General features: G+C 62.3%; 96 protein-coding genes, 1 tRNA gene and 9 pseudogenes (1 of these 106 cut by a window edge). 66 read left to right on the top strand and 40 right to left on the bottom strand.

From position 1 onward, the window contains the following. The 5 genes and pseudogenes from ABIF91_RS05220 to ABIF91_RS05200 form a co-directional block, all read right to left on the bottom strand. Positions 1 to 10 carry the beginning of a nucleoside 2-deoxyribosyltransferase gene (locus ABIF91_RS05220; RefSeq protein ID WP_035676308.1) on the bottom strand. Its footprint begins 545 nt before the window's first position, so only the first 10 of its 555 coding nucleotides appear in the window; its start codon is at positions 8 to 10; the stop codon falls past the left edge of the window. Positions 11 to 204: 194 nt separating this feature from the next. After that, on the bottom strand, positions 205 to 2,133 hold the full coding sequence (dxs, locus tag ABIF91_RS05215; RefSeq protein ID WP_028180930.1) for a 1-deoxy-D-xylulose-5-phosphate synthase: 1,929 nt from the start codon (positions 2,131 to 2,133) through the stop codon (positions 205 to 207). Between the two features lie 612 nt (positions 2,134 to 2,745). Then, positions 2,746 to 2,997, bottom strand: coding sequence for an exodeoxyribonuclease VII small subunit (locus ABIF91_RS05210; protein ID WP_008132970.1), 252 nt, complete (start codon positions 2,995 to 2,997; stop codon positions 2,746 to 2,748). A 74-nt stretch (positions 2,998 to 3,071) separates the two neighbouring features. Next, the gene (locus tag ABIF91_RS05205) at positions 3,072 to 4,001 is read right to left on the bottom strand and encodes a histone deacetylase family protein (protein WP_028180929.1); all 930 of its coding nucleotides are present in this window, start codon (positions 3,999 to 4,001) and stop codon (positions 3,072 to 3,074) included. A 121-nt stretch (positions 4,002 to 4,122) separates the two neighbouring features. After that, positions 4,123 to 5,644, bottom strand: a pseudogene (locus ABIF91_RS05200) (bifunctional metallophosphatase/5'-nucleotidase). 343 nt (positions 5,645 to 5,987) lie between these two features. On the opposite strand from ABIF91_RS05200, the gene ABIF91_RS05195 reads away from it, so the two are divergent. Further along, positions 5,988 to 7,214, top strand: coding sequence for an MFS transporter (locus ABIF91_RS05195; RefSeq protein ID WP_424578791.1), 1,227 nt, complete (start codon positions 5,988 to 5,990; stop codon positions 7,212 to 7,214). Between the two features lie 85 nt (positions 7,215 to 7,299). On the opposite strand, the gene ABIF91_RS05190 is transcribed toward ABIF91_RS05195, so the two are convergent. After that, a complete protein-coding gene (locus tag ABIF91_RS05190) occupies positions 7,300 to 9,078 on the bottom strand; it encodes an acyl-CoA dehydrogenase (protein ID WP_028180927.1) in 1,779 nt (592 codons plus the stop codon). 255 nt (positions 9,079 to 9,333) lie between these two features. On the opposite strand from ABIF91_RS05190, the gene ABIF91_RS05185 reads away from it, so the two are divergent. Further along, positions 9,334 to 9,408 (top strand) — tRNA-Gln (locus ABIF91_RS05185). 20 nt (positions 9,409 to 9,428) lie between these two features. Here the strand turns inward: ABIF91_RS05185 and ABIF91_RS05180 are convergent. Next, entirely contained in the window at positions 9,429 to 9,632 is a 204-nt protein-coding gene (locus ABIF91_RS05180; RefSeq protein ID WP_424578790.1) for a hypothetical protein, read from the bottom strand. A 68-nt stretch (positions 9,633 to 9,700) separates the two neighbouring features. Beyond that, positions 9,701 to 10,018 (bottom strand): hypothetical protein, encoded by a 318-nt coding sequence (locus tag ABIF91_RS05175; protein ID WP_155252006.1) that lies wholly within the window; start codon positions 10,016 to 10,018, stop codon positions 9,701 to 9,703. Positions 10,019 to 10,274: 256 nt separating this feature from the next. Between ABIF91_RS05175 and ABIF91_RS05170 the strand changes: the two genes are divergently transcribed. Then, positions 10,275 to 11,543, top strand: coding sequence for an IS256 family transposase (locus ABIF91_RS05170; RefSeq protein WP_038952271.1), 1,269 nt, complete (start codon positions 10,275 to 10,277; stop codon positions 11,541 to 11,543). Positions 11,544 to 11,578: 35 nt separating this feature from the next. Beyond that, positions 11,579 to 11,944: pseudogene (locus ABIF91_RS05165) on the top strand (integrase core domain-containing protein); the annotation flags it as partial. Here the strand turns inward: ABIF91_RS05165 and ABIF91_RS05160 are convergent. Further along, positions 11,915 to 13,039 carry an acyltransferase family protein gene (locus tag ABIF91_RS05160; RefSeq protein WP_028180165.1) on the bottom strand — a complete coding sequence of 375 codons (1,125 nt, stop codon included), beginning with the start codon at positions 13,037 to 13,039 and terminating at the stop codon, positions 11,915 to 11,917. The pseudogene ABIF91_RS05165 and the gene ABIF91_RS05160 sit on opposite strands and share 30 nt — an antisense overlap. A gap of 531 nt (positions 13,040 to 13,570) precedes the next feature. Between ABIF91_RS05160 and ABIF91_RS05155 the strand changes: the two genes are divergently transcribed. The 4 genes from ABIF91_RS05155 (at position 13,571) to ABIF91_RS05140 (ending at position 18,238) form a co-directional block, all read left to right on the top strand. Then, positions 13,571 to 14,515 carry a glycosyltransferase family 8 protein gene (locus tag ABIF91_RS05155; protein WP_050995274.1) on the top strand — a complete coding sequence of 315 codons (945 nt, stop codon included), beginning with the start codon at positions 13,571 to 13,573 and terminating at the stop codon, positions 14,513 to 14,515. Between the two features lie 114 nt (positions 14,516 to 14,629). Further along, the gene (locus tag ABIF91_RS05150) at positions 14,630 to 15,580 is read left to right on the top strand and encodes a glycosyltransferase family 2 protein (RefSeq protein WP_050995275.1); all 951 of its coding nucleotides are present in this window, start codon (positions 14,630 to 14,632) and stop codon (positions 15,578 to 15,580) included. A gap of 97 nt (positions 15,581 to 15,677) precedes the next feature. After that, positions 15,678 to 17,171 carry an O-antigen ligase family protein gene (locus ABIF91_RS05145; RefSeq protein ID WP_028180166.1) on the top strand — a complete coding sequence of 498 codons (1,494 nt, stop codon included), beginning with the start codon at positions 15,678 to 15,680 and terminating at the stop codon, positions 17,169 to 17,171. A 53-nt stretch (positions 17,172 to 17,224) separates the two neighbouring features. Next, entirely contained in the window at positions 17,225 to 18,238 is a 1,014-nt protein-coding gene (locus ABIF91_RS05140) for a glycosyltransferase family 2 protein (RefSeq protein ID WP_050995276.1), read from the top strand. A 46-nt stretch (positions 18,239 to 18,284) separates the two neighbouring features. On the opposite strand, the gene ABIF91_RS05135 is transcribed toward ABIF91_RS05140, so the two are convergent. Beyond that, positions 18,285 to 18,977 (bottom strand): FkbM family methyltransferase, encoded by a 693-nt coding sequence (locus ABIF91_RS05135; RefSeq protein WP_424578789.1) that lies wholly within the window; start codon positions 18,975 to 18,977, stop codon positions 18,285 to 18,287. A gap of 172 nt (positions 18,978 to 19,149) precedes the next feature. On the opposite strand from ABIF91_RS05135, the gene ABIF91_RS05130 reads away from it, so the two are divergent. From ABIF91_RS05130 to ABIF91_RS05120, 3 genes are read left to right on the top strand one after another with little or no spacing between them, the layout of a single operon-like run. Next, positions 19,150 to 20,274, top strand: a complete 1,125-nt coding sequence (locus tag ABIF91_RS05130; protein WP_028180168.1) for a glycosyltransferase family 2 protein — start codon at positions 19,150 to 19,152, stop codon at positions 20,272 to 20,274. A 17-nt stretch (positions 20,275 to 20,291) separates the two neighbouring features. Next, positions 20,292 to 21,485: a glycosyltransferase family 4 protein gene (locus ABIF91_RS05125; RefSeq protein ID WP_155251953.1), complete on the top strand. Its 1,194-nt coding sequence runs from the start codon at positions 20,292 to 20,294 to the stop codon at positions 21,483 to 21,485. Then, positions 21,482 to 22,378, top strand: a complete 897-nt coding sequence (locus ABIF91_RS05120; RefSeq protein ID WP_050995277.1) for a right-handed parallel beta-helix repeat-containing protein — start codon at positions 21,482 to 21,484, stop codon at positions 22,376 to 22,378. Before ABIF91_RS05125 ends, ABIF91_RS05120 begins: the two co-directional genes overlap by 4 nt. A gap of 71 nt (positions 22,379 to 22,449) precedes the next feature. Here ABIF91_RS05120 and ABIF91_RS05115 read toward each other — a convergent pair whose 3' ends face one another. Beyond that, on the bottom strand, positions 22,450 to 23,547 hold the full coding sequence (locus ABIF91_RS05115; RefSeq protein ID WP_424578788.1) for a 2OG-Fe(II) oxygenase: 1,098 nt from the start codon (positions 23,545 to 23,547) through the stop codon (positions 22,450 to 22,452). A 424-nt stretch (positions 23,548 to 23,971) separates the two neighbouring features. On the opposite strand from ABIF91_RS05115, the gene ABIF91_RS05110 reads away from it, so the two are divergent. The 8 genes and pseudogenes from ABIF91_RS05110 to ABIF91_RS05075 all read left to right on the top strand — a co-directional run bounded on the left by ABIF91_RS05110 (position 23,972) and on the right by ABIF91_RS05075 (position 35,950). Then, positions 23,972 to 24,826: an FkbM family methyltransferase gene (locus ABIF91_RS05110; RefSeq protein WP_028180170.1), complete on the top strand. Its 855-nt coding sequence runs from the start codon at positions 23,972 to 23,974 to the stop codon at positions 24,824 to 24,826. 747 nt (positions 24,827 to 25,573) lie between these two features. Further along, positions 25,574 to 28,090 carry an Ig-like domain-containing protein gene (locus ABIF91_RS05105; RefSeq protein ID WP_424578787.1) on the top strand — a complete coding sequence of 839 codons (2,517 nt, stop codon included), beginning with the start codon at positions 25,574 to 25,576 and terminating at the stop codon, positions 28,088 to 28,090. Between the two features lie 93 nt (positions 28,091 to 28,183). Beyond that, positions 28,184 to 30,118 (top strand): type I secretion system permease/ATPase, encoded by a 1,935-nt coding sequence (locus ABIF91_RS05100; protein ID WP_284282691.1) that lies wholly within the window; start codon positions 28,184 to 28,186, stop codon positions 30,116 to 30,118. Then, a complete protein-coding gene (locus tag ABIF91_RS05095) occupies positions 30,115 to 31,428 on the top strand; it encodes an HlyD family type I secretion periplasmic adaptor subunit (protein ID WP_028180172.1) in 1,314 nt (437 codons plus the stop codon). Before ABIF91_RS05100 ends, ABIF91_RS05095 begins: the two co-directional genes overlap by 4 nt. A 591-nt stretch (positions 31,429 to 32,019) precedes the next feature. Next, positions 32,020 to 33,149, top strand: a protein-coding gene (locus ABIF91_RS05090; protein WP_424579084.1) for an IS3-like element ISRj2 family transposase whose coding sequence is annotated in 2 segments (ribosomal slippage) — positions 32,020 to 32,272 and positions 32,272 to 33,149 — 1,131 coding nt in all. Because the reading frame shifts where the segments join, the coding sequence is not laid out codon by codon here. Positions 33,150 to 33,530: 381 nt separating this feature from the next. Next, the gene (locus ABIF91_RS05085; RefSeq protein WP_424578786.1) at positions 33,531 to 33,968 is read left to right on the top strand and encodes a transglutaminase-like cysteine peptidase; all 438 of its coding nucleotides are present in this window, start codon (positions 33,531 to 33,533) and stop codon (positions 33,966 to 33,968) included. A 19-nt stretch (positions 33,969 to 33,987) separates the two neighbouring features. Further along, positions 33,988 to 35,389 (top strand): annotated as a pseudogene (istA, locus tag ABIF91_RS05080) (IS21-like element IS1631 family transposase); the annotation flags it as partial. Positions 35,390 to 35,752: 363 nt separating this feature from the next. Beyond that, a complete protein-coding gene (locus ABIF91_RS05075) occupies positions 35,753 to 35,950 on the top strand; it encodes a hypothetical protein (RefSeq protein ID WP_155252184.1) in 198 nt (65 codons plus the stop codon). 207 nt (positions 35,951 to 36,157) lie between these two features. On the opposite strand, the gene ABIF91_RS05070 is transcribed toward ABIF91_RS05075, so the two are convergent. Then, entirely contained in the window at positions 36,158 to 36,337 is a 180-nt protein-coding gene (locus tag ABIF91_RS05070) for a hypothetical protein (RefSeq protein ID WP_050995346.1), read from the bottom strand. Positions 36,338 to 36,407: 70 nt separating this feature from the next. On the opposite strand from ABIF91_RS05070, the gene ABIF91_RS05065 reads away from it, so the two are divergent. Further along, complete coding sequence (locus tag ABIF91_RS05065; RefSeq protein WP_424578785.1) at positions 36,408 to 37,472, top strand: IS630-like element ISRj1 family transposase; 1,065 nt, start codon at positions 36,408 to 36,410, stop codon at positions 37,470 to 37,472. Between the two features lie 171 nt (positions 37,473 to 37,643). Then, the gene (locus ABIF91_RS05060; protein ID WP_014497957.1) at positions 37,644 to 38,912 is read left to right on the top strand and encodes an IS256 family transposase; all 1,269 of its coding nucleotides are present in this window, start codon (positions 37,644 to 37,646) and stop codon (positions 38,910 to 38,912) included. Between the two features lie 746 nt (positions 38,913 to 39,658). On the opposite strand, the pseudogene ABIF91_RS05055 reads toward ABIF91_RS05060, so the two are convergent. Beyond that, a pseudogene (locus ABIF91_RS05055) lies at positions 39,659 to 39,973 on the bottom strand (hypothetical protein); the annotation flags it as partial. A gap of 1,475 nt (positions 39,974 to 41,448) precedes the next feature. Here ABIF91_RS05055 and ABIF91_RS05050 point away from each other — a divergent pair. Further along, positions 41,449 to 41,787, top strand: a complete 339-nt coding sequence (locus ABIF91_RS05050) for an H-NS family nucleoid-associated regulatory protein (protein WP_080660082.1) — start codon at positions 41,449 to 41,451, stop codon at positions 41,785 to 41,787. A gap of 48 nt (positions 41,788 to 41,835) precedes the next feature. On the opposite strand, the gene ABIF91_RS05045 is transcribed toward ABIF91_RS05050, so the two are convergent. Beyond that, positions 41,836 to 42,057: a hypothetical protein gene (locus ABIF91_RS05045; protein WP_035680293.1), complete on the bottom strand. Its 222-nt coding sequence runs from the start codon at positions 42,055 to 42,057 to the stop codon at positions 41,836 to 41,838. A 719-nt stretch (positions 42,058 to 42,776) separates the two neighbouring features. On the opposite strand from ABIF91_RS05045, the gene ABIF91_RS05040 reads away from it, so the two are divergent. Both ABIF91_RS05040 and ABIF91_RS05035 read left to right on the top strand, forming a co-directional pair. Then, positions 42,777 to 43,745: a hypothetical protein gene (locus ABIF91_RS05040; protein ID WP_050995347.1), complete on the top strand. Its 969-nt coding sequence runs from the start codon at positions 42,777 to 42,779 to the stop codon at positions 43,743 to 43,745. Next, positions 43,727 to 44,743: a methionyl-tRNA formyltransferase gene (locus ABIF91_RS05035; protein ID WP_050995348.1), complete on the top strand. Its 1,017-nt coding sequence runs from the start codon at positions 43,727 to 43,729 to the stop codon at positions 44,741 to 44,743. Before ABIF91_RS05040 ends, ABIF91_RS05035 begins: the two co-directional genes overlap by 19 nt. A gap of 45 nt (positions 44,744 to 44,788) precedes the next feature. On the opposite strand, the gene ABIF91_RS05030 is transcribed toward ABIF91_RS05035, so the two are convergent. From ABIF91_RS05030 to istA (ABIF91_RS05020), 3 genes are all read right to left on the bottom strand, one after another. Then, positions 44,789 to 45,040: a transglutaminase-like cysteine peptidase gene (locus ABIF91_RS05030; protein WP_424578784.1), complete on the bottom strand. Its 252-nt coding sequence runs from the start codon at positions 45,038 to 45,040 to the stop codon at positions 44,789 to 44,791. A gap of 99 nt (positions 45,041 to 45,139) precedes the next feature. Next, positions 45,140 to 45,907 carry an IS21-like element IS1631 family helper ATPase IstB gene (gene istB / locus ABIF91_RS05025; protein WP_038952109.1) on the bottom strand — a complete coding sequence of 256 codons (768 nt, stop codon included), beginning with the start codon at positions 45,905 to 45,907 and terminating at the stop codon, positions 45,140 to 45,142. A gap of 4 nt (positions 45,908 to 45,911) precedes the next feature. After that, a complete protein-coding gene (gene istA / locus ABIF91_RS05020; RefSeq protein WP_100214066.1) occupies positions 45,912 to 47,669 on the bottom strand; it encodes an IS21-like element IS1631 family transposase in 1,758 nt (585 codons plus the stop codon). A 90-nt stretch (positions 47,670 to 47,759) separates the two neighbouring features. Here istA (ABIF91_RS05020) and ABIF91_RS05015 point away from each other — a divergent pair, with 90 nt between their 5' ends. The 13 genes and pseudogenes from ABIF91_RS05015 (at position 47,760) to ABIF91_RS04955 (ending at position 58,813) form a co-directional block, all read left to right on the top strand. Beyond that, a complete protein-coding gene (locus ABIF91_RS05015) occupies positions 47,760 to 49,064 on the top strand; it encodes an ATP-binding cassette domain-containing protein (RefSeq protein WP_284282439.1) in 1,305 nt (434 codons plus the stop codon). Positions 49,065 to 49,083: 19 nt separating this feature from the next. Then, positions 49,084 to 49,719 (top strand): annotated as a pseudogene (locus tag ABIF91_RS05010) (Gfo/Idh/MocA family protein); the annotation flags it as partial. A 124-nt stretch (positions 49,720 to 49,843) separates the two neighbouring features. Next, on the top strand, positions 49,844 to 50,152 hold the full coding sequence (locus tag ABIF91_RS05005) for a hypothetical protein (RefSeq protein ID WP_424579100.1): 309 nt from the start codon (positions 49,844 to 49,846) through the stop codon (positions 50,150 to 50,152). A gap of 83 nt (positions 50,153 to 50,235) precedes the next feature. Continuing rightward, on the top strand, positions 50,236 to 51,300 hold the full coding sequence (locus ABIF91_RS05000) for an IS630-like element ISRj1 family transposase (RefSeq protein ID WP_026192128.1): 1,065 nt from the start codon (positions 50,236 to 50,238) through the stop codon (positions 51,298 to 51,300). Positions 51,301 to 51,314: 14 nt separating this feature from the next. Continuing rightward, positions 51,315 to 52,124 (top strand): sugar phosphate isomerase/epimerase family protein, encoded by an 810-nt coding sequence (locus tag ABIF91_RS04995; RefSeq protein WP_284279673.1) that lies wholly within the window; start codon positions 51,315 to 51,317, stop codon positions 52,122 to 52,124. Then, positions 52,121 to 53,260: an epoxide hydrolase family protein gene (locus ABIF91_RS04990; protein ID WP_424578783.1), complete on the top strand. Its 1,140-nt coding sequence runs from the start codon at positions 52,121 to 52,123 to the stop codon at positions 53,258 to 53,260. Before ABIF91_RS04995 ends, ABIF91_RS04990 begins: the two co-directional genes overlap by 4 nt. A 57-nt stretch (positions 53,261 to 53,317) precedes the next feature. Then, on the top strand, positions 53,318 to 54,238 hold the full coding sequence (locus ABIF91_RS04985; protein ID WP_035679778.1) for an alpha/beta fold hydrolase: 921 nt from the start codon (positions 53,318 to 53,320) through the stop codon (positions 54,236 to 54,238). A 79-nt stretch (positions 54,239 to 54,317) separates the two neighbouring features. Beyond that, positions 54,318 to 55,133 (top strand): sugar phosphate isomerase/epimerase family protein, encoded by an 816-nt coding sequence (locus ABIF91_RS04980; RefSeq protein WP_035679781.1) that lies wholly within the window; start codon positions 54,318 to 54,320, stop codon positions 55,131 to 55,133. Beyond that, complete coding sequence (locus tag ABIF91_RS04975) at positions 55,120 to 55,632, top strand: shikimate dehydrogenase family protein (protein WP_424578782.1); 513 nt, start codon at positions 55,120 to 55,122, stop codon at positions 55,630 to 55,632. Before ABIF91_RS04980 ends, ABIF91_RS04975 begins: the two co-directional genes overlap by 14 nt. Before the next feature lie 19 nt (positions 55,633 to 55,651). Next, positions 55,652 to 56,716 carry an IS630-like element ISRj1 family transposase gene (locus ABIF91_RS04970; protein WP_026192128.1) on the top strand — a complete coding sequence of 355 codons (1,065 nt, stop codon included), beginning with the start codon at positions 55,652 to 55,654 and terminating at the stop codon, positions 56,714 to 56,716. Positions 56,717 to 56,746: 30 nt separating this feature from the next. After that, entirely contained in the window at positions 56,747 to 57,106 is a 360-nt protein-coding gene (locus tag ABIF91_RS04965; protein ID WP_424578781.1) for a shikimate dehydrogenase family protein, read from the top strand. Positions 57,107 to 57,325: 219 nt separating this feature from the next. Next, positions 57,326 to 58,129 (top strand): IclR family transcriptional regulator, encoded by an 804-nt coding sequence (locus ABIF91_RS04960; protein WP_063829392.1) that lies wholly within the window; start codon positions 57,326 to 57,328, stop codon positions 58,127 to 58,129. A gap of 66 nt (positions 58,130 to 58,195) precedes the next feature. After that, positions 58,196 to 58,813 (top strand): nuclear transport factor 2 family protein, encoded by a 618-nt coding sequence (locus ABIF91_RS04955; RefSeq protein ID WP_028182330.1) that lies wholly within the window; start codon positions 58,196 to 58,198, stop codon positions 58,811 to 58,813. A gap of 321 nt (positions 58,814 to 59,134) precedes the next feature. On the opposite strand, the gene ABIF91_RS04950 is transcribed toward ABIF91_RS04955, so the two are convergent. From ABIF91_RS04950 to ABIF91_RS04940, 3 genes and pseudogenes are all read right to left on the bottom strand, one after another. Beyond that, on the bottom strand, positions 59,135 to 59,695 hold the full coding sequence (locus tag ABIF91_RS04950; RefSeq protein ID WP_424579083.1) for an IS3 family transposase: 561 nt from the start codon (positions 59,693 to 59,695) through the stop codon (positions 59,135 to 59,137). Positions 59,696 to 59,744: 49 nt separating this feature from the next. Next, a pseudogene (locus tag ABIF91_RS04945) lies at positions 59,745 to 59,837 on the bottom strand (hypothetical protein); the annotation flags it as partial. A gap of 110 nt (positions 59,838 to 59,947) precedes the next feature. After that, positions 59,948 to 60,307: a transposase gene (locus ABIF91_RS04940; protein ID WP_424578780.1), complete on the bottom strand. Its 360-nt coding sequence runs from the start codon at positions 60,305 to 60,307 to the stop codon at positions 59,948 to 59,950. Between the two features lie 28 nt (positions 60,308 to 60,335). Here ABIF91_RS04940 and ABIF91_RS04935 point away from each other — a divergent pair. The 3 genes and pseudogenes from ABIF91_RS04935 to tarD all read left to right on the top strand — a co-directional run. Beyond that, a pseudogene (locus ABIF91_RS04935) lies at positions 60,336 to 60,509 on the top strand (glutathione peroxidase); the annotation flags it as partial. An 11-nt stretch (positions 60,510 to 60,520) separates the two neighbouring features. Then, positions 60,521 to 60,763 (top strand): DUF3297 family protein, encoded by a 243-nt coding sequence (locus ABIF91_RS04930; protein ID WP_029674077.1) that lies wholly within the window; start codon positions 60,521 to 60,523, stop codon positions 60,761 to 60,763. 142 nt (positions 60,764 to 60,905) lie between these two features. Then, positions 60,906 to 62,075: a D(-)-tartrate dehydratase gene (gene tarD / locus ABIF91_RS04925; RefSeq protein WP_028181183.1), complete on the top strand. Its 1,170-nt coding sequence runs from the start codon at positions 60,906 to 60,908 to the stop codon at positions 62,073 to 62,075. A 189-nt stretch (positions 62,076 to 62,264) separates the two neighbouring features. On the opposite strand, the gene ABIF91_RS04920 is transcribed toward tarD, so the two are convergent. Both ABIF91_RS04920 and ABIF91_RS04915 read right to left on the bottom strand, forming a co-directional pair. Continuing rightward, the gene (locus tag ABIF91_RS04920) at positions 62,265 to 63,617 is read right to left on the bottom strand and encodes a malonyl-CoA decarboxylase (RefSeq protein WP_028181182.1); all 1,353 of its coding nucleotides are present in this window, start codon (positions 63,615 to 63,617) and stop codon (positions 62,265 to 62,267) included. A gap of 242 nt (positions 63,618 to 63,859) precedes the next feature. Further along, on the bottom strand, positions 63,860 to 64,525 hold the full coding sequence (locus ABIF91_RS04915; protein ID WP_424579082.1) for an AraC family transcriptional regulator: 666 nt from the start codon (positions 64,523 to 64,525) through the stop codon (positions 63,860 to 63,862). 206 nt (positions 64,526 to 64,731) lie between these two features. Between ABIF91_RS04915 and ABIF91_RS04910 the strand changes: the two genes are divergently transcribed. Beyond that, complete coding sequence (locus tag ABIF91_RS04910) at positions 64,732 to 65,904, top strand: MFS transporter (protein WP_028181180.1); 1,173 nt, start codon at positions 64,732 to 64,734, stop codon at positions 65,902 to 65,904. 488 nt (positions 65,905 to 66,392) lie between these two features. Here the strand turns inward: ABIF91_RS04910 and ABIF91_RS04905 are convergent, their stop codons facing one another. The 6 genes and pseudogenes from ABIF91_RS04905 to ABIF91_RS04880 form a co-directional block, all read right to left on the bottom strand. Beyond that, positions 66,393 to 69,551, bottom strand: coding sequence for an efflux RND transporter permease subunit (locus tag ABIF91_RS04905; RefSeq protein ID WP_028181179.1), 3,159 nt, complete (start codon positions 69,549 to 69,551; stop codon positions 66,393 to 66,395). 60 nt (positions 69,552 to 69,611) lie between these two features. Continuing rightward, positions 69,612 to 70,667, bottom strand: a pseudogene (locus ABIF91_RS04900) (efflux RND transporter periplasmic adaptor subunit); the annotation flags it as partial. A 361-nt stretch (positions 70,668 to 71,028) separates the two neighbouring features. Beyond that, positions 71,029 to 72,024 carry an NAD-dependent epimerase/dehydratase family protein gene (locus ABIF91_RS04895; protein ID WP_424578779.1) on the bottom strand — a complete coding sequence of 332 codons (996 nt, stop codon included), beginning with the start codon at positions 72,022 to 72,024 and terminating at the stop codon, positions 71,029 to 71,031. A gap of 66 nt (positions 72,025 to 72,090) precedes the next feature. After that, the gene (locus ABIF91_RS04890; protein WP_284283112.1) at positions 72,091 to 73,161 is read right to left on the bottom strand and encodes a hypothetical protein; all 1,071 of its coding nucleotides are present in this window, start codon (positions 73,159 to 73,161) and stop codon (positions 72,091 to 72,093) included. 99 nt (positions 73,162 to 73,260) lie between these two features. Beyond that, positions 73,261 to 74,754, bottom strand: a complete 1,494-nt coding sequence (locus ABIF91_RS04885; RefSeq protein WP_028180337.1) for a flavin-containing monooxygenase — start codon at positions 74,752 to 74,754, stop codon at positions 73,261 to 73,263. Between the two features lie 105 nt (positions 74,755 to 74,859). After that, positions 74,860 to 75,309, bottom strand: a complete 450-nt coding sequence (locus ABIF91_RS04880; protein ID WP_028180336.1) for a cupin domain-containing protein — start codon at positions 75,307 to 75,309, stop codon at positions 74,860 to 74,862. Between the two features lie 187 nt (positions 75,310 to 75,496). Between ABIF91_RS04880 and ABIF91_RS04875 the strand changes: the two genes are divergently transcribed. Then, entirely contained in the window at positions 75,497 to 76,522 is a 1,026-nt protein-coding gene (locus ABIF91_RS04875; protein WP_424578778.1) for an AraC family transcriptional regulator, read from the top strand. Between the two features lies 1 nt (position 76,523). Here ABIF91_RS04875 and ABIF91_RS04870 read toward each other — a convergent pair whose 3' ends face one another. Beyond that, positions 76,524 to 77,165 (bottom strand): cupin domain-containing protein, encoded by a 642-nt coding sequence (locus ABIF91_RS04870; protein WP_028180334.1) that lies wholly within the window; start codon positions 77,163 to 77,165, stop codon positions 76,524 to 76,526. A gap of 218 nt (positions 77,166 to 77,383) precedes the next feature. On the opposite strand from ABIF91_RS04870, the gene ABIF91_RS04865 reads away from it, so the two are divergent. The 8 genes from ABIF91_RS04865 to ABIF91_RS04830 all read left to right on the top strand — a co-directional run bounded on the left by ABIF91_RS04865 (position 77,384) and on the right by ABIF91_RS04830 (position 89,851). Continuing rightward, a complete protein-coding gene (locus tag ABIF91_RS04865; protein WP_035672058.1) occupies positions 77,384 to 79,075 on the top strand; it encodes a peptide ABC transporter substrate-binding protein in 1,692 nt (563 codons plus the stop codon). Positions 79,076 to 79,102: 27 nt separating this feature from the next. Continuing rightward, on the top strand, positions 79,103 to 80,053 hold the full coding sequence (locus tag ABIF91_RS04860; RefSeq protein WP_028180332.1) for an ABC transporter permease: 951 nt from the start codon (positions 79,103 to 79,105) through the stop codon (positions 80,051 to 80,053). Between the two features lie 2 nt (positions 80,054 to 80,055). After that, positions 80,056 to 80,931 carry an ABC transporter permease gene (locus tag ABIF91_RS04855; RefSeq protein ID WP_284283113.1) on the top strand — a complete coding sequence of 292 codons (876 nt, stop codon included), beginning with the start codon at positions 80,056 to 80,058 and terminating at the stop codon, positions 80,929 to 80,931. A 40-nt stretch (positions 80,932 to 80,971) separates the two neighbouring features. After that, complete coding sequence (locus ABIF91_RS04850) at positions 80,972 to 82,300, top strand: NAD(P)/FAD-dependent oxidoreductase (RefSeq protein ID WP_028180330.1); 1,329 nt, start codon at positions 80,972 to 80,974, stop codon at positions 82,298 to 82,300. A gap of 7 nt (positions 82,301 to 82,307) precedes the next feature. Next, the gene (locus tag ABIF91_RS04845) at positions 82,308 to 83,234 is read left to right on the top strand and encodes a 2-hydroxyacid dehydrogenase (RefSeq protein WP_028180329.1); all 927 of its coding nucleotides are present in this window, start codon (positions 82,308 to 82,310) and stop codon (positions 83,232 to 83,234) included. Positions 83,235 to 83,434: 200 nt separating this feature from the next. Further along, entirely contained in the window at positions 83,435 to 85,303 is a 1,869-nt protein-coding gene (locus tag ABIF91_RS04840) for a dipeptide ABC transporter ATP-binding protein (RefSeq protein ID WP_424578777.1), read from the top strand. Positions 85,304 to 85,420: 117 nt separating this feature from the next. After that, positions 85,421 to 86,161, top strand: a complete 741-nt coding sequence (locus tag ABIF91_RS04835; protein ID WP_424578776.1) for a hypothetical protein — start codon at positions 85,421 to 85,423, stop codon at positions 86,159 to 86,161. 315 nt (positions 86,162 to 86,476) lie between these two features. Beyond that, positions 86,477 to 89,851, top strand: a complete 3,375-nt coding sequence (locus ABIF91_RS04830) for an adenylate/guanylate cyclase domain-containing protein (RefSeq protein ID WP_051393940.1) — start codon at positions 86,477 to 86,479, stop codon at positions 89,849 to 89,851. 3 nt (positions 89,852 to 89,854) lie between these two features. On the opposite strand, the gene ABIF91_RS04825 is transcribed toward ABIF91_RS04830, so the two are convergent. After that, positions 89,855 to 91,039, bottom strand: coding sequence for a polyhydroxyalkanoate depolymerase (locus ABIF91_RS04825; protein ID WP_424579081.1), 1,185 nt, complete (start codon positions 91,037 to 91,039; stop codon positions 89,855 to 89,857). Here ABIF91_RS04825 and ABIF91_RS04820 point away from each other — a divergent pair. Continuing rightward, on the top strand, positions 91,022 to 92,290 hold the full coding sequence (locus ABIF91_RS04820) for an IS256 family transposase (RefSeq protein WP_038952271.1): 1,269 nt from the start codon (positions 91,022 to 91,024) through the stop codon (positions 92,288 to 92,290). The genes ABIF91_RS04825 and ABIF91_RS04820 overlap by 18 nt on opposite strands. 34 nt (positions 92,291 to 92,324) lie before the next feature. On the opposite strand, the pseudogene ABIF91_RS04815 reads toward ABIF91_RS04820, so the two are convergent. After that, a pseudogene (locus tag ABIF91_RS04815) lies at positions 92,325 to 92,486 on the bottom strand (polyhydroxyalkanoate depolymerase); the annotation flags it as partial. A 157-nt stretch (positions 92,487 to 92,643) separates the two neighbouring features. On the opposite strand from ABIF91_RS04815, the gene ABIF91_RS04810 reads away from it, so the two are divergent. Then, positions 92,644 to 93,300, top strand: coding sequence for a glutathione S-transferase family protein (locus ABIF91_RS04810; RefSeq protein ID WP_028179881.1), 657 nt, complete (start codon positions 92,644 to 92,646; stop codon positions 93,298 to 93,300). Positions 93,301 to 93,579: 279 nt separating this feature from the next. Here ABIF91_RS04810 and ABIF91_RS04805 read toward each other — a convergent pair whose 3' ends face one another. Continuing rightward, positions 93,580 to 93,804: a hypothetical protein gene (locus tag ABIF91_RS04805; protein ID WP_028179882.1), complete on the bottom strand. Its 225-nt coding sequence runs from the start codon at positions 93,802 to 93,804 to the stop codon at positions 93,580 to 93,582. A 184-nt stretch (positions 93,805 to 93,988) separates the two neighbouring features. Here ABIF91_RS04805 and ABIF91_RS04800 point away from each other — a divergent pair, with 184 nt between their 5' ends. After that, positions 93,989 to 94,345 (top strand): hypothetical protein, encoded by a 357-nt coding sequence (locus ABIF91_RS04800; RefSeq protein WP_028179883.1) that lies wholly within the window; start codon positions 93,989 to 93,991, stop codon positions 94,343 to 94,345. A 9-nt stretch (positions 94,346 to 94,354) separates the two neighbouring features. Here ABIF91_RS04800 and ABIF91_RS04795 read toward each other — a convergent pair whose 3' ends face one another. Continuing rightward, positions 94,355 to 95,458, bottom strand: coding sequence for a mandelate racemase/muconate lactonizing enzyme family protein (locus tag ABIF91_RS04795; protein ID WP_028179884.1), 1,104 nt, complete (start codon positions 95,456 to 95,458; stop codon positions 94,355 to 94,357). 172 nt (positions 95,459 to 95,630) lie between these two features. Here ABIF91_RS04795 and ABIF91_RS04790 point away from each other — a divergent pair, with 172 nt between their 5' ends. From ABIF91_RS04790 to ABIF91_RS04760, 7 genes are all read left to right on the top strand, one after another. After that, positions 95,631 to 96,476: an AraC family transcriptional regulator gene (locus ABIF91_RS04790; RefSeq protein ID WP_028179885.1), complete on the top strand. Its 846-nt coding sequence runs from the start codon at positions 95,631 to 95,633 to the stop codon at positions 96,474 to 96,476. Between the two features lie 135 nt (positions 96,477 to 96,611). Next, positions 96,612 to 97,538 carry an SMP-30/gluconolactonase/LRE family protein gene (locus ABIF91_RS04785; protein WP_028179886.1) on the top strand — a complete coding sequence of 309 codons (927 nt, stop codon included), beginning with the start codon at positions 96,612 to 96,614 and terminating at the stop codon, positions 97,536 to 97,538. Between the two features lie 177 nt (positions 97,539 to 97,715). Continuing rightward, positions 97,716 to 98,309: a GNAT family N-acetyltransferase gene (locus ABIF91_RS04780; protein WP_028179887.1), complete on the top strand. Its 594-nt coding sequence runs from the start codon at positions 97,716 to 97,718 to the stop codon at positions 98,307 to 98,309. 16 nt (positions 98,310 to 98,325) lie between these two features. Beyond that, entirely contained in the window at positions 98,326 to 99,972 is a 1,647-nt protein-coding gene (locus tag ABIF91_RS04775; RefSeq protein ID WP_028179888.1) for a GMC family oxidoreductase, read from the top strand. A 189-nt stretch (positions 99,973 to 100,161) separates the two neighbouring features. Further along, entirely contained in the window at positions 100,162 to 100,422 is a 261-nt protein-coding gene (locus ABIF91_RS04770) for a BrnT family toxin (protein WP_035672074.1), read from the top strand. Then, positions 100,409 to 100,702 carry a BrnA antitoxin family protein gene (locus ABIF91_RS04765; protein WP_028179890.1) on the top strand — a complete coding sequence of 98 codons (294 nt, stop codon included), beginning with the start codon at positions 100,409 to 100,411 and terminating at the stop codon, positions 100,700 to 100,702. The genes ABIF91_RS04770 and ABIF91_RS04765 overlap by 14 nt, the downstream gene beginning before the upstream one ends. Beyond that, the gene (locus tag ABIF91_RS04760; protein ID WP_028179891.1) at positions 100,702 to 101,025 is read left to right on the top strand and encodes a hypothetical protein; all 324 of its coding nucleotides are present in this window, start codon (positions 100,702 to 100,704) and stop codon (positions 101,023 to 101,025) included. The genes ABIF91_RS04765 and ABIF91_RS04760 overlap by 1 nt, the downstream gene beginning before the upstream one ends. 1,063 nt (positions 101,026 to 102,088) lie before the next feature. On the opposite strand, the gene ABIF91_RS04755 is transcribed toward ABIF91_RS04760, so the two are convergent. Both ABIF91_RS04755 and ABIF91_RS04750 read right to left on the bottom strand, forming a co-directional pair. Further along, positions 102,089 to 102,931 carry an AAA family ATPase gene (locus tag ABIF91_RS04755; RefSeq protein ID WP_024339458.1) on the bottom strand — a complete coding sequence of 281 codons (843 nt, stop codon included), beginning with the start codon at positions 102,929 to 102,931 and terminating at the stop codon, positions 102,089 to 102,091. 94 nt (positions 102,932 to 103,025) lie between these two features. Continuing rightward, entirely contained in the window at positions 103,026 to 103,271 is a 246-nt protein-coding gene (locus tag ABIF91_RS04750) for a GlsB/YeaQ/YmgE family stress response membrane protein (protein ID WP_028179892.1), read from the bottom strand. Positions 103,272 to 103,435: 164 nt separating this feature from the next. On the opposite strand from ABIF91_RS04750, the gene ABIF91_RS04745 reads away from it, so the two are divergent. From ABIF91_RS04745 to sseA, 3 genes are all read left to right on the top strand, one after another. Continuing rightward, complete coding sequence (locus ABIF91_RS04745; RefSeq protein WP_035672096.1) at positions 103,436 to 104,611, top strand: vWA domain-containing protein; 1,176 nt, start codon at positions 103,436 to 103,438, stop codon at positions 104,609 to 104,611. A 124-nt stretch (positions 104,612 to 104,735) separates the two neighbouring features. Then, positions 104,736 to 105,149, top strand: coding sequence for a rhodanese-like domain-containing protein (locus ABIF91_RS04740; protein ID WP_028179894.1), 414 nt, complete (start codon positions 104,736 to 104,738; stop codon positions 105,147 to 105,149). Positions 105,150 to 105,283: 134 nt separating this feature from the next. Then, a complete protein-coding gene (sseA, locus tag ABIF91_RS04735) occupies positions 105,284 to 106,135 on the top strand; it encodes a 3-mercaptopyruvate sulfurtransferase (RefSeq protein ID WP_028179895.1) in 852 nt (283 codons plus the stop codon). Between the two features lie 18 nt (positions 106,136 to 106,153). Here sseA and ABIF91_RS04730 read toward each other — a convergent pair whose 3' ends face one another. Continuing rightward, positions 106,154 to 106,936, bottom strand: a complete 783-nt coding sequence (locus ABIF91_RS04730; protein WP_050995215.1) for a hypothetical protein — start codon at positions 106,934 to 106,936, stop codon at positions 106,154 to 106,156. A gap of 367 nt (positions 106,937 to 107,303) precedes the next feature. Here ABIF91_RS04730 and ABIF91_RS04725 point away from each other — a divergent pair, with 367 nt between their 5' ends. Next, entirely contained in the window at positions 107,304 to 108,488 is a 1,185-nt protein-coding gene (locus tag ABIF91_RS04725; RefSeq protein ID WP_035672106.1) for a L,D-transpeptidase family protein, read from the top strand. A gap of 57 nt (positions 108,489 to 108,545) precedes the next feature. On the opposite strand, the gene ABIF91_RS04720 is transcribed toward ABIF91_RS04725, so the two are convergent. Further along, complete coding sequence (locus tag ABIF91_RS04720) at positions 108,546 to 109,508, bottom strand: D-2-hydroxyacid dehydrogenase family protein (protein ID WP_028179898.1); 963 nt, start codon at positions 109,506 to 109,508, stop codon at positions 108,546 to 108,548. Between the two features lie 129 nt (positions 109,509 to 109,637). After that, positions 109,638 to 109,853, bottom strand: a complete 216-nt coding sequence (locus ABIF91_RS04715; protein ID WP_028179899.1) for a hypothetical protein — start codon at positions 109,851 to 109,853, stop codon at positions 109,638 to 109,640. 233 nt (positions 109,854 to 110,086) lie between these two features. On the opposite strand from ABIF91_RS04715, the gene ettA reads away from it, so the two are divergent. Together ettA and ABIF91_RS04705 are read left to right on the top strand one after the other, a co-directional pair. Beyond that, the gene (gene ettA / locus ABIF91_RS04710) at positions 110,087 to 111,736 is read left to right on the top strand and encodes an energy-dependent translational throttle protein EttA (protein ID WP_028179900.1); all 1,650 of its coding nucleotides are present in this window, start codon (positions 110,087 to 110,089) and stop codon (positions 111,734 to 111,736) included. A 7-nt stretch (positions 111,737 to 111,743) separates the two neighbouring features. Continuing rightward, entirely contained in the window at positions 111,744 to 112,970 is a 1,227-nt protein-coding gene (locus ABIF91_RS04705; protein ID WP_028179901.1) for a lytic murein transglycosylase, read from the top strand. An 81-nt stretch (positions 112,971 to 113,051) separates the two neighbouring features. On the opposite strand, the gene ABIF91_RS04700 is transcribed toward ABIF91_RS04705, so the two are convergent. Together ABIF91_RS04700 and ABIF91_RS04695 are read right to left on the bottom strand one after the other, a co-directional pair. Then, complete coding sequence (locus tag ABIF91_RS04700; protein WP_028179902.1) at positions 113,052 to 113,336, bottom strand: hypothetical protein; 285 nt, start codon at positions 113,334 to 113,336, stop codon at positions 113,052 to 113,054. Positions 113,337 to 113,549: 213 nt separating this feature from the next. Continuing rightward, entirely contained in the window at positions 113,550 to 113,870 is a 321-nt protein-coding gene (locus ABIF91_RS04695; RefSeq protein WP_028179903.1) for a hypothetical protein, read from the bottom strand. Positions 113,871 to 113,876 lie beyond the last annotated feature (6 nt).

Genomic DNA, 113,876 nt, shown 5'->3' with positions numbered 1-113,876 from the left:
AGATTTTCATGGGAGCCAAAGCCGAGCAAGTTTGGATCGAGGTGCGAGCCGCGCGGCGTGCTCTGCTCCTCCCCCGCGCGCGGGGGAGGGTTGGGGAGAAGGTGACTCCTCAATCGAGAACCCCCGAGAGGAAAGAGCCCTCACCCGACGCTTCGCGTCGACCTCTCCCGCAAGCGCAAGCGGGAGAGGTGAAGAAAGCGTCCGTCAGGCCAACTTCACCGTTTCGGCCTTGATGTCCTTGCCGAGCGCCTCGAACACCTTGGCGACGATGCCCTTGGCATCGAGTCCGGCGCGGGCGTACATCGCGGCGGGCGTGTCGTGGTCCTGGAACACGTCGGGCAGAACCATCGTGCGGAACTTGAGCATGCCGGTGTCGAGCGCGCCCTGATCGGTCAGGTACTGCGCGACATGCGAGCCGAAGCCACCGATCGAGCCTTCCTCGATCGTGATCAGGATCTCATGGTCGCGCGCCAGCTTGAGCACCAGCTCGGTATCCAGCGGCTTCATGAAGCGAGCATCGGCGATCGTGGTCGAGAGGCCGTGGGCGGCAAGCTCGTCGGCGGCCTTCTCGCATTCGGCGAGGCGCGTGCCGAAGGAGAGCAGGGCGATCTTGCTGCCCTGACGGATCATGCGGCCCTTGCCGATCTCGAGCGGAACGCCGACGTCGGGCATCTCGACGCCGCGGCCTTCGCCGCGCGGATAGCGCAGCGAGCTCGGACGGTCGTCGATCGCGACCTGGGTCGCCACCATGTGCACGAGCTCGGCCTCATCCGCCGCCGCCATGATCACCATGTTGGGCAGGCAGCCGAGATAGGCGTTGTCGAACGAGCCGGCATGGGTCGCACCGTCGGCACCGACGAGGCCGGCGCGGTCGATGGCAAAGCGGACGGGCAGGCTCTGGATCGCGACGTCGTGCACGATCTGGTCGTAGCCGCGTTGCAGGAAGGTCGAGTAGATCGCGCAGAACGGCTTGTAGCCTTCGGTCGCAAGACCGGCGGCAAAGGTCACCGCGTGCTGCTCGGCAATGCCGACGTCGAAGGTGCGGTCGGGGAAGGCCTTGTTGAAGATGTCGACGCCGGTGCCCGACGGCATCGCCGCGGTGATGGCGACGATCTTGTCGTCCTTCTGTGCTTCCTTGACGAGGCTCTGGCCGAACACGTTCTGGTAGGCCGGCGCATTCGGCTTGGCCTTGGCCTGGGTGCCGGTCGCGACGTCGAACTTCACGACGGCGTGATACTTGTCGGCGGAAGCCTCCGCCGGGCCGTAGCCCTTGCCCTTCTGCGTCACGACGTGGACCAGGATCGGGCCTTCTTCCATGTCGCGGACGTTCTTGAGCACCGGCAGAAGATGGTCGAGGTTGTGGCCGTCGATCGGGCCGACATAATAGAAGCCGAGCTCCTCGAACAGCGTGCCGCCGTCCATCATGAAGCCGCGGGAATATTCCTCGACGCGGTTGGCGCGGTTGGCGAGGATCTTGGGCAGCCGCTTGTTGATCTGCTTGGCAGCATCGCGCAGCGTGCGATAGGTCTTGCCGGAATAGAGCCGCGACAGATAGGCGCTCATGGCGCCGACCGGCGGGGCGATCGACATGTCGTTGTCGTTCAGGATGACGATCAGGCGCGAGTTCATCGCACCCGCATTGTTCATGGCTTCATAGGCCATGCCGGCCGACATCGCGCCGTCACCGATCACGGCGATAACGTTGTTCGTGCCGCCGGAGAGGTCGCGCGCCACGGCCATGCCGAGGCCGGCGGAGATCGAGGTCGAGGAATGCGCCGCGCCGAACGGATCGTAGTCGCTTTCGCTGCGCTTGGTGAAGCCGGACAGGCCGCCGCCGGTGCGCAGGGTGCGGATGCGGTCGCGCCGGCCGGTGAGGATCTTGTGCGGATAGGCCTGGTGGCCGACGTCCCAGATCAGCCGGTCGCGCGGCGTGTCGAACACGTAATGGATCGCGGTGGTGAGCTCGACCACGCCGAGGCCCGCGCCGAAATGACCGCCGGTCACCGAGACGGCATCGATGGTCTCCTGCCGCAGCTCGTCGGCGACCTGGCGAACCTGCTCGACCTTGAGCTTGCGCAGGTCTTCCGGCGTCCGGATGGTGTCGAGAAGCGGCGTCTTACTGTATGCGTTCACGGCGATTTCCAATTTGTCAGCACCGGAAGGTCATTCCGGTGCGCGATGGGTTTGCACAATATCGGCGCAGCGCGAGTCCTCAAACCGTCGGAGCCACCTGCATGGGGCAAGGCCCCGTCTTCAAGCTTAGGTAAGCTTAAGTGCGCTCCGGTTCAGTCTCTGTGATCCCTGTCACTCAGATCGGCTTCGTCCGTCCCAAGCCAATTTCATTAGCAATTCGAAGCGCTTGTCGTCGGCAATCGGTGCCTACTCAAGGCTTGCAAAAAGCCACACTCCGCGCAGCTTTACACCAAAGCTTGGGCCAAAGCCAACCCGCCGCACCGATGAGTGGTATGCAGGTGCAACTTGCGGGCCGAATTGGTTAACCCTGGCCCGGGATGAGGGGTTCCGGCCTGCTCGGTTCCGCGGCCGGCTTTTTTTGCCTGAATGAGAGCCTTTTTGCCCTCGGCGCCGAATCTCGAACGGGTTTGGCATGGCCCCACCCGCCCAAAACCGCGATGTTCGGTGGAACAGCCCGTGCGATCATGAAGGCGACACAGGAACCATGCCCGCGAAGACGTTTTGCGGGCCGCCGGTCGTCAGGCGACCGAGCGGGGAAAGTTCCCGGCCGATTTACTGGACGTCGAGCGGTGCAGTGCCGGTGGCCTGGCCGCTGGCATCGGTGGTGATCTTGTCGACGCGCGCCTCGGCCTGACGCAACAACTCCTCGCAGCGCCGCTTCAGGGCCTCGCCGCGTTCATAGATCGTCACGGATTCCTCGAGCGGGACCTTGCCGTCTTCGAGCCGCTTCACGATCGTTTCGAGTTCCTCGATCGCGCGCTCGAAGGTGAGCCGGGAGACGTCGACTTGAGTATTTTCGGCCATATCCGTTTCCGATTGCCCGATTCGCTTGCCTTACAGTGAAGGCGGGTTTTGCGGGCTTAATGTGGCGGGCGTCCTCAGGCGCCCATCAAGGCGCCGACATGCGCCGTAACAGATTCTTTCAGTCCTTGCAGGTCATAGCCGCCCTCGAGCACCGAAACAACGCGGCCGCCTGCGGTCTTGTCGGCGAGGTCCATCAGCTTGCGCGTCACCCAGGCATAGTCCTCGGCGCGCAGGTTCAGCGACGCCAGCGGGTCGCGGTAATGCGCGTCGAAGCCGGCGGAGATGACCACCAGCTCGGGGCTGAATTTTTCGAGCTGCGGCAGGATCAGGTTCTCGAACGCGGAGCGGAATTCCGGCCCGCCGTCTTCGGAAGCGAGAGGCGCATTGACGATGGTGTCGTGATCGCCGCGCTCGCTTCTAGCGCCGGTGCCTGGAAACAGTGGCATCTGGTGCGTCGAGCAGTACATCACGGTCGGGTCCGACCAGAAGATGTCCTGCGTGCCGTTGCCGTGATGCACGTCGAAATCGACGATGGCCGCACGCTTGATGCCGTATTTGCGCTGCGCGTGGCGCGCCGCGATGGCGACGTTGTCGAAGAAGCAGAAGCCCATCGGCTTGCCGATCTCGGCGTGATGACCGGGTGGGCGGATCGCGACGAAGGCGTTGCGGTGCTCGCCCGCCATCACCGCCTCGGTCGCCGCGACTGCGCCGCCGACGCCGCGCATCACGGCTTCCCACGTGCCCGGCGACATCGAGGTATCGCCGTCGATATAGATCTGCCCGCTCGACGGGGCAATGTGGCGCAGCTCGGTGACGTAATGCTCGTTGTGGCACAGCGTGACGAGATCGAGGTCGCCCTCCGGCGCCTCCTCGCGCACCAGGAACTGGAAACGCTCATGCGACAGCGCTTCTTCCACCGCGCGCAGACGATCCGGCCTCTCAGGGTGTCCCGGCGGCGTGACATGGTCGAGGCAGGCCTTGTGGGAAAGGAGAAGCGTGCTCATCAGGTCGGCCTCATGGGATGCGGACTTTGACGTCGTTGGCGCATCCAGCGCCAAAACGCAATGCAAAACCCAATCTAAGCGCTTGGCCGGGAATGGCAAAGCGCCGGCGGTTTGATCCGGATCAATTCACGCGCAGGATGCGGGTCGGCGGCAGCGGACCGACCGGCCCGTGTGCCCGGAAGAAGGCGAACAGCGCGTCCGCGTCGTAGCCGCCATATTGCGGCGCCGTGCCCTGTTTTGCGACGCTAAAGCCGTCTCCGCCGACGGCGAGGTAATCGTTGAGCGTAACGCGATAGCCGTTTCCAGGTTCGATCAGCCTGCCGTTGAGCGTCATCTTCGCGGGGATGACGCGCTCGCCGAATGGCTTCGATGCATCCCAAGTATAGCTGAACCCGTTCGAGACCTGGAGAATCCGCGGCCGCTTCGGATCGAGCCATTGCTGCTCGAGCATGTCCTTGAGCTGGTTGCCCGTCAGCGTCATCCTTCGCGTCGCGGGTTGCGAGCAATTGCGCGTCGGCAATGACATTGCCAAGCGGGCTTTCGCCGGCCTCGTTCGGCACGCGCGACAGCGTCTGCGTCACCGAGCCGGCAGGCCGGTTGGCGATCGGCGCAGATAGCTTGTCGTAGGCGTCGATCAATGCGGTCTGCTCGGGATCCTTGGCCAGCGAAGCGTTGGCGACGATCACATTTTCGGCTTTGGCGCTGACGATGTCGCGCGTTGCGGGATCGAGCTTGAGGTCGATCGCGGTGACCAGCGTGCCGTATTTGTCGCCGCTGGTGACGAGGCGTCCGTCGATATCGCAGACATAGGCGCGGTGGGTGTGGCCGCTGACCACGACGTCGACGGCACGATCGAATTTGTTGACGATGTCGACAATCGGCCCCGCAATCCCCGGACATTCATTGTAGTCGCCGGCGGGCTCGCCGCCCTGGTGGATCAACACCACGATCGCTTCGACACCACGCGCCTTCAGTTGTGGCACGAGCGCGTTCACCGTCTCGGCCTCGTGGCGGAATTCGAGCCCGGCAATACCCGACGGCGAGACGATGCCGGCGGTCTCCCTCAGGGTCAGCCCGATGAAGGCGACGGGAACGCCGTCGAATTCCCGGATCTCGTAGGGCGGCAGCACGCTCTTGCCGGTCGCGGTCTCGATGGTGGAGGCCGCGAGATAGCGGAATTTGGCGCCCGTGAAGGGATGCGGTCCCTGGCAGCCGTCGACGGGATGGCAGCCGCCGTTCTGCATTCGCAAGAGCTCGGTTTTGCCCTCGTCGAATTCGTGATTGCCGACCGAGCTGATCGCAAGGCCCATCATCGAGAGCGACTCGATCGAGGGCTCATCGTGGAACATCGCCGACAGGAAGGGGCTTGCTCCGATCAGATCGCCGGCGGCGACGAAGATGGTGTTCCTGCGCCCCTCGCGCAGCTGCTTCACCAGCGTCGCCATGTACTCGGCGCCGCCGGCCGCCACCGTCACCTTCTTGGACTTGTCCTCGGGGTCGTTGATGCGGATGCCGCCCGGCGGCGGCCGCAGATTGCCGTGGAAATCGTTGATGGCGAGAATGCGCAGCTCGACCGGAGCGGCGGGCTGGGCCGAGGCAGGGACGGCGGCGAGGATGGTCAGGATCAGAAAGACGTATCGCATGGGACAAGACTAGACGCAGCGCGCGAAGATTTCACGATGCTTTGTCGTGAACACGCGTTTCGACAGGTATGAATCCTTGATGTCGGCGGTGAAGACGCCGGAGATGATCATGCAGCGGATATCGCGCGCCGCGACGCTTGCCGCTCTTGCGAAGCATCAGCCTACATCATCTCGCAGGCGTGCCAATGCGCCGCTCAACCTTTTCGACGCCGACGTCCCATAATTCTGATGCATGGTACCCGCTGCCGTCATGTGTCGCAACAATTAGCTACAATGTTTCATTTGAATAACCTTCGGTTGTAGTGCATGATCTCGCGCCGTTCCATGGCCGACCGCCCGATTGATGATTGCCGCAACCCGGATTGACGAATCCTCGCTGCACTACCGCGGCTGGCGTGTCGTGCTGGCCTGCTTCCTGATGGCCTTCTTCATGTTCGGCTTCGGTCTCTACGGCCAAGGCGTCTATCTTGCCGAGCTTCAGCGCGCCCACGGCTGGCCGGGCACGCTGGTCTCCGCGGCCAGTACTTTCTCGTTTCTCCTGAGCTCCGTCCTCGTCATCTTCACCGACGATCTGCTCGAGCGCATCGGGCTGCGCTCGCTGATCCTGAGCGGCCTGATGGCGCTCGGCGCTTCGACCGTGCTGCTGGCGTTGATGCAGACGCCTTGGCAGCTCTATCTCGCCTATGCGCTGATGTCGGTCGGCTGGACCGGCATGGGGACCGTGGTGATCGCGACCGTGCTCAATTCCTGGTTCGAGCGGCGCCGCGGGCTCGCGCTCAGCCTTGCCTTCAACGGCGCGACCTGCGGCGGCATCATCCTCGTCCCGCTGCTGCTGTCGCTGACCGGCAGCATCGGCTTCCGTTCCGCCATGCTGGCGGCCACGCTCGCGATGATGGTGCTGCTGTTGCCGGTGGTCGTGACCTTCATCGGCTGGCCGGCCCGGATGTCACCGGCATCGGACGGACGTCCGGCCGCTGGCGGCGCGGCCGCGCCGGGCCAGTCCCGCAAGGCGCTCCTCGCCAACGCGGCGTTCTGGACCATGGTGCTGCCGATCGCGATGGCGCTGCTGGCGCAGATGGGCTTCATCATCCACCAGGTGACGTTTCTCGAACCGCTGATCGGCCGCTCCGCGGCAGGGCTCGCGGTCACTATCATGGCGGCGATGGCGGTGGTCGGGCGCCTGTCGCTTGGCCTGTTCGTCGACCGGCTCGATCCGCGTCTCGCCTGCGCTGCGTCGATGATGAGCCAGGCGGCTGCGTTGTTCGTGCTTCTCCAAAGCACGAGTCCGACGGTGCTGCTGGCCTGCTGCGCCGTCTATGGCTTCTCGATCGGCAACATGATCACGTTCCCGCCCTTGATCATCCAGCGCGAGATCGGCTCTACCGCCTTCGCCGCCGCGATGGGGTTGGGCACATCGATCAGCGGCATCGTCAGCGCCTTTGGCCCGGGCATCGTCGGCGTCGCGCGGAGCTTGACGGGCAATTACACCACGGCGTTCGCGCTGTGCGCCGTGCTCGATCTCATCGCGGCGGGCATCGTGCTGTGGCGGCCGGGAAAGAGCGCAGCCTGAAGCTCCGCAAGCTAAGGGCAGGCTAAGGGCAGGCTAAGGGGAAGGCTCGCGCAAGTTATTCGAGGTCGTGGCGAGCCGATCCGACTTACCCCAGCAGCACCGCATCCGCCGCCGCGACCGACTCCGCGCTCTCTGTCACCGTGCGCTCGAGCGCTCCCGCCTGCACCGTGATGTTCTCGGCAAAGAAGCGCGCCAGCGCGACGTAGCGCGCAGCGTCCGCGTTGCCGTCGGCCTTGGCGGCGAGCGCTTCGGAGGCGAGCAGGCAGCCGCCGAGCGTGGCGCCGAACTGCTGCAAATAGGGCGTCGCACCCGCAAGTGCGTCGTTGGGGGCGGACGCAACGCGCTCCAAAAGCCATTTGCTGGTGCGCGTGAGCGCCTCCAGCGCCTCGCGCAGCTTGGTGCCCGTGGTGCCGAAGCCGGGGTCGTTGGACGCCTCCACCTGCTTGACGGTCGCTGCGAGCTCGTCGAGCAGCGCCCACACCGACGCGCCGCCATTGGCTGCGAGCTTGCGCGTGACGAGATCGATCGCCTGGATGCCGTTGGTGCCCTCGTAGATCGCGGTGATGCGGGCATCGCGGTAGTGCTGAGCCGCGCCGGTCTCCTCGATGAAGCCCATGCCGCCATGCACCTGCACGCCGAGATAGGCGACCTCGTTGCCGATGTCGGTGGAATAGGCCTTGGCCATCGGCGTGAGCAGCGCCGCGCGTGCGGCCGCTTCAGTGCGCACCTTCGGGTCCTTGGCGCGCGTCGAGACGTCGATCACGACGGCGGTCGCATAGCAGATGGTGCGCGCGGCCGCAGTCTGTGCCCGCATCCGCATCAGCATGCGCTTGACATCGGGATGCACGAAGATCGCATCGGAGCCGTCGCCCTTCTTGCCGACCGCGCGGCCCTGCTTGCGCTCCTGCGCATACGACAAGGCCTGCTGGTAGGCGCGGTCGGCAACGCCGACGCCCTCCAGGCCGACGCCGAGGCGGGCCTGGTTCATCATCGTGAACATGCAGCGCATGCCCTGGTTCTCTTCGCCGATGAGAAAGCCGATCGCGCCGCCATGATCGCCCATGGTCATGGTGCAGGTCGGGGAGGCGTGCATGCCGAGCTTGTGCTCGACGCCGGAGGCGTAGATGTCGTTGCGCTGACCCAGCGAGCCGTCCGCATTCACCATGAACTTGGGGACGAGAAAGAGCGAGATGCCCTTAGTGCCGGCGGGCGCATCCGGCAGACGCGCCAGCACGAAATGCACGATGTTGTCGGTCATGTCGTGCTCGCCATAGGTGATGAAGATCTTCGTCCCCTTGATGCGATAGGTGCCGTCGGCCTGCCGATCGGCCCGGGTGCGCAACGCGCCGACGTCGGAGCCGGCCTGCGGCTCGGTCAGCTGCATCGTGCCGGTCCATTCGCCGGAGACGAGTTTTCCGAGATAGATTCTCTTCAGCTCGTCGCTGCCATGCGTGTCCAGCGCCTCGATCGCCGAGGCGGTCAGCAGCGGGCAGAGGCCGAAGGCGACGTTGGCGGCGCTCCAGATCTCGGTGCAGGCGGCGTTGATCGCGATCGGCAGGCCCTGGCCGCCGAACTCCTCCGGGCCGGACACCGCGTTCCAGCCGCCCTCGGTCCAGCGCTTGTAGGCATCCGGCCAGCCGGGTGCGGTCGTGACCTTGCCGTCGCTGAGCTTGATGCCGTGTTCATCGCCGATCTTGTTGAGCGGCGCCAGCACCTCCGAAGCGAACTTGCCGGCTTCCTCCAGCACGGCGGCCGCGAGATCGGCGTCGAAATCGCCATAATGGCCGGCCTCCATGGCGGCCTTGAGGCCCGCGCCATGGTTGAGCGACAGCAGCATGTCAGAAATCGGCGCGCGGTAGGTCATGGCTCACTCCCGGGGGACAAATATTGACGCCGTATTCTCACGAAACGGAGGCAGTCTCAATGGTCGGGAGGTGGGCAGGGGCCGGCCGGAAACGGAGCCGGTGTGGGTCCATAGAGCATCAAGCGCGGCCGATCCCGGGCCTGCGGTATTTTGCCCCTCCAGACGGTTGAAATGCTGCCCCGCTCCCTATAGACCGGCTGCGACTGGAGAGAATCCGCGGTAGCCCGATCTTCCGCCATTCCGTCAGTCGCCTGGTGGGGCGTAGCCAAGCGGTAAGGCAGCGGATTTTGATTCCGCCATTCGGAGGTTCGATCCCTCCCGCCCCAGCCACAGTCAATGCGCTGATTTTACTACACAAATAGCCTTATTCGATGCGCGATTTCCGGCGCGTTTGGAAATTCAATTTGCCCCGCGTTTGGAAATTCTGTGCTGGTTTCGTTTTTGGGTCGAAGGCCGATGGATGACATCGCGAGTTGAACGCCGCTCTTATCAAAATGCGAATTGAGCGCCTGAACACTGTCTGCGAGCTGCAAGCTTCGATCGTTGCCTTTCACGTCGCATGCGGGATCGCCAGCGGCAAAACGCCGTCGACCCCCTTGCAGCGTTCAACGAAGCTCGAAGTCTATCTTCGCGATCCGACGCTAGTCTTCGACATTGGGGAGGTTTGCTGCATCTCGTCTTGAGGTGAAGTTGCTCCATCAGCATTCTGCTGATCGAGCTCCTTCCGCGCCAAGAGATGTGCATGTCGCTTGCGGGTCGCAGCCAAGGCTCGCATCATCGTTTCCTTGGCACAGCCGCGATAGGCCTGCGCGGTCTTATGTCCGGAGAGCGCACGACCCTGTCCGTCGGTCAGTTCGGCTTCCTCAAGCTCGGTCATGCCGCCGTGTCGACAGGCATCAAGCGTGAACAGTTTTGACACGCCGTCGATCTTCTTGCGCATCTGCTGCACTGCCTTTTCCACGCCGGGATAGGACTACACTTTGGCATCGCCCTTGCGTTCACCCTTTTCGATCAGACGCATGATCATCGGGACACCAAGCTTGGGCAGATGGCTCAAAACGTCCTCTGCTTCGGCATAAAACTTGATGGTCTCTCCGTCGAGCTATGGCGGAATCTGGGTGATGACGGTGTGAGGAAGGCGGCGTATCGAGGCGGGTGACGAGCCTGCCAGAACCTCTCGAGGAGAGCGATACGCCATGACCGAGACTACCAATGTTCTTGCTTTCCGTCAGCCGTCCGCGGTTGATGATCCACTGACCGATATCGTTCGTGCCGGCGCGCGGGACCTGCTTGCCAGGGCGATCGAGATCGAGGTTGGCGCGTTTCTGGCCAGCACGGCCAATCTGACGCTGCCCGACGGTCGAGCGCGCCTGGTCCGACATGGGCACGGTCCGGTGCGCGAGATTGCGACCGGCATCGGTCCGGTGGAGGTCGCTCGTCCCAAGGTCCGCGACCGCGGAGCGAGCGGGCCAGGCGACCGCCTCCGCTTCAGTTCGGCAATCCTGCCGCTATGGGCGCGGCGGACGAAGAGCCTGGATGCCTTGATCCCGGTCCTCTATTTGCGCGGCATCTCGACCGGCGACTTCCAGGAGGCGCTCTCGGCGCTGCTCGGCAAGGATGCGCCGAACCTGTCGCCTTCGGTGATCGCCGGCCTGAAGGCCGATTGGCAGGTCGAGTACGAACGCTGGCAGAGACGCGATCTGTCGGCGCGTCGCTATGTCTACATCTGGGCCGATGGCGTGTACCTGCAGGCCCGCATGGAAGATCACAGCGAATGCATGCTGGTGCTGATTGGCACCACGCCGGAAGGCAAGAAGGAGCTGATCGGCTTCCAGGTCGGCGTGCGCGAGAGCGCGCAGAGCTGGCGCGAACTCCTGATCGACCTGCGGCAACGCGGGTTACGGATTGCCCCGCAACTCGCCATCGGCGACGGCGCCCTCGGCTTCTGGAAGGCACTGGACGAGGCCTTTCCCGGCACGCGGCACCAACGATGCTGGTGCCATAAAGTGAGCAACGTACTCGACAAGGTCGCCAAATCCGTGCAGGGCCCCATGAAGAACGACCTGCGGAACATCTATCTGGCCCCACACCGGGCCGAAGCTGAAACCGCGATCGACGTCTTCGTCGAGAAATACCACGTCAAATACGGACGTGCGGTGGAGTGCCTGATCAAGGATCGCCATGCGCTGCTCGCCTTCTTCGACTTCCCTGCTGAGCACTGGATCCACCTACGCAGCTCGAACCCGATCGAGAGCGTCTTCGCCACGGTGCGCCACCGAACGGTGCGGACCAAGGGATCGCTGTCGCAACAAACTGCGAAGCTGATGGTGTTCAAGCTCATCGACGCCGCATCGAAGACCTGGCGGCGATTGAAGAGCACGAACCAGTTGCCGAAAGTCATCGCCGGTGTAAAGTTCATCGACGGAATCGAAGTCATTCCGAACACTGAAAGCCACGCCGCCTGATCAGGCCGCGTCACCCAAAATCAGCCATAGCTCTGGCCGTGCTGCGCTTCAGCCAGGAGAGGCAGATCGAGTGGCACTACATCGCGCCCGCCAAACCGACCCAGAATGCCTTCATCGAGAGCTTTAACGCCCGCCTGCGCGATGAACTCCTCAATGAGACGCTGTTCACTTCGCTCGCACAGGCGCGAGCCGTGCTGGCGGCCTGGAAAGACGACTACAACAACGCCCGGCCGCACAGCGCCCTGGGCAACCTCACGCCGACCGAATACGCCAAACGCAACGCTCTTGGGCCGCAACGGGACGGGACGCTGCGCTATGCCGAGGGCTCCGCGCCCCGCCCCGTTGCTTCACCGAGCCCCTTGGGCTCATATTCAACCGGGACTCTTTCCATTGCTGGATGAAGCGAGGGGCTCAGACCACTTGGTCCGCGCCTGCAACGAACGAAGTTGCTTGTGAGTGATCGCTGGCCTTTCAACGAAGTGCCAGGACAACGCCGCAGGGACAAGGGTCATGCAAAATCCAAGCGCGAAAGTGCTAAGCGGCGAAACGGCAGGCATTGCCGCGATCAGCGCCTGTTGTATGGGAAAAGCGTAAATATAAATGCCATAGGAGTAGTCTGGAGCAGATCTGGTCCACGCGATCCATTCTCCATCCGGAACAAACGCGAACCACATTGCCGCGTACGCAACTGCAATGCTTGCGACCGGAGCAAAAAGAGGAGTTTCAACGCTCGCTACCATCACTGCGAGCAACCCAACAACTACCATGAACTTAAGCGGCAGCCTGTGTCGAAGATCGCTGTAAAGCCCGCCCAGTTGGAAGCACAATGTTAGACGGGCGAGCTCATAGGCCATCGCCAGCTTGCCTTCTGATGGATGGAGGCCGCGGATATCGAGGAAAATGAGCGCTAGCGAGCTCGCCAGAATGCCGGCAACCAGGAACCCCATTCGTCTGCGTTGTACCCTAAGGAGGCCAGTCATGCCGACGGCGGCGACGCAAACATAGCAGAAGACCTCATAGCGAAGAGTCCAAAGAGACCCATTTACGGCTTCACTGGGATTGTCGACGAACACACCGGGTAGTTCGTATCTAACGGCGATGACACTGAGGCATCCCAAAAGATACTGGATTGTTCGATAGTCAACGATGTACTGAAGAAAGGGTAATGTAGAAAAACTGGCTCCCAATACCAATACAGTGGTGACCAGCATCACAAACAGGCCCGGAAAGATGCGGAGGAAGCGCGCCCAGAAGAAAGATAGCGGCGAAGGATTTCGTTCCCAGCTCACGAAGATCAGGTAGCCGGAGATAACGAAGAAGAGGTTCACTGCATACCAACTCAGCGCCCGGCCGGTGAAGTAAAACGCCCAATCGTGTTGCGCCAGGCCCGTGGGCAGCTCGTATCCATGAGACAGGACGACCAAGCTCGCTGCGACTACTCGCAGAATATTGAAGTTGTTTCTGCTACGCGCCTCGAACTTAGATTCGCGATCCATATCAGGCTCGGTATTCTTAAAGCGGTGTGGCGATCCTTGGTGGCGATCCTTGGGGCGAGCCGAGTTTTTATTCGGACGAACGGCCACGAGGGGCTAGCACTCCATTCTCTTGACGAGCCTGCATCCCCCGGATTCCCGCGGTTCGGTCGGTGGATGGCATGGTTTACCGCCAGAGCAAAAGCAGGTTGTCATTAATTACCTTCCACAAATTAAACAAAGACGGGTCTGGAAAACAAGCTTTTATTTAATTTGACTCGATGCTATCCTAATGTAGGATTTGGAGTAATAAACGTAAAATGAATTCATGATATTTGAAAATTATGCGAGCTCGGCGCCGAGCCGCGGAGTGACCGAGTCAGTTCGCGTTCGGGCTCAACTTCGAGTGTGGTCCCGCCCTTTTCAAGCGCAGGAGGGGGAAATCAGCGGCGCTTCGGAGCGCGGCGGATCATCAGATCATGAGCAATGAACAACTTTCCCGGTGTTGCGGTCGATAGCAATCAGTCCCAGTCGGAAGCCACATAAGGTCATTGGATGAAACTGGAACAGGTGCGATGTCCAATCGTCCTCGCTTGTGACAGGCGGTATGCCATGCCGCTCGCGACGACCCTGCGATCGATTGTGGACGCACGTAGGAGCAGCGAACCGTTCGAGTTTCATGTGCTCGTCGACGGTCTTTCCGAGCGTGTTCGACGAAGGATATTCGAGTCCCTTCCGCCTGGCTCCGCATCGATCCGCTGGATCGAAGTGGATTTGGAGGCGTTCCAGGATTTCTCGACGCTTAGCTACATTTCAAGAGCCACCTATGCCCGGCTCCTCATTCCGCGCATCTTCCCGGATACGGTCTCGAGAGTATTGTACCTCGACGCCGATCTTCTCGTTCTTGATGACCTGAGAGCGCTGCTGGCAACGGATCTCGAGGGAAACGTTCTTGGGGCGGTTTTGGACGGTCTGGATGCCGAACTGAAGAATCGAACCCTTCGGCTACCGGTCCCGCGGGTGCGAGATTATTTCAACGGCGGAGTGCTTCTGATAGACCTTTGCCAGTGGCGAAAGGCGAAGGTCTCCGAAGCAGCGCTGGAATATCTCAAACGTTGCCCGGAATCGCCCTTCTCGGATCAAGACGCACTGAATGTTGCATGCGATGGCCTCTGGAAAAGGCTCGACTTGCGATGGAACTATTTAGCATACGATGAGAAGCTCGACGTCTCCGAGCTGATGGGCGAGCACAAACCCAGCATTGTTCATTTCACGACCTGGAAGAAGCCGTGGAGAGCGGAGGCTTCGAATGCGAACGCCGCGTTGTACGACTCGTTTCGAAGCCGCACGCGATTCCCGCGCAGCTCCATGAACAAAATGGAAGATGCTTTGCGGGTCGGTTGGTTCCGCATAAAGGCCTTCCAAGAGACTAGACGGGGCAAATCAGTTCTCTCACGCAATACGGTCGAACGTCAGGTTGGTCCAAGTAGCGTCAAATAGCCGAATAGTTCTTTGTTGATTTCTTGATCATGAGGTTGGCTGATGGCAGTACTCCTGGACAATCGTGACGCTGGAAGGAGTGGCGCGCCTCACGAACCTCTCGTCACGGTTCTGATGTCCGTCTACAACGCCGGAGTATATCTTCGGCCATCGCTTCTGAGCATCATCAACCAGACATATCGGAATCTGGACATACTGATCATAGACGACGGCAGCACGGATGGCTGCTTTGAGTCAGTTCAAGATCTGTTGGCTGATCCGCGGGTGCGCGTCATCCACCAAGAGAACGCCACGAAGCCCGTCGCATTCAATCGGGCGCTGGATCACCTCCGTGGTGAATTCTATGCAATCCAAGACGCTGATGACATCAGTCATCCAACGCGTATCGAAAAGCAGGCCCGAGCACTCATCAGCAAGCCGCATCTGGCCGCGGTATTCTGCGGTAACGAGCTCATCATCAATGGGACATTCATGGCTCCGGTGTTTGCGCCGAAGAGCGAAGATGTCTGTCGGGTTGAGATCAACGCGTTCCGGATGCCTGCGCACGATCCCACAGGAATGTTTCGAACATCGATGGTCGGTCATATGCGATACGAGCCGTCATTGAAGGTCTGCGAGACGTTCGACTACATATTGAGAGTCGGGGAAGCGTTTCCGATGGCTGTCTTGGGCGAGTGCCTATATGCCTACCGAATCCTCCCAAATTCTCTGACGAGACGCGCGCCAGCCTGGCGCCAACAATTTGCGACCGAGGCATTCAAACGAGCATGCGATCGGCGAGGTCTACGGTTTGAGAAAATATCCGAAGACAGTAGGAGCGCCAATAAGCTGTCCCGCCACAGTCTGCTGGACAACAATATCGCCGCCCACTTCATGTCGAGCGTATTGGATCTTTGTCGATCAAACCGCCGTTTGCTGGCGCTGAAGACAGGCTGGCAATGTGCTTGCCTGCATCCGGCAGACCCACACTATTGCAAGGCGTTGGTTTACGCTCTGATGCCCCCCAGAGCTGCCAGACGTCTGCGTCGCGCGTTCCCGACGATATCTTTGGAGGCGAGGAAGTGAAAGGCTGATCATCAGCCGAGAAGCCCGAGGATTCATTGTCGAGGATCTCGCGCTTGCACGGTGTTTTCTGAAGTGTGGGGCCTAGGAGGTATTCGCGTTGGGCCGGAAAAGCGTCGAACTTGGTTCGGACTTTCAGTTTGGCCATCTGCAGGATCGTCGGCCACGCCAGATCGGACGCGCCGCGGGCGGCTCGATCTCACGTGACGAACTGTACTTAAAGCTCCTGCTGATAGCAATTTTTCTGCCCGAGGGCCTTTCGTTCTTCGTCGGTGATTTTCGTCTCTCTGCCGCTCGGGTTATGATTCTATTTTCAGGCATCTTGGCACTGGCCCGCTTGTCGCAGCGCATGAGCACGCGAGAGTACGCCTGTATCCCATCGGATATTCTGGCCCCGGCCGCGGGCGCTTGGATGATGTTGGCTGCCACCATCACCGATGGTCTCGTAGGTCTCAAGGGAGCCGGCATCGAGGTAGTTGAGTTCGTGGGGGCCTATTTAACTTTCCGGTTCCTTCTGGGTTCGCCCGATAGCGCCGTCCGAGTGCTGCGGTTCTCCTGCAAGCTGATGATAGTTGTCGTTTGTGTCGCGCTTATCGATCCCCTGTATGACAAACTATTCACCTACGAGTTTGTCAAAGGCATCACCGGTTATAGCAAGCCCAGCTATGAGAGTGCATTGGCATCGAGGGCCGAGTCGTTGTTTAGAGACGGGGTCATTCGCGCCATGGGCCCGCTGGAGCATTCAATCCTATTCGGCGCCGTTTGCGTCTGGTTCGGGGTCCTGGCTTTCACCGTGTTTAGGTCCGGCCTATTCGGCTGGAGCGTCGCAGGCATCGCACTTGTCGGCATCTTGTTTTCGCAGGCGCGGAGTCCGCTGCTCGGCTATGTGATCGGCGTTGCATTGGCGGTGTTCTACGCTACGACCCCGGGCTTCACGGTGCGATGGAAGCTGGTTGGATCGTTCGTGGCCGTCGCGCTCGTTGCAATCTTCTCATTCTCGGGAAGTCCCATCGCAACGCTTGTGCGACTTAGTGGAGTAAGTGCGGAGTCAGGCTGGTACCGTCAGGCGATTTGGGACACGGCAACTCCTGTGGTGCTTTCATCGCCGCTGTTTGGAATCGGTTTGAACGGTGACTGGAACTGGCAGTCTCACGGCGGGCTTGTCAGCGCTAGCCTAGACAGTTTTTGGCTCAGCGCCGCACTGATGTACGGAATCCCTGGAAGCCTCTTGGTGTTTTTGACAATTGTGAGCGCTTTCTGGCTCGGGCCGATTGATAGGTCACCTCATCTTTCTCTCGAGGAGAGGCGGCTATCAGTCGCGCTCGGACTAGTTACGACGACTGCCGTCGTTCTAGGATTCATTGTGCACTTCTGGGGCACTTGCTGGATACTTCTTGCCGTGTTTGCCGGAATGCGGGCAAATCTTGCCGAAACCGCGATCATGCGTGATACGGCCGCGCGAAGGGCGGAAGCAGAGCCGATCGCGCTATCAGATGCCTTTGGATTCGATGTTCTGCGCGCGCGCGGTTCCCACGACGGAAGGAGGAGCCGTTGGCATGACATGCATGCCCAGAGCGATGGCAGTCCGCGCTAAGCTGTCGGGGGCTACATCGATAGAGAGTTCTCGCCTGTCAAAGTGGAGAAGCTATGAAGGTTTCCATCGTAATGCGAACCTACAATCGTGCGCACATTATCGGGGAAGCAATCGAGAGCGCCCTGAGGCAAACGTATGGTGATTTCGAACTAATCGTCGTCGACGATGGATCTTCGGACGGCACGGCTGAAGTCGTAAGACGATTTGGCAGCGAGAAGATCCGCTATATCCGTCATGAGCAGAACCGCGGGGTCAGCGCAGCAGGCAACACGGGTATACAGGCCGCCACGGGGGATGTGATTGCGCATCTGGATTCAGACGACTTCTGGAAGCCGGAAATGCTTGGCAGGCTTGTCGATGTCTTGAATCGCTATCCTCAGCTTGGCGCAGCCTTCTGTGACGTCGAAGTCGTTCGTGGGAAATCTGTTTCATCGATCGTATCAAGCATGCGCGCGTTTCCTGGCTTGCTTGCGTCGCATGCGCAGTCGAGCTCCGACGTCTTTCTGTTCAGCAGTCGCGAGATGTATCTCTGTTTGCTGGAGGAAGTCCCTATAAAGCCGACGGCAATGCTGATCCGGCGGGATGTTCTGGCGACTTTGGGAGGCTACAAGGAATCGTGGCGTTCGGGGGAGGATTGGGAATTGTATCTCAGAATCTCGAAGCATTTTGGGTTCGGGTACGTCAACCGCAAGCTAGCGACCATGCGGGTCCTTGATGATTCGACCCTTTCTAGATTTCAGGAAGAGGACAAGTCCTCGTTGTTGCAGATGGTCTTGGGCGAAAAGAAAGCTCTTCGGCGGGATCACGAAGCGCGACACGCGGCAAATCGTGCGATCTCCCGTCATCATAAGGAGCTGGGATGGATTTATCTCCATTCGGGCAGGCGGATTAAGTCGATCTCCACCTACCTTCGAGGATTTGCGGAAACGGGACACCTCCCTCTTATGATGAGGAGCGTCTTGGCTTTCATGCCTTTAGGTCTCGCTACCGGCTTGAAGAAGATGCTTCCACCCCTTGATTCGCCGGCGTGCTTGAAAAAAATCCTGAGATGGCCAGTCGTGATCTGAGAGAGCCCGCTTCCCGAGAACGCCCGCTGATATGGCACTAATCAGATCAAGGGACGCCGGGTGCAAGACGTAAGTGGTTATCGGTTAGGTACCATGTAAACGTAACCGGGCGCTGCGCTAATCCCGGCACAAATCGTCCTTGGTCGAACGCATACGGTCGATAGCCGAAATCCGAAACAAGATGCGAAATTTGGTCGGAGGCGAAAGCGCACATCAATGCGGGGCTATGCTGCCTCAGCGTATCTTGCGAACCTTGCAATATCTCGAACTCGCAACCCTGAGCGTGCACCTTGATCAGCGAGGGCGACATGGCAAAGGAGTCGAGCGTACGGCATTCGACGTGATGTTCCTTCACGACCAATTTGGCATCGTCGAAGCGGTACATGCGCCCAGGATCGCTCAACCAGTCCGTCGCTGCTTCGCGGCTTGTCGCCGCCATCCCATCGCAGCCCCAGTAACCATATGACGGGACGAAAAACGTGATGCTGCCGGGCTTTGCTCCTAGCGCGCATCCAAATACCGAAACCGATCGGTCTCGTCTGAAGCGGGCTCGGAGCCGCTCGGCTGAGCCGGGCTCGGGTTCGAAGGCTGCAATTTCCGATCGAGGCCTATATCTCCTGAATGCGGAAACGCTTTGCCCCCGATTTGCTCCGATATCGATGATCAGCCCATCGGGATTGACGGGCCAGACCACTCCTTCGTACTCGGGCTTCGAGAAATATGCAGCCGTCAAATCCATGAACGCAAATCTCGCACGCGCGATGCCCGGAACCATCGCGTATGCGAAACGGGCATATGGCTTCAAATTCATCCGTCGCACCGTTGTCATTTAAAGTTATTCGTGCAAATTAAATAGAAAAATATATAATTGCAACGGAAGATGAGTTTCATTCAATCTCGGAAAGCTCGCGATGGAATTGAACGGCGACAAGATGAACGGATCAATAAAAGGTGGATATAGTGTAAAGGTTCCCGAGGTAGCAATTATCATCGTCGGCTTCCGCAACTCGGCGGATATCAGGGCTTGCCTGCAAGCTTTGTCGCGTCTCAGCCCGAGACCTGCCTTCGACGTGTTCATCTGCGAAAATGGCGGTACGGATGCCTTTGATCGACTGATCTGCGATTTGTTGGACGCAGAGGGGCCCTGCTGGCGACGGAGGCCCCCCGGAACTCCGATGGATCTTGCTGGGGGCCGGTTTGCTCGGATCGAGCGGCTCGGCTTGCGGTCAGGTACTCCTGATGTCTGGATCGGATGCGCCAGGGACAACCTGGGTTACGCCGGGGGCATTAACGCGTGGCTGTCTCGGCTTAGCCGCATGGAGGGCTGGCGGGGTATCTGGGTATTGAACCCGGATACGGAGCCAACCGAGTCGGCTCTGGCAGCGCTCTATGAGCGCGCCGAGTCCGGGCGCAAGGCGATGGTGGGCTGCACAATTCTGGACAGCGATGAAAGCGAGCACATCAGATTTCGAGGCGGCTTGCACTGGGAAAAGATGGCGGCGAGGGGTGTAGCGATCGGTCTTGGGGAGCGTCTCGATATTTCCTACGACATCGCAGCTGTCGAACAGGCCATGGATAGCCCTTCCGGAGCATCGATGTACGTGACGCGCTGGTGCATCGAGGCGATCGGTCCGATGGATGAAAGCTATTTCCTATTCTACGAGGATCTGGACTGGGGTATCCGCGCGAAACATCTGGGATTGGGCTACGCGCACGACTCCGTCGTAGTTCACAAGCGCGGTACGACAACCGGGTCGGCAAGAAGTGCGGCGGCCATACCCAAGCTCTCCGTCTATCTTCAGCATCGTAACGGCATTCGCTTCGTGCGCACGCATTTCCCATGGACGTTGCCACTTCGCGTGTTGATGTCGCTTTTCCAGGCCGCTCGCTTTCTCAGGCGTCAAGCACCAAGGAATTGTTGGGCAGTGCTTCAGGGTGTGTTGGCCGGGCTGAGAGGCGAGACGGGAAGACCAAGTTGGCACCGCGACGGCCTCGCGGGCGCCGCGGGCGCGCCATCGGAGCTTCGGCCAGGCTGACGTGTTTGGAGCTTTTCATGAGCGCACAATTGGATGTGTTCCTGCCTCTGCCGCTGACAATAAAAGGTCCGAGCTATACGTGCGGAATGCTGGCCAAGGGCATGGCGGCAGCGGACTTCCACATTGCGATTACGACGCCCCGCGCAAGAGGCCACCGGGTGTCTCCTGCGGAAGTTGTCCAAGTGCTTCCACCGTGGGCCCGGTATATGCCGTACAAATGGGTAAGGTCCCTCGCAGGTGAGATGATGGAGGGGCGATTTCTATCCCATGTAACCACGACGCGATCCGAAGGTGGTGTCGTTTACATTTGGCCGGACGCATCTTTGCATGTCATTCGCGCGCTGAAAAAGAGGAACATCAAGGTATTCCGTGAAATGATCAATTGCCATCGAGGCGCGGCGAAGATCATTCTCGATGATGCCTATGGGCGTCTGGGACTCGCTCCAGTTCATTCGATCACTGGTGCCTCAGTTCGGGCCGAGCAAGCTGCTCTCGAGGCGGTAGACTACGTATTCTGCTCGAACGCCATGGTCGAGGCGTCGCTTCTCGAGAGCGGCTTGCCCGCCTCGAAACTCATAAGTGCAAGCTACGGCTGGGACCCGCAGCGATTCAGCGGGAGCAAAAAACTCTTGCCGCCATGCGAGGGCGTGACGGCAGTGTTCGTTGGCTCGATTTGCGTCCGCAAAGGCTGTCATTTGCTGCTTGACTATTGGGCCCGAAGCAATGTGAACGGTCGTCTGGTGCTGGCAGGTGTCCTGGAGCCGGCCATACGAGAGCGATGCGCAAATCTGTTGGCTAGGCCCGACGTCGTCGTGCTCGACTACGTGAACGACGTCGGTGCGCTCTACCGCGCTGCCGACTTCTTTGTCTTTCCTTCGTTGGAGGAAGGAGGGCCGCAGGTTACGTATGAGGCCTGCGGATGTGGCTTGCCGGTCATCACCACCCCGATGGGAATGGGGCGGATTGTGCGACATAATCAAGAGGGGTTTGTCCTCGAACCGTACGATGGCGAAGGGTGGGTGGACGCGATCCGCAGCCTTGCCGAAGATGGCGTTGCTCGAAAGCGGATGGGTGCGGCAGCCGCGCAACGCGCCCGCTCGTTTCACTGGAATGAGGTAGCCATCAGACGACGCCAACAGATATTGGACCGTGTTGCACCCCTGACGCCGTGCGCGATGTCCAGCGGTGATTTCGTCGGGAGAGGAGCATGAGCTGTTCTTACGCACTGTCGATAACGCGGCGCGTGGCCTTCTTTCCTGCCGTCTTCCAGGTGCTTCTCTCGTCCTATTCGGAAGCGGAGACGGTCACCTTGCATGGCAGGACGATTGATCTGAGCGGATTTCCGAACGCAACCAATACCGGCGTTCCTCCAGGAACGACTTTGAAGGAGTCCGATGGATTTGTGATCAGCTCTTCAGGTGCGGTAATCGAGGGGCTGGATATCCGGGGAGGGGTCGTAATCGATGCCCCGAATGTAACGCTCAGGAATTGCAGGATTACGTATGATGGCGTTTACGTCGTTCTCATCAAGGGCGGGATCAGCGGGACTGTGATCCAGAATTGCGAGATCGACAATCTCGGATCAGGCGGCCAGTGCATAGCCGGGCAAGGCTCATTTCTCAGAAACAACATCAGGAATTGTGCCGACGGAATCGCAGTTGGCGGGAACGACACGGTGATTGAGGGAAACTACATTCACGATATGCGCGGAACTCCCGCTTCTCACTTCGACGGAATTCAGGCTGACGGAAATTTCTCACATCTTACAATTCGACATAACACCATTATCAATGAAAATATCCAGACATCCGCCATTATGGTCGACAATTACGCGGGGCCAATCAATGACGTGCTGATCGAGAACAATCTGCTGATCGGCGGTGGATACACCGTCTATATAAATGAAGTTGCCAAGGGCCAACTCGTCGGCGGTCCGGTGACGAATGTGACCTTCATAAACAATCAGCTTTTCGGATGGCACTGGGGAGGTCTCGACCTCAGGACTGAGCTCGGCAATATGCCAATCATATCAGGCAACATCAACAAAGCGACCGGCTCAGCCATCCCGCCTGGGAAGAAGCCGGCTTCCAAACCGACGAGGTAACGGCGCGCTCGTCATCCGTTGTTGGAGCAGCCTACGTGGACGCCTATGGTACGTTCTTAGCGCGGTCTATCCTAGGATGTCTGTGACGCATCCAGTGTCTTTCTGTACGCATCGCGCAGCTGTTGTGAGACTTCATCGTAGAAAAAGGAAATGAATGCATATCGGCGTCCGCGTGTTACGGGGGTCACTTCGTGCAGGAGCGAGCAGGAGAACACGATCGCGTCTCCAGGCGCATTACGGAAGGTCTGATGGCCAAATTCAGGGAAACGAAGATCGCCACCTTCATAATCGTCGTTCAAGTTTATCGTTACCGCAAAGCGGCGGTGAGCGACCACAGGTGCTGTGTTGTCGCGGTGCGGCCGAAAGTAACCTCCGGTCGCCGCGTCGTAGCAGCCTACGAGGTATCGTTCGATGCGCGTAGTGTTGAACTGAAAGGCGCGATAGACAATCGGCAGAAGGCGACGTTGGAGGAGATATCGGGTTTGTTGGAGCGCATGTTGATCAGATATGTAGTAGTCGAGGCGTTTCCGGAAGTTCGTATCAGTGCGCTCGAGAATCTTTCCTTGGTTTTCGATCAACCCAATTTCGCGTCCGCCTGTCGTGTCATAGAGATCGATCAACCGATGGCAGAATGCGCGATCGAATATTTGGGGCACCACCAGCACCGGCGCGTTCTGGGCCGCCGGAGGGACTGCCAAGAGTTCAGTGAGTCTCGATTGGACACGCTCAACAAATGCGGATGGCTCGGTTAAGGACAAGATCTCCATGATTTGCAGCGTTGGGCTGAGGACAAACGCGGCTGGACGGACCGTTGCGGGATGCCCGGCCGCGGCAGATCCTGTTACCCCGTATTGGCTCGCGACCATGTTATTCTGGTCCCAAAGAAGAAGCTGCCCAGGGGGAAGTTGGCGCGCGGGCTCTTGCGCAAAATCATTCGGATCATTGCTGATGCCGACCAGGAGCGCGCGTTCGTGGTCCAGCAAATCGTGGCGGCGCGCGAGCGTGGCAAGCACCTCAGCCACATCGGGGCGGGCGGCCGAGCCTATGAAGAACAGGACAATGTATCGGCCTGCCAGTTCATCGAAGGCGAAAGCACTGGCGGAGCTGCGGCCGGTGGCCGCCGAGAACCACGGAGCCGGTTCGCCAACACTGAGAGGTGAGGTTGCCATGTTTTTCTGATCTTTCTAAAATCCCCTCTACGTCGAGGGAGCCCCCTTCGAGGTTGACCAGGTGATCATTCCACTTGGGTGGGCACATATCGAGTTAATCTCGATCGCGAATACCTTTTTAGCCGCCGCCATTGTGTATTTGAGGCCAACATGATGTCGCTTCTGTGGTGTCGTCCAACCCATCGAGGCGCTCGCTTCCGCGACGAGAGTGCGGACGCGCTCTCGGTTCGAGATCGCATCCGGCGGATTCTGCCACGCCAGTCAGACCATAGTTCGCTCCTGTTCCTCTGCGTCAATTAAAGGAAATCCCATGCAACCGGAATCGCGAGGGTTTGTTTTCAGTAAGCTGTACGACAACAGAATTTCCGCGCCGTTCAAGTGCTCGATTGTGAGGTCGATTGCGCGTAGAAATGGATCACGCGCGATGCTCAACCATTACTATGGCTTGCTTGATGATCGGGCTAAGTCTCGGTTCCACGCAAGATACGCGAAGATATTCCGAGATCAGAGTGGTGAACGCCTGGCAACTGGCGACTGGACTGTTCACTTCGACGGCAAGGCAATCCGGCTGCCGCTTCGATCGTCATCCTTGTGGCTTGATTGGGATAGCGCGGTCTCAATCGTTGGGCACGACGTGGAGATCAAGCAGACATATGCTGAGCTGGTCAAGTCGGATGAGCGTCCGGCGCTTTTCTTGGACGTCGGAGCCAACTACGGAACACATTCGGTTCTTTTCTTATCGGCCGGCATACCGACGATCTCGTTCGAGCCAAATTCGAGTTGCTTCGCGTATTTCCAAACAGTTTGCGAATTGAACCGCCTCGAAGGATGGCGATGGGAGCAAGTCGCAGTTGGCGATCGGTGTGGCCAAGTCGAGCTGGTTTATCCTGAGCATGAAACATGGTTAGGCTCAGTATCCCTGGACGTAATGTCAAGCGTGAAGAGTTCGGGTAAGGTGACAACGAAGCAGGTGCCGCTCCGGAGGATCGACGAATATCTGGACGATATCGGCCGCGACAAGATCCTCATGAAGATCGACGTGGAGGGCTTCGAGCGCGAAGTCATCCAAGGCGCTTCGCAATTGCTAACGCGTTATGGCCCGAAGATTATATTCGAAAGCAACACGGCAAAGTCGCGGGGGGAATTCATTCAGCTGCTAAGCAGTTTCGGATACTCCGTTTACTCGCTCCCTTATCGCCCCTCCGCGGGTCATGTCGCTTTGCGGCCAGAGGCATTTTTGGCGAGTGTGGCGACCAATTTTATCGCGATCGCCGGTTGATCATCAACCGGCCGCTAAATGCGCATGGCCTTGATCGTGCGTCTTCCCGCACGTCCACGGCTCTCAAAGGGGGCGTGCACTCGAACGTTCGGCATTATCCGATCAGACATCATATGCCGATTATCCTAGGAAAAGTGAGGGCGGCACCATCCCCATTGGTTTCGCGCTCTGGCCGTTTTGGGCGGCTGTGCTGTCACGTTACTTTAGACTCAACGGTCATTTGCGGCTTCGCTTTTGTAAATACCCTAATTCAATCTTGCAAAATTCGTGATAAGAGAAGAGCCGCGAGAAAATGATTCTCGCGGCGGCCGCCGCTTTGCTTTGCGGAATGTACGGTGCCATTCGATGCCGCCGGGCTGGGCTCGGTGGCAGGATTGAATTGTGGATTTGCGCGATACGGCCGAAGGGGCGGAAGGGCGTAGTTGCGGGGCGTAGAGCTGAAGAATCGATTAAATATCTGATGTTTGATGGCGTTGTGTCGCAAGGCGCTGCCCTGCGTGGCTAGGGGATTTGGGCAGGGGCGCAAACAAAGACCTCAGGCAGGCCAGCATGTCGTCTAAAAAAAGCCGTCCGCAACCGACCATTACGCTCGCGTCGTGTCTAGGGCGGCGTGACGCTTCGGATCGGTTTCTTGGGGACATTAACTAATTAAATCGATCAAAATCACGCCGCTATCAAACTAAACCACTAAGGAGAACGATTTTGGCAACAGCGACTACAGCATGGGCGGATGCTACGAATACGGGGGTGCAGGCGGGCGTAGGTCTTACGACCCACAACGGTAATCTTGTCATCAACACGCCGGGAGCGGTGATCAGTGGACTCGACATCCGCGGGTCGGTGGTGATCAACGCTCCGAACGTCACGCTCGTGAATTGTAAGGTAGCGTCGTCATCCTTCTACGTCGTCAACGTGGCTTCCGGGGTGACCGGGGTTACGATCAAGAACTGCGACATCGATGGGATGGGCAGCGGCGGCCAGGGCATCGCCGGCGCAGGGACCTTTCTTAACAACAACATTCACGGAACTGCCGACGGCATCGGTGTCGGCGGCGACAACACGGTCATCCAGAACAACTACATTCACGATATGCGTGGCACGTCCGGCTCGCATTTCGATGCAATTCAGGCTGACGGTGGCTTTTCGAACCTGACCATCAGCCACAACACCATCATCAACGAGCAGATTCAGACGTCAGCGATCATGCTCGACAATTATTGGGGGCCGATCAGCAACGTCAAAATTGACAACAACCTCCTCATCGGCGGTGGGTACACGGTCTATATCAACGAGATCGCCAACGGCCAACCAGGCGGTGGCACAGTAACCGGGGTGTCCTATACGAATAACCACGTCGGCGGTGGTTATTTCGGTGATCTCAATTTGAGAATGGAGCTCGGAAGCTCGATCGTCCAGAGCGGAAATGTCAATGACGGCCTCGCTCTGAAGGCCATTCTCAATACATCCGCAAACACCGGCAGTGGGACGGGCAGCGGCTCCACTGCGCCCGGAGCGCCCGTCATCGCTTCGTTCTCGAACGATACCGGGACGACCGGTGACAAGATCACCAGCGACAATACCATCGAACTCAAGGGCTCCGCTGCTGCCGGCAGCACGGTCAAGTTCTACGATGGTACGACTCAAATCGGTTCGACAACGGCGAATTCCAGCGGCAGTTGGACCTACATTACGAAGGTGCTGACGGACGCCAAGCACATGCTCACCGCAACGGCGACCAATTCGTCGGGGCAGACCAGCGGGGCGTCGTCCGCGTTGGCAATCACCGTTGATACCAAGGCGCCGACTGCGCCGACGATTGCCAGCAGCAAGGTGAACAGTGCCAATCAGGTGGTGATGTCAGGCAATGCCGAGGCGGGCAGCGTCGTGAAGGTGCTCGACGGCACGACCCAGATCGGGACCGCGACCGTGAACACGAGCGGTGTGTGGGCCTATACGTCCGCAGCCCTTGCGGTCGGTGCGCACAGCCTCACGGCGAAGGCAGCGGACGCGGCAGGCAACACCAGTGTGGCGTCCGCCGTTGTCACGGCGAGCGTCACCTCGACGTCGCCCACTGCACCGACGTCGCCCACCACGCCGACCTCGCCTACTACACCGACGTCGCCCACTGCTGGCACGGTGATCGAGTCGGCCGGTGCGACACGTCTCGTGGAGAGTGCTGACAAGTACTACCTCAACAGCAGCACCGGGACAGGTCCCACGCTGAAGAAGGGCGGTGTGGCCTACATCGATGGGTCAGATGGCACCTGGGCTCCCATTGCTGCAGAGAAGACGGCGTCGGGCTATCAGGTCGTCTGGAAGGAGGCGAGCACCGGCAAGTACACGGCCTGGAACACCGACAGCAATGGCAACTACGTGTCCCACGTGAGCAGCGTGACCGGGTCCACATCGGGCGGCTTCGTGTCGAGCTATGGCGTCAAATCGCTCGAGACGAGCTTTCACCAGGATCTGAACGGGGACGGACAGATCGGTACTTCCAGCACGTCCACGCCGACGTCCCCCACCTCTCCGACGTCGCCCACTGCTGGCACGGTGATCGAGTCGGCCGGAGCGACACGTCTCGTTGAGAGTGGTGACAAGTACTATCTCAACAGCAGCACCGGGACGGGTCCCACGCTGAAGCATGGCGGTGTGGCCTTCATTGATGGGTCGGATGGCACTTGGGCTCCGATTGCCGCCGAAAAGACCTCGACGGGCTATCAGGTCGTCTGGAAGGAGGCGAGCACCGGAAAGTACACGGCGTGGAATACCGACAACGATGGTAACTACGTTTCCCACGTGAGCAGCCTGACCGGCTCGAGTTCCGGGGGCTACGTGTCGACCTCCGGCCTCAAATCGCTCGAGACGAGCTTCCATCAGGATCTCAACAGCGATGGGCAGGTTGGTACGTCGAGCATAGCTACTTCGTCCACGAGCACCACTTCGCTCGCTGCGACTTCGAGCTCGACGAGCAGCAACGTACAGACGAGCACTTCGGGTAATGACGTCTTCGTTGGCACCACCAAGGCCGACACATTCTCGTTCGCCGCGAACTTCGGTAACGATGTCATCAAGGACTTCGTTGCCAGCGGACCTGCTCACGACACGATCCAGTTCAGCAAGAGCGTGTTCGACAGTTTTGCGAGTGTTCTCTCCCACGCGACCCAATCGGGTCAGGACGTCGTCATCGCGACGGGGGGCGACACGCTCACGCTGAAGAACATGAAGGTCGGTTCGTTGACCAGCCAGGACTTCCACTTCGCGTAAAGTGTGGGCAGCCACACCGAGTAGTACTCAACAACTGCCTTGGGGATCTCTTGGGGGATCTTCAGACAAAGGCATGGTTCAAGGGCGGCTACAATGATGGACTTTGGACGGCGGGGGGCATTCCCCCCGCCCGCTAATCTCATTAGAATTCCACTTCTTCACATATCAGAGCTCTGGGCGGCTGGACGGCAGCGGGCGGAAAACGCCGAGTTGCGGACATCGCGACTGCTCGATTGGACGAAGCGCCCGATCGAAGCTCTGCGGCAGCGAATATTCACCGGTCGACGGCGGCCGGCGGATGACTATGACGATTCGCAGTCGGAGCTGTCGGCCTTCCTGCGGTCTTGCCGCCGGATTTTCTGGGCCCTCGCGGCCTTCAGCGGGATGAGCAATCTCCTCATGCTCACCGGTTCGTTCTTCATGCTGCAAGTGTATGACCGGGTGCTGCCCGGGCGCAGCATTCCGACACTGATCGCCTTGATGGTCCTGGCGACGGTGCTTTACCTGTTTCAGGGTGGGCTCGACCTCATCAGGGGCAGGATAAGTGCCCGGGTCGGGCGGTATTTCGATGAAATGCTCGGCGCTCGCGTTTTCGACGCGCTTGTTCGCCTGCCTCTCAAGACCAGGGCGGATGGCGACGGCTTGCAGCCGGTGCGGGATCTTGATCAGGTCCGCAGCTTCCTGTCGAGCGGCGGGCCGACGGCGCTGTTCGATCTGCCCTGGATGCCGATCTATCTCGGCGTCTGCTTCCTCTTTCACTTCTGGATCGGCGTCACTGCGCTGGCCGGCGCGCTTGTGCTTGTCGGCATTACGATCCTCACCGAAACTCGAACCCGAGGGCCGGCAAAGGCGACCTCGCGTCTGGCCGTATCGCGAACTGCCCTTGTGCTCGAGGGGCGGCGGAATGCCGAAGTCTTGCAGGCCATGGGCATGCGCCAGCAGGCGGCGATGCGTTGGCGCGATGCCAACGCGAAGTACCTCGCGGCGCAAGAGCGGGCCAGCGATGTCGCGAACGGACTCGGTGGCGCCTCGAAGATCTTCCGGGCAATCCTGCAATCGCTGGTCTTGGCCGTCGGGGCCGTCCTCGTCATCAACCAGGAATCGACCGCCGGCATCATCATTGCCGGATCGATCCTCACCGCGCGGGCACTGGCGCCCGTCGAGATGGCCATTGCGAACTGGAAAGGCTTCGTCGCTGCGCGGCAGTCGGGACAGCGGCTCGATCACTTGCTGAAGCTTCTGCCTCAAGAGGAGGAGCGATTGGCGCTGCCTGCGCCCGTTGAAACTCTCACCGCCGAGCATCTCTATGTCGGCGCTCCGAACTGCGAGAGGCCCACCCTCAGCGAAGTGTCATTCCAGCTGCGGAGCGGGCAGGCGGTTGGAATCATCGGTCCAAGCGGGTCCGGCAAGTCGACGCTGGCACGTGCGCTGGTTGGGGTGTGGCCGTGCGTTCGAGGCCGGATCCGGCTCGACAACGCCGCCCTCGATCATTGGTCTTCGGACGGCCTCGGCAAGCACATCGGTTATCTGCCCCAGGATGTCGAATTGTTCGACGGCAGCATTGCCATGAACATTGCAAGAGTCGACCCGCAGGCAACCGCCGCCGCTGTTCTTGAAGCCTCACATTCCGCCGGTGCGCACGACCTCATCCTCTCCCTTCCGGACGGATACAGCACGAAGATCGGCGAGGGAGGACTGGCGCTGTCCGCCGGGCAGCGGCAGCGCATCGGGCTTGCGCGCGCGTTTTACGGCAAGCCCTTCCTGGTCGTGCTCGATGAACCCTCGTCCAATCTCGATGCCGAGGGCGAGGAGGCCTTGACCGAGGCGATCATGAACGTGCGCCGCCGGGGAGGAATTGTCGCCGTTGTCGCCCATCGCCCGAAGGCGCTGGAAGCGGTTGACCATGTCTTGTGCCTCGGAGACGGCAAGGTTCAGTCCTTCGGCAAGAAAGAGGAGGTTCTCAACAAAGTGTTGCGAAATCCGGTACCGCTCAAAGTTGTCGGGGAAGCTCAAGGAGGTGGCCGATGAGCGGTCAGGTAGCGCCGGCACTGCAATCCATCCAGCGTTACATGATCGTTGGAATGATCATGCTGGCTCTGGTGACCTTCGGGGTCGGCGGCTGGGCGACCACGACCCAATTGTCGGGCGCGGTCATCGCCCAAGGCGTGGTTGTGGTGGATTCGAGCGTCAAGAAGGTCCAGCACGCGACGGGCGGGATCGTGGGCGAGTTGCGCGTGCGGCAAGGCGACCGGGTCAAGGCAGGCGACATTTTGATCCGGCTCGATGAGACCCAGACGCTCGCGAATGCGACGATCGTCACCAACAGCATCGATGAGCTGTTCGCGCGGCAAGCCCGTCTCGAGACCGAGCGCGACGGCGCCGAGCAGGTTGTGTTTCCCAAGGTGCTGCTCGACCGGGCCAAGGAGAGCAACTCCGAAGCAAATCGTGCAATTACCGCGGAGCGTAAACTGTTCGACCTGCGTCGTCAGGCGAGGAGCGGCCAAAAAGCGCAGTTGCAGGAGAAAAGCGCGCAGCTTGAAAACGAAATCAAAGGCTACATGGGGCAAACCGAGGCCAAGCAGAAGGAGGTCGAATTCATCCGCCAGGAGCTGGAGGGCGTGCGCAGCCTCTGGCAGAAGAACCTGGTGCCGATCACGCGGCTCAACGCCCTTGAGCGCGACTCCGCCCGCATCGAAGGCGAGCGCAGCCAGCTCGCCGGAATGATTGCTCAGTCGAGGGGCAAGATCTCGGAAATCGGACTCCAGATCATTCAGATCGACCAGGACCTGCGGACGGAAGTCGGCAAGGATTTGATTGAAACGCGCTCCAAACTAGCGGAACTGAGCGAGCGCAAGACTGCCGCCGTCGATCAGCTGAATCGAGTCGATATCAGGGCTCCGCAATCGGGCCGTGTCCACGAGCTGAATGTCCACACTGTTGGCGGCGTCATCTCGCCCGGCGAGCAGATCATGCTGATCGTACCTGATGCGGATTCGCTCGCGATCGAGGTCAAGATCGCACCGCGCGATATCGACCAAGTTTACGTGGGACAGACCGCAACGATGCGCTTCGCAGCGTTCAACCAGAAGACCACGCCCGAAATCGATGGGGAGGTCAGCATGGTCTCGGCAGATATCACGCAAGATCAGCGCGCCGGCACGAGCTACTATACGGGCCGCGTCCTGCTGAAGCCGGAGGAGCTGGCGAAGCTCGGCTCGGCCAAGCTGCTGCCCGGCATGCCGGTCGAGGTTTTCATCAAGACGGCAGGTCGGACCGCATTGTCATACCTGCTCAAGCCGCTGCAGGATCAGGCGGGGCACGCGTTCAAGGAGCGTTGAGATCTTTCGCGCAAGCATTCGTCGCCGGCGTCCACCCGAGGGCGCCGGGGACGAAAGCGCATCACGCCCCCTGACGGGGCCTACGACCGGAGCGCCCGCAGCGCGCCAGGCAAACGGTTCGCCGCAGGAGATTTAACGTGGCCAATGCGTGAGATCATCAGATCATCGGCCTCCGAATGAGCCGCAGCAGATCGCGCGGCTTTCGGTGGATCACCGTAACGGACGCCTGTTGCCTCTGGGGCGAGGCCCGCGATCTCTCGAGCGGCCGTCCGCTCGGCACGTCCTTTCGCCCGGAGTGAAGGGGCATCGCGGTTACGGAAGCCAATCACCGCAGCTTGGCCTCACGAGCAGCTCATCTCGCATATGCATCTGTCCCGTCCGGACTACCCGTTTGAGCATTGGCCTCGAATAAGCGGATTAAAAACGAGAATCATATGCAGCGGTAAATTTTGAGACCGCTGGATGCGCGAGCAACTCCCTCGCGGCGTTCTCCGTCGGGCGGCAGAGCTGGCCCCGCAAATTCGGACAGTAGCTTGAGTGGATTTTCTGCCTGACAGCGGCGAGGATTCTTGCTGCGAATCAGGAGCGAAGATGACGAAGAAGAGCCGCCGGACGCATTCTCCGGCATTCAAGGCGAAGGTTGCTTTGGCTGCGGTCAAAGGCGACAAGACACTGGCGGAGCTGGCGCAACTGTTTGATGTTCATCCGAACCAGATCACGATCTGGAAAAACCAGCTCCTGGAAGGCGCCGCCGGCGTGTTTGGGCATGACAAGACATCGGCCGAGACGCCGGTCGATTTGAAGGCGTTACATGCCAAGATCGGCGAGCTGGCGTTGGAAAACGATTTTTTGTCCGGCGCGATCACCAAGGCGGGCCTGCTGAGCGCAAAGCGATGATCGACCGCGATCATGATCTTTCTATCGTGCGCCAGGCGAAGGTCCTGAAGCTGGCTCGCAGCACGGTCTACTATGAACCTCGGCCAGTTTCGGCCGAGGACCTTGCCTTGATGCGTCGGCTCGATGAGCTGCATCTCGATTATCCCTTCGCGGGAGCGCGTATGCTGCGATCGTTGCTGCGGCGGGAGGGCGTATACGCCGGTCGCCGCCACATCGCGACGCTGATGAAGCGCATGGGGATCGAGGCGGTCTATCGTCGCCCGAACACGAGCAAGCCGGCTCCGGGTCACAAGATCTACCCGTACCTGTTGCGCGGATTGAAGATCGAGCGGCCCGACCATGCGTGGGCAATGGACATCACCTACATTCCGATGCGGCGTGGCTTCGTCTATCTCGCGGCGGTCGTCGATGTGTTCAGCCGACGGGTCCTGGCCCATCGCGTCTCGATCACAATGGAGGCGGCCTTCTGCGTCGAAGCGGTCCAGGAGGCGTTGGCGAAGCACGGCAGGCCCGAGATTTTCAACACGGATCAGGGCAGCCAGTTCACCAGCCTCGAGTTCACCGATGTGCTGCTGGACGCGAAGATCGCCATCAGCATGGACGGCAAGGGCGCCTGGCGCGACAACGTGTTTGTCGAGCGGCTCTGGCGCACGGTCAAATACGAAGAAGTATATCTCCGCGCCTACGACAGCGTGTCCGAGGCGCGAGCGTCAATTGCCAAGTATCTGGCCTTCTACAATCAGGGACGCCCTCACTCGAGCCTTGACGGGCGCACGCCCGACGAGGCTTACTTCGGCACGCAAGCTATGGTGATGGCCGCATGACCGTCGCCGACGGTTTTGTCGTCGCTCTGGTCGGGCTACGCCCTCCCGACGCAACGACAAAACCGTAAAGCCCCGCGTTCAGCATAACCCGGCAGGAATCCACTTAAATCCAGCGGGGCGCTGTCCAAACAACCGGGGCCAGCTCTGGCCCCACCAGGCCAAAACCCGCTATTCACTCGTCCCGATGTTTGCATCTGCAGGTCTGCGAACATCAGGGCCGTCTGCGTGCGGTATTCGCGTAGATTTAATTCGCGTTTATTATTGTTATTTAGATTAAATAGGATTAATATCAATAGTGTGAGCGACCGGACGGTTTCCCGCGACCGGGGGAGGCTCGAAGCAGCGAATCCTGACCTAGTTGGCGTTCTCAGGGGGCGGCGGATGCAGCGAACCTCGGGGCCGGCCGTTGCGGCGGCCATTGCTGTCATGATCGGAGGCGTTCAGTGGGCTCGTGCGGGATTGTTGACCGGGCCAAGGGCGCCGCCGGCTCTTGCGCGCATTGAACTCGGACGCCCAACGCTTCCGCCTCTCACATATACGGTGTTTTGCTTGCGGTATGAGGCCGAATGTCGCTCGCGGCGCTCCTTCCGCGGCGGTCCGATCCGGTTGACCGAGACGCGATGGGCAGACCTGCAGGAGATCAATCGCACGGTCAATCAGGCAATAGAACCGGCTCGCAACGAGTTCGGTCTCGCCGGCGAAGAGTGGACCATCAATCCCGATCGTGGCTTCCCCGTGGGTCGGTCAAAATCCCCCGGGTATGGTCACTTGAAACTCCCCCACCTGATGATCGCCGTCAGCGCCGCTGAACAGCAGTAGCCGGTCAGGCAGGACGTTTATGTTCGACCCCTTTAGCCAGCAAGGGGCCGGGGAGTTGAACGTCTTGAAGCGACATCTGCAAAGCACCGTACTTACATTACTTGATCGCAACACCAGCCAGCGCGAGATTCACCGGCTGACGGGTGTCGATCGCAAGACGATCCGGCGTTATCAGGCGCTGCGGGCCGGTGCGGAGGCAAATTCCCCCGGGGAAGTGACCACCGGCTCGGTGAGCGCGGACGGCCAAATTCCTCCACCCCGACCACCGGCTTTTGGGACATCGGAAGCGACGGTCACCAGCAGCCTGGCCCGTTCGGCTTGCGAAGCGCATCGGACGTGGATCGAAGAACAGGTCCGGCTGAAGCGGAACGCGCAGGCGATTTACCAGGACCTGGTTGATCAATTTGGCTTTCCGTCCAGCTACCAGAGTGTCAAGCGGTTTGTGCGCCGGTTGCGGCACGCTGATCCTGAGCAGTTTGATCGTCTTGAGTTCCTCCCCGGCGAGGAAGCTCAGGTCGACTATGGCGAGGGCGCGCCGACGGTTGATCCGAAGAGCGGGCGGTACCGTCGTCCCCGCCTGTTCGTGATGACGCTACGCTACTCGCGGCGCAGCTTCCGGCGGGTAGTCTGGAAGTCCAGCCAACAAGTCTGGGCGCAGCTCCACGAAGAGGCGTTCCGGTATTTTGGCGGGGTCCCCAGCTATGTCGTGCTCGACAACCTGAAGGAAGGCGTCCTCAAGCCGGATTTGTACGAGCCCCAGCTCAACCCGATTTACAGCGCGATGCTGGCTCATTACGCCGTGGTCGCCGATCCCGCGCGCGTGGCCGATCCAAATCGGAAAGGATGCGTCGAGAATGCGATTCAACATACCCAGGGCACTGCGCTGGCCGGACGGCGCTTCGAGACGCTGGAGGCGCAAAACGAGTTCTTGAGGCACTGGGAGGAGAACTGGGCTTCCAAACGCATCCACGGCAGCACGCTGCCGTCAGGTCGAGGCGATGTTCCAGGAAGAGAAGCCGCACCTGCGGCCGCTGCCTGTCGCTCCCTTCCGCATCTTCACCGAAGTCGTCCGGACTGTCTGCGACGACACCGCCGTACGCGTCGACAACAGCTATTACGCCGCGCGGCCCGCGCCGATCGGCAGCCAGGTCGTCGTGCGCATCTACACCACCACGATCGAGATCCGTGATCGCCACACCCGTGCGCTGCTGCGTGTTCATTCCCGGATGGCGCACCCCGGTTCTGTCGTCCTGCCGACCAGCGAACGGCCGTTCAACCCGTCGCGGCAAACCGCCGTGCTGCTGGCGAGCGCCGAGCGCATCGGACCGCAGACCAGGGCCTTGTGCCAGCAGGTGTTCGACACCGAAGGGCGCCCCGGACAGCGCGCGATGTGGGGCATTGTCGGGCTGGGCCGGAAGTATCTGTGAATCGGCGTGGGGTCTCGACGCCGATCGGCACGAAAAGTCTCTGATTCACATGACATCGAAGGGGGCGTGCTTCGGTGCCGATTCACAGTCTAATTCTGACTGATCCAACTTGTGCAGCACTCGCATGCAGAAGACCATCATGTGCTGGCGCTTCAGGCGTTTCGTTCTCGCGACCGCGCAATCGCCCATTCGATTCTCTACCCGCGGATCGCGGCATCAGCGATGACGTAACCTCCTCTCCGAAGCGACACTGACGTGCAAGCGCGCTCCGTGGACCATTTTGCAGGACTATTGTTCGCCGCGACCCGCCGCAAGTCCCGATAGCCGTTTGGACCCGCATTTTGCGAGGTTGAGCAATTGGTCGATTCTGCTTTTGCTGCCGAAGATCTCGTCTATGCCCGGTTCTCGGTGGTGCATGGGTCGATGAGCAATGTCTGTTTTGGTTGGGCGCTGAAAACGTCCAACCAAACGTCCCGTTCTGATGCTCATTCGCTGCAAGCGATTGATATCGCTTGGTGGGCGCACCAGGGCTCGAACCTGGGACCCGCTGATTAAGAGTCAGCGACGGGTTGAGAACTACCAATGACTTGCCGGTCGCGTTACGGGTCTGACCGGCCGAAGAATCAGCCATTTCCGTAGATTCATAGATCGTTGCACCGATTGGTCCGAGCGATCAGACATGGAAATCTCCATGACCTAGCGCCGTATCGACGACACCCTTCACGTTGATAGAACAGGCTCGCGGAGAACGTCGCTGATCTCCTAGGAAGTCGACTTCATGCTCTCGATATGTTTCTTGGCCATGCCGGCGCCATGCTCGGCGAAATCGCGGAAGACTTCCTGGAAATTCATGAGCGGTAAATCGAACCTCGGCTTTGCTCCATTCGCAATCTCATTCACTGGATCGGTATGCGTTCCGACTTTCACATTGGCATCATTCACGAGCTTTCATCCGTTCAAGCGAAACTAGTACCCACTTTTCTTGGAACGTGAGTCGTGATTCAAGGTCGGGATGATACCCGAAGCAAGAGAAGTCCACCTTTCGAGGAAAGATCGCAAGGTGCTTGAGGCGTGCTGTCGCTCACCGGTGACGTTGCAGCGCGATTTGAAGCGGGCGCGGATAGTTCTGTTGGCGGCGGATGGGCGCAGCACCCGGTCGATCGCCAAGGAAGTTGGGGTCCAGCCGCGGATTGTCAGCCTTTGGCGGCATCGCTATGCCGACCATGGCCTTGAAGGGCTGCAAGACAAGCCGCGGCCTGGCAAGCAGCCGATCTATACGAAGACGACCGACAAGCGGATTCTGAAGCTGCTGGATAAGCCGCCACCGCAAGGGTTTGCGCGCTGGACCGGCCCCCTGCTGGCCGAGGCGCTGGGCGATGTCGATGTCCAATATGTCTGGCGGTTCCTGCGCAGCCACAAGATTGACCTGGTGGCTCGCAAGTCCTGGTGCGAGAGCAACGACCCGAACTTTACGGCCAAAGCCGCCGATGTTGTCGGCCTCTATGTCGCGCCGCCGGCGAAGGCCATTGTGCTGTGCGTGGACGAGAAGCCCTCGATCCAGGCTTTGGAGCGAGCGCAGGGTTATCTGAAGTTGCCCAATGGCCGCGCCTTGATCGGCCAAAGCCACGATTACAAGCGGCATGGCACCACAACATTGTTTGCGGCGCTCGAAGTCGCCACCGGAAAGATCATCGCGACCCATTCAAAACGCCGGCGCCGCGTCGAGTTTCTCGATTTCATGAACAGCGTCACCGCGGCTTTTCCGAACCGCAAGCTTCACGTCATCCTCGACAACCTCAACACCCATAAAAAGAACGAGGACTGGCTCAAGGCCCACCCCAACGTGCAATTTCATTTCACGCCGACAAGTGCGTCATGGCTCAATCAGGTCGAAGTATGGTTTTCCATCTTGCAGGGGCAGTCGCTCAGCGGCACCTCCTTCACGAGCCTCAAGCAGCTTCAGGAACACATCGATGCCTACGTCAACGCATACAACGACAGAGCCGAGCCCTTCGTCTGGACCAAGAAAAAGGTCCGTCAACGCCGTTTCAAAGGCCGCCGTATCACTCAGCTCTGATTCCGGGTACTAGGTGATGGACTGAAGACCCCGACCGATCCTGGCGTTTGCTGCGCCAGAAGCTCAGTGCCCTTGTGAGCTATGCGGGAAACTGGGTGATGACGGAATGAGATAGGCGGCGTATCGAGGCGGGTGTCGAGCCTGCCAGAACCTCAAGGAGAGCGATACGCCATGAACGAGCATAGCAACATTGTCCCACTGCGTCAGCCCGATGAGATCGACGATCCACTGACGAATATTTTGCGATCTGGAGCTCGGCAGCTGCTTGCGCAGGCTGTCGAGATGGAAGCCGAGGCGTTTCTCGCCGCGATGAAGGGCTTGAAGCTTCCCGATGGCCGCGACCGCCTCGTGCGACACGGCCATGGTCCAGTGCGGACGATCCAGACGGGGATCGGCGCCGTCGAAGTCGCCCGGGTAAAGATTCGCGATCGCGCGGTGACCAGCGATGGCGAGCGGATCCGCTTCACCTCGGCGATCCTGCCGTTGTGGGCACGGCGCACGAAGAGCTTGGATGCACTTTTGCCGGTTCTGTACCTGCGAGGCATCTCGACGGGCGACTTCCAGGAGGCGCTGGCGGCGCTCTTGGGCAAGGATGCGCCGAATCTTTCTCCGGCGGTGGTTTCCAGACTGACGACGGAGTGGCAGCTCGAGTACGAGCGTTGGCAGAAGCGCGATCTGTCGGCGCGCCGGTACGTATACGTGTGGGCGGACGGCGTCTTCCTGCAGGCTCGCATGGAAGACCACAGCGAATGCATGCTGGTGCTGATCGGCGCGACGCCGGAAGGCAAGAAGGAACTCATCGGCTTCCAGGTCGGCGTGCGCGAGAGCACGCAGAGCTGGCACGAACTGCTCGTCGAGGCGAAAACCCGAGGGCTGAAGATCGCCCCGGAAATCGCCGTCGGTGACGGCGCGCTCGGCTTCTGGAAGGCGCTCGACGAGGTCTTTCCCGCCACGCGACATCAGCGGTGCTGGGTGCACAAAACCGCGAATATCTTGAACAAAGTCGCAGTGTCGGTACAGGCCAGCATGAAGAAGGATCTGCGCGAGGTCTATTTGGCGTCCAACCGAGCTTCGGCCGAAGTGGCGATCGATGTCTTTGCCGAGAAATACGGAGCGAAGTACGACAAGGCGGTCGAGTGCCTGACGAAAGATCGCGACGCAATGCTTGCGTTCTACGAATTCCCCGCCGAGCATTGGGACCACTTGCGGACGACGAATCCCATCGAAAGCGTGTTCGCGACGGTCCGGCACAGAACGGTGCGCACGAAAGGTTCGTTATCGTCAACGACTGCCAAGTTGATGGTGTTCAAGCTGCTCTGCGCCGCATCAAAGACCTGGCGGCGGCTGAAAGGCACAAATCAGTTGCCGAAGGTCAGCGCAGGTGTCAGATTCGAAAACGGCATCGAGGTCATCCAAGTGCCGGAAAACCACGCCGCCTGATCGCCTCGTCACCCAAAATCCCGCATAGCTCTGCCCTTGTTCTTGGCGTGGAGATGCCGCGCGGATGAACCGCTCGCCCCCGTACCGGCGACGACTATGATCGATTAAAACCGGGCTATCCGTTCGTTTTCGGACACTCGTCGTGATAATTCGATGGAATTGCGACCAAGCGGCGCAGGCTTGGATTTCAAACATACTAATTTGCAGCGCACGCCTGCTTGCCCTCTGAGCTGACTCGCTTCCGGACATAGCCCGGCTTACACCGGCCGCGCTGACGATCTTCTTCGCGATCAACTCGGTCTCTGAGACTCTCAAGTTCTGCGAACTGCGAGGCCAGCGCTTCGAGACGTTGCAGAAGAACAGCAGCGGGGTTGTCCGATTGAGCGCGCATGGCAGGCCTCCTCTCGAAATGTCCTTGAAAATTCCCCAGCCTCGATCACCGGGAAAAATATGCAATTGATCGAGATGCCGCACACTAACATTTGGCACGCTGCGTCGCCCAAACGATGTGGCGGCGCGTTAGGATCGCGCTCGGGTGTCGACGTGGTGCACTCATGCTAAGATCCGGTTGCGCTTGAAACTCGAGTGGCCGGTCGCTCGCAATCGGGATTGCGCTTGCGCACATTGTCATCTTCATCTGCACAATCAACGCTTCCGGCTGCGCTCGGATTTCCAGAGCTCCCCTCGGTCGCGACAGGACCGTTACCGCCCGATACCCCTCGACCACCGGATCCACCGCCGGACGTCCCGCCGGCTCTGGCTGACCCGCTCTGACGACCGCCAGATGCTCCACCACCTCCGGATCCGCCGCCAGAGGAGCCGGAGCTCCCTGACGCCGGCCCGGACGATCGATCGTTGTCAAAGAATGACCGCCCCCTGTCATCGGCCCGCGTCGTGCCGCGCAAACCGCCTGAACGTGCAATGGCTGTCGATGTGAGGGACGTAGATAGGAGTAGGGTCATGACCGGGGGTGTAACAGCCGCGAATCTTCCGCAGGTTTTCAAGAATGTCCGCCGATCGTCATCTTTATCGTCGTCGCGGGTCACAATGCGCACTCCTATATTTAATAACCCGCTCTCACAATATTATAAATTAAATAAAGGCTCAACGAATATTTAAATGGCGTCGGTACCCACGTGCAGCTTGGTGGGGCCCTCCGGTACGCAGCGGCTTGCGGGTAGCGCCACGCCCCGCCCAACAGACGCCCGGGCACGCCCCAAGCGCCGGAAATTCAGCTTGCATCTCAATTTTATATTATTCAATTATACGATATCTTCGTCGAATTTAATGCCACAGACGGATCATCGCCACATGCCACTGCAATTTCACCGTCCCGCTGCCGAGGGCATTGAGATCTGGAGCGCAAGCAGCGATGGCTTCTCTTTCGTGATCAGTTTCGGGAGCCCCTCCGGTCCAGGCTTTCACGGACGGTCCGGCTACTTGGCGAGTTGGCGACCGCTTTTCGAGAATATGGGAGCCATCAAGATCAGCGGCTCGCCGTTTCAAACGCTGGCCGAGGCCGAAGGGGCCTGCCGCAGCATGCTTGAATGTCTGAGCGCGATCGCGCTGACAGCACAAAACAATGACCAATACGAATGGCGCTACGCGCGTGGGCCATCTTCCGCAGGGTCGCGACCAACGTCTCCAGCTTGGCATCCTTGCCGAGAACGAGACAGGAGCCGTCCATAGCCGAGCTTTGCAGTTCGCGAACGCCTGCCGCATCTGCGAAGAGAACCACCTGAGTACCTCGGCCCTCGGCGTTTGCGAGAGTCAGCAAGTCCGGCAGGCCCAGCCAAGACTTGTTGTAAAGTCAGGCCCAGTGGACAATCTTAAATAGATATGTCAAATAAACGCTCGCAACGATGTATTTGCGTCAACATTGGCTCATCGTTCATTGCGGATTATTACCAAGGATATATAGTTACGCTCGCGATTTGAATCTAACGTTCAGCAAAGCTTGCCGAAAGCACTGGAAGGCAAGAAACGTTTTACCCATCCGCCGAGACGAAGGTGCGCTCGGATACGAAATAGCTGCAATCTTTTGTTGTTGGTCGTAGCGCCGGGAGGCCCAAAATGAGGAGCGCAAATTTTCTCAAGTGTTTGATTTCAAAAGAAGTAGGCGGACAGGCGCTCTTCAACGACAGAGGCATTGTCTTCCGATTTTAGGACCGTTGGGTGCTGATCGGCAAGTGGGATCAGCATCTCGCCAGGGCGACAAATTTCGCCAGGTGGTCATCAGTAATCTTCAGTAGCCAGTAGGTGGTCACATGTATTCTGCGGCTATTCTGCGTCAAACTCATCAAGATTTGATCGTCCAATTCACCGAATTGCAAAATTTGCGTAGTCGCGTGTTGAAGGCCGAGCAGCGCATGTTTGGCAGAAGGCGATCCAGTCGGCGCATCCTCCTTAGGAGACGCCCGCTCGGTCGGAACGTCGTCCCCAGTCGGTAGCGCTAACAAGCTTGCCCGACCGGGCTTGGACCTGATATGCCCCATTTCCTGCTTTGAGACTGGAAGTAGCTGGGGACAGCTTCCCAATGGACAACGAAAACTGGACGTCCGCCAGTACGGCGGAGCTGTGGCGGCTGTACGACGAAGTGACCGCGGTTCTTAGCCGCAGAATGACCGCGGAAAAAGTCAAACTCGAGGAGCGACTTCACAGGCTGGAGGGGACCACCGACGGCCAGGGGCCGCCTGCACGTCGCCCCTACCCTCCGGTGCTGCCAAAGTATCGGAATCCCAAGAATCCATCCGAAACGTGGTCGGGCCGCGGCAAACAGCCTCGATGGCTGAAAGCTCAACTTCGCGCCGGCAAGAAGCTGAATGACCTCCTGATCAACCGCCCATCTGGACAAAAGCGCCGCCGAACCGCCTGAAGCTCCGACTTAGGACGGCGGTGACAGAACCTTTTTGTAGGCGTCACTTTAACGGGTACCGTCCTCCTTACCGTTGGGGGAGCCATCGTAGCCACCGTTGCCCTTGCCATTGTTGCCCCGCACAATCCGCCCGCCGGAACTTGCGATAGCGGTTGAGGTCAGAGAGGTTGAAAGCAGCAAAGCCATCGCTGGAGGGGTAACGGCGGCAAATTTCCCGCAGCTCTTCAAGAACTCCCGACGCTCGTCGATCTCTCGATCCCGGTGAGCCATGACATCCTCCTGCTGTTGCAGCCGGCGACAACAAAGCCGGTGTCCCGGCATCGCGCATTCAAATATGTTATAGTTTAATTTACGTCGGGACAATGGCCACATCTGCCGGCACCGCTGGATCATATGGCTCTCGCTTTCAGACTATTTTATTTTGACATTTTGATTTTAGGATTTAAAGGTACAATTAAATATGGCCGGGGATGAGGGTAGGACAAACGAAGGCAACCAAAGGCTTTTCCTGAGGCGACGCCTTGCGCTGAATATGCAAACGCGAAGCCTCGGCTGCACATTTTCATCGTTGATGTCTTTCCAGCAGAGTTATTGGACATGCCCGCGGGCCGAATGCACAGCCCTCAAAGAGTCCCTCTGACGACCACGAACAGCGATCGCGTGGTGAAGCAGATGGCATCGGGGGGATTGGAGTCAGCCCTCCAGCATCTGTTGAGCTCGGCGCGTCGTGCTCACTTCCAAGAATTCTTATCGGCAGCACCACCTCAGCGCTCATACGCGATCTGTTGTACATCGCGCTCCCGACAGCGCGCGGTTGGTTTCCAGAGCGCCGCGGTCAACAATACGATGAAGCCGGTTTTATTCACGGGCAACAGCGGGGCAGATCGATGACTGTGACGGGAACAACGGTCGCGCAATTGCAATCTGGCGTCGCGGACACGAGAGCTTTTCGCAGACCGGGCTTCTCGCCTATCCGTCTACGAACGCTGATGAAGCTCGCCGTCGCCGAAACGGGACTGGACATGTCGGGAATGACTGTGTTGACCGAAGCCGCAACTGGCGCTTATGCCGTGACCCCAGTCCTCGCAGCAATGGGCGGAGCCAAGTACGTCCACGCGTTCACGAGGCCTGGCCGCCATGGGACCGTGCTCGATGCCGAGCGTGAGACTATGGAACTCGCGGCCCTTCTGGGCGTCGCTGACCGCATCGAGATCTTGGAAAATATCAGCCCTGAGATACTCCGCAACGTCGACATCATAACCAACAGTGGCCACCTTCGTCCTCTTACGGCTGAATTGATCGACCAGCTGCGCGACGACGCCGTGATTGCCTTGATGTTCGAAGCATGGGAATTCCGCGGTGAGGACCTCGATATCGAAGCGTGCGCCCGGCGCGGAATCCCTGTGGTCGGTGTCAACGAGCGGCACCCCGCTGTTGACGTCTTCTCATATCTCGGCCCGCTCGCCGTGAAGCAGTTGCACGACTGTGGTCTGGCGGTCCTTGGCAACAAGATAGGCCTGCTCTGCGACAACGACTTCCTTGCTCCCCTGCACACCGGGCTGACAAGCCTCGGCGCGAAGGTCACGACATTCAGCAGTGTTGCTGCTGTCCAGCCCGACGCCTGGGACGCCTTCGTCGTCGCCTTGCAGCCAGCGACCACGCCACGCGTCGGCCAGGCGGAGGCGACACATTTGGCCGCCTGCGCGCTCGCCGGCGCTGTCGTGGTACAGTTCTGGGGCGATATCGATGGAACGGCGCTGGCGCGAAATGGCTTCGCTGTCTGGCCAACGAGCCCCGTCAAGCCAGGCCACATGGGCATTCTGCTCTCGGAGATCGGCCCCGAACCGATCGTACGATTGCAGACCGGCGGCTTGCGCTCGGCCGAATGGATTCGGCGTGGCGGCGCCGTAACTCCGGATGGCTTCGCCCAACTCGTACCGTGGCCGGCGGCGACATGACGGAACCGTTGCAGCCCGATGTCGTGCTCCTCGCGGACGGACCGACGGGCTTCGCGGCGCTTCGCTCCTTGGCTGCGCGGTGCCGTGTGGTCCAGATCTTCCGAAGACCGGACCAGCCTGAGGCCCGCGCGTTAAGCGCGTTCGCAGAAGCAAGGGGCATCCCGGTTGCGGAGATGCTGGAGTTGAACCAGCTCCAGAAATTGATCGAAGACCTGCGCCCGGCGGCGGTTGTGATCTCCTCGTTCGATCGGATCATTCCCCCGCGCATTCTTGCATCGTGTCGCTTCATCAACGTGCACTATTCCCTTCTGCCGCGTTATCGCGGCCGCGCCAACGTCAATTGGGCAATCATCAACGGCGAGACCACCGCCGGCATCAGCATTCACCTTGCCGTCCCGGAGCTCGATGGCGGCAATCTGCTGTTTCAGCAAGCCATCTCGATCGGTGCGAACGACACGGTCACGTCCCTTTACGATCGCCTCAACGCGATCCAGGAAGATGAGCTCGGCGGGGTCGTCGTTCGAGCGATCACCGGCTATCAGGGCACAGCTCAAGATGCCGATCACGCCTCCTATGGCTGCACCCGTATTCCGGACGATGGAGAGATAGACTGGCGGCAACCAACCGACACCATCGATCGGCTGATCCGCGGCTTGACGCCGCCATTTCCTGGTGCCTTCACCCACCTCGCCGGGCAGCGTCTCATCATCACTCACGCCTCCCCCCAGCTTGATGCCCGCTGCTATGTCGGCCGCGTGCCAGGCCGGATCGTAGGGCGATCACCTTCCGAAGGCTGGGTCGACGTGCTGACTGGCGACGGCGTACTGCGTATGTTCAGCGTCCTCCTTCCCAACGCCGAGCAGCCGTGTGCTGCCGCTTCCGTCATCGGATCGACGCGAGCTACCCTGGGGCTGTCGCGCATCGATCTTCTCCGCCGGATCGTCGCGCTTGAAGATCGGCTCGCTTCGCTCGAGCAGCTGAATAGCGCTCACAAGTAAGCGCAACCGGTCCGGCCAAGGCAGCCTCAGGCTCCGGCGCCGCCCCTACCTCATACCCCTTCGCGTCCAACGGTGGCCCACAGCCCGACATTGCCTGCGCTTTGCACGCGAACCCAGCGATAGGGCGTCCGCGACCACGCGCTTGACCCGTGGCGTGAGATTGTCGAGGACGAAATCGCCGCTGCTAGTCCGCACCAGAAGCACCAGATGATGTTCGCCGGACCTCATAACCACTTCGCTCAATAGGAGGACGCGCGCCGGCCAGCCGCGCCGAAGCAGCTCGTGACGCTTGCTCACCGCGTAATCGTTGCAATCGCCACGCCCCGCGGGTCACTTCAAATTCCTCCGGGTGTGGTCAGTCAAATTCCTCCACCCGCGAGGCAGGACAAGGGACTGTTAGTTTGAGTTTGTTTCCCGGGCAAGAGCTTCAGCGGCTTCTTTGAGCCGATAGCTGCGTCCGTCGAACTCAAGCAGATGGCAATGATGCATAAGGCGATCGAGGATCGTCGTGCTCATAGTGTTGTCCCCAAGGTATGCCCCCCAATCCTGCACGACGCGATTGGAGGTGACGATGACGCTGCGGCGCAGTTTGTAACGCTGATGGATCAGGGTCTGCAGCAAAGTGCCGGCGTCGTCGGGGATGGCGCGTGCGAGGAATAGATCGTCCAGCACGAGGAGATCGCAGTCGATGATGGTTCGCAGCCGGACCTCGCGTTGTGCCGGAGAGTTCAGGGCGTAGCGGTGGAAGAAGTCGTCGGTCTCAAGATACTGGACCTTGTGGCTTTGCAGGATCGCCTGATAGGCAATCGCCTTGGCGATGTGCGACTTCCCGGTGCCAGGTTTGCCAACAAGCAGAGCGTTCTCGCCAGCGGCAATGAACGCCAGGGTGTGGAGCTGGAAGCAGGTCTGACGTGGCAGTTTGGGATTGAAGGACCAGTCGAACTCGGCGAGCGTCAGCTTTTCGTCGAGCCCGGATTGCTGGTATCGCCGCTCGATAAGACGGGACTGACGACGGTCCAGTTCATCCTGCAGGATAAGGGAGAAGGTCTCGAGGAAGGGCTGGTTGGCGCCCTGCGCCTGGAGCACGCGCGTCTGCAGCGTGTCGCGGACACCCGACAGGCGCAGCTGTCGTAGGCAACGCTCAATTTCCGGCATGGTCATCATGTGGCTAGGTCTCCAGTTTAAGGTGAGAAGGTGCAGCGGGAGCGCTCGTGGCGCCGGAGTTGGCCGGGGTTGCGCAGGCGACACGAGCGCGGATTGCCGTGGCGTGATCGTCGTGAGCCTCGGCCTGCCGACCATTGTCGTCGGCGTCGCGCCGCACAGCGCGGCTGAAGAGGTCGCCGTATTCCGCGGGGGTACGGATCAGCGGATGATCCTGGGTGAGCGGCGATGCCGGCTGTGGCGTCACTCCAACCTGCTCGATCGCCTGTTCGAACAACCGCTCGACGGTCGCACGCACGTGCTTGTAGCGGTAGATGCGGTTGTCGATGGCGTGCGCGCAGGCCTGCTCGACCAGCCGCGCCGGATACTTCCGGCCCAGCCCGACAATGCCCCACATCGCGCGCTGTCCGGGGCGCCCTTCGGTGTCGAACACCTGCTGGCACAAGGCCCTGGTCTGCGGTCCGATGCGCTCGGCGCTCGCCAGCAGCACGGCGGTTTGCCGCGACGGGTTGAACGGCCGTTCGCTGGTCGGCAGGACGACAGAACCGGGGTGCGCCATCCGGGAATGAACACGCAGCAGCGCACGGGTGTGGCGATCACGGATCTCGATCGTGGTGGTGTAGATGCGCACGACGACCTGGCTGCCGATCGGCGCGGGCCGCGCGGCGTAATAGCTGTTGTCGACGCGTACGGTGGTGTCGTCGCAGACAGTCCGGACGACTTCGGTGAAGATGCGGAAGGGAGCGACAGGCAGCGGCCGCAGGTGCGGCTTCTCTTCCTGGAACATCGCCTCGACCTGACGGCGCGTGCTGCCGTGGATGCGTTTGGAAGCCCAGTTCTCCTCCCAGTGCCTCAAGAACTCGTTTTGCGCCTCCAGCGTCTCGAAGCGCCGTCCGGCCAGCGCAGTGCCCTGGGTATGTTGAATCGCATTCTCGACGCATCCTTTCCGATTTGGATCGGCCACGCGCGCGGGATCGGCGACCACGGCGTAATGAGCCAGCATCGCGCTGTAAATCGGGTTGAGCTGGGGCTCGTACAAATCCGGCTTGAGGACGCCTTCCTTCAGGTTGTCGAGCACGACATAGCTGGGGACCCCGCCAAAATACCGGAACGCCTCTTCGTGGAGCTGCGCCCAGACTTGTTGGCTGGACTTCCAGACTACCCGCCGGAAGCTGCGCCGCGAGTAGCGTAGCGTCATCACGAACAGGCGGGGACGACGGTACCGCCCGCTCTTCGGATCAACCGTCGGCGCGCCCTCGCCATAGTCGACCTGAGCTTCCTCGCCGGGGAGGAACTCAAGACGATCAAACTGCTCAGGATCAGCGTGCCGCAACCGGCGCACAAACCGCTTGACACTCTGGTAGCTGGACGGAAAGCCAAATTGATCAACCAGGTCCTGGTAAATCGCCTGCGCGTTCCGCTTCAGCCGGACCTGTTCTTCGATCCACGTCCGATGCGCTTCGCAAGCCGAACGGGCCAGGCTGCTGGTGACCGTCGCTTCCGATGTCCCAAAAGCCGGTGGTCGGGGTGGAGGAATTTGGCCGTCCGCGCTCACCGAGCCGGTGGTCACTTCCCCGGGGGAATTTGCCTCCGCACCGGCCCGCAGCGCCTGATAACGCCGGATCGTCTTGCGATCGACACCCGTCAGCCGGTGAATCTCGCGCTGGCTGGTGTTGCGATCAAGTAATGTAAGTACGGTGCTTTGCAGATGTCGCTTCAAGACGTTCAACTCCCCGGCCCCTTGCTGGCTAAAGGGGTCGAACATAAACGTCCTGCCTGACCGGCTACTGCTGTTCAGCGGCGCTGACGGCGATCATCAGGTGGGGGAGTTTCAAGTGACCATACCCGGGGGATTTTGACCGACCCACGGGGTCGTTCGTTCCAGATTCTATCAATCTTCCCGAACCTGAGTGTCTTTGAGAACGTGCGAGTAGCCGTGCAGGCTCAGCGTCACGGCCTGGGTGGATTGTTCTTCGACGCTCACGGTATCACGGCTCTGAACGACAGAACGTGGTCCATTCTTGATGCCGTGGGTTTGGTCGAGCGGGCGGCGGATCTGGGAGCGGAACTCCCCCACGGAGCGAAGCGGCTGCTTGAGATTGCCGTGACCCTCGCAATCGACTCGAAGCTGCTCTTGCTTGACGAGCCGCTTGCTGGTTTGGCGGAAGCCGATCGGGTCGTTGTGGCCGACTTGATCAAGAAGCTCTCGGAAAAGCACGCGGTGCTGCTCATCGAACATGACATCGACAGAGTATTGGCCATCTCGGACCGTATCTCGGTTCTGCATCAGGGACGCATTATCGCGGATGGTAAGCCGGCAGACGTGGCCAAGAATCCGGAAGTGGTCGCAGCCTATCTGGGCGCCAGCAGGGGAAGCGAGGCGCAAGCGCGACCAACGGTCGAGCGGCTTGCCTGCGTCCCGGAGTCCAGGCTGCTGGATGCCCAGGGCGTTGCTGCGGGTTATTCCGGGAGCACGGTCCTCTCCGGGGTGAACCTGGCGATTCATGAAGGTGAAGCGGTCGCGCTTCTCGGCCGCAACGGTGTCGGCAAGACGACTTTGCTCCGAGCGCTCACGGGTAGCTTACCGTCGAGCGCGGGTACGGTCACGTTCAATGGCGCGACACTCAAGGGACTGAAGCCGTATCAAATCAACAGGCTTGGTATTTCGCTTGTTCCGGAAGGGCGCCGTCTGTTTCCGAACCTGACTGTTTTGGAGAATCTTCAAATCGCGATGCGGCCGGGTGGCATCGGTATCGCGGAGGTGTTCGAGCTATTTCCGCGCCTTCGGACCCGTCAAAAGGCGAGGGCGGAGAACCTGTCCGGAGGTGAACGCCAAATGGTGGCCATTGCCCGTGCGCTCGTTGTTCCCAGCAAGCTGATCTTGCTCGACGAGCCGTTCGAGGGCCTCGCGCCGGCCGTCGTGAGTGAAGTGATGGAGGCGCTCGTCAAACTGCGTGGGAAGATTGCGGTGATCGTGGTTGAGCATCATGCGGAGACCGTACTCACCATCGTCGACAGGGCGTACGTGCTCGTCAATGGCGCTGTCGCGTTCGAAGGAGCGGCCCGGACGTTGGCGGAAGACCATGCACTTCAGGCGAGGCTGCTCGGTGTCGTCCAGGATGACGCGTCGGCTGCTGTCGCCAGGCAAGCAATCGCGTAATCAAGTAAGGAGAGGTTAAATGGCTTCAGAGCGTATCGGCATCGTCGGCCTTGGCACGATCGGAAAGGCACATTGGAAGGTAATCCGGGAGTCATCGGAGACGACACTGGTTGCCATTTCTGACCCGACGCCCTCAGCCCTAGAGTTCGCTCGTGCCGAAGCCGTGCCTGCATATGCGGATTACCGCGACATGCTGGAGAAGGAGAAGCTGGACGGCGTGGTTGTGGCCGTGCCGAACGCGCAGCATGTGCCGGTCTCGCTTGCCTGTATCGAGCGAGGCATTCCAGTTTTGGTCGAGAAGCCCGTGGCCGACGAAGTCGAGGCCGCTCGCGAAATGTGCAGGGCCGCGGAAGCGCGGAACGTGCCAGTTCTGGTCGGCCACCATCGCCGTCACAGTACCGCCGTGCAGCGGGTGCGTCAGGCCATTCGTGATGGTCTCATTGGGCGACCAGTCACGGCGACGGTCATGTACAATCAACTGAAGACGGCGAGCTATTTTGATCTTGATTGGCGGCGGCAGGCCGGTGGCGGACCCATCCTGATCAACCTCATTCACGAGATTGACCTGATCCGCTTCATATTTGGTGAGATCCGCTCGCTTCAGGCCCTGAGTTCGAATGCGGTGCGCGGGTTCGCCGTTGAGGACACTGCCGCGGTGCTCTTGCAGTTCCACAGCGGCGCCATAGCAACGATCAGCGTTTCAGATACCGCCGTTACCCCCGTTCTCGTGGGATCTGGCCTCGGGCGAATTCGATCTGATGCTAGGAACTTCGGACCGGATGAAGCGGCAGAAGGTCAGTTCGCATGTATTTGCCGGGACGGAAGGCTCCGTGACGCTTCCGACGCTCCAGTACTACAATTATCACGGCACGGTCGAGCCCGGCTGGCGGAGCGATCTCAATGCAGAGACGCTGATGGCTGAAAGCGGTGACACTTATGTCCGCCAGATCGAACATTTCGCCCGAGTGATACGCCGCGAGGAAGCTCCGCTTGTGTCGGGTCTCGATGGGGTCCGTACGCTCCAGGCGACGCTGGCCGTGAAGGACGCGGCAGCGTCAGGCCGGACGATTGTTCTGAGCGAACAGTGAGCGAAGCCGTACCTGGTCGGCTCCCATCCTCAAGGATCTAGTACCCACTTTTCTTGGAACGTGAGTCGTGATTCAAGGTCGGGATGATACCCGAAGCAAGAGAAGTCCACCTTTCGAGGAAAGATCGCAAGGTGCTTGAGGCGTGCTGTCGCTCACCGGTGACGTTGCAGCGCGATTTGAAGCGGGCGCGGATAGTTCTGTTGGCGGCGGATGGGCGCAGCACCCGGTCGATCGCCAAGGAAGTTGGGGTCCAGCCGCGGATTGTCAGCCTTTGGCGGCATCGCTATGCCGACCATGGCCTTGAAGGGCTGCAAGACAAGCCGCGGCCTGGCAAGCAGCCGATCTATACGAAGACGACCGACAAGCGGATTCTGAAGCTGCTGGATAAGCCGCCACCGCAAGGGTTTGCGCGCTGGACCGGCCCCCTGCTGGCCGAGGCGCTGGGCGATGTCGATGTCCAATATGTCTGGCGGTTCCTGCGCAGCCACAAGATTGACCTGGTGGCTCGCAAGTCCTGGTGCGAGAGCAACGACCCGAACTTTACGGCCAAAGCCGCCGATGTTGTCGGCCTCTATGTCGCGCCGCCGGCGAAGGCCATTGTGCTGTGCGTGGACGAGAAGCCCTCGATCCAGGCTTTGGAGCGAGCGCAGGGTTATCTGAAGTTGCCCAATGGCCGCGCCTTAACCGGCCAAAGCCACGATTACAAGCGGCATGGCACCACAACATTGTTTGCGGCGCTCGAAGTCGCCACCGGAAAGATCATCGCGACCCATTCAAAACGCCGGCGCCGCGTCGAGTTTCTCGATTTCATGAACAGCGTCACCGCGGCTTTTCCGAACCGCAAGCTTCACGTCATCCTCGACAACCTCAACACCCATAAAAAGAACGAGGACTGGCTCAAGGCCCACCCCAACGTGCAATTTCATTTCACGCCGACAAGTGCGTCATGGCTCAATCAGGTCGAAGTATGGTTTTCCATCTTGCAGGGGCAGTCGCTCAGCGGCACCTCCTTCACGAGCCTCAAGCAGCTTCAGGAACACATCGATGCCTACGTCAACGCATACAACGACAGAGCCGAGCCCTTCGTCTGGACCAAGAAAAAGGTCCGTCAACGCCGTTTCAAAGGCCGCCGTATCACTCAGCTCTGATTCCGGGTACTAGTATGCCACTTCTTTCTCTAGCTCACTTCACGGTCATTGACGCTGACCCTATCACGCTGATCGAGGCCGCGCAGATCGGGGGGTATGACGCGGTCGGGCTACGCATCGTGGCGCCGTTCCCGACCGATCATATCGTCCCGGTCATCGGCGATCCCGACATGATGCGACGCATCAAAAGCCGGCTCGCGGACACGGGTCTCAGGATATTCGATGTGGAGGCGATCTGGCTTTCGGCTGAAAGCGATGTCACCGCGCTGGAGCCCGCTCTCGATGTCGCAGTCGAACTGAACGCCAGGTACGTCGTTGTGGCGGGGCGCGATCCTGATCGCGGTCGTCTTGCGGATAACCTTTCCCGGTTGTGCGCAGCGGCCAACATCAGGGGATTACGGGTAATGTTGGAATTCCTCCCGTACTCTGAAATTCGCTCGCTGGCGGAAGCAATAGCATTGCTGAAAGACGTCGGGCCCGCAAATGCCGGAGTGTTAGTGGATGCCTTGCATCTGAGCCGTTCGGGCGGCAGCCCGGCGGATCTGGCGCAATATGATCAGGCGCTGTTCTCGTACATGCATCTGTGCGATGCGCCAGCCGTCCCTCCGGCGCCTGAAGAAGTGCGTTCCGAGGCCCGGGGAGGGCGGCTTTATCCGGGCGAAGGCGGCCTTTGGCTCGCTGATTTTATAAGAGCCTTCCCCCCGGACACACCGATCGCCATCGAGGCGCCTAACGAGCAGCGGAGTGGTTTGGCGCCGGCGGCACGTGCAAGCCTGGCAATGTCAAGGACAAGGCGGTTACTGGAAGAGGCGGGGTTCAAATGACCGCCATCGTCACCCCATCGCTCGTCGGGAAAATCACCGATCTGCGTGCTCGGCTTCTTGCTACACGCTGGCCGTCCTATGATTCTGGTGACGATCGGTCGCTCGGCTTGAGCTCAGATGATGCCGGGCGCCTGGTCCGATATTGGGCCAATGATTTCGACTTCGCCGCCTGGCGGCAGCGCATCGACGCGTTGCCTCATGAGTTCCTCACCATAGAGGATGTGAGCGTCCATCTTGTCCATGTTCGAAGTCCGCATCCCCACGCAGTGCCCGTCATCATAACCCACGGCTGGCCCAGTACCTTCTTGGAGATCGTCCCGTTAAGTGAGCGCCTGACCCAACCAGAGCGGTTTGGAGGGCGAGCCGAAGATGCCTGCCATCTGGTTATCCCCTCGCTGCCTGGGTTCGGCTTCTCGTCCCCAACCAGTGTTCTTGGCGGATATACCGGCGCCGCGATTGCCGACCTGTGGGCGCGTGTGATGACCTCGCTTGGGTATGAGCGGTTCTTCGCCAGTGGTGGCGATGTCGGGGCGCGGGTGACGTCCTGGCTGGGCGTGCGGCATGCGCAACGCGTGCTGGCTATTCATGTCAGTTCGAACGCGCTCCGGGTGGCGCTGCCGGGCGAAGCCGCCGCGACGCCGGACGAACAGGCGTACCTCGACGCACGCAACCAATGGGCCGCCATGGAAGGCGGCTACATGCATGTTCAGCAAACCAAACCGCTCAGTCTTGCCTATGGCCTGAGCGATTCCCCCGCAGGGTTCATCGCATGGTTGGGTGAGAAATGGTCTTCCTGGAGCGATAAACTGAATCTCGCGAGCCCTGAAGTCTTGGACGTCATCCTCGGCCATGCCACGCTCTACTGGATCACCAATACGATCGCCACATCGTTCCTGCCATATTTTGTCTACGACTGGCCGCCCGGCGCAAGGGTAGAAGGGCCTCAGGTCAAGGTGCCTGTTGGCTTCTACCTCTCGGCCGCGGAGATCGGTGGCATTCCGCCCGAATCTTTTGCCCGCCGGCAATTCGAGATCTCGCGCTGGAGTGTGCTGCCGCGTGGCGGCCACTTCATGGCGACGGAAGAACCAGAACTGCTATCGGATGACCTGCTGTCCTTCATTCGTGCATTCCGATGACTTTCTCGGCCGAGGCAAGTCAAACCGATACCCTGTTCTAAGTGAGGACTGATCAAGATGAGCCGAGCCCCGGATCTGTTCGAAGGCTTTTCACCGCTCGATCGCCAAACTTCGCGCGTGCGCTTTTCGGGTGTAACTGGCGGAGAAGGGCCGCCGCTCCTTCTGCTTCATGGCTATCCGGAAAGCCACGCCACCTGGCATGAGGTCGCGCCGGCGTTGGCGAAGCGCTATACCGTCGTGGCACCCGATCTCCCAGGTTACGGGAAGAGCCGAGTTCTGGATGCGGGGCCGTGGAACAAGCGAGCAGTGGGCGTGGAGCTCGTCGCAATGATGCGCGGCTTCGGTCACGATCGGTTTGCCGTTCTGGGGCATGATCGCGGCGCGCGTGTCGGCTATCGGCTTGCGCTCGACCATCCAGACCGTGTGAGTGCTTATTGTTCGCTCGCCGTCGTGCCGACGCTGGATGTCTGGCCCGCGGTCGACCGGCAATTCGCCAAGGGCGCATTTCACTGGTTTCTGTTTCTTCAACCGGGCGATTTGCCGGAGCGGATGCTGGCGGCGGATCCTGATGCCTTTCTTGAGGCCACATTGAACCAGATGGCAGGTGGAATCGAGAAGCTGCATCCCGCTGCCGTGGCTGCATATCGCGAAGCATTTCGCGAGACCTCCGTGCGTCAAGCGATGATTGAGGACTATCGTTCCGCCTATGACACCGATCTTGATCATGACGCGGCTGATCGCGCGGCGGGACGCAAGATTGCCTGTCCTGTCATGGTGCTCTGGGCCGACGAACGCCTCGTTGCCAGTGGAATGGAAACCGGGGTGTTGACGGCAGCCGATGTCTGGCGCCGCTGGGCGGATGACGTGAGCGGATTCGATATCTCCTGCGGACATCTTTTGCCGGAGCAGGCGCCTCACGCGGTCATTGAAAAGATCGTGCCGTTTCTCGAGGCTTCCTTGAGGCGCGACACCGCGTAATTGGGCCTCTGTCGACAGATGATGGACTTCGTCGTTCCGCGGGCGCAATGCGCCCCGACACTTTGAAAGGTCAGCTTACGTGGAAACTCTTCGTCTTGGCGCCAGCACATGGACGTATCTGCAGACATGCGGCTTGGAAGCAGCTCTTCGGCGGCTGAAGGGCCTGGGTTACAGTCGCTTTGACGTCCTCACGATCCCACCACATCTTTGGCCGTATGACATCGATCTTGCTCAACGTCGTGCGCTTCGTACCTTCCTCGCCAGCGAAGGCCTGAGCTTTAATTCACTGAATTTGCCGAGCACCGATCAAAATCTGTGCAGTGTTACAGCACAGATGCGCCAATACTCGGTTCAGCAGTTTCTCGATATCATTGACCTCTGCGAAGAGATCGGCGTGCCCATGATCGTTGTGGTTCCAGGCAGACGCGCCAACTTCGTGCCGCCGCCACTCGAAGCGGCGCATGGCTGGTTGAAGGCCGGTCTCGAGATACTTCTTCCGCACGCCGAGCGCGCGGGCGTGCGCCTGATCCTTGAAAATCACCATATGAGCTCGATGCCAACCGTGAAGCAGATGGTGACGTTCCTGGATGCGTTTGGCAGCGATCATCTTGGAATCGCCTATGACGTCGCCAATGGAGAGTTTGTCGGCGAAGACCAGACCCAAGCCATCCGGACTGCTGGCCGCTGGTTGTGCCAAGTCCATCTTTCCGACGCGAGCCGCAGCAAATGGGACCACGCTCCGATCGGACGATCTGCCGTTGATTTCGGCGCGGTCGCGCGGGCACTTCGCGAGATCAATTTCTCGGGGACGAGCATCGTGGAATTGATCTCCGACACACCAGATGCCGATATGGCCGACGCTCTGCGAGAGTTGCACCGCTATGGCTGGCATTGAATCCTCGGCCATGGCATCGGGAGAAATAGATCCGGGCAACGAGTTTCCCAACGGTGAGATGCGCATCTTGGGGCTGATCGGCGATCCCGTGTCGCAGGTGCGCGCTCCTGCTCCAATGACGCAGCGCCTGCGCCACGGGGGCCTCAACGCAGCCCTAGTACCACTGCATGTGCCGGCCGTCGTCTTGCCAATCGCGTTCGGCTGCCTGAAGCTGATCAGAAACCTCGACGGTTTGGTCATCACGGTGCCGCACAAGATTCCGATGGCTGAGCTGGTTGACCACTGCTCCGAGCGCGCGCGCTTGGTCGGTGCTATCAATGTCGCGCGTCGCGAAGCGGATAGCTCCTGGAGTGGCGACATTCTCGATGGCGTAGGCTTCGTGCGGGGGCTTACACACCGTGGTTTCAATCCGGAAGGCCAGAGCGCCTTCGTGATCGGGGCTGGCGGCGCCGGCTGCGCGGTCGCTGCGGAACTAGTACCCACTTTTCTTGGAACGTGAGTCGTGATTCAAGGTCGGGATGATACCCGAAGCAAGAGAAGTCCACCTTTCGAGGAAAGATCGCAAGGTGCTTGAGGCGTGCTGTCGCTCACCGGTGACGTTGCAGCGCGATTTGAAGCGGGCGCGGATAGTTCTGTTGGCGGCGGATGGGCGCAGCACCCGGTCGATCGCCAAGGAAGTTGGGGTCCAGCCGCGGATTGTCAGCCTTTGGCGGCATCGCTATGCCGACCATGGCCTTGAAGGGCTGCAAGACAAGCCGCGGCCTGGCAAGCAGCCGATCTATACGAAGACGACCGACAAGCGGATTCTGAAGCTGCTGGATAAGCCGCCACCGCAAGGGTTTGCGCGCTGGACCGGCCCCCTGCTGGCCGAGGCGCTGGGCGATGTCGATGTCCAATATGTCTGGCGGTTCCTGCGCAGCCACAAGATTGACCTGGTGGCTCGCAAGTCCTGGTGCGAGAGCAACGACCCGAACTTTACGGCCAAAGCCGCCGATGTTGTCGGCCTCTATGTCGCGCCGCCGGCGAAGGCCATTGTGCTGTGCGTGGACGAGAAGCCCTCGATCCAGGCTTTGGAGCGAGCGCAGGGTTATCTGAAGTTGCCCAATGGCCGCGCCTTGACCGGCCAAAGCCACGATTACAAGCGGCATGGCACCACAACATTGTTTGCGGCGCTCGAAGTCGCCACCGGAAAGATCATCGCGACCCATTCAAAACGCCGGCGCCGCGTCGAGTTTCTCGATTTCATGAACAGCGTCACCGCGGCTTTTCCGAACCGCAAGCTTCACGTCATCCTCGACAACCTCAACACCCATAAAAAGAACGAGGACTGGCTCAAGGCCCACCCCAACGTGCAATTTCATTTCACGCCGACAAGTGCGTCATGGCTCAATCAGGTCGAAGTATGGTTTTCCATCTTGCAGGGGCAGTCGCTCAGCGGCACCTCCTTCACGAGCCTCAAGCAGCTTCAGGAACACATCGATGCCTACGTCAACGCATACAACGACAGAGCCGAGCCCTTCGTCTGGACCAAGAAAAAGGTCCGTCAACGCCGTTTCAAAGGCCGCCGTATCACTCAGCTCTGATTCCGGGTACTAGCTGTGGTTGGCGCAGCGGTGCGCGTCTTCGATGTCTCCTCCGACCGCGCCAGCGCGCTTGCCACGCGGTTGAGCCGGGCCGGTTACCCGGTAACCGCGGCCGATACGCCTGATCCCAGCGGGTTTAGCCTGGTGGTAAATGCCACGCCTCTCGGTATGCGACCCGACGACCCTCTGCCGTTGGATCCGGCGCTCCTGTCACCGGAGATGTTGGTTGCCGATGTAGTCATGAAGCCGCGGGTGACGTCATTTTTGGAGCAGGCGAGGGCGCGGCGATGCGAGATCCAGCTCGGTGAAGCCGTGATGCTCTATCAGCTCGATGCCCAAATCGAGTTCTTTCGGGAGAACCTGGTTGTCGGAGCGCCGGCGGCTCGCTAAGGCAGGAGGCAGCCGTCGATGGAGAGCATCATGGTCAACCGCCGCCTGACCGTGGGGAATAGGGGCAGGCGCATATCTTGACCCGTTGGCTCGTTAGCAGGTCCGGGTCGTCGGTGGGCGGGTGCTCCTACCATTCCCATCTTGGCGCCGGCAGCATCGCGTTGACATACAAGGCAGAATGACAGATTGGTTCATATATGTGAACTGGAGATGTCTTTGATGTCTGATACGGGACTGGCGGCAGTCAAGTCTGCCGATCGCGTGCTCGATCTCTTCGAGTTGTTATCCCACGCGGGACGCGAAATGTCGCACAGTGAAATTGCGGACATGTTGCGGATTCCGAAAAGCAGCCTTTCTCAGCTACTGAAGAATCTGATTGCGCGCGGTTATGTCGAAGTCACGGCGAACGGGCGTGGATACAGGTTAGGCGAAGCATTGCTTCGTCTGGCGCAGGGCGCGGGCCGGATGCGTGACCTGGCGACCCAGTCCGAAGCGTTCCTGGCGGAGCTAACGAACAAGACCGGCGAAAGCAGCGCGCTAAACCTTCTGAGGGGCGATGAGGCTGAGGTCGCGGCGACAGTTCTCGGACCGCACAGATTGGTCACCCATATGCGATTAGGTGATTTGGCGCCGCTTTATGCGACCTCCGGGGGGAAAGCAATTTTGGCCCACATGCCGAGCAGCTTTCAGAAAGAATATCTTGGCCGCGTGCAGTTTGAGCGGGCGACCCCAAAAACAATTCACTCGGTCAAGGTCCTGCGTCAGGAGATCGAAAAAATCCGTGCCAAAGGCATCGCATATTCGCTCGAGGAGTGGACCCCGGGAATCGTCGGCATGGGAGTTCCGGTGCTCGATCCGGCCGGAGAACCGCTGGGCGCAATCAACGTCGCAATTCCGGCCTCGCGATTTAATCCCGAAATGCAGCGTAGAGCAGAACAGGCACTGATCCAGACCCGGGATGATCTGTTGCGGCAACTCCTTGTAAACCCGCGGGCGGCGCGATCAGAACTCGACGCCCGCTAAGATTGACATTCGTCGCCTTGTGCAGGTACAAGAATATGTTCACATTTAAGAACGTGGTGACTTGGCATGGATGCGGCAGTGAAATCAGACGAACAGTTGGCAGATCGCCGACAGATCCGTGATTTGCTCGAGAACTGGGTCGTTTGGCGCGACGCTGGCGATTGGGAGCGATTTCGACAGGTGTGGCATCCTGACGGACGCATGATGGCGACTTGGTTTCAAGGAAGCGGCGACGAGTTCATCCTGGTCAGCCAGGAGGGCTGGGCGCGTGGCGTCAGCATCCTGCATTTCCTCGGTGGAATATCGATTGAGGTCAGCGGAAGCCGCGCTATCTCGCAGACCAAAATGACAATCTCTCAGCGCGGCGATGTTGAAGGTGTTACCTGCGATGTCGTCTGCACCGGCCGCTTTTATGATTTCCTGGAAAAGCGGAACAATCGCTGGGGCATCGTGCTGAGGCAGCCGATCTATGAGAAGGATAGAATCGATCCGGTCTCGCCAGCGGCGAAGCTGGAACTCGACGTCGCCTTGCTCGCTCGCTTTCCCGAAGGCTACCGTCATCTCGCCTATATGCAGACCCGCATTGGTTACACCGTTAAACCGGACATGCCCGGCCTCAAGGGCGAAGAGGTAGAACAGCTCTATGGTCGCGGTGCCGCATGGCTTCGTGGGGCAAAGCTCTAGCAGTGACGGGCATCTCTCCTTTCGCCTACGTCTCGAATCCGGCACGTGTGCTGTTCGGTTCCGGGAGGGTACGCGAGGTCGCGCCAGAGTTGGAGCGGTTGGGCTGTCGCCGGGCCTTCGTCGTTTGCACCGCGGACCAAAAGGATCTCGCGCTGCGTGTTGCGTTGGATTGCGCAGAGCTGGCCCCGGTTGTTTGGACAGCGCCCCGCTGGATTTAAGTGGATTCCTGCCGGGTTATGCTGAACGCGGGGCTTTACGGTTTTGTCGTTGCGTCGGGAGGGCGTAGCCCGACCAGAGCGACGACAAAACCGTCGGCGACGGTCATGCGGCCATCACCATAGCTTGCGTGCCGAAGTAAGCCTCGTCGGGCGTGCGCCCGTCAAGGCTCGAGTGAGGGCGTCCCTGATTGTAGAAGGCCAGATACTTGGCAATTGACGCTCGCGCCTCGGACACGCTGTCGTAGGCGCGGAGATATACTTCTTCGTATTTGACCGTGCGCCAGAGCCGCTCGACAAACACGTTGTCGCGCCAGGCGCCCTTGCCGTCCATGCTGATGGCGATCTTCGCGTCCAGCAGCACATCGGTGAACTCGAGGCTGGTGAACTGGCTGCCCTGATCCGTGTTGAAAATCTCGGGCCTGCCGTGCTTCGCCAACGCCTCCTGGACCGCTTCGACGCAGAAGGCCGCCTCCATTGTGATCGAGACGCGATGGGCCAGGACCCGTCGGCTGAACACATCGACGACCGCCGCGAGATAGACGAAGCCACGCCGCATCGGAATGTAGGTGATGTCCATTGCCCACGCATGGTCGGGCCGCTCGATCTTCAATCCGCGCAACAGGTACGGGTAGATCTTGCGGCTTGCTCGTGTTCGGGCGACGATAGACCGCCTCGATCCCCATGCGCTTCATCAGCGTCGCGATGTGGCGGCGACCGGCGTATACGCCCTCCCGCCGCAGCAACGATCGCAGCATACGCGCTCCCGCGAAGGGATAATCGAGATGCAGCTCATCGAGCCGACGCATCAAGGCAAGGTCCTCGGCCGAAACTGGCCGAGGTTCATAGTAGACCGTGCTGCGAGCCAGCTTCAGGACCTTCGCCTGGCGCACGATAGAAAGATCATGATCGCGGTCGATCATCGCTTTGCGCTCAGCAGGCCCGCCTTGGTGAGCGCGCCGGACACAAAATCGTTTTCCAACGCCAGCTCGCCGATCTTGGCATGTAACGCCTTCAAATCGACCGGCGTCTCGGCCGATGTCTTGTCATGCCCAAACACGCCGGCGGCGCCTTCCAGGAGCTGGTTTTTCCAGATCGTGATCTGGTTCGGATGAACATCAAACAGTTGCGCCAGCTCCGCCAGTGTCTTGTCGCCTTTGACCGCAGCCAAAGCAACCTTCGCCTTGAATGCCGGAGAATGCGTCCGGCGGCTCTTCTTCGTCATCTTCGCTCCTGATTCGCAGCAAGAATCCTCGCCGCTGTCAGGCAGAAAATCCACTCAAGCTACTGTCCGAATTTGCGGGGCCAGCTCTCATCCTCTCTATGAGTACCTGAAACATCAGCAATCCGGCCTTCTCGGCGCCTCCATCAAATGGAATTTCACCAAATTCCTGGTGGACCGTGCCGGCAAGGTGGTCGCGCGCTACGCGCCGACTGCACGGCCCGAAGGATTGCGGCAGCAAATCGAGACCCTGTTGTGAGCGAGACAATCATGAGCGACGAATTTCCGGACCGCCTCTCGGTCGACCCGAACAGCCCCTATTACAACGCGGACATTCTGGCGCGCGACGTCGGCATTCGCTTCAAGGGCATCGAGAAGACCAATGTCGAGGAGTACTGCATCAGCGAAGGCTGGGTCCGCGTCACCGCCGGCAACGCCAAGGACCGTCACGGCAACCCGCTGACCATCAAGGTGCACGGACCGGTGGAGCCGTATTTCAGGGACAAGAAGTAGTTTGAGCTGAGCGCGCGCAACAAGCGGCGCCGTCATGCCCGGGCTTGTCCCGGGCATCCACGTTCTTCGAGGCGGCCAAGACGTGGATGGCCGGGTCAAGCCCGGCCATGACGAGGAGAAAGCCCGCGAGAAAGCCAACCCCATGTCCGTCCGCATCGTCGACGTCCGCGAGATCACCAAGCCGATCTCGTCCCCGATCCGCAACGCCTATATCGACTTCACGAAGATGACGACGAGCCTCGTCGCCGTCGTCACCGATGTCGTGCGCGACGGCAAGCGCGTCGTCGGCTACGGCTTCAACTCCAACGGCCGCTACGGGCAGGGCGGCCTGATCCGCGAGCGCTTCGCCGCGCGCATCCTCGAAGCCGATCCGAACTCGCTGCTGGATGCGGCCGGCGACAATCTCGACCCCGACAAGGTCTGGGGCGCGATGATGACCAACGAGAAGCCGGGCGGTCATGGCGAGCGCTCGGTCGCGGTCGGCACTCTCGACATGGCGGTGTGGGATGCGGTGGCGAAGATCGCAGGCAAGCCGTTGTTTCGCCTGCTCGCCGAACGTCACGGCCTCACCGCCGATCCGCGCGTGTTCGTGTATGCCGCGGGCGGCTATTACTATCCCGGCAAGGATCTCTCGATGCTGCGCGGCGAGATGCGCGGCTATCTCGACCGCGGCTACAACGTCGTGAAGATGAAGATCGGCGGCGCTCCGATCGAGGAAGACCGCACCCGCATCGAGGCCGTGCTGAAGGAGATCGGCAAGGACGCGCAGCTCGCCGTCGATGCCAACGGCCGCTTCGATCTGGAGACCGCGATCGCCTACGCCAAGATGCTGCGCGAATATCCGCTGTTCTGGTACGAGGAGGCCGGTGATCCCCTCGACTACGCGCTGCAGGCTGCGCTCGCCGAATTCTATCCGGGCCCGATGGCGACAGGCGAGAATCTGTTCAGCCACCAGGACGCCCGCAACCTGATCCGCTACGGCGGCATGCGTCCCGACCGCGACTGGCTGCAATTCGACTGCGCGCTGTCCTATGGCCTGTGCGAGTACCAGCGCACGCTCGAGGTCTTGAAGACCTACGGCTGGTCACCCAGCCGCTGCATCCCGCATGGCGGTCACCAGATGTCGCTCAACATCGCCGCCGGCCTCGGTCTCGGCGGCAACGAAAGCTATCCCGACCTGTTCCAGCCCTATGGCGGCTTCCCGGACGGTGTCCGCGTCGAGAACGGCCACATCACCATGCCGGAGCTGCCAGGCATCGGTTTCGAAGGCAAGTCGGATCTCTACAAGGAGATGAAGGCGCTGGCGGAGTAGGGGCTGAGCGTACTGCGGGCACGAAGGCCGCGCCAAACCCTCCGCTGTCATGCCCCGGCTTGACCGGAGCATCCAGTACGCCGCGGCGGATGTGGGGAGAGCGAGCTCTTCAACACCGGCCTCTGGAATACTGGATCGCCCGATCAAGCCGGGCGAAGACACCGTCTCTGGCGCGTCGTCTGAGGCCCCCTACGACAGCCGCATGTCCAGCAGCCGCCGTCCTTCGCTCTTCAGCAGCTTCTTCACGGCGCTCGACGCGACCACCTCGCCGTCATTGGCGTAGGCCTCGTGGTTCTTCTCGATGTCGTCGAGGCGGTAGAGATAGTTGACCATGACGCCGGCCGACTCGCGCAGGCCCTTCGGCGAGAGGTCTCCGAGCCAGTTGATGCGCTCGAGCCTTGCGCCGTTGCCGAGATGGAAGCGCGCGACGGAATCGATCAGCCGGCCCTTCGACGTGCGTGCCTTGAGGAAATAATGCGCCGCGAGCGGCTCCAGCACGCTGCGCAGCAGCGCCGCCGTCTCGGGGCTCTCGAACCATTTGGGCTCGTCGAGACGCTTCAGCACCTCGCGATCCTCGTCCGACAGCGGCAGGTCCTTGTCCTGCTTCACCCAAGCCATGAAGCCGGGCACCGGCGACAGCGTCACGAAGGTGTCGAGCTTCGGCAGCTCGCGGCGCAACTCTTCCACCACCTGCTTGATCAGGAAGCTGCCGAAGGAGATGCCGCCAAGGCCGCGCTGGGTATTGGAGATCGAATAGAACACGGCGGTGCGCGCGCGCTCGATCGGCAGATGCTTGCGGTCGACCGCAAGCAGGGGCGCGATCGCGCCCGGTATCGTCTCGGTCAGCGCCACCTCGACGAAGATCAGGGGCTCGTCGACCATCGCAGGATGGAAGAATGCGTAGCAGCGGCGGTCGACCGGATCGATGCGGCGGCGCAGATCGTCCCAGTCGCTGATCTCATGCACGGCTTCGTAACGGATGATCTTTTCGAGGATGTTGGCCGGGGTCGACCAGTCGATCCTGCGCAGCACGAGAAACCCCCTGTTGAACCACGAAGAGAGAAGGTGCGAGACGTCGCGGTCGAGCGCGGCGAGATCGGTGTGCCCGTTCATCATGCCGAGCAAATCGGCGCGCATGTTGACGAGATCGCCGGTGCCGCCGGGCGCACGGTTGAGGCGGCGGATCAGCTCCTGCCGCCGCGGCTCGGAAGCGAAGTGCAGCGAGCTTGCGTCCTCGTCGCTGGGCTTGGCGCGCCATTTCTCGATCGCCTTGGACAGGCGCTCCCGATCGGGGCCGAAATCGCGCACCAGTCCCTCGAAGAAGGAGCGGCGTCCCGCCGCATCCAACTCCCGGTAGATGTCGAGCACCTCACGCGCGATCGCGGTGCCGGAGGCTTCGCCCCGGCCCGACAGCAACGCATCGCAAAGCTCGATCAGCCCATCGGCGTCCCGCCTGGTATCGGCGGAGTCCCCGCGGCGAAGCAGCGTGCGGCCGCGCTCGGAGATGGTGGCGAGCAGGTCGGAGAAGAAGGCATTGGCCATCTGGACTTTTCAATTCCGGTTTGTGCGTTGTGGAAGCTTACACGGGATTTAGGCGGAAGCCGATCACAATCAAGCGCCATTTTTGTGCTGTGTCATGATCGGTCCGCAGTCAATTTCTGTCATGGCCGGCTTGACCCGGCCATCCACGCCTTGCCACGCAGCACAAAGAACGTGGATGCCCGGGACGAGCCCGGGCATGACGGCCCCTGCGTTCATTGTGCTGGCGCCATCCAGAGTGTTCCTCACCCCTTCGCAAACTCCGTCGGTGTGCGTCCCGTCACCTGCCGGAACGCGGCCGAGAATGCCGGCACGCTGGCATAGCCGAGCTGGGTGGCGAGCTGCTTCACCGACACGCCCGCATCCGTCGACAGGCGCTGGATCGCAGAGGCGATCCGCGCGCGCTGACACCAGCTCTTGAAGCTCAGTTGCGTCTCGCTCGAGAACAACCGCGACAGCGTGCGCGCCGAGGCTCCGACCTCGCGCGCCAGCGTGTCGATGTCGTGCAGGCCGGTGGGGTCGTCGAGCACGATCATGGCGGCGCGGCGGCAGCGCGGCTCGCGCGGCAGCGGCACGAAGGTGGTGGAATCCTCGGCCTGGTGCAACTCCAGCATCACCAGGCGCACCAGCAGCTCGGTCCGCTCTTCCGTATTGCGCGCGTCGAACAGTGCCAGGATCGCCTGGTTCAGCAGCGGCGACACCCGGACCACGAATTCCCTGGTCAATCCCTCATAGCGCTTTTCGCGCTTGAGCCAGGGCAGGTCGAAATACAGCGTGCGCATCTCGATGTCGGCGAGCAGGTCGATGGCATGTTGAAGCCCGGCCGGCACCCAGACCGCCCGGTCCGGCGGCACCAGCCAGCGTCCCCCCGGCGTCGTCACCTGCATCGTGCCCTTGGCCGCATAGATCAGCTACGCCTCGCGGTGCAGGTGCGGCTCGATCCGCATGCCCCTGGGATAGTCGCGGGCGACCAGGTGCACGCCCGCGGGCGAGCGGTGATTGCTCCGGACCTCCCGCAGGATTGGCGTTTCCAAGATTGGCGTTTCCAAGACAGTCATTGGCGGCATCCCGTCATGGGCACGACATATAACTCATTTCGGAGCAGGAGAGGATTCGTATGAACAGCCCCAGCCGGGTGATCGGTTTCGTCAACGCAGGCCATTTCATCGACCATTATTCGATGCTGATCTTCGCCGCCGCCGTCATCATCATGGGGCCGGCGCTCGGCATGGCCTATTCGGAACTCCTGCCTTACGCGACGCCGGGCTTCGTTGCCTTCGGCGCGGGCTCGCTGCTGACCGGCTGGCTCGGGGACCGCTGGAGCCGCCGCCACATGATGCTGATCTTCTTCGTCGGCATCGGCGCCTCCATGATCGCTGTCGGCTTCGTGCAGACCCCGGTGCAGCTCGGCGCGGCGCTGCTCGCGATCGGCATCTTCGCCTCGATCTATCACCCCGTCGGCACCGCGATGATCGTATCTTATGCCGAGAAGCTCGGCCGCGAGATGGGGCTGAACGGCGTCTGGGGCAATCTCGGCGTCGCCTCCTCGGCGTTGGTCACCGGCGTGATCGGCCAATATCTCGGCTGGCGATTCGCCTTCATCGTTCCCGGCGTGGTCACGATCCTGATCGGCATCGCGTTTGCAATGACGGTCGTGCACGAGGACCGCAAGGGCTCGAAGCAGGCGGCGGCGCAGGCCCGCGTCGCCAGGCAGGACATGTGGCGCGTGATCCTGGCCCTGCTGATCGTCGTGATCGCGATCTCTACGACATTCAACGCGGTCACCGTGGCGCTGCCAAAACTGTTTGCGGAGCGGCTTGCGGACCTGACGAAGAGCCCGGCGCTGCTCGGCCTGATCGCTGCCTGCGTCTACGTGTTCGGCGCGATGACGCAGTACACGATCGGCCGGCTGCTCGACCGCTACTCGCTCAAGACTGTGGCGTTGCCGCTGTCCTTCATGCTGGCGCCGTTCCTGTATCTGGCCGCCAGCCTGAGCAACCTGCCGCTGATCCTGGTCTCGATCGGCATCGTCATGGGCGCGTTCGGTCAGGTCACGGTGAACGATGCCATGGTCGGCAAGTACACCACCGAGGAGTGGCGCTCGCGCGCCTACGCGGTGCGCTATTTCGTCGGCTTCACCGCGGCCGGCGCCTCCGTTGGCTTGGTCGCCTGGCTGTACGATCAGGGCGGCTTCGTCACCATGCTGCGCGCCTTCGCCGCCCTCTGCCTGCTCGCGATCGCCGCCGCGTTGATCCTGCCGCGCGAGATCAGGACGCCGCAAACGGTGTGAGGAAGCACTGCTCTCGTGTCCCGGACGCAGATCCGGGACCCAGAGGCCGCGAATTTCCCGTGTCGCATGGGCCCCGGCTCTGCAGCGCACCGCCGAAGTGGCGCTGCGCTGCGTCCGGGGCACGAGCGTGGCGTAGGGCCGGGACTTTCCCCACTCGTCATTTGCGAGGAGCGTGGCGATGAAGGTGCCGCGGAGGGGCCCTGGCTTGCTTCGCTGCACTCGCAGCAATGACAGCGAACCGTCGCCACGTCACGCATGCCACCCATGATGCCATTCTGCCAGTGTTTTGCCCGACGGCGCAAGTCACTTCGGTAAGGCCGAAATTTTCGCGAGGTTTTTCAACCCCATCCCTACTGTGCATGGGGTTGTTTTCGCACTTTTCGTTTTTTGACCCTCGACCCACCGCAAGCAGCGCTAAGCGCCGACCTCTCCCGCAAGCGGGAGAGGTTACACCGAACGCGCCGCGCCGCTGTTCGGTCGAACGGACTTTAGGATTTCACCGCCGCTACCGGCTGCGCCTTCGGTGCCTTCTTCGACGCCCGCCAGTTCTCGAAGCGCTGCACCACCACGAAGAAGGCCGGCACGAACAGCACCGCGAGGCAGGTCGAGGCCAGCATCCCCGAGAACACGGTGATGCCGATCGACTTGCGCGCGCTGGCGCCGGCACCGGTGGCGAGCACCAGCGGGACGACGCCGAGGATGAAGGCGAACGACGTCATCAGGATCGGGCGGAAGCGGGCGCGCGCGGCCTCGATTGCGGATTCGATGATCGGCTTGCCGTCGCGGCCGTGCAGCTCGAGTCCGACCTCGACGATCAGGATGGCGTTCTTGGCCGAGAGTGCGATCAGCAGGATGAGGCCGATCTGGCAATAGAGGTTGTTGTCGATCTTGAGCGCGGAGAGGACCAGCATCGGCCCGAGCAGTGACAGCGGCACCGCGAGGATCACCGAGATCGGCGCGTACCAGCTCTCGTACTGGCCGGCGAGCACGAGATAGACCAGCAGCATGGCGAGGCCGAACACCCAGTAGATCTGGTTCGAGACCGCCTTCTCCTGATACGACATCGCGGTCCATTCAAAGCCGGTGCCCGGCGGCAGCGTCTTGTCGGCGATCTCCTCCATCAGCTTCAGCGACTGGCCCGAGGAGTAGCCCTGCGCCGGCAGGCCGATCACCGTCGCAGACGGATAGAGGTTGTAGAGGCTGATCAGCGACGGGCCGGTGGCCGGCGTGATCTTGGCGACGGTGCCGATCGGGATCATGTCGCCGTTGGAGTTGCGCACCTGCATGTTGGCAATGTCGCGCTCGGTGACGCGGAATGCCGAATCGGCCTGGGTGTAGACCTGGAACACGCGGCCGAACTTGTTGAACTGGTTGACGTAGGACGAGCCGAGATAGGTCGACAGTGCCGAGAACACTTGATCGGTGGTGACGTGCAGCGTCTGGGTCTTGACGCGGTCGATCTCGACGTTGAATTGCGGCACCGAGGAGCGGAATGAGGACTGCACGCGCTGCAGTGCGCTCTGGCTCTGGGCGTTGGAGACCACCGCCGCGGTGATCGCCTGCAGCTTGGCGAAATCGCTGTTGCCGTCGCGCAGCTCGACCTGCATCGAGAAGCCGGCGGCGTTGCCGATGCCCTGGATCGGGGGCGGCGGCAGCACGATGGTGCGCGCCTCCATGATGGTCGCGAGCTTGTCGTTGAGTCCAAAGACCAGCGAACGCAGATCCTCGCCGGGTCCTTTGCGCGCGTCCCAGTCCTTCAGGATGATGTAGGCGACGCCGGCATTGGCGAGGCTCGCGCTGTTGTCGAGCGCGGAGATGCCGGCGATGGTGATGACCTGCTCAACGCCAGGTGTATCCTTGATCAGCCCGCTTGCCCTGTCGAGCACGGCTTGCGTCCGCTCCAGCGCCGCGCCGTCGGGCAATTGCACCGCTGCGATCAGATAGCCCTGATCCTCGATCGGCAGGAAGCCGGTCGGCACCCGCGACAGGCCGTAGGCGCTCGCTCCGATGATCAGCAGAGCGAACGCGACCGAGATGGTGGCATGTCTCACGAGGAACGTGATCAGCCTTGTATAGCCGCGCTCGACGCGGTCATAGACCGCGTTGAAACCGCGATAGAAGAAATTGCGCTGCTGCGGCGGCACTGTCGGCCGCAGCCAGAGCGCGCATTGCGTCGGCTTCAGGGTCGCCGCGTTGATGGCGGACAATAGCGCCGTTGCGGCGATCACCAGCGCGAATTGTGAATAGATGCGCCCGGTGAGTCCTGCGAGGAACGAGGCCGGCAGGAACACCGAGATCAGCACCAGGGTGATGCCGACGATCGGCGCGAACAGCTGGTCCATCGCCTTGATCGCGGCATCGTGGCCGTTCATGCCCTGCTCGATGTTGTGGGCGGCGCCTTCCACCACAACGATGGCGTCGTCGACCACGATGCCGATCGCGAGCACGATCGCGAACAGGGTGGACATGTTGATGGTGAAGCCGAGCGCCGCCATCGCGGCGAAGGCGCCGATGATGGTGACGGGCACGGTCGTTGCCGGCACCAGCATCGCGCGCCAATCCTGCAGGAACACCAGGATCACGACCAGCACCAGCAGGCCGGCCTCGATCAGCGTCATGTAGACCTCGTGCACCGAGGCCTCGACGAACTTGGTGGTGTCGAACGGCGTGTCGTACTTGATGCCCTCAGGGAATTGCCTGGCGAGCTCGGCCATCTTCTTCTCGACGGCCTGTTCGACCTGGAGCGCATTGGCGCCGGGCGACTGGAACACGCCGATGCCGACGGCCGGCTGATTGTTGAGCGAGAAGATCTGGCTGTAGGTCTGCGCGCCCAGCTCGACCCAACCGACGTCGCGCACGCGGGTGACGTCGCCGCTGCTGCCCGACTTGACGATGATGTTCTCGAACTGGCTGGTGTCCTCGAGCCGTCCGTTGACGTTGAGCGTGTACTGGAACGCCTGGCCCGGCGGCGTCGGCGGCGCGCCGACCTGGCCGGCCGAGACCTGCTGGCTCTGCTGCTGGATCGCCTGGATGACGTCCTGCGGCACCAGGCTCCTAGCCTGCAGCTTGTTCGGATCGAGCCAGACCCGCATCGAATACTGGCCGGCGCCGAACACGGTGACGTTGCCGACGCCGGGCAGGCGCGAGAGCTCGTCGCGGATGTTGATGGTGGCGTAATTGCTCAAAAAGAGGCTGTCGTACCGCGCATCCGGCGAGGTCAGCGTCACGAACAGGAGGATCGAGGTCGATCGCTTCTGCACCGTGACGCCCTGGTTCTGCACCGCCTGCGGTAATTGCGACAATGCGCTGGAGACGCGGTTCTGCACCAGCACCTGCGCGAAGTTGAGGTCGGTGCCGATCTTGAATGTCACGGTCAGCGTGTAGGTGCCGTCCGCGCCGCTGTAGGACTGCATGTAGAGCATGTCCTCGACGCCGTTGACCTGCTGCTCGATCGGCAAGGCAACGGTGTCGATCACGGTCTTGGCGCTGGCGCCGGGATAGCGCGTGGTGACCTGCACCGTCGGCGGCACCACGTCGGGGTATTGCGCGATGGCGAGGTTGAACAGCGCGACGCCGCCGATCAGGATCATCAGAAGCGCGATGACGTTGGAGAGGACCGGCCGCTCGATGAAGAATTTCGAGATCATGGCTGGCAGCCCCTCACTTGGCCGAGGCCTGAGACTGGTCGATGCTTGCGGGTCGATCTTCTGGCCCGGGATGACGCGCAAGAGCCCCGCGGTCACGACGCGGTCCTCCGGCTTCAGGCCGCTTTCGATGACGCGCAACCCGTTGTCGACGGGGCCGATCTGCACCCTGCGCTGCTCGACGACGTTGTCGCCGTTCACCACCAGCAGATAGCGGCCGCCCTGGTCGCTGCCGAGTGCGGTATCGGGGACGAGCAGGGCGTTCTTCTCCTGGTCGAAGGGCACGCGGACCCGCGCGAAGTAGCCGGGCAGCAGCACCCGCTTGTCATTGGGAATGAGACCGCGCACCGCCAGCGTGCCGGTCGATTGGTTGAGAGTCGGCGAGACATAGTCGAGATGGCCCGCATGGGGATAGCCGGTCTCGGTCTGGAGTCCGATCTGGATCGGTAATTGCTTGAGGTCGGCCGGCGTCAGTCCGCGGCGCGCCGCTTCGGCGCGGATGCGCAGCACGTCCTGCTCGTTGACGGTGAAGTTCACGAAGATCGGGTCCATCGCGACGATGGTCGCGAGCTGAGTCGGCGAGGAGACGCCGACGAACTCGCCGATCGAGACCATGTGCGCGCTGACGACGCCGTCGAACGGCGCGGTGACCTTGGTGTAGCCGTAATTGACTTCGGCGAGCCTGGTGTTGGCCTGGGCTTGCTGGAGGTTGGCTTGCGCGTTGTCGCGGTTGGCAGTCGAGGTGTCGAGCGTCGCCTGCGAGACCGCCTGGCGCTGCACCAGCTCGGCCTGCCGCTTGTAGTCCGCCTCCGCCTGCCGCAGCGAGGCCTGCGCGCCGGCCTCGGCCGCCTGCGCCTGCTCAAGCTTGAGCTTGTAGGTCTCAGGCTCGATCGTGAACAGCTGGGTGCCTTGCTTCACGAAAGTGCCGTCCTGATAATCGATCGTTTGCAGAAAGCCCTGCACGCGTGCGACCAGGTCGACGCTCTTGATCGGAGCGGTGTTGCCGGTGGCCTCGATGTAGCGCGTCACCGGACGCTGCACCGGCGTCGCGACGTCCACCTTGGGCGGCGGCGGGGCCACGAACGTGTTCTTGTCCTCGCAGCCGGCGAGCACGGCCATGGATGCCGCGATGGCCAGTCCCCGCCCGATATGTCGCCACACTCCATTGCGCCGTGCGGGAAATACGGGATTCGCTGAGGTCATTCGGTGGTCCCCGATGAGTGTCTGTCGGTGCGGCAGGCTAGCAACAAATGACTGGCCGTGGAACACCATAGCCATGGCAGTCACCGGCCTTGCAGCGCAAGGTGCAATGTGGCCTTTGGCGGATTTGTCGTGGCAAACCGCTTCGCACCGAGTGCACGATCGACCACAATTGTATCAAAAGCGGCCCGACCACGACCAACGGCACGCAGCGCAAGGCCCACGACAATGATGGCCTGACTCACCGATCGGGATGGCATGGTCCATCGGCGCGATGGGGCTAGATCCGGGTCGCAGCCGCCCCTTGCGCATGCCAGGCCGCAAGCACGTCCCGCTCCTCATCGGCGGTAAGCCCGATGACCGGGCCGTTGCTGGCGTGGAGCCAATGAAGCGTGTCGCGCGCGGTGTCTGCCGGTGGTCGCGAGATCAGTCCGGCCGCGCGCGCCGGCGAGGTGTCGCGTGTCAGGAATCCGGCGAAGTCGGGCAGGGGCAGCCACATCGGCAATGACCGCGGACCGGCCCAGCGCCGCACGTCATGCGCATCCAGAAAGGCGCGATCGACCCAAGTGAAGGTACAGGACGGGTTCAGCGCGGATGCGCACTCGGCCAGGAATTCGCCGCGCGTGCGAATTGGCCCGATCCCATCATAGATTCCGGTGAGGCGAATCTCTGCCGCATGCACGATCCATTGCGCGAGGTTGCGCACGTCGATGAACTGGATGGCGTCCTCCGGCGATCCCGGCGCCAGCACCTCGCCGCCGCGCGCCAGCCGCGCCGGCCAGTACGCGAACCGCCCGGTCGGATCTTCCGGCCCGGCGATGAGGCCGGCCCGGCAGATGAAGGCGTCGTTGCCGACCGCCTGCTCGCACGCCACCTTGGCGGCGCCGTAGATCGCGTCGGTGCTGTGCTCGATCTCCGTCGCAATGGGTTCGCGCAGCGGCGCCGTGTCGGCCCGTTGCCCCGGAATGCGGTTGTCCGCATACACACTGATCGTCGATACGAAGGTCCAATGCACGCCCGGCCGCTTCAGCGCGGCGACCGCGTTGCGGACCTGGCCGGGATGACGCGAGACATCGACCACGGCGTCGAATGTCTCGCCCGCGAGCGGCGCAAGACCGCCGGCGACGTCGCGGTCGATCCGTACGAAGCGCGCGCCCGCGGCAATCGGCCCCGCAAGGCCGCGGGCAGCGCAGGTCACGTCATGGCCGGTCGCGCAAGCATGGCTTGCGATCGCGCGTCCGAGGAACTGGCTGCCGCCGAGAATGAGAACGCGCATGTAACGGTCCGTGTCTCTGATGAGATCGAGAGACTACAACGTCAGGTGGCGGTTGCAACCGATCCATCAGCGCGGCCTGATCTCCGCGTATTTCGCCATCGCGCGCTCGAACTTCCGGTTGAACAGCCACATGGCAGCGAGGATCTCGCGGTAGCTTGCGGAGCTGCGCGCCCGGTCGGCCCGCCCGAATGCAAAGATGCTGTTGTTGCGCAGGTGCTTCATGATCGTGGGGCTGGAGACCCCATAGTTCAGGAGATCGCCCGATTTGAGCGCGGACCTGGTCGGGGTCGGCACGATCTGGATCAGCTCGAACAGCTTCATCTGGTCGATCGGGTTAGGCAGCGTCTTCACGATTCCAGGGATCTCACGGAACAGATCGGCGTGCGCGTTCATCAGGCCGTTGCGCACGTTGGTCCAGTGGTTGAAGCGGTGATCGGTGCCGCGGGCCCGGGCCTCTTCCTTGTCGTCGCGCGCACTCAGCGCCGGATCGATCGCTGCGATCTCGCCCTTGATGGCTTCCCATTTTCTCTGGCCGTTGCGGTCTTCGGAGGGGCCGGTCTGGAAGCTGCCCATATAGGTGTTCGAGCGCGCATTGCGGACATTCTGCTTGCCATTGGTCTCCGCAAAGAACAGCCCGAGGCTGATGCGGCCCGCAGTCTCGGCATGTTCAGGCGCCAGCCCCTTGGCGCGCGCGATCGCAACGGCGAGATCGACGACGTCCTTGAACGGCGTCGGCGAGTCCTGCGCGCTGGCAGGCGGTGCCTCCATGATGTCGAACAGCTTTCCGTATTCGTCGACCAGCGGCTCGATGTCGGCATCGAAATAGGCCGGCGGAATCTCGAACTTGTTGGGCCGGCCGATCCGCGACGGCATGGCGTCGGTGAGATCCTTGTAGCTGCTGATGACGGCGACGCGCGCGAGGTAGAGCGCCTGTCCCGGCAGGTTCGGCAGCGGCTGCTTCGCTTCGATCTGGCGCCGTCGCTCGGCGAGGATGGATTTGAAATCGCCGAGCGCGCGATCATAGGCGGCAAGCGCCTCCGATTGCCTGGCCGTGAGCGCACCTTGTCCCATGGCAGGCGCCGCGAGAAGCAGGGCAAGCACGGCGACAATCGCGGCGGCGTGACGTCTTGGTTTCATCGCGGGCTCCCGGGCCGGTCGAATCGGCTCCGGGAATCGTAGGCATTGCGGCCTCGCCTGGCGAGCCGCGAGTTCGGGTCGGGGGCAACTTGCCAGCCTTCACGTCGTCACGGGGTACTCCGGCGCGGAAGCCAGGAACTTCGCGTAGTCGTCCGCATCCGGAGGCAGGAAGCGGCCTGCGAGCCCGCCGCGCTTCTGGTTCTTCGCGCCGATGTCGGCCATCAGCTCGTCGAAATGGCGGTAGTGATAGGGCGCGACGCACAGGCCGCCATAGACGCCCGCCGCCGGCCGCTCGACGCGCTTGAAGTGCAGCATCATCTCGATGTTGTCGCGCATCGCTTGCGCCGTCGGCTGGTTGGCAAGCTGGCCGTCGGCATAGCGCACCAGCCAGTTGGCGGCGAGGTCGGCGCAGAGCACGGTGCAGAACGACGAGTTGAAGCCGACGAAGCCGAGCTCCGGCAGATCTGGATTGGCGATCAGGCGGTAGAGCCGGTACTGTCCGTCGGCATCGACCAGCTTCTGCCTGTAAGCTTCGGGAAGGAACGGCACGCCGAGCTTGTAGCCGATCGCGAGCACCGCGACGTCGGCACCGACGCGCTCGCCGCCGCTCATCACGATGCTGTCGCCTTCATAATGGTCGAAGGTGCCGAACACCGCCTTGATGCGGCCGTCGGCGACCATCGGATAGAAGCCGGGCGTTGCGATCGGCACCGAGCAGTTGATGCCGTCCTCGATCCGCTCGTTCGGCACCATCTTGCATTGCTTCAGCTTGAGCTGGGCCTTCAACAGGCTCTCCAGCCCGCGCCAGTTCGCCCAGACCAGCGGCGCCGCGATGCGGTGAGCGAACCGCGCCATCGCACTCGCGCCCCAGCCCGGAAACATCTCCTCCTGCGCGCGGATGTAGAGGATGCGCTTGAAGTTCACGAGGCCGCCGATGAAATAGGGAATGCGCCACACCGGCTCGCGCATCACGATCGTCACCTCGCGCGCGCCCGATTTCACCGCGTTCACCGCGATGTCGGTCGCCGACTTCGAGCCGCCGAGCACGACGACGCGGCGTCCCTTCGCCAGCGCCGGATCGCCGTATTTCGACGAATGCAGGATCTGGCCGCCCTGTGCGAGAAAGCCGTCCTCACCGGGACAATGCAGCTCACGTGGCTCGTTGAACTGGCCGGTGCAGACCGCGATGAAATCGAAACTCTCGCTCGTGCTCGTGCCGTCCTTGTGCTTCAGGGCCAGCGTCCAGCCCGGCTTGCCGTCGGCACGCCGTTCCATGCCGGCGACCTCCGTGTTCAGGCGCAGCATGCGATCGAGGCCAAAACTCTTGGCATAGTCGGCGAGATAGGCATGGACCTGCGGTCCGGTCGGCCATTCCGGATAGGTGGCCGGCATGGCGCGATCGGTGTAGCGGTAGAGCTCCTTCGGGCTCTGGGTCTGCACGTCCGGGTAGGAGCGCGCAGCCTCCCAGACGCCGCCAAGATCACCGCTGCGCTCGACGATGGTGACGCGGTGGCCGCGGGTGGAGAACGCTTTTGCGGCGGCAAGTCCGGAGACGCCGGCGCCGATCACGCAGACTTGCTTGGGGTTGACCATGGGATGGCTCGCAATCAGTGTGTTTCGCGCAAGCGGCCACGTTCGGCCGCAAGGCGCGGCCGGCCGAGCTGCAAGCAGATGAAAGTGGACGAGAAGGCGGATCGCCTAGTCGTTGGCCTCGGGCGGCAGGAAGTCGACCTCGTGCAGCGCCGAGATGCGCACGACTTCGGCAGGGTCGGTCAGATTGTGCAGCTGGTTGAACAGCACCTCCAGCTTCTGCATCGGCGAGACCCAGAACAGCGCGCGGCACGGCTTGTCGGACTTGTTGAAATAGCCGTGGGGGATGCCGCGCGGCATGCGGACGAGGTCGCCGGCATGGGCCTTGACCCATTGACCGTCCAGCTTGAGGTCGAGCGTGCCTTCCTGCACCAGGATGAACTCGTCCTGGGTCGGATGGATGTGCACCGGCACGAACTGGCCGGGATCGCTGTTGGTCTCGAACGCGAAGGTGGAGTCTGTGACGGCCTTGGGGAAATAGACCTGGCCCAGGATATTCCAGCTCTTCCCGCCATAGCCCGTGCCGTTTGCAGTAATGCCCTTTTCGAGTGCAGTCATGCTCACCTCCTCATGGATACCGGCGGGGACGGAGCGTCGACCGGCCAGGGGCCGCTTGTCTATCCGCAACGAATCCGGATACGGCCTGTTGCCATGCAGCACGGGCGATTTCATGGCGCACCCCTTTTCGCGTCTGGTGAACTATTATAGGCTTAAAGCAATTCCGTGACGCGAAGCGTGGTCGACGATGTCCGCAGCCGTGCTGGAAACGAACGCGATGGCGCCCGCAGCCGAGCGGCTTGCGGCCTTCGCCCGCGTCACCACGGATGACGTCGACGAAGCGGCCGAGCAGATCGGACGTATCTTTTGTCCGCACGATCTCAAGCCGGCGCAGGCGCGGGCGGACGGCTTCTCCGCCCGGCACAATTGCGCTGATTTCGACGGCTTCTCCATCAACTACGTGGCCTATGGCGGATCGGTCGGCATCGATCCCGGCTGCCTCGAGCGCTTCTTCCTGGTGCAGGTCCCGCTTGCGGGCAGCGCCCACATTCGTGCCGGCGTCAGCGAGCTCGACGTCGCGCCGGACCGGACGGCGTCGCTGTTGTCGCCGACCGTCCCGACCCGGATGATCTGGGCTGACTGCGCGCAAGCGATTCTGCTGCTCGACCGCCGCATGGTCGAGCAGCGCGCGGCGGCGCTGTCGGGCAGGGCGGCCGGGGTGGTCGAGTTCGATCCCGCGATTGACCTGGACGCGCCGGCCGGGCGGGCCTTGCAGACCAGCCTCGCCGGGCTGATGACGCTTGCTGAGCGGCTCGGGCCATCGGGAAGGCTTTCGCCGGCCGCGATGGCCGATTGGCGCGAACTGCTGCTCGATCATCTCCTCAATGGGCAGCGGCATGGCCTGTCGGATGCGATCCGGACGTTCTCAGGGCAGGCCGAGCGCCTGCCGCGTGCGCTCCGCGTCGCGCGCGACCATCTGGCGGACAATGCCGGCGAGCCGCTCGATCTCGAGGAGCTCGCCTGCGTGTCCGGCATCGGCATCCGCGCGCTCCAGCTTGGCTTCCGCCGTCACTTCGGCGTGTCCATTTCTCAGATGCTGCTCGACATGCGGCTCGCCGGCCTCCACGCCCGCCTCGCGCAGGCCTCCGCCGGTGTCTCCATCGCCGACCTCGCCTTCGATCTCGGCTTCACCCATCTCGGCCGCATGGCCGGCGCTTACCGCGAAAAATTCGGCGAGACGCCGTCGGCAACGCTGCGGCGAAGGATGAGCTGACTTACCGATCTTGCGACTGCGGCCCACGATCTTCGCGCAGCGTCGTCACCCAGATTGCGCGCGCCACCTGCTGGGTCGGGTTGTCGAACATGTGCGGCACGATGCTTGGAAAACGAAAGCTGTCGCCGGCCTCCAGCAGGTGAGCCTGGTTGTCGAGCCACAGCCGCAGGCTGCCCGAGAGGATGTAGCCCGCCTTCTCGCCGGTGTGCTGCAGGAAGTCCGTGCCGGAGGAGGCGCCGGGATTGAGCGTGAGCTCGTAGAGTTCGAGCTGGCCTTTGCCTTCCGGGGTCAGTGCTTCCTTGACGACACCGCTGGCGGTGAGACGCAGCAGCCGCCGGTTGGTCTTGCGCACGATGTAGCGCGGCACGTCGGCCGGATCGCTGCTCTCGAAGAAATAGGAGATGGGAACGTCGAGCGCGATGCTGAGCAGGCGCAGCGTGCGGATCGACGGCATGGCGCGCGCGCGTTCGAGCTGGCTGATCATGCCGGTGGAGAGGCCGGTCTTGTTGGCGACGTCCTGAATCGAGAGGCCGGCGCGCTGCCGCAGCAGCCGCACGGTTTCACCCAGACGCTGGTCGACCGCGTCATCGGGCTCGGCCGTCGCGAGATCCTTGGGGCCGTTCGTGCCGCCGCGACCGTCCATGTCGCTCTCCCAATGCATCATCTGCCCGCGACCACATCGGTCGGAGCTTCAATCAGAGTGAAAAGATTGCGCACACTAGCAATCTGATTGACAGCTGTATTTAGTCGTGATGAAATTTTGGCACAATAATTTAGAAGCACTAAAGCCCACTCCTGTCCCTTTTGCCGGGGTCTCGGGGGCGCGGGAGACGGTGCCGCGTGCGACAACGGAGAGTGGTCATGGCAGGCGACACCGGCAAGCTCGGCGTTGGGGCACTGCATCTCGGCATTCCGAATCGCCGTCAATTCTTCCAGCTAGGCGCGGGGGCCGCGGCGGGATGGACGCTTTCAGGCAGCGCCTTCGCGCAGACCGAACGACCCGCCAATCCGCCGGACAAGCCGCGCGGCCAGGTGATCGCGGCGCTGTCGCAGGAGCCGACCGTCTTTCATCCCTTGATGCCGGGCATCGAGGTCGACCAGGGCGTCTGGTGGCAGGTGTTCTCGCTGCTCTGGTTCATCGATCCCGCCGGCAATTTCGTTCCCGACCTCGCCCGCGAAGTCCCGACCATCGAGAATGGCGGCCTGTCGGCGGACGGCCTGACCTGGAAGATCAAGCTGCGCAACGACGTGAAATGGCATGACGGCACGCCATTCACGGCCGAGGACGTGAAATTCTCGCTCGAGCTGATCAACGATCCCAATTTCCGCGCGCGCAGCCGCGTCGGCCACAGCCTTGTGAAGGACATCAAGGTCGTCGCGCCCGACGAAATCCATTGGCGCATGGAAGCGCCGTATTCGCCCTACATGTCGATCCTGGGATCGCTGACCTTCATCGTGCCGAAGCACATCCTGGAGAAGGTGTCCGATCCGAACGCCTCGCCCTTCCACAATGCGCCCGTCGGCACCGGGCCGTTCCGCTGGGGCGAGCGCGTGCCGGGCGACCACATATTGCTCAATGCCCACACCGGCTATCACGGCAAGGGTCCTTACGTCGAACGCGTGGTCTTCAAGTACATCCCCGACCTCACCGTGCTCTACACCCAGTTCCGCACCGGCCAGGTCGATTACACCGGCCTGCAAGGCATCTTGCCGAACTTCGTGCAGGAGGCGAAGACACTGAAAGGCCGCAAGGTCTTCGTCTCCTCGACCTCTTCGGTGGAGCATATCGCGCCCAATCTGGAGTTCGGTCCCTTCGCCGACCGCGCCGTGCGCGAGGCGCTCTACCTCGCCATCAACAAGCAGGCGATCATCGATGCACTCTATTACGGCCTGCCGACGCAGACCGAGAGCTTCGTGCCGCAGCAGGCCTGGTCGTTCCAGCAGGGCCTGCCGCAGCACAAATACGATCCCGCCAAGGCCAATGCGCTGCTCGATGCGGCAGGATGGGTCCGCGGCGCCGGTGGCATTCGCGAAAAGGGCGGCGTCAAGCTCGAATTCACCAACTCGACGACGTCGGGCAATGCGGTGCGCGAGCAGACCCAGCAGCTGCTGATCCAGGACTGGCGCGCGATCGGGGCCGCGATGCGCGTCAACAACATGCCGGCCGCCGTGATCTGGGGCGATTTCTGGCAGCAATCGAAGTTCAACTCGGTGCTGGTGTCGGTGAACTTCATGCTGGGCAGCGACCCCGACGTGACGCCGCGCTTCGGCTCCGGCGCCATTCCTGCCAAGGGCGGCCGCGGCTACAACACCTATCAGTACAAGAACCCCGAGGCCGATCGCCTGCTCGCCGACGGCGCCAGGCAGTTCGATCTCGCCCAGCGCAAGACGACCTATGGCGAGCTGCAAAAGCTGATCCGCAACGATCTCGCCATCCTGCCGCTGTTCCAGGGCTTCATCGCCGAAGGCGTGAAGGAAGGGCTGCAAGGCTTCCGCCCCAACATCAATACCTCGATCAACTGCTGGAACATCCGCGAATGGTACTGGGCTTGATGTCTCACGCCCGCTGGATCGCCTGAGATGGCCCGTTACGTCGTCAACCGCCTGGCGCAGGCGATCATGCTGCTGGTGATCGTCTCGGCGATCGGCTTTGCCATCCTGCACCTGGCGCCCGGCGGCCCGCTGTCGCAGTTCGCCGTCTCCGGGCAGATGACGCAGGAGGATCTCGACCGCGTCACCAGGCAGCTCGGGCTCGATCGCCCGTTGCCGATCCAATATCTCGACTGGTTCGGCCGCATGGTACGGGGCGACTGGGGGCGCTCCTATCGCGACGGCGAGGCGGTGCTGTCGGTGATTTCCTCGCATCTCGGCGCCACGCTGGAGCTGATGGCGACGGCGACGGTCATCGCGGTGCTGCTCGGCTGCTGGATCGGCGTGCTGGGTGCGCTGCGCCGCTACTCGCTGTTCGACACGCTCGCTACCGTCGGTGCCATGATCGCGTTGTCGATCCCGACCTTCTGGTTCGGCCTCGTCACTATCTACGTCTTCTCGGTGAAGCTCGGCTGGCTGCCGGCCGGCAACAGGCAGACCATCGGCGACGGCTCCTTCCTCGACCTGCTGCATCATCTGATCGCGCCGGCAATGGTGCTGGCGCTGGTCGAAACCGCGATGTGGGGCCGCTTCATGCGCTCCTCCATGCTCGAGGTGATCAACCAGGACTACATCCGCACCGCGCGCGCCAAGGGCATGCCCGAGTGGCGCATCCTCACTGTCCATGCGCTACGCAACGCGCTGCTGCCGATGATCACGGTGGCGGGCCTGCAGTTTCCGACGCTGCTCGGCGGCGCGCTGGTCGCCGAGACCGTGTTCACCTGGCCCGGCATGGGCCGGCTGTTCCTCGATTCCATCGGCTATCGCGACTATCCCGTGGTGATGGGCATCCTGATGTTCTCCGCGACCATGGTGCTGATCGGCTCGCTGCTCGCCGACATCCTCTATGCCGTCGTCGATCCGCGCATCCGGGTAGGCTAGCGATGACGGCTGCGACCATCTCCACCGTTCAGCTTGCGCCCGGCCAGGCCGCGTGGCGTCGTTTTCGTCGCCACCGTCTCGCGCTCGCAGGCGCGGTGATCATCCTCGTTCTCGTCCTCGGTTCGGCGCTCGGCCCTTATCTGCTGCCGTTCGACGACACCTATATCGACATCATGAAGCGGTTTGCGCCGCCGCTGTCGGGCGCGCATATCCTCGGCACCGACGAACTCGGCCGCGACGTGCTGGCGCGGCTGATGATGGGCGGTCGCGTCTCGCTCTCGATCGGCATCGTCGCGATGGTGATCGCGATGGCGGTCGGAATTGCCGTCGGCGCCTTCGCCGGCTTCTATGGCGGCGTGGTCGGTGCGGTCCTGATGCGGCTTGTCGATGCCGTCTTGTGCTTTCCGACCATCTTCCTCCTGCTGGCGCTGGCCGCGCTCACCGAGCCCGGCCTCGTCACCACCACCGTGCTGATCGCGGCGACGGCCTGGATGGCCGTCGCCCGCGTCGTCGAGGCCCAGGTGCGGTCGCTGCGGGAACGCGAGTTTGCGGTCGCCGCGCTCGCCTTCGGCTCGTCGAACCTGCGGATCATGTTCCGCGAGCTCGCGCCCAACGCGATCGCGCCGATCGTGGTGGCGGCGACGCTGAACGTCGCGAAAGCGATCCTGCTCGAATCCTATGTCAGTTATCTCGGCTACGGCATCCAGCCGCCGGCCGCGAGCTGGGGCAACATGCTCAACAACGCGCAGATCTATCTCACCAGCGCGCCGTGGCTTGCGATCGCGCCGGGCCTTGCCATCACGCTGGCTGTCACCAGCTTCAACTTCCTCGGTGACGGCCTGCGCGACGCGCTCGATCCGCGAATGAACATCCCATGACGAGCAAGAGCTCGATCGAACTGAATGCCAGGAGTGCCCCATGTCCCCGCCGCTCAACCGTATCAACAGCGACGAACGCTTGCCGCAGCAGGTGGATGTCGTCGTCATCGGCGGCGGCGTCATCGGCGTATCCGCGGCCTATCATCTGGCGAAGAAGGGCCATTCGGTCGCACTGGTCGAGAAGGGCCATGTCGGCGGCGAGCAGTCCAGCCGCAACTGGGGCTGGTGCCGGCAGCAGGGCCGCGCCCGCGAGGAAATCCCGCTCGCGCGCGAGGCGCTGCGGCTGTGGGAGGACATGCAGAACGATGCCGGAGTCGATGCCGGCTTCCGCCGCACCGGCGTCCTGTTCCTGACCAAGAACAAGGACGAGCTTGCAAGCTGGGAGCGCTGGGCCGCGGTCGCGCGCGAGATGCAGGTCCACTCCACCGTCCTGACGCCGGCGGAGGTCGCCGAGCGCATGCCTGATAATACCGACACATGGGTCGGCGGCCTGCACACGCCGAGCGACGGCCGCGCCGAGCCGTCGATGGCCGTGCCCGCGCTCGCGGCCGCCGCGCGCAAGCACGGCGTCACCATCCATCAGGGCTGCGCCGCGCGCGGGCTGGAGACGACCGGCGGCAGCGTCAGCGCCGTTGTCACCGAGAAGGGCACGATCCGCACCCAATCCGTTCTGCTGGCGGGCGGCGCGTGGTCGTCACTGTTCTGCCGCCGCCATGGCATCGAGCTGCCGATCGGTCTCGTCAACGCCACCGCGTGCCGGACGACGCCGGGGCCTGAGATCACGTCGGGCGCGCTCGGTACCGATTTCTACTGCATCCGTCGCCGCCTCGACGGCGGCTTCACGCTGGCGCTGCGCAACCGCGGCACGGTCGAGCTGTCGCCGGACCTGTTGCGTTACGCCCGGACCTTCTGGCCGACCTATCAGCATCGCAAGAACGGCCTGAAGCTGTCGTTCGGCAAGTCGTTCTTCGACCAGCTCATGCGCGGGACCAGCTGGAGCTTCGACAAGCCGTCGCCGTTCGAGGCCGAGCGCGTGCGCGATCCCGCACCCGACATGTCGCTGGTCAATTCGGCACTGGCCGCGCTGATCAAGTCGAATCCGGAATTGAAGGACATCGAGATCGCGGAAGCCTGGGGCGGCACGATCGACTGCACGCCGGATACGATCCCCGTGATCTCGGCGGTCGATGCGCTGCCGGGCTTCTTCCTCGCCACCGGATTCTCCGGCCACGGTTTCGGCATCGGCCCCGCGGCCGGCAAGCTCGCCGCCGACATCGTGACCGGCGCAACGCCGCTGGTCGATCCCGCCGCCTACAGCCACAAGCGCATGATCGACGGCCGGCGGCTCGCGCCGGTCAGCCCGTTCTGAGCGCGGCATGACGGTTCTCTACAAGGCCAACATGGTTCGCGGTGCCGAATGGGCGCGCTTCTTCGCGGAGCGCGCGCCCGACGTGCCGTTCCGGCTCTGGCCCGACATCGGCAATCCCGCCGACGTCCGCCATCTGGTGACGTGGGTGCCGCCGGACGACATCGCGACGACCTTTCCCAATCTCGAGCTGGTCTTCTCGGTCGGCGCGGGCGTCGATCAATTCGATACCACGAAAGTTCCAGCGCATATTCCGCTGGTCCGCATGCTGGAGCCCGGCATCGCCGAGACCATGGTCGAATACGTCACCATGGCCGTGCTCGCACTGCATCGCGATCTCCTGGATTTCATCAACCAGCAGAAGCGGCAGGTCTGGCGCGAGATCCGCATCACGCCGGCGAAGCGGCGGCGTGTCGGCGTGATGGGACTAGGCCAGCTCGGCCAGGCCGTGCTCGAACGTCTCAAGACGTTCAGCTTTCCGCTATCGGGCTGGAATCGTTCGCGGCGCGAGATCGAAGGCGTCACCTGTTACGCAGGCGCGGATACTTTGCCGGAGTTTCTGGCGCAGGCCGACATTCTCGTCTGCCTGCTGCCGCTGACGGATCACACGCGCGGCATTCTCAATGCCGACCTGTTTGCGCGCCTGCCGCGCGGGGCGGGGCTCGTGAATGTCGGCCGTGGCCCGCATCTCGTCGAGGCCGATTTCCTCGCGGCGCTCGACAGCGGTGCACTGTCCGGCGCGGTGCTCGACGTCACCGATCCCGAGCCGCTGCCTGCAGGACATCCGTTCTGGAGCCATCCGCGCATCCTGCTGACGCCGCACAATGCCAGCATGACGACGCCGGATACGGCGGTCGATTTCGTGCTCGACGTCATCGCCCGTCACCGCCGCGGCGAGGAGCTGCCGGGGCTGGTTGACCGCACGCGTGGATATTGAGGTGCGATGACGATGGGAACGTTGGTGCAGCTACGGGCGCAGTTTACCTCTCCCGCTTGCGGGAGAGGTCGGCGCGCAGCGCCGGGTGAGGGCTCTCTCCTCTTGGGGGTTCTCGCCTGCGGCGACACCCTCTCCCCAACCCTCCCCCGCAAGCGGGGGAGGGGGCCCACCTTCTTCGCGGCAGGCGGTGGGGGCCTCGCATGAGCATCGGCGCAACCAGATCAGACCAAATCGCCGCCAACGCACAGTCTCCCGTGCTCTCGGTCTCCGGCCTCACCACCTCCTTCATGCTCGAACGGCGATGGATACCCGTCGTCCGCAACGTCTCGTTCGAAATCGCGCCGCGCGAGACCGTGGCGATCGTCGGCGAGTCCGGCTCGGGCAAGAGCGTCACCGCGCTCTCGATCATGCGGCTGATTCCGCAGGAGATCGGTCGCGTCGAGGGCCGCGTTATGTTGGCCGGCCACGACCTGCTCGCGCTGCCCGAGGCGAGCATGACCAGCATTCGCGGCAACGACGTCGCCATGATCTTCCAGGAGCCGATGACGAGCCTCAATCCGGTGCTCACCATCGGCTTCCAGATCGCGGAGGCGTTGATCCAGCATCGCGGCCTGTCGCGCGCAGCCGCCGAGGCGGAAACCATCCGCCTGCTCGATCGCGTCCGCATCCCCGCAGCGAAATCCCGCTTCCACGAGCATCCGCATCGTTTCTCCGGCGGCATGCGCCAGCGCGTGATGATCGCGATGGCGCTGGCGTGCAGGCCGAGGCTATTGATCGCGGACGAGCCGACCACCGCGCTCGACGTCACCATCCAGGCCCAGATCCTCGAGCTGTTGAAGGAGCTGCAGCAGGAGGAGGGGATGTCGATCCTCTTCATCACCCACGACATGGGTGTCGTCGCCGAGATCGCTGATCGGACCGTGGTGATGTATGGCGGGCAGGCGGTGGAGACGGATGCCACCTCGCGCATCTTTGCCGCGCCCTCGCATCCCTATACGCGCGCTCTGCTCGCCGCCGTGCCGCGGCTCGGCTCGATGGACGGACGCCCGCGGCCGATGCGTTTTCCCATCGTCGACAAGGTGACGGGCACGTCGGACGAGCCGATCGAGACGCCCGATACGGTCTCGACGGCCGAGCGGCCGCTGCTTGAAGTCTCAGGCCTCACCACGCGCTTTCCGATCCGCTCGGGCCTGTTTGGAAAAGTCTCGGGCTGTGTTCACGCGGTCGAGAACGTCTCCTTCACCTTGCGCGCCGGCGAGACGCTGGCGCTGGTCGGCGAATCCGGCTGCGGCAAGTCGACCACGGGCCGCTCGATCCTGAGGCTACTCGAGCCGGACAGCGGGACGGTCCTGGTCGACGGCGAGAACGTGCTGTCCATGAACGGCCGAGCTTTACGCGATTTTCGCAAGCAGATGCAGATCGTGTTTCAGGACCCGTTCGCGAGCCTCAATCCGCGCATGTCGGTGGGAACGGCGATCGCGGCTCCGCTGCTCGCCAACGGCCTTGCCACGGCTGCGCAGGCCCGCGACAAGGTCGCCGACCTGCTCGTCCGCGTCGGCCTGACCGCCGACATGGCGGCGCGCTTCCCGCATGAGTTCTCCGGCGGCCAGCGCCAGCGCATCTGCATCGCGCGTGCGCTGGCGCTCGGGCCGAAGCTGATCGTCGCGGACGAAGCCGTCTCCGCGCTCGACGTCTCGGTCAAGGCGCAGGTCGTCAATCTGATGCTCGACCTCCAGGCCAGCATGGGCCTCGCTTATCTCTTCATCTCCCACGACATCGCGGTGGTCGAGCGCATGAGCCATCGCGTCGCGGTGATGTATCTCGGCGAGATCGTCGAGATCGGCCCGCGCGCCGCGGTGTTCGGCGATCCGCAGCATCCTTATACGAAGAAGCTGATGGCAGCCGTGCCGGTGCCCGATCCGTCGCGTCGCGGTGTCCGGCGTGAGGCCTCGAACGACGAGATCAGAAGCCCGGTGCGCGCGCCGGATTATCAGCCTCCGCTGCGGCAGTATCGCGAAGTGTCGCCGGGCCACGTCGTCCAGGTCTGGGGCGAGGAGTGGTCAGCCTGACTGCGTGCTTCATGCGTCCTCCGGAAATCGTGACCGGATGGAGCGACAGGAAACAGCGGTATGTGAACCGCTTCATACTCCATCACTCTCTTTCTGAACTACCACTCCCGCAAGAAATTGCCGCACCCGGACTTAATTGACGACGCGGGTGAGATGCAATGCCTGCGCAGCCGCGTGCTCGCAGCTTTGGATTGGCTCCTCGTCTTGCTCACGAGCAAGCCAGCCCCATCACTCAGCACACATTTTTCAGAAATTGGAATCGAGGGCATCGAGAAACGCGTCCAGGCAGCTTCTATTTGGGGTCAGCCAGTAGGCCGCCAATTACTCAGAAGGAGCCCCCCAATGAAGATTAGCAGCGCAATTTCCAACGCATTCTCTCTCAAAAGGCACGTCGGCAGTTTTCGGATCGCCCGTTCCAGTCTGATCAAGTCGGCCCATATCCTTGAAAGGATTGGGCTGGCGGCCGTTGGGGCCTCTTGCGGCCTCTATGTCGGTGCAACCCTGTTGCGTGAGAAAGGCGGACTGTTTGAAAGCGGCTGGATTGTGCTCCTGACAATGCTCTATGGAGCTATTAGTTGTTATATAGGAATTGATTTATCTGGCAATGTCGCACGGAAGCCGACATCGAGCATCTCGGAAGAATGGACCGGCTCCGAGTCGGCCGAGATCATGAGTGCGGCCGGAACGTTCGGCGCGGCCATTGCCGCAACTCTGTCGGTCAGCATCCTTGTCCTTGATCAAAATCTGCCCAACGGCCTGATAGGCTTTGTCGCCGGCTGTTGGGTGGTTGGTTCTTCGCTTCAGGTTGCGGCGGGCACGATGGCTCGCAGCCACGAAGCGTCCACGAACGAGCAATGAAGGAAGTGCGCTCGCGGAAAAACGTCCGCTTGGCATCGTATGTGAGCGAGGGCCGCAGTGTCGGTTCGGCTTCTGGTCTGGAGTGAGTCGTGACGACTCATCGCAACCTCTGCCGTCCAACGCTGCGTGCCAGCGATGTTTGGTAGCGCAGCCGTTCGCTTCGAGCAGTGTCCCGGCCGAAACCTTATCGGTATCGTGTAACCTAAATTTTCGCAGAGCAAACAAGGCGTGCCATCATAGTGGCGTTGGGATATTGTCCCCGCGCGGTCGTGGTCCAAGATTCTGCTAACTGCCAGCCACAACATCGGTGGTGCCATGCAGATCGCGGAGTGGCTCGAGAAGCTGGGGCTTGGGCAATACGCGGAGCGTTTTGTCCAAAATGGTATCGACGTGGGCGTCCTCCCCGAACTGATGGACGAGGACTTTGACAAGCTCGGAGTCCTCCTCGGTCATCGCCGCAAAATGCTGCGTGCCATTGTCGACCTCGATCCAGCCGCGTTGATCGCGTCGCCGGCTCCTCCTCGTGACGCCGAGCGGCGCCACCTCACCGTTATGTTTTGCGATCTGGTCGGCTCGACTGCGCTCTCGGCGCGTCTCGATCCCGAGGACATGTGGGAAGTGATCCGGGCCTATCGCGCCGCATGCGCGCACGTCATTGCCGCTTATGACGGCAGGATAGCCAGGTTCGTCGGTGACGGGATACTCGTCTATTTCGGATATCCGCGCGCCCACGAAGATGATGCGGAACGCGCAGTGCGGGCGGGCCTCGACATTATCTCCGCGATTCGCCAGCTCAAGACGGGCGCCGGCGAACGGGTTGAGCTGCGGATCGCAATTGCGACCGGGCTTGTGGTGGTTGGCGATCTCATCAGCGGTGATGCGTCGGAGGAGCACGCAACCGTCGGCGATACGCCAAACCTCGCTGCTCGGCTCCAAAGCCTGGCTGAACCGGGGGTGGTCGTCGTTGCGTCGTCGACGCGCCGGCTGCTTGGGGATCTCTTCACCTTTCGCAATCTCGGCCGCCGCGAAGTCAGGGGAATAGGCGAACCCATCGCGGTGTGGGCGGTGGAAGGAGCGACCGCATCCGAGAGTCGCTTCGAGGCGGTCCGGGCCGCGCACTCGATCGGCTTTGTCGGCCGCAAGGACGAGATCGAATTCATTCTCGCGCGCCAGCGTGAGGCATGGCAGGGCCAGGGCCAGATCGTATTGATTTCCGGCGAAGCGGGCATCGGCAAGTCGCGCATTGTCGCAACGCTGTCCGAAAGCCCTTCGTTGGGGACACACCGTCGGGTGCGATATCAGTGTTCGCCTTACCACACCAACAGTGCGCTTCATCCCTTTGTCGCGCAGCTCGAGCGCGCCGCCGGAATCCGCTCGCACGACACGCCAGAACAAAAGCTCGGTAAGCTCGAGGCAATGCTGGCGCTTGGAACCCAGCAGGTCGCCCGGGCAACACCGCTCATTGCGGCGCTGCTTTCGATTCCAACCGGCGACCATTGCCCGCCCCTTGGCTTGAGCGCGGCGCAGCAGCGGCGACAGACATTTGCCGCCCTGCTCGATCAGCTCGAGGGGTTGGCGCGAGATCAGCCTCTGCTGATCATCTGCGAGGATTTGCATTGGGCCGATGCCACGACGCTTGAACTGTTCGATCTCGCGGTCGATCGGATCAGGGCACTGCCGATACTCGTGCTCATGACATCCCGGCCGGAGTTCGAGCCTTCCTGGTCGGGCCTTGCCAACGTCGGTCTGTTGCGGCTCGACCGGCTCGATCGGCAGGACACGCGCGCGCTGGTCGAACAGGTGGTCGTCGGTCGCCAGCTGCCACGCGAGATGATGAAGCAGATCATCGACAAGACGGATGGCGTCCCGCTATTCGTCGAGGAGTTGACCAAGATGGTGCTGGAGTCCGGCCTGCTCGTCGAGGATGCCGGGCGCTATCGCCTGAATAGTCCGCTTCCGCCGCTTGCTATTCCCGCCACGCTGCAAGACTCGCTGATGGCGCGGCTCGACCGGCTCGCTCCAGTCAAGGAGGTGGCGCAGATCGGCGCCGCCATCGGCCGCGACTTCTCATACGCGCTGCTGAAATACGTGGCGGGACGCGATGATCTGACGCTGAGCAATGCGCTGGGACAGCTCGAAGAGGCCGAACTGCTGCTTCGCCGCGGGGCGCCGCCCGAAGCTAACTATAGTTTCAAGCACGCCCTTGTTCAGGAAGCGGCCTACGAGAGCCTGCTCAAGAGCAAACGGCACCTGCTTCACACGCGAATTGGCGATGTCCTGCGCGAGAAGTTTCCAGTCGTCGCCGAGACCGAGCCGGAGGTTCTCGCCCACCACTTCACTGAAGCGGGGCTGAACGAGGTCGCCCTCGAATGGTGGCACAAGGCGGGCCAGCAGGCGCTGAAGCGCTCTGCCTATTCCGAGGCGATCGCGCATCTCGGCAAGGCCGTTGCGACCGCCGATCAGTTGCCTGACGAGCCCCGCCGGATGATGAGCAGGCTGCATCTTCAAATCGCATATGGCCGTGCCTTGCGGGGCAGCCTCGGCCACAGCGCTCCCGAAACGGTCGCGGCATGGACGCGTGCGCGCCAGTTCGCAGCGGGCATCGATGATCCCGTTGAACTTGCGCCGGTGCATTCGGGGCTCTTCAATGCCTGCCTGACCCACGGCGAACTCGCTCCGATGCGGGAGCTGGCGGATGCCATCAGGAGCGCCGCTGACCGACGACCGGACTCGCCGGTTGCCGCCGTCGTCGCCCGTTGGACGGGCGGCGTCACCTGCTGGTTCGAGGGCGATTACTTGAATGCGAGAACGCATCTCGAGCAAGCGCTGGCGATCTATGGTGCCGAACCGGATCCCGCGACCTTCAGGGCTTCTGCGCTGGATCTGCCGTTCGTGATCATGAGATTTCTTGCGCTGGTGCTCTGGCCGCTCGGTAGCATCGCTCGTGCGCGTAAGCTCGCCGCGGAAGCGGTGGGTGCTCCGGGAGAAAAGCGGGCGCTGTCCCAGGCCAATGCGCTGGTTCATCGCGCTGTGTTCGACGGGGTATGCGGCGGCATGTTGCAGCAAACAGAGACGATCCTGGCGCTCGGTCTCGCGCGCGACCACACGATGCCGCTGTACGTGGCCGCGGGCACCTACCTGAACGGCCTCGCCAAGTGGCGTGCCGGCGACCGAATGGCCGGACTGGCGGACATGCGTCACGGCTGGACCTTCCTGCACGAGAACGATTGCTACCTCTGCGAACCGTTCTGGGGGATGCATGTTGCCCTGGCGAATGCAGAGGTAGGCGAAGTCGAGACCGGGCTGGAAATCCTGGACGAATTGATCGCCGGGACGGGACAATCCGGCCAGCATTGGCTTGATGCCGAGCTGCATCGTGTCCGCGGTAAACTTTTGTCGCGCCATGACCCTTCGGACGAATCCAGTTCCGAAGACGCCCTCAAGCGAGCGCTGGACATCGCGCGACGCCAGCAGGTCAGGACTTTCGAGCTACGCAGCGCCCTTGAACTTGCACGCCTGTACAAGACAAATGGCCGAGCGGGTGCGATATCCGAAGTGCTCGCTCCCGTACTCGCTGAATTCGAGGCGGAACGAAATCTTCCGGAATTCGTGGAAGCGAAAGAGCTGCTCAGGCAAGAGCATGAGGCACGTGCCGTTGCCCCTGGCCGACAGTCGTTTGGGCAGAGATGACGGTCACGAATTGACGTGCACGAAATCGCGTAGCAGCGGATAGATCTCGTTGTTCCAGCGCTTGCCAGAGAACACGCCGTAATGGCCGACGCCGGCCTGCATGTGGTGGACGCGCCGATAGGCGCGTACGCCGGTGCAGAGGTCCTGGGCGGCGAGGGTCTGGCCGATCGAGCAGATGTCGTCCTTCTCGCCCTCGACCGTCATCAGGCCCATGCGGCTGACGGCTTTGGTGTTCACCGGGCGGCCGCGATGCATCAGCTTGCCCTGCGGCAGGAGGTGCTCCTGGAACACGTCGCGCACCGTCTCGATGTAGAACTCAGCCGGCAGGTCCATCACCGCGAAATATTCGTCGTAGAAGGTCTTGATGGTCGCCGCCTTCTCCTTCTCGCCCTTGGCGATGTGGTTGGCGAGATCCATGTGCTGCTTGATGTGACGCTCGAGATTCATCGAGACGAAGGCCGTGAGCTGCACGAAGCCCGGATAGACCTTGCGCAAGGCGCCGCGGCATTGCATCGGCACGTAGTTGATCAGGTTCTGCTCGAACCACTCGATCGGCTTGCTCTTGGCGAACTCGTTGACCCTGGTCGGCTGGATGCGGGTGTCGATCGGCCCGGCCATCAGCGTCAGCGTCGCCGGGCGCGAGGGGTGATTGTCCTCGCACATGATCGCGGCGGCCGCGAGCGCCGAGACGGACGGCTGGCAGATCGCCACCATGTGCGGGCGCGGACCGAGCTGTCCGAGGAAATCGATCAGGTGCTCGGTGTAGTCGTCGAGCCCGAAGCGGCCCTCGCTGCGCGGAATGTCGCGCGGATTGTGCCAGTCGGTGATGTAGACGTCGTGGTCCTGGAGCAGCGTCTTCACGGTGCCGCGCAGGAGCGTGGCGAAGTGGCCGGACATCGGCGCCACCAGCAGCATGCGCGGCTGCTCGCCGACGCCGTGCTTGCGGAAATGCAGCAGCGAGCCGAATGGCGTCGCGTAGGCGATCTCCTCGGTGACGGCGATCTCGCGGTTGCCTACCATGACGCTGTCGATACCGTAGGCCGGCCGGGCATAGGTGAGGGTGGAGCGCGAGAGAGCTATGGCGGAATCTGGGTGATGACGGTGTGAGGAAGGCGGCGTATCGAGGCGGGTGACGAGCCTGCCAGAACCTCTCGAGGAGAGCGATACGCCATGACCGAGACTACCAATGTTCTTGCTTTCCGTCAGCCGTCCGCGGTTGATGATCCACTGACCGATATCGTTCGTGCCGGCGCGCGGGACCTGCTTGCCAGGGCGATCGAGATCGAGGTTGGCGCGTTTCTGGCCAGCACGGCCAATCTGACGCTGCCCGACGGTCGAGCGCGCCTGGTCCGACATGGGCACGGTCCGGTGCGCGAGATTGCGACCGGCATCGGTCCGGTGGAGGTCGCTCGTCCCAAGGTCCGCGACCGCGGAGCGAGCGGGCCAGGCGACCGCCTCCGCTTCAGTTCGGCAATCCTGCCGCTATGGGCGCGGCGGACGAAGAGCCTGGATGCCTTGATCCCGGTCCTCTATTTGCGCGGCATCTCGACCGGCGACTTCCAGGAGGCGCTCTCGGCGCTGCTCGGCAAGGATGCGCCGAACCTGTCGCCTTCGGTGATCGCCGGCCTGAAGGCCGATTGGCAGGTCGAGTACGAACGCTGGCAGAGACGCGATCTGTCGGCGCGTCGCTATGTCTACATCTGGGCCGATGGCGTGTACCTGCAGGCCCGCATGGAAGATCACAGCGAATGCATGCTGGTGCTGATTGGCACCACGCCGGAAGGCAAGAAGGAGCTGATCGGCTTCCAGGTCGGCGTGCGCGAGAGCGCGCAGAGCTGGCGCGAACTCCTGATCGACCTGCGGCAACGCGGGTTACGGATTGCCCCGCAACTCGCCATCGGCGACGGCGCCCTCGGCTTCTGGAAGGCACTGGACGAGGCCTTTCCCGGCACGCGGCACCAACGATGCTGGTGCCATAAAGTGAGCAACGTACTCGACAAGGTCGCCAAATCCGTGCAGGGCCCCATGAAGAACGACCTGCGGAACATCTATCTGGCCCCACACCGGGCCGAAGCTGAAACCGCGATCGACGTCTTCGTCGAGAAATACCACGTCAAATACGGACGTGCGGTGGAGTGCCTGATCAAGGATCGCCATGCGCTGCTCGCCTTCTTCGACTTCCCTGCTGAGCACTGGATCCACCTACGCAGCTCGAACCCGATCGAGAGCGTCTTCGCCACGGTGCGCCACCGAACGGTGCGGACCAAGGGATCGCTGTCGCAACAAACTGCGAAGCTGATGGTGTTCAAGCTCATCGACGCCGCATCGAAGACCTGGCGGCGATTGAAGAGCACGAACCAGTTGCCGAAAGTCATCGCCGGTGTAAAGTTCATCGACGGAATCGAAGTCATTCCGAACACTGAAAGCCACGCCGCCTGATCAGGCCGCGTCACCCAAAATCAGCCATAGCTCAGCGCGAGATCAGCTCCAGCGCGGCCGACAGCCGGCCCACGACCTGATCCGACATGCCCTGCGGCACCAGGTTGAGGAATTTGAGCGCTGACGAAGCCCCCGCGCGCCATGGCGCCGTCAAGTCCATGTGGTTTTGAAAGGCCTGATAAAACATCGACATCATGCTGAAACGCCCACCCCGTCCCGTGCTGCTATGCAATAAGGACGCCAGACGGCGGTCGCGCCGCCGCAGAATTGGCACGTCGCTTGCTGCTCAGACCCATGGAAAGTTCAGGCCACGGGCACGTCCGGGCTGAAGTCGGGACCAGGGAAGAGGCCATATGGCGAAGGCGACACTGACCATCAGCAGCAAGAACTACTCGTCCTGGTCGCTGCGTGGCTGGCTGCTGACGAAATTCTCCGGGCTCGATTTCGAGGAGATCGTCACCGCGCCGGACGATGCGTCGGCACGCGCCGAGATCTTGCTGCTGTCGTCCTCGATCCTGGTGCCGTGCCTGCGGCACGAGGGCGCCGTGGTCTGGGATACACTGGCGATCGCCGAATATCTCGCCGAACTGATGCCGGACGCCGGCCTGTTGCCGGCCGACCGCATCCAGCGCGCCCATTGCCGCTCGATTTCAGGCGAAATCCATTCCGGCTTCACCACGCTGCGCGCCTCGCTGCCGGTCAACCTGAAGGGACACTTTCCCGGCTTCAAGATATGGTCGCGGGCGCAGGCCGACATCGACCGCGTCTCGTTCATCTGGCGCGACTGCCTGGAGAAATCGGGCGGCCCCTTCCTGTTCGGCGCGCGGCGCACCATGGCGGATGCGATGTACGCCCCGGTGGTGACACGCTTTGTGACCTATGACGTCAAGCTCGAGCCGCGCCTGAAGGCCTATGCCGATACCATCATGGCCATGCCGGAGATGCAGGAATGGATCGCGGCGGCGCGGGAGGAGCCCGCCGAGATCGAGGAGCTCGAGGTCGAATATTAGGCAGGTGCTGGGCCGCCCTGCCTGTTTCGGGGGCGGAGCCCTTTCGCGGCGGCCTCACAGCGATGCCTTTGCCGCGATTAACCTTTGGCGTCGGTGGCAGGCCGAGCCCATCCCGCGTGCTGCGCAGATATTGTGCGCGCCCGCAGCGCCGTATCGACATCTAGCCGTGAACAGCTGCGTACACGGCCTTTCGGCTGATTCGGACGTGATTCGTTCGGGCCGCGTTCCGAAAGTTAAAGCGGAGCGCGGCGCCGTCGCATTTTGAAACAGAAACCGCTCTCAGGCGGCCCCGCGCTGCTTCACGCGCGGCAGGCGCCAGCCGATGACGGTTGCTTCGACCGCGATGCCAACCTCGTGGTTCTGCCAGCGTCCCTCGACGTAGCGGCAGGCGAACGGCAGTTGATATGTTCCGCTGTGATCTTCGCAGAGCACTTCGAGTGGCAGGCCCGGCGGTGGTTCTCCGGCTCCGTCGAACTCCGCCAAACGTCTGTCGCGCGTTGCCATTCCAAAAATCTCCCCTAAACAAAGCCGCGGAAAGAGCGCCCACTTCCTCCGCGTGCGGATCATCGTTCCCCATCCCAGGGAACTGACGCAAGCTCAACGCGAGAATGCGGTACGAGTGTGGTAGCGTCACGCTGCGGCGCGCAAACAGCGCAAATTGCCGTGATCGATTGGACGAGGAACCTGCATGCTGCTTCGAAACGCCGGCATTTGTTTCGCGATGTTGCTGCTCGCAGCGCTGGCGCCTCTGGCGGTGCACGCGCAGGACGTGCCCGGCATCGAGATCTGCACCGTCGAGAAGACCATGGAGCGGCGCACCAGCTGCCTGCAGAGCAATGTCGATTTCCTGCAGAAGACGATCGCCAAGCTCGCCCTCGATCACCAGCAGAAGCTGGATGCCGCCAATCGCCAGATCGACGCGCTGAAGTCGAGCCTCGCCGGCTTGCAGAAGACGCTCGGCGAGCTTCAGGCCGCGCAGGCGAAGACCGCCGAGGATATGAAGAAGAAGCAGGACGCCCCGCCGCCCAAGGACGCCGCGAAATAAGTGCGCCGTTCACGCGACGCGATAGCGCTCCATCACGGCACGGTCAGGCTCGTAGCCGAGCCCGGGGCCTGTCGGCACCGCGACATGGCCGGTGGCATCGACATCGGCGCGTCCGCCCCAGAGGCAGGCCTCGCGCTTGAGATAGAACATCTCGACCAGCCCCTCGTCGCGCGTCGCGAGCAGATGCAGCGTCGCCAGCAGGCCGGGGCCGAAATAAGGGGAGTGCGGGACGATCTTGACGCCGAGCCGATCGGCCAGCGTCGCGACCTTCAGGAATTCCGTGATGCCTCCGACCTTGATGACCGAGGGCTGGGCGTGGCTGACCGCGCCCGCCTCCATCATCTGGCGGAATTGATATTCGGTGCAGGCATTTTCGCCGGCGGCAATGCCGAGCCCGCCCTTGCTGCGGACGTCGGCAAGCGTGGCGAAGTCTTCCGGCGGCCAGACCGGCTCCTCCAGAAACATCGGCTGCGCCTCCCGGCATGTTTTCGCAAACGCGATCGCCTGCTCGCCCGTCAGGGGGCAGTTCATGTCGACCATCAGCGGAATGGCTGGCCCGATCGCCTCGCGCGCGGCGAACACTGCCGGCGCCGTGGTCTCGTGCAGCTTGATCGCGCCATAGCCGAGCGCGAGCGCCTTCCTGCATTCGGCGGCAATGTTGTCGGGCGAGCCGATCCGCAAGAGGCTCGCGTAAGCCGGAATGGCCGTGCGCCTGATCTCGCCCAGCAGGCGATGCACCGGCACGCCCTTGACCTTCGCAGCCAGGTCCCACAATGCGATATCCAGCCCGGAGATCGCGAACATGGTGATGCCGTAGCGGCCGAACAGATGCAGATTGCGCTGGATCTGTTCCATCGCTGCGGGAATGCCGGCAGCATCGGGCACCTTCAACCCGCGGGCCTGCGGCGCGATCATCTCCTCGACGGCGCTGCGCGTGGTGCGCGGGCAGACATAGGCGAAGGCATCGCCCCAGCCGGTCAGCCCGGAATCGGTCGTGACCTCGACGAGGACCATGTCGAGCGCGGAAATGGCGGAAGCACCCTGGCGGAAGCTTGCGACACCGGCGTCATAGGGGATGCGGATATGGTGCGCCCGCACATCGGTGATTTCCATGACCCGGTTCCTCTTTCTCATGAGCGGTTTCAACGAGTGTAGCCACGAACGCCGCGGCGTTGCCAGTGACGATTGCCGGGCTATCCTCATGCGAAGGACAGCAATGCCGATCAAGCAGAGCGGCAGGGACCGGCGCATCATCGCCGCGCTTCGAACGAGAGCCTGAACCGCCATGAATCCAGCCCAGCGCGCGCTCTGGTATATCGAGAGCCATCTGGCCGAGCCGATGACGCTCGACGAGATCGCGGCGATCTCGGGCGTGTCGCGGTTCCACATCGTGCGTGCGTTCGCCGCAGCCACCGGCTTTCCGGTGATGCGGTACGTGCGCGCGCGGCGGCTGACGGAGGCGGCGCGCAGTCTGGCAAAGGGCGCACCCGACATCCTGTCGCTGGCGCTGGAGGCGGACTACGGCTCGCACGAAGCCTTCACCCGCGCGTTCCGCGACCTTTTCGGCACCACGCCCGAAGCGGTGAGGGCGGCAACGTGCGTGAGTCACCTCAAGCTTCAGGAGCCGATCCTCATGAACTCCACCATGCTCGACCATCTTGCCCCACCGCGTTTCGAGACGGCAAAGGCCTTCCTGGTCGCCGGCCCCGCCGAGCGCATCTCCTGCGACAACGGCGCCATGATCCCCGGCCTGTGGCACCGCTTCAATCAGGAGGTCGCCGACATCCCCGCGCGGGTCGGCCAAGGAAAAATTCAAGTCGCCTACGGCGTCTGCTGCAACGGCGATGACGCCGGCAATTTCGACTACATCGCCGGGGTCGAGGTCGCCGATTTCTCCGACCTGCCGCGCCGCTTCGGCCGCATCCGCATTCCCGAGCAGCGCTATGCCGTGTTCACGCATACCGAGCACGTCGCTTCGATCCGGCGTACCGTGAACACGATCTGGAATCAGTGGCTGCCCATGTCCGGTCTGAAAGCCGCGGATGCGCCGAGCTTCGAGCGCTACGACGAGACATTCGACCCTGCGACTGGCGATGGCGGCTTTGAAATCTGGCTACCAGTGCGAGAGTAGCGCGCAACGCTGGCATACCGTCCCGCTTGCTTGGCAAGCCTTGGCGACTTTGTCATAACCGCGGGCAAATCTTGCGTATGGGGCCCGTGCCGGACATCCCGTGCAAGTCATAACAAGCAGCCGGGAGGGTCCCACATGTCCAACGTTCGCGTTCTCGCCACCGACCTCGAATTTCCCGAAGGGCCGGTCGTGATGCCGGATGGCTCGGTGGTGCTGGTGGAGATTCGCGGCCAGCGCCTGACCCGCGTTTACCCTGATGGCCGCAAGGAGATCGTCGCCAGGATTCCGGGCGGTCCGAACGGCGCAGCGCTCGGCCCCGACGGCAAGATGTACATCTGCAACAATGGCGGCTTCTCCTGGATCCCGACCCGCAACATGATCATGCCGGGTCCGCAGCCGGACGATTATCTCGGTGGCTCGATCCAGCGTGTCGATCTGCAAACCGGCAAGGTCGAGACCGTCGTGAGCAAATGCGGCGCGCACGATCTGCGCGGGCCGAACGACCTCGTCTTCGACAGGCAGGGCGGCCTCTGGTTCTCCGATCTCGGCAAGCGCCGCGCGCGCGAGATGGACGTCGGCGGCATGTATTACCTCAAGCCCGGCATGAGCGAGATCGTGGAGGTCGTGCACGGGATCCTGCCGGCCAACGGCATCGGGCTGTCGCCGGACGAGAACACCGTCTATATCGCGGAGACGCCGACGGGGCGGCTCTGGGCCTATGAGCTCTCCGCGCCGGGCACGCTCAAGCCGCGCGATGTGATCTATCGCGGCGAGCGGGGAAAACCGATCTGCGGCCTCGGCGGTTACCAGATGTTCGATTCGCTCGCGGTGGAGGCGAGCGGGAATGTCTGCGTCGCCACCTTGGTCTCCGGCTGCATCTCGGTGATCGCGCCCGACGGCACCCTGGTCGAGCAGGTGCCGACCGGCGACCGCGTCACCACCAACATCGCCTTCGGCGGCCCCGAGCTGAAGACCGCCTACATCACCCTGTCCGGCAAGGGCGAGCTGATCGCCATGGATTGGCCGCGCGGCGGTTTGCCGTTGAATTTCTTGAACAAGTGAGAATGTGTTGAGCCGGCATTCTGAACGTGCTGTACAAATTCTCCCGTCATTCCGGGATGCGTGCGCAAGCACGCAGGCCCGGAATCCATAACCCCGGCTCGTGGTTATGGATTCCGGGCTCGCCGCTTCGCGTCGCCCCGGAATAACGATCAGTCGATTTCTTGGAGATAACCTCAAATGCCCTGGCCCGATCCCATTACCCTGCGCGGACAGCACGCCCGTCTCGAGCCGCTGTCGCATGATCATCGCGAGGGGCTGGTCGAGGCCGTCAGGGACGGCGAACTATTCAAGCTCTGGTACACTGCGGTCCCGACGCCTGAGGGCATGGCGAAGGAGATCGACCGCCGCCTCGGCCTGCAGTCCGCGGGCTCGATGCTGCCTTTCACCGTGTTCGACGCCGGCGGCAGGATCGTCGGCATGACCACCTACATGAACATCGATGCCGCCAACCGCCGCGTCGAGATCGGCTCGACCTGGTACGCAAAGGGCGCGCAGCGCGGCCCGCTCAACACGCAGTGCAAATTGCTGCTGCTGCGCCACGCCTTCGAGACGCTGGACTGCATCGCGGTCGAGTTCCGCACGCATTTCTTCAACCACCAGAGCCGCCGCGCCATCGAGCGTCTCGGCGCCAAGCAGGACGGCATCCTGCGCAGCCACCAGGTCGCGCCGAACGGCACGCTGCGCGATACCGTGGTCTACAGCATCACCGCCGCCGAATGGCCGACGGTGCAGGCGCATCTCGAGTTTCAACTCAACGACAAGCCGCGCTAGGGGCGGTCGAGGCACCATGGACAGATTTGACTATGTGATCGTCGGCGCGGGCTCCGCCGGTTGCGTGCTCGCCAACCGGCTGAGCGAAGATCCCAACACCAGCGTCTGCGTGCTCGAGGCGGGCCCCAGGGATTGGCACCCCTACATCCATTTGCCGGCGGGCTTCATCAAGACCTTCCACATGAAGAGCATCAACTGGGCCTATCAGCAGGAGCCGGGGCCCTGGACCGGCGGGCGCAGCATCTACGCGCCGCGCGGCAAGACGCTCGGCGGTTCGTCCTCCATCAACGGCCACATCTACAACCGCGGCCAGCGCATGGATTTCGACACCTGGGCGCAGATGGGCAATCGCGGCTGGGGCTATGCCGACGTGCTGCCGTACTTCCGGCGGCTGGAGAAGCGGGTCGGTGAGGGTGAGGCGCTCTATCGCGGCCGCGACGGCAGCCTCACGGTCACCACCATGGACTGGCGTGACCCGCTCTGCGAGGCCTTCATGGAGGGCGCGGTCTCGCTCGGCATTTCCCGCAACCCCGATTACAACGGCAAGACGCAGGAAGGCGTTTCCTACTGCCAGCGCACCATCAACAACGGCCTGCGCGTTTCGGCCGCGACCGCGTTCCTCAAGCCGGCGATGAAGCGGCCGAACGTGCATGTGCACACCCATGCGCACGCGACCGAGATCATTTTTGAAGGCAAGCGCGCCGTCGGCGTGCGCTACATGAAGGGCGGCCGCGGCGGTCATCCTGTCGAGGTGCGCGCCAACAAGGAGGTGATCCTCTCCGGCGGCAGCTATAATTCGCCGCAGCTTTTACAGCTCTCGGGCATCGGCTCGCCGGATCTGTTGCAGCAGCACGGCATCGCGGTGCGTCACGCGCTCCCCGTCGGCGAGGGCCTGCAGGACCATTACGCCCCGCGCACGGTGGCGCGGGTCAAGGACATCAAGACCATCAACGAACTCCGCCGCGGGCTCTCGCTGTGGATCGAGGCGCTGAAATGGGCGACCCAGCGCAAGGGCCTGCTCTCGCTGTCGCCGACCATGGTCTATTGCTTCTGGCATTCCGGCGAGAGTGCCGAAAGCTCCGACCTCCAGCTCACCTTCACGCCGGCGTCCTACAAAGAGGGCGTGCAGGGTCAGCTCGAGGACGAGCCCGGCATGACCGTGGCGTCCTGGCAGCAGCGCCCCGAGAGCCGCGGCTATGTCCGCATCCGCTCATCCGATCCGTTCGCGCCGCCTGTTATCCAGACCAATTATCTCGACGCCGAGCTCGACCGCCGCGTCATCGTCGGCGGCATGAAGCTGGCGCGGCGCCTCCTGAAGAGCGCGCCGCTCTCGCCCTATTACGCCTACGAGGATTTCCCCGGCCCCAACGTCAACACCGACGACGAATTCCTGCACGCCGCCACCGAGCGCGGCACCACCACCTTCCACCCCGGTTGCACCTGCCGCATGGGCCCTGCGGATTCCACCTGGGCGGTGGTCGACGACCACCTCCGCGTCCACGGGTTGGAGGGCCTCCGCGTCATCGACGCCTCCGTGATGCCGCGCATGATCTCGGCGAATCTGAATGCATCAACGATGATGATCGCGGACCGCGCCTCGGACCTGATCCGCGGCAAGCAGCCGATGGAAGCCGCAAGGATTCCCGACGCCGCGGTGGCGTGAGGCTACGATTTTCGTAGGGTGAGGTTAGCCAGCGGCTGCGCAAAGCGCGGCCGTCGGCGTAACCGACCGCTTCTGCCAATGTGGAAACGAAAAGAGGTGGGTTACGCTGACGCGAACCTACCGTACGGCCTCTTATTTCGTAGCTACAATATATTGACGCTCGCCTAAATCGTAGCTACAGTAAAATCAATGAAGATCGTCTGGGACGAACCGAAGCGGCTCGCCAACCTCGACAAGCACGGGCTGGATTTTGCCGATCTGGACGAGACCTTCTTCGACACCGCGCTGGTCATTCCGTCACACAACAAGAGCAGGCGCTGGATCGCGATCGGCGCGAACATCCGTGGCATCATCGTTGTCGTATTCGCCCGGTTGGGACGCGAAGGCGTCAGCATCATCAGCATGCGACCGGCAAGTCGTAGCGAAAGGAAACTCTATGCCGAACGCTAGAAAGAAGTTGGGTTACACCAAGAGGGATCTGCGCGATGTCAGCGACAATCCAGAGCTGACGAAGGCGGATTTCGCCAAGGCTCGGCCGTTCTCCGAAGTCTTTCCCGATCTCAGCGCGACCATCCGGAAGGGCCGTGGACCCAACAAGGCGCCGACCAAGAAATTGGTCTCCCTGCGCCTCAGCCCCGAGGTAGTCGAGCATTTCAAGTCGACCGGACCGGGCTGGCAGTCGCGGATCGACGAGACCTTGCGCAAGGCGGTGAAGCGGAAGGTGTCGTGATGGAGGTTAAGAACGAGAAGAACAGACTGTCGGATGCTTTGAAGCAGAATGCGCAGAAATGGGCCGCAGTCGCACTGTCTGTTGCTGATGATCCTCAGGTTGTATTCGCGGGCAACACCGGTGGTGCGAGCGCCACAGCTGGCGAGTTGTTGCGGACATACCAGATCAGGCAACGACTCTGCGAGGAAAAAGGTATCGAGACCTATGGAATGGCCGAGTTAATCGACTCCTTGTCCGACTGCGGCGAGCGCGACCCGATCCAAGGTTCATCGGACCGAGCAGCAGCGTTGCCGCTTTCCGGGATGCAGCAGGAAACTTGTTAGGTTGCATCACGGTGCTTGGACGAGATCCGGAGAGTGGGCGACGAAATCTCGATTTTGCGAATGGGAGAATGTAGGCGGAGGGGCTGGTTCATTTCGCAGCCCGTCGGGCAAAACACCCCGCACCCCGTCAACCCCTCCTCGCAAAAATATTCCACTTTACCGAAATTCGGAATTGCGGCATACATCGCAGCAGCCCGGCCCGACGAAGAGGGGCGGTTCGCGAGTCGTTCGAAACGCGGGCCGGGTTGCGGTGGACGCGGCAGCGTCGTGCACGAGAGGCGCGGGCAGGGCGGGTAGTCCCTGTGAGCCCGAGGCTTCGTGCGGACGAGCGGCGCTGAAGTCCGGCGAAGCCTCTTGGCGAAACCGGATGAGCTGCGTACGGCAAAACCGTGTGGTCCTGGCCGTCGTTGCTACGGTCAAGTCTTTGCGGAGATGCGCGCGAGCCCAACCGGGCAGACGGCATCGTCAATTCGCGGGGCGAGGGAGGCCAGAGGGAAAGTTCGGCTCCCGGGAGAGCACGGCATAAGCCGTCCGACCATCGCGCAGGGAAGGCCGAGTGATTGGCACCACCTGTATGCTGCTGTGCGGTTTCTCTGCGCTACATTCGCGCAGCAGACCGCGGGTGCTGGGTCAGCACCCGGCCTTCCCTGCGCCCTCTTTCTTTTGGGGCGATGGAATGGAGCAAAGCTCGGGCGGAATGCGCCGCGAGGCTGCGAAGGTGTGTCTGCAATCAAGATGCGAGTCGGAGAACGACGCCGTTGCCCCTTGCTCCGTCATTGCGAGCGCAGCGAAGCAATCCAGACTGTCTCAATGGAAAGATTCTGGATTGCTTCCGCCTTCGCCAAGGCTTCGGCGGACAAGTCGCTGCGCTCGCAATGACGATGTGGAAGCAGGCGCGTGGCACACTCTCACTGTCATCGCCCGGCTTGACCGGGCGATCCAGTATTCCAGAGGCGGCTGTGATGGAGCCGAGAGGCTGCAGCGTACTGGATTCCCCGCCTTCGCGGGGAATGACACCAATGTTTGGAGCGACAGCGGAGCGCTATCGCAAGTGAGCCCGAGCCTACACTTCCCTTCTGCTCAAAAACGCCAGCCGCTCGAACAAATGCACGTCCTGCTCGTTCTTGAGCAGCGCGCCGTGCAGCGGCGGGATCAGCTTGCGCGGGTCGCGCTCGCGCAGCTGCTCGGCGCTCATGTCCTCGTTGAGCAGCAGCTTGAGCCAGTCCAGAAGCTCCGAGGTGGAGGGCTTCTTCTTCAGGCCGGGCACCTCGCGCACCTCGAAGAAGATGCGCAGCGCCTCTTCGACCAGGCGCTTCTTGATGCCGGGGAAGTGGACGTCGACGATGCGGCCCATCGTGTCGGCGTCGGGGAACTTGATGTAGTGGAAGAAGCAGCGGCGCAGGAAGGCGTCCGGCAGCTCCTTCTCGTTGTTGGAGGTGATCATCATGATCGGGCGCTGCTTGGCCTTGATCGTCTCGCCGGTCTCGTAGACGTGGAATTCCATGCGGTCGAGCTCGAGCAGGAGGTCGTTGGGGAATTCGATGTCGGCCTTGTCGATCTCGTCGATCAGCAGCACCGGGCGCTGCTCGGCGGTGAAAGCCTCCCACAGCTTGCCGCGCTTGATGTAGTTCTTGATGTCGGACACGCGGGCATCGCCGAGCTGGCTGTCGCGCAGGCGCGACACCGCGTCGTATTCGTAGAGGCCCTGCTGCGCCTTGGTGGTGGACTTGATGTGCCAGGTGAGCAGCGGCGCGTTCAGCGCCTTCGCCACTTCCTCCGCCAGCACCGTCTTGCCGGTGCCGGGCTCGCCCTTCACCAGGAGCGGGCGCTCGAGCACGATCGAGGCATTGACGGCGACCTTGAGATCGTCGGTCGCAACATAGTCCTTGGTGCCGGTAAATTTCATCGCGCGTCCTTGTTGGTCGTCGTCGTGAGGCAATGCCTTGGTCACGACAAGCGAACGGCCGCGCATGGCGGCCGTTCCTGGTTCGGTCAGGCTTTCAGACCCGTTTTATCAGCGAAAGGATGACCAGCACAATCACCGCGCCGATCGTGGCGTCCACGATGGCGCCGACCGTGCCGGTGGCGAGCTGGATGTGCAGCTGGGGCAGCACCCAGCCCGCAACCAGTGCGCCGATGATGCCGACGACGATGTTGCCGACCAGCCCAAATCCCGCCCCGTGGACAATCTTGCCCGCGAGCCAGCCTGCGATCGCGCCAATGATGAGCGCTGCGAGAATTCCCATTGCGAACGTCCCCAAAACAACCCCGTGAGAAGGGCAATTCTAGAGCAAAAAGGCGTCGGGTCCACGTTGAATTGGTTCGCCGACGCGCGTGCTTCACCTCTCCCGATGGGAGAGGTGAACCAGCGCCCCTTGACGTTCGCCACCCGACGGGCAATCTGCCAGTCATGTTCCTGCAATTCTTCACCTCTCTGCGCGACGCGCAGGTCCCCGTGACGCTGCGCGAATACCTCACGCTGATGGAGGCGCTCGACGCTGACCTCGCGGACTACACGGTCGAGAATTTCTACTATTTGTCGCGGGCCTCCCTGGTGAAGGACGAGCGCAATCTCGACAAGTTCGACCGCGTCTTCGGCACGGTGTTCAAGGGGCTGGAGAGCCTGCTCGACGCCATGGACAAGGCGGAGATCCCCGAGGAGTGGCTGAAGAAGCTCGCCGAGAAGTACCTGACGGAAGAAGAGAAGAAGCAGATCGAGGCCATGGGCTGGGACAAGCTCATGGAGACGCTGAAGAAGCGCCTCGAGGAGCAGAAGGGCCGGCACCAGGACGGCTCGAAATGGATCGGCACCGCCGGCACATCGCCGTTCGGCGCCCATGGCTACAATCCCGAAGGCGTCCGCATCGGCCAGGAGAAGAACCGGAACAACCGCGCCGTGAAGGTGTGGGACAAGCGCGAGTTCAAGGATCTCGACGGCAATGTCGAGCTCGGCATCCGCAACATCAAGGTGGCGCTGCGGCGCCTGCGCAAGTTCGCGCGCACCGGCGCGCCCGACGAGCTCGATCTCGACACCACGATCCGCGAGACCGCCAATCACGGCTATCTCGACGTGCACATGCGCCCCGAACGGCGCAATGCGGTGAAGCTGCTGGTGTTCTTCGACATCGGCGGCTCGATGGACGCGCATATCGAGCAGGTCGAGGAGCTGTTCTCGGCGGCGAAGAGCGAGTTCAAGCACATGGAGTATTTCTACTTCCACAACTGCCTCTATGAAGGCGTGTGGAAGCAGAACAAGCGCCGCTTCACCGACCGCACGCCGACCTGGGACGTGCTGCACAAATACCCGCACGACTACAAGGTCGTGTTCGTCGGCGACGCCTCGATGTCGCCTTACGAGATCATGGTGCCCGGCGGCTCGGTCGAGCACGTCAACGAGGAGCCCGGCTCGGTCTGGCTCGACCGCATCATCCGCACCTATCCGCACAGCGTGTGGCTGAACCCGGTGCAGCAGAAGCACTGGGACTATTCGGAATCGACCACCATCATCAAACGCATCTTCGCCAACCGCATGTACCCGATCACCATCGAGGGGCTGGAGAGCGCGATGAAGGAATTGACGCACTAGCTCCCGTCGTCATTCCGGGGCTCGCGAAGCGAGAGCCCGGAATCCATCGGGCGGCAGCGCGTGTAGAGAAATGGATTCCGGGTTCGCGCTACGCGCGCCCCGGAATGACAGGAGGGAGAGATATATGCCCCAGACCATCACCCGCGGCATCAAGGCGCTGATCGACGAGGCCAATGCCGAGATCGAGACTCTCACCGCCAAGGACGCCATCGAGATCTCCAAGAACGGCGATGTCGTCATCGTCGACATCCGCGACCCCCGCGAGATCGAGCGCGACGGCCGCATCCCCGGCGCTTTCGCCTGCACGCGGGGCATGCTCGAATTCTGGATCGATCCGCAGAGCCCGTACGCCAAGCCGATCTTCCAGGAGGACAAGAAATTCGTCTTCCACTGCGCCGGCGGCCTGCGCTCCGCGCTCGCGGCCAAGACCGCGCAGGACATGGGCCTCAAGCCCGTCGCCCACATCGCCGGCGGCTACGCCGCCTGGCGCGATGCCGGCGGTCCGACGGAGAAATGGGAGCCGAAGAAGAAGGGGTGAGCCTCGCTCTCTCCATCCGTCATTCCGGGGCGCGCGTAGCGCGAACCCGGAATCCATTCATCCACTGACTCAGCCGCACGATGGATTCCGGGTTCGCCCTGCGGGCGCCCCGGAATGACCACAAGGAAGCATCAATGGCCACCGACCCCCTCGTCTCCACCGAATGGCTCGCCGCCCACAGGGGCGACGCCAACGTCAAGATCCTCGACGCCAGCTTCAAGCTGCCGGGCGTCTTGCCGCTGCCGAAGGACGACTATCTCGCCGCGCATCTGCCGGGTGCGGTGTTCTTCGACGTCGATGCGGTGTCGGATCATTCCAACCCGCTGCCGCACATGTTTCCGAGCGCCGAGCAGTTCGGCCGCGACGTCGGCCATCTCGGCATTTCCAATGCCGATACCGTCGTGCTCTACGATGCCGGCGGCTGGGTCGCCGCGCCACGTGCCTGGTGGATGTTCCTGTCCTACGGCCACGGCAATGTGCGCATCCTCAATGGCGGCCTGAAGAAGTGGCGTGCCGAGGGCCGCCCCGTCGAGAGCGGCGAGGTCAAGCCGAAGCCTGCGACGTTCAAGGCCAGCTATGATTCAAACCGCGTGCGCAGCATGCAGCAGCTGATCGCCAATGTCGAAAGCCGTGCCGAGCAGGTGATCGATGCGCGCGCCGCCGACCGTTTCGAGGGCCGCGCGCCCGAGCCGCGGCCGGGTATCCGCTCCGGACACATCCCCGGCGCGCGCAACGTGCCCTACAATCTCCTGTTCGATGCCGCGACCGGCGAGATGAAGCCGCTCGAGGACCTCCGCGCTGCCTTCACGGGCGCCGGCGTCAGGCTCGACGTACCGATCGTGACCAGCTGCGGCTCGGGCGTATCGGCCGGCGTGCTGACGCTCGCGCTCTATCGGCTCGGCATCACTGACACCGCGCTCTATGACGGCTCGTGGTCGGAATGGGGCCAGGCCGGCGGCCCGCCGATCGCGACGGGGCCGGCGTGAGATCGTGGCGGTGAAGCGTCAGCGCGTGCGCGCGGTCGTTGTTGTCGCGAAAGCCGGCTGCGGCTGTCCAAACGGATCCAGCTGCTGCTGCAACTGCTGAGGCGGCGGACGCCGCACCACGCGGGGCTGCTTCTTCGCCTTCGCCTTGCGCTTGGTCGCCTTGCTATCGGATGCGCTGCCGTCCGCTTTTTTGCTCTCGGCCTTGGCCTTCGCCGGCGCGTCCTTCACGGCTGAGGTTGCGGGATCGTTCAGCGCGGCCACCTTCGCCGAGACGACATCAACCGCCGAGGAGGCGAGCGCGGCACCGGGATCAACCTGCGCCGGCTCGCTGGCGGCAGGCGCAAAGTCCGGCTTGGCCTCGGGGATCGAGGCCGTGGTGTCGGCGGGAGTGAGCGTGTCGGTGGGGGCTGGCGCTTCAGCTTCCGTCATCGTCTCGGGCTTGGCCGGCTCAGGAACCGGAGGCGCGGCTCCAGTGACCTGCGGCTCCGGATCTGCCTCGGCCGTCAGCGCGGCCACCTGTTCGGGCCCGCTCGCCGGCAGCCCGATCGTCGGCACCCGGTCGCGCAGCGACGGTGCGGGGGCGGGCGCGATCTCCGGCTCCGCTCGCAACACCGCGAGCACCGGCTGAGCCGGTTCGGGCACTTGCGCAAACACCTGCTCCTGCGGGCCATTCCGCCAGGAGGGGTTGCTGACATATTGCTGATGGGTCGCCCGCAGCAGCGCGGCGGCTCCTAGGCCGAACACCAGGATGGAGGTTGACAACAGGATCGCGGCAAACAGGAAGCGAAAGCCGGGAAGCATCGAGCGATTGCGAATTTCCGCCCCGGCGGCGAGGTGGCCAGGGCCAAAGAGCCATCTGAACGCGGTGACGGTACTGATTGCCGCGTTCGCCACGCGGGATCGAAGCTCGGAAAGGTGGCGAATCAGGCTGATTCGACCATATCGCAACGATCCTGCGCCGTTCCGTTAAAATCGCGGTCGAATAACGCGGCAATTGATGGCGCAATACGATTTCAGCCCCGTGATGCAACGGGGCAACGGTGGTCTTGCGGATCACAAATCGGCAAATCCGGCGCAAATAGGCCTGATATGTCTTGAATGTGCCGCTATCTTCCGTCATCTGGCCGTTAACGGTCCGATCGGGCTTCGGGACTATACAAGAGCGATGATGATCAAACACTTTCTGACGATATGCGCTGCCGCAACAGTCGCTGCGGCGGGAACCTCGCTCGCTCAGGCTCAGAGCTATCCGGTCCAGCAGGCGCCGAGCTATGGCGCCCCGGCCGAATATCGGCCCGGTGACCGCACGCCGAATTTCGACGCACTGGACGAAGACGACGACGCGATGCCGCAGGCCTCGCTGCCGCCGCCCGGCCCAGTCGACGATCCGCGCTACGGTCGCCCGGTCGGCGTGCCCCCGGTCTATTCGGCCGCCCCGCAGGGGCCGGTGATGTCGCCGGATGATCCCCGTTATGGTCGTCCGGCTGGCGCTCCGCCGGTCTATTCGGCGGCGCCCCAGGGGCCCGTGATGTCGCCCGACGATCCGCGCTACGGCCGGCCCGCCGGTCCGCCGCCGGTGATTTATGCCAATCGTCCGGGGCAGCAGGCGCCCGCCAATGACGGCCTGCGTCCGCCCGAGGCGGTCGGTGGTCCCGCCGCGACTGGAACGGTCGATGCCGCCCAGCCGCCCGTCGGCGCCGACGGCCGGCCGATGACATTGGCCGCGCTACCGCCCGAGGAGCAGCCCGATGCTGCGCCGGTGCAGCTGCCGCCGAACCTGCGCCGCCAGGAGGTTGCGTTCCAGACCAAGGAGCCGGCCGGCACGCTCGTGGTCGATACGTCTAATACCTATCTCTATTACGTGCTCGGAGGCGGCCGTGCGATCCGCTACGGGGTCCGCGTCGGCCGCGACGGCTTCACCTGGACCGGCGTACAGAAGATCACTCGCAAGGCCGAGTGGCCGGATTGGCATCCGCCGACCGAGATGATCGAGCGTCAGCCCTACCTGCCGCGCTTCATGGCCGGCGGCCCGGGCAATCCGCTTGGCGCCCGCGCGATGTATCTCGGCTCGACCGTCTACCGCATCCACGGCACCAACCAGCCCTCGACGATCGGCAAGTTCGTCTCCTCCGGCTGCATCGGCATGCTGAACGAGGACGTCTCCGACCTGTTCGATCGCGTCAAGGTCGGCACCCGCGTGGTGGTGCTGCCGGGTGGCCCGCCGCCGGGAACGGCGACCGCCTCCGCTGCGCCGACGCCGGGAGCTGCATCCGTCGCGGCTCAGGCCGGCCCGGTCCCCGGCACCCAGCCGACGGTCGTGCCGCCGCTGCCCGCGCCGGTCACCGTGCGCTGAGCGCTTCGTGCCTACCAGATTGCGGAAAGGGCGTGCCGTCGGCGCGCCCTTTTCATTTCAGGCCAGCCTGCGCGGCAGCTCGCCGCCCCTGGTGAAGGCGTCGATCGCCTCGACCATCTGGCCGTAATGGATGCGCAAGCCGTCCGCCGTGGCGTAGCCGAGGTGTGGCGTCAGCACGAGGTTGTCGAGCTTGCGGAAGGGATGATCGACCGGCAGCGGCTCGACCGAGAACACATCCAAGCCGGCGCCTGCGATCTTCCTCTGCTGCAGCGTTTCGAGCAGCGCCTGCTCGTCCACGATCGGCCCGCGCGCGGTGTTGACGAGAAAGGCGGTCGGCTTCATCCGGGCGAGATCGGCAGCTCCAACCAGCCCGCGCGAACGCTCGCTCAGCACCACATGGATGGTTACGATGTCGGCCTTGGCGAACAGCTCCTCCTTGGTGGCGTAGCCGACGCCGGCCTCCTTGCACTTCTCCGGCGTGAGGTTCGGGCTCCAGGCGATCACGTTCATGCCGAACGCCTTCGCAATGCCCGCCATCTTGCTGCCGAGCTTGCCGAGCCCGACGATGCCGAGCGTCGTGCCTTCGATCTCGACGCCGGCAAAGCTCTGCCAGGGCTCGCCCGCATGCATGCGGGCATTCTCGCGGCCGATGCCGCGAGTCAGTTCCAGGATCAGGCCCATGGTGAGCGGCGCCGTCGGATCGCGCGAATATTGTGTGCCGCCGATGGCGATGCCCCGCGCCTTCGCGGCCTCCATGTCGATCGAAGCGTTGCGCATGCCCGAGGTCAGCAGCAGCTTCAGCTTCGGTAGGCTCTCGAACAGGCTCTTGGGGAACGCGGTGCGCTCGCGCATCGCGCAGATGACGTCGAAGTCCGCCAGTGCGCTCGCTGCGGCCTGCTCCGAAGCGAAGGGATGGCTGAACACGGTGACGTCGACCCGGTCGGACAGTTTCTGCCAGTCGGCAACGTCGAGCGCGAGGTTGAAATAATCGTCGAGAATTGCACAGCGCAGCCGGCTCATCAGCATTCATCCATGGCAAGAGATGACGGCGCAGGCGGGCACCGTCGTGGGAGCCCGGCCATGGTTGCGCGCAATCACACCTGTGCGCAAGCAGCTGACGACTTCAAAAGTCCGATAGGGAGGAGACGCTCAGAGATCGCGCGGCTTCAGGCGGAACGGCGCATCCATGCCGTGCTTGGCGCGCCAGGCGGGACCGGGTCCACGCATGTAGTGCAGTTCGGGCCGGTAGGGATTGAAGGCGGTGGCGAAGAAGCGCTTCCAGAAGCCCTTGACCTCCGAAACGAACCCGAAGACGTGGCCGGCTCCTGCCGGAACAGGATGAGAATGCGTCTCGATCAGAGCCATGATGCGGCCTCGCTGTGCTCCCGTTCATTCTGGCGGGCGGCGCTGTTTCCGCGCGAAAGCGAGCTTTCGGCCTGATTTATTAAAAGATAGTTTCAATTGTCCGGATTGGCGTCCGGATGGTGTCCATTCCGTATTCATCCGTGGTGAACGGACGGAAAACATTGCCCTTTTGGGGCGGGATCGTTACATCGGCGGCAAGCAAATTTCCTCAAATCGAAGGTGTCACGGGACCGATGGCGCGCCAGTTCATCTATTTCATGCAGGGCCTGACCAAGAGCTACCCGACCCGGAAGGTGCTCGATAACATCCACCTGAGCTTCTACCCCGACGCCAAGATCGGCGTGCTCGGCGTCAACGGCTCGGGCAAGTCGACGCTGCTCAAGATCATGGCTGGCCTCGACAAGGAATACACCGGCGAGGCCTGGGTCGCAGAGGGCGCCCGCGTCGGCTATCTCGAACAGGAGCCACAGCTCGATCCCAAGCTGTCCGTGCGCGAGAACGTCATGCAGGGCGTCGCCAAGCAGAAGGCGATCCTCGATCGCTACAACGAGCTCGCGGTCAACTATTCCGACGAGACCGCCGACGAGATGACCAAGCTCCAGGACGAGATCGAGGCCCAGGGCCTGTGGGATCTCGACAGCAAGGTCGACCAGGCCATGGACGCCTTGCGCTGCCCGCCCGATGACTCCGACGTGACCAAGCTCTCCGGCGGCGAGCGCCGCCGCGTCGCGCTGTGCAAGCTGCTGCTCGACCAGCCCGAACTCTTGCTGCTGGACGAACCGACCAACCATCTCGACGCCGAGTCCGTGTCGTGGCTGGAAGGCCACCTGCGCAACTACCCCGGCGCGATCCTGATCGTCACCCACGACCGCTACTTCCTCGACAACGTTACCGGCTGGATCCTCGAGCTCGATCGCGGCCGAGGCATTCCCTACGAGGGCAACTACTCGTCCTGGCTGGTGCAGAAGCAGAAGCGCCTGGAGCAGGAGGGACGCGAGGACGCGGCACACCAGAAGACGCTCGCCCGCGAGCAGGAATGGGTCGCATCTTCGCCGAAGGCGCGCCAGGCCAAGTCGAAGGCACGCTATCAGCGCTACGAGGAGCTGCTCAAGAAGGCGAGCGAGAAGCAGACCCAGACTGCGCAGATCATTATTCCCGTCGCCGAGCGGCTCGGCGCCAACGTGGTCGACTTCGAAGGCCTCAGCAAAGGTTTTGGCGATCGCCTCCTGATCGACAATCTCACGTTCAAGCTGCCGCCCGGCGGCATCGTCGGCGTGATCGGCCCCAACGGCGCCGGCAAGACCACGCTGTTCAGGATGATCACCGGCCAGGAGAAGCCGGACGCGGGCACGATCACGGTCGGCGAGACCGTGCATCTCGGCTATGTCGACCAGTCGCGCGATGCGCTCGACGGCAAGAAGACCGTTTGGGAGGAGATTTCCGGCGGCAACGAGCTGATCCTGCTCGGCAAGAAGGAAGTGAACTCGCGCGGCTATTGCTCGGCGTTCAACTTCAAGGGCGCGGACCAGCAGAAGAAGGTCGGTGCGCTCTCCGGCGGTGAACGCAACCGCGTTCATCTCGCCAAGATGCTGAAGTCCGGCGCCAACGTGCTGCTGCTCGACGAACCGACGAACGATCTCGACGTTGATACGCTGCGCGCGCTCGAAGAGGCGCTGGAGGATTTCGCCGGCTGCGCCGTCATCATCAGCCACGATCGCTGGTTCCTCGACCGTATCGCGACCCACATCCTGGCATTCGAAGGCGACAGCCATGTCGAATGGTTCGAGGGCAACTTCCAGGACTACGAGAAGGACAAGATGCGCCGCCTTGGCCAGGACAGCATCATTCCGCACCGCGTGAAGTACAAGAAGCTGACGCGGTGATGGCGGCATGATGCGGCGGGCGCTCATCGCTGCGGTGATCGTGGTCACCTGCGGCTGGTCGTCCGCCCGCGCAGCAGACGCCGCCTTCACGCAATTCATCGCTTCGCTCTGGCCGGAAGCGCAGGCCGCGGGCGTCTCGCGCGCGACCTTCGAGCGAGAGACGCGCGGGCTCGAGCCTGATTACAAGCTGCCCGACCTGCTTCTGCCGGGCCGGCCTGCGACCGGCGCGCCGTCGCAGGCCGAGTTCGTGCAGGTGCCGGCCGACTACGTCAGGGAAGCGTCGATCGCGCGGCTCGCCGGCGAGGGGCAGCGACTGCTGCAAAAATATCGCACCGCGCTGACCGAGATCGAGAAGAAGTCCGGCGTGCCGGCCACCGTCATGCTCGCGATCTGGGGTCGCGAGACAGACTATGGCCGCCACACGTTGCCCCATGATCTGGTGCGTGTGCTGGCGACGCAGGCCTATGTCGGACGCCGCAAGGATCAGTATCGCAACGAGTTCATTTTCGCGCTCAAGATCCTCGGCGAGGGCGTTGTCACGCGCAAGGACATGCGCTCGTCCTGGGCCGGCGCGACCGGCCTGACGCAGTTCCTGCCATCCGAATATTACAAGCACGGCGTCGACTTCGACGGCGACGGTCGCATCGACATCTGGCATTCGGTGCCGGATGCGCTGGCCTCTGCTGCGCAGCAGCTCGTCAACAAAGGCTGGCAAAGCGGTGTGCGCTGGGCCTACGAAGTGCAGGCGCCGGCCAAGGTCGATTGCACCACGGGCGTACCGGAGGTGACGAAGCCGATCGGTCAATGGCTGCGCGAAGGCTTTGTGCCGGTGCGTGGCCAGAAACTCGGCGCTGCCGAGCAGGCCCAGCAGGCCTCGCTGCTCCAGCCGGAAGGCATCTACGGCCCGTCGTTTCTGACCACGAAGAATTACTTCGTGATCAAGGAGTACAATTTCTCCGACCTCTACGTGCTGTTCGTCGGCCATCTCAGCGACCGGATGACCAGCCCGCTGCCATTCGCGACGCCATGGTCGGCTTCGAAGCAGCTGCGCACGAAAGACGTCGAGACCATGCAGCGCGAGCTGACGCGCGTCGGGCTCTACAAGGACAAGATCGACGGCAAGGCCGGCATGCAGACGCGCGCCGCGCTCGGCGCCTATCAGAAGTCGGCCGGCCTCAAGGTCGATTGCTGGCCGAGCGAAGAGGTGCTGCGCTCGATCCAGGCGGGGCGATAGCGCAAGGACCAAAAGAAAAAACCCGGCCGATGGTCTCGGCCGGGCTTTGATCGCGGCGCTTGCGAGCGCCGTGCGATCAGATCAGTAGCAGACGCGAACCGGGCGAACGACCCAGCCATAGCCGTCCCAATAGCGCTGGCGCTGCCAGTAGCAGGGCGGGGGCGGCGGGCCGGGCTCGGCCACGTAAACGGGACCACCATAGGCCGGACGGCTCGACGCGATGGCGCCGCCTACGATGGCGCCACCGATCAGCCCGGCCGCGATACCGGCACCGATGTTGTCACCGGCTTTCGCCGGCGGCGTTGCGGTCACCAGCGAACCGGCGACCGTTGCAACCGTGAGGGCGGCAACCAAAGTCTTCTTCATGCTCTTGGCTCTCCTGGGAGATGGACTTCCCCTATAAGGGATGGCCCGGGTTTCAAAGGTTCACGCACACTCTGATGGAATTTGGCCTTGCGGTTAGGAAGCGCGCAAATGGTCAATCCACGGTAAACGCACACAGAGCTGTGACGAGAAAAAGCGGTCTTTTTCGGGCTCTGAGATGAACGGCGCATCCGTAGTGAACCGGTTAAGCGCGCCTCAGCCACAAACTCTGACGCGGCGGACGCGCCAGGCATAGCCGTCCCAGAAGCGCTGCTTCTGCCAGACGCAGTTGCCGTAATAGTCGTCGGCGACATAGCCCGGACCGGGGGCGTAGTAGCGGGGCGGATAGTAGCCCGGTTCGTAATAGCCGGGACCTGGTCCGTAATAATACGGAGAGGCCAGTGCGCCACCGACGATGGCGCCGCCGATGATCCCGGCCGCCACGCCCGCTGCGACACCGCGCTGGGCATGGGCGGGTGTGCCGGCCGTCAGGGCCAGAGTGAGGACGGCAGCGACTGCCAGGAGCGACTTCTTCATGCGCTT

Origin of the sequence: Bradyrhizobium sp. USDA 241 (genome assembly GCF_049739505.1) — a bacterium.
Lineage (GTDB): Bacteria > Pseudomonadota > Alphaproteobacteria > Rhizobiales > Xanthobacteraceae > Bradyrhizobium > Bradyrhizobium liaoningense.
This window is presented reverse-complemented; position numbering and strand designations above follow the sequence as displayed.

Excerpts from the sequence above, each read along its gene's own strand:
- ABIF91_RS04830 (WP_051393940.1), top strand. The coding sequence starts at position 86,477 with ATGCAGATCGCGGAGTGGCTCGAGAAGCTGGGGCTTGGGCAATACGCG.
- istA (WP_100214066.1), bottom strand. The coding sequence starts at position 47,669 with ATGTTCGACCCCTTTAGCCAGCAAGGGGCCGGGGAGTTGAACGTCTTG.
- ABIF91_RS04855 (WP_284283113.1), top strand. The coding sequence starts at position 80,056 with ATGACGGCTGCGACCATCTCCACCGTTCAGCTTGCGCCCGGCCAGGCC.
- ABIF91_RS04795 (WP_028179884.1), bottom strand. The coding sequence starts at position 95,458 with ATGGAAATCACCGATGTGCGGGCGCACCATATCCGCATCCCCTATGAC.
- ABIF91_RS05095 (WP_028180172.1), top strand. The coding sequence starts at position 30,115 with ATGAGCGGTCAGGTAGCGCCGGCACTGCAATCCATCCAGCGTTACATG.
- ABIF91_RS05190 (WP_028180927.1), bottom strand. The coding sequence starts at position 9,078 with ATGACCTACCGCGCGCCGATTTCTGACATGCTGCTGTCGCTCAACCAT.
- ABIF91_RS04870 (WP_028180334.1), bottom strand. The coding sequence starts at position 77,165 with ATGGACGGTCGCGGCGGCACGAACGGCCCCAAGGATCTCGCGACGGCC.
- ABIF91_RS04780 (WP_028179887.1), top strand. The coding sequence starts at position 97,716 with ATGCCCTGGCCCGATCCCATTACCCTGCGCGGACAGCACGCCCGTCTC.
- ABIF91_RS04850 (WP_028180330.1), top strand. The coding sequence starts at position 80,972 with ATGTCCCCGCCGCTCAACCGTATCAACAGCGACGAACGCTTGCCGCAG.
- ABIF91_RS04930 (WP_029674077.1), top strand. The coding sequence starts at position 60,521 with ATGAGCGACGAATTTCCGGACCGCCTCTCGGTCGACCCGAACAGCCCC.
- ABIF91_RS04755 (WP_024339458.1), bottom strand. The coding sequence starts at position 102,931 with ATGAAATTTACCGGCACCAAGGACTATGTTGCGACCGACGATCTCAAG.
- ABIF91_RS05110 (WP_028180170.1), top strand. The coding sequence starts at position 23,972 with ATGCTCAACCATTACTATGGCTTGCTTGATGATCGGGCTAAGTCTCGG.
- ABIF91_RS05040 (WP_050995347.1), top strand. The coding sequence starts at position 42,777 with ATGAAGCTCGCCGTCGCCGAAACGGGACTGGACATGTCGGGAATGACT.
- ABIF91_RS05005 (WP_424579100.1), top strand. The coding sequence starts at position 49,844 with ATGAAGCGGCAGAAGGTCAGTTCGCATGTATTTGCCGGGACGGAAGGC.
- tarD (WP_028181183.1), top strand. The coding sequence starts at position 60,906 with ATGTCCGTCCGCATCGTCGACGTCCGCGAGATCACCAAGCCGATCTCG.
- ABIF91_RS04875 (WP_424578778.1), top strand. The coding sequence starts at position 75,497 with ATGTCCGCAGCCGTGCTGGAAACGAACGCGATGGCGCCCGCAGCCGAG.
- ABIF91_RS04890 (WP_284283112.1), bottom strand. The coding sequence starts at position 73,161 with ATGAAACCAAGACGTCACGCCGCCGCGATTGTCGCCGTGCTTGCCCTG.
- ABIF91_RS05120 (WP_050995277.1), top strand. The coding sequence starts at position 21,482 with ATGAGCTGTTCTTACGCACTGTCGATAACGCGGCGCGTGGCCTTCTTT.
- ABIF91_RS04955 (WP_028182330.1), top strand. The coding sequence starts at position 58,196 with ATGGATGCGGCAGTGAAATCAGACGAACAGTTGGCAGATCGCCGACAG.
- ABIF91_RS05130 (WP_028180168.1), top strand. The coding sequence starts at position 19,150 with ATGGAATTGAACGGCGACAAGATGAACGGATCAATAAAAGGTGGATAT.
- ABIF91_RS05140 (WP_050995276.1), top strand. The coding sequence starts at position 17,225 with ATGAAGGTTTCCATCGTAATGCGAACCTACAATCGTGCGCACATTATC.
- ABIF91_RS04810 (WP_028179881.1), top strand. The coding sequence starts at position 92,644 with ATGGCGAAGGCGACACTGACCATCAGCAGCAAGAACTACTCGTCCTGG.
- ABIF91_RS04885 (WP_028180337.1), bottom strand. The coding sequence starts at position 74,754 with ATGGTCAACCCCAAGCAAGTCTGCGTGATCGGCGCCGGCGTCTCCGGA.
- ABIF91_RS05195 (WP_424578791.1), top strand. The coding sequence starts at position 5,988 with ATGATTGCCGCAACCCGGATTGACGAATCCTCGCTGCACTACCGCGGC.
- ABIF91_RS05175 (WP_155252006.1), bottom strand. The coding sequence starts at position 10,018 with ATGCGCAAGAAGATCGACGGCGTGTCAAAACTGTTCACGCTTGATGCC.
- ABIF91_RS04800 (WP_028179883.1), top strand. The coding sequence starts at position 93,989 with ATGCTGCTTCGAAACGCCGGCATTTGTTTCGCGATGTTGCTGCTCGCA.
- ABIF91_RS05085 (WP_424578786.1), top strand. The coding sequence starts at position 33,531 with ATGCAGCGAACCTCGGGGCCGGCCGTTGCGGCGGCCATTGCTGTCATG.
- ABIF91_RS05160 (WP_028180165.1), bottom strand. The coding sequence starts at position 13,039 with ATGGATCGCGAATCTAAGTTCGAGGCGCGTAGCAGAAACAACTTCAAT.
- ABIF91_RS04715 (WP_028179899.1), bottom strand. The coding sequence starts at position 109,853 with ATGGCTCTGATCGAGACGCATTCTCATCCTGTTCCGGCAGGAGCCGGC.
- ABIF91_RS04750 (WP_028179892.1), bottom strand. The coding sequence starts at position 103,271 with ATGGGAATTCTCGCAGCGCTCATCATTGGCGCGATCGCAGGCTGGCTC.
- ABIF91_RS05210 (WP_008132970.1), bottom strand. The coding sequence starts at position 2,997 with ATGGCCGAAAATACTCAAGTCGACGTCTCCCGGCTCACCTTCGAGCGC.
- ABIF91_RS05205 (WP_028180929.1), bottom strand. The coding sequence starts at position 4,001 with ATGAGCACGCTTCTCCTTTCCCACAAGGCCTGCCTCGACCATGTCACG.
- ABIF91_RS04975 (WP_424578782.1), top strand. The coding sequence starts at position 55,120 with ATGGCTGGCATTGAATCCTCGGCCATGGCATCGGGAGAAATAGATCCG.
- istB (WP_038952109.1), bottom strand. The coding sequence starts at position 45,907 with ATGATGACCATGCCGGAAATTGAGCGTTGCCTACGACAGCTGCGCCTG.
- ABIF91_RS05045 (WP_035680293.1), bottom strand. The coding sequence starts at position 42,057 with ATGGCTCACCGGGATCGAGAGATCGACGAGCGTCGGGAGTTCTTGAAG.
- ABIF91_RS05050 (WP_080660082.1), top strand. The coding sequence starts at position 41,449 with ATGGACAACGAAAACTGGACGTCCGCCAGTACGGCGGAGCTGTGGCGG.
- ABIF91_RS05000 (WP_026192128.1), top strand. The coding sequence starts at position 50,236 with ATGATACCCGAAGCAAGAGAAGTCCACCTTTCGAGGAAAGATCGCAAG.
- ABIF91_RS04745 (WP_035672096.1), top strand. The coding sequence starts at position 103,436 with ATGTTCCTGCAATTCTTCACCTCTCTGCGCGACGCGCAGGTCCCCGTG.
- ABIF91_RS04805 (WP_028179882.1), bottom strand. The coding sequence starts at position 93,804 with ATGGCAACGCGCGACAGACGTTTGGCGGAGTTCGACGGAGCCGGAGAA.
- ABIF91_RS05155 (WP_050995274.1), top strand. The coding sequence starts at position 13,571 with ATGAAACTGGAACAGGTGCGATGTCCAATCGTCCTCGCTTGTGACAGG.
- ABIF91_RS04840 (WP_424578777.1), top strand. The coding sequence starts at position 83,435 with ATGAGCATCGGCGCAACCAGATCAGACCAAATCGCCGCCAACGCACAG.
- ABIF91_RS04990 (WP_424578783.1), top strand. The coding sequence starts at position 52,121 with ATGACCGCCATCGTCACCCCATCGCTCGTCGGGAAAATCACCGATCTG.
- ABIF91_RS04960 (WP_063829392.1), top strand. The coding sequence starts at position 57,326 with ATGTCTGATACGGGACTGGCGGCAGTCAAGTCTGCCGATCGCGTGCTC.
- ABIF91_RS05125 (WP_155251953.1), top strand. The coding sequence starts at position 20,292 with ATGAGCGCACAATTGGATGTGTTCCTGCCTCTGCCGCTGACAATAAAA.
- ABIF91_RS04720 (WP_028179898.1), bottom strand. The coding sequence starts at position 109,508 with ATGAGCCGGCTGCGCTGTGCAATTCTCGACGATTATTTCAACCTCGCG.
- ABIF91_RS04910 (WP_028181180.1), top strand. The coding sequence starts at position 64,732 with ATGAACAGCCCCAGCCGGGTGATCGGTTTCGTCAACGCAGGCCATTTC.
- ABIF91_RS04730 (WP_050995215.1), bottom strand. The coding sequence starts at position 106,936 with ATGCTTCCCGGCTTTCGCTTCCTGTTTGCCGCGATCCTGTTGTCAACC.
- ABIF91_RS04860 (WP_028180332.1), top strand. The coding sequence starts at position 79,103 with ATGGCCCGTTACGTCGTCAACCGCCTGGCGCAGGCGATCATGCTGCTG.
- ABIF91_RS04995 (WP_284279673.1), top strand. The coding sequence starts at position 51,315 with ATGCCACTTCTTTCTCTAGCTCACTTCACGGTCATTGACGCTGACCCT.
- ABIF91_RS05060 (WP_014497957.1), top strand. The coding sequence starts at position 37,644 with ATGAACGAGCATAGCAACATTGTCCCACTGCGTCAGCCCGATGAGATC.
- ABIF91_RS04740 (WP_028179894.1), top strand. The coding sequence starts at position 104,736 with ATGCCCCAGACCATCACCCGCGGCATCAAGGCGCTGATCGACGAGGCC.
- ABIF91_RS04880 (WP_028180336.1), bottom strand. The coding sequence starts at position 75,309 with ATGACTGCACTCGAAAAGGGCATTACTGCAAACGGCACGGGCTATGGC.
- ABIF91_RS04725 (WP_035672106.1), top strand. The coding sequence starts at position 107,304 with ATGATCAAACACTTTCTGACGATATGCGCTGCCGCAACAGTCGCTGCG.
- ABIF91_RS04895 (WP_424578779.1), bottom strand. The coding sequence starts at position 72,024 with ATGCGCGTTCTCATTCTCGGCGGCAGCCAGTTCCTCGGACGCGCGATC.
- ABIF91_RS05115 (WP_424578788.1), bottom strand. The coding sequence starts at position 23,547 with ATGGCAACCTCACCTCTCAGTGTTGGCGAACCGGCTCCGTGGTTCTCG.
- ABIF91_RS04985 (WP_035679778.1), top strand. The coding sequence starts at position 53,318 with ATGAGCCGAGCCCCGGATCTGTTCGAAGGCTTTTCACCGCTCGATCGC.
- ABIF91_RS04970 (WP_026192128.1), top strand. The coding sequence starts at position 55,652 with ATGATACCCGAAGCAAGAGAAGTCCACCTTTCGAGGAAAGATCGCAAG.
- ABIF91_RS04845 (WP_028180329.1), top strand. The coding sequence starts at position 82,308 with ATGACGGTTCTCTACAAGGCCAACATGGTTCGCGGTGCCGAATGGGCG.
- ABIF91_RS04760 (WP_028179891.1), top strand. The coding sequence starts at position 100,702 with ATGGAGGTTAAGAACGAGAAGAACAGACTGTCGGATGCTTTGAAGCAG.
- ABIF91_RS04695 (WP_028179903.1), bottom strand. The coding sequence starts at position 113,870 with ATGAAGAAGTCGCTCCTGGCAGTCGCTGCCGTCCTCACTCTGGCCCTG.
- ABIF91_RS04905 (WP_028181179.1), bottom strand. The coding sequence starts at position 69,551 with ATGATCTCGAAATTCTTCATCGAGCGGCCGGTCCTCTCCAACGTCATC.
- ABIF91_RS04700 (WP_028179902.1), bottom strand. The coding sequence starts at position 113,336 with ATGAAGAAGACTTTGGTTGCCGCCCTCACGGTTGCAACGGTCGCCGGT.
- ABIF91_RS04865 (WP_035672058.1), top strand. The coding sequence starts at position 77,384 with ATGGCAGGCGACACCGGCAAGCTCGGCGTTGGGGCACTGCATCTCGGC.
- ABIF91_RS04820 (WP_038952271.1), top strand. The coding sequence starts at position 91,022 with ATGACCGAGACTACCAATGTTCTTGCTTTCCGTCAGCCGTCCGCGGTT.
- ABIF91_RS05135 (WP_424578789.1), bottom strand. The coding sequence starts at position 18,977 with ATGGATTTGACGGCTGCATATTTCTCGAAGCCCGAGTACGAAGGAGTG.
- ABIF91_RS05150 (WP_050995275.1), top strand. The coding sequence starts at position 14,630 with ATGTCCGTCTACAACGCCGGAGTATATCTTCGGCCATCGCTTCTGAGC.
- sseA (WP_028179895.1), top strand. The coding sequence starts at position 105,284 with ATGGCCACCGACCCCCTCGTCTCCACCGAATGGCTCGCCGCCCACAGG.
- ABIF91_RS04770 (WP_035672074.1), top strand. The coding sequence starts at position 100,162 with ATGAAGATCGTCTGGGACGAACCGAAGCGGCTCGCCAACCTCGACAAG.
- ABIF91_RS04775 (WP_028179888.1), top strand. The coding sequence starts at position 98,326 with ATGGACAGATTTGACTATGTGATCGTCGGCGCGGGCTCCGCCGGTTGC.
- ettA (WP_028179900.1), top strand. The coding sequence starts at position 110,087 with ATGGCGCGCCAGTTCATCTATTTCATGCAGGGCCTGACCAAGAGCTAC.
- ABIF91_RS04765 (WP_028179890.1), top strand. The coding sequence starts at position 100,409 with ATGCCGAACGCTAGAAAGAAGTTGGGTTACACCAAGAGGGATCTGCGC.
- ABIF91_RS05100 (WP_284282691.1), top strand. The coding sequence starts at position 28,184 with ATGATGGACTTTGGACGGCGGGGGGCATTCCCCCCGCCCGCTAATCTC.
- ABIF91_RS04920 (WP_028181182.1), bottom strand. The coding sequence starts at position 63,617 with ATGGCCAATGCCTTCTTCTCCGACCTGCTCGCCACCATCTCCGAGCGC.
- ABIF91_RS04705 (WP_028179901.1), top strand. The coding sequence starts at position 111,744 with ATGATGCGGCGGGCGCTCATCGCTGCGGTGATCGTGGTCACCTGCGGC.
- ABIF91_RS05065 (WP_424578785.1), top strand. The coding sequence starts at position 36,408 with ATGATACCCGAAGCAAGAGAAGTCCACCTTTCGAGGAAAGATCGCAAG.
- ABIF91_RS05170 (WP_038952271.1), top strand. The coding sequence starts at position 10,275 with ATGACCGAGACTACCAATGTTCTTGCTTTCCGTCAGCCGTCCGCGGTT.
- ABIF91_RS04790 (WP_028179885.1), top strand. The coding sequence starts at position 95,631 with ATGAATCCAGCCCAGCGCGCGCTCTGGTATATCGAGAGCCATCTGGCC.
- ABIF91_RS04785 (WP_028179886.1), top strand. The coding sequence starts at position 96,612 with ATGTCCAACGTTCGCGTTCTCGCCACCGACCTCGAATTTCCCGAAGGG.